Source organism: Sphingomonas zeicaulis (assembly GCF_050433225.1).
Taxonomy (GTDB): Bacteria; Pseudomonadota; Alphaproteobacteria; order Sphingomonadales; family Sphingomonadaceae; genus Sphingomonas_D; species Sphingomonas_D zeicaulis.
In genome coordinates, this window is record NZ_JBNPXQ010000008.1 from 167,699 (window position 1) to 280,153 (window position 112,455).

Sequence of the window (112,455 nt, forward strand, 5' to 3'; positions counted from 1 at the left end):
CAGATTGTGTGCGAGCTACATTATTTCCAGGCGCTCGATCACCCTGATTGGCGACGCTGGATGTATGACAGCCTGACCAAGCTCCATCAGCACTATGCGGTCGTGCATGTGCACGCCAATGTCTACGGGGGGCTGTCCAACATCTCGAACGTGGTTTTTCCCAATGTGCTCGAGGTCACGTTCGCCAATCGCGCGATCTACGAATTCGAGGAAACGGACGAGTTGTTCCCGACGCCGCTGGACACGCCGTGCGACGCGAAGCAGCCTGACATTTTTCTGGGCAATTTCAGGTTCTGAGCCGGTCTTGCATGGTCGGCAGCGATCAGGAGGTGGTGTCGACTATCGCTTTTTTCACTCATGGCCCCGTTCCACCTCCAGCTGTTGCCCCGCCAGCGCGCTCCCGGCGATCTCGGTCGCGCTCAAGCAGCAGCTCGCCGATCTTGACGAACTTCGCCCAGTCGTTGGCGCCTGCGCCCGCCGGTAGCGGGAGGGGAGGCTTCGGCAGGAAGCCCAAGGTCGCCAGGAGCTGCCCCAGCATCACCAGCGGTGCGACGGTCAGTGCCACAGTGACCGATCCGGTCCGCGTGCCGGTGCGCGAGGTGGATCGGCGGGCGGAAGCGGCGCTTTAGGCGGCGAATGCGTTGCCCGGGTGACGCGCTGCCAGATGTCGGCCGTTCCACCGGCATGCGATCGACATAGCTCACCTGTCCGGCCGAACCGCTGACCTGCCCGTTCAGATAATAAGTCAGGAAGCCGAAATTCCGGTTGCCGCGATCAAAGCGGCGCACCGCGGTGGTGACGCTTGCCCGCGGCTCGACAAGGCGGAAGAACACGCCAAAGGGGATTTTGTCGATCGACCTGTTCGATCGAAACTGCAGCAGGAATCGTCGCACTCGCCCACCTTCGCGATTGGCTGTTGCGGCTTGTTGGTCGCAGGGGATCGGGCTCCTCCTCCAGCGGCCGCGGTGCCCCCCGCGATCAGCGAGGCGAGCGCGGCAGTTGCGGCACGAACTCCGGCAGCGCGATCGTGCCGGCAAGCCCCGCCGAGCCGATCTGCTTGAACGGCACGCGCATGACATGTGCCTTGGCAGCGGCCGCGGATGACGAGCGGCATCTCGCCACCAGAAGAAAATTTGGGGCGCGCGGTAGCGAAAAGCGGAAGTCGCCATCATCACCGGTGACCGCGTGGCCCGCGGGCCCGGCCTGCCCGGATTGCATTCGATCTAGACGAAGCGGGCGGGCGTGCCCCTGAGCTAAGCAGGCCGGCGATGAGTTGCGGCGGCGCGGTGCGCTCGACCAGCTCTGCCTGGAATATGCCGAGGCTGGAATAACCTTCCGCTATACCGCTGAACAGGTTGCAAGTATTAGCATCGCGGATCGCAAGTAACAGCTCGGCCGCCGCCTCATCCTTCACCTCGGCAATCGGATAGATGGTCAGCGGCGTGCGCTGGCGCGCGATTAGATGAGCATGTCACGGAAACCAAACATGCGATGAAATGAAAGGAATGCACGATCAGTAGGTCGACAGATCAGCGCTTGCGGGTCAATTCGCGCATTGCGTTGTCCAGCCCGCCCAATGTCAGCGGATACATCCGGTCGTTCATCAACTCGCGCACCAGCCGCGTCGAATGCGCATAGTCCCAGTGCGACTGGTCGACCGGGTTGAGCCACACCGTCGCGGGATAGATGCCGGTCACGCGCTGCAGCCACACCGCGCCCGCTTCCTCGTTGAAATGCTCCACCGATCCGCCGGGGTGGCTGATCTCATAGGGGCTCATCGCGGCATCGCCGACGAACACTACCTTATAGTCGTGGCCATATTTGTGGAGCACGTCCCAAGTCGGGGTGCGTTCGGCGAAGCGGCGGCGATTGTCCTTCCACACGCCTTCGTAGAGGCAGTTGTGGAAATAGAAGAATTCAAGATTCTTAAACTCGGTGGTCGCGGCCGAGAAGAGTTCCTCGCAGAGCTTCACATGCGGATCCATCGATCCGCCGACGTCGAGGAACAGCAGCAATTTCACCGCATTGTGCCGCTCCGGCCGCATGCGGATGTCGAGCCAGCCCTGGCGTGCGGTGCCGTCGATCGTACCGTCGATGTCGAGTTCGTCCGCGGCACCCTCGCGCGCGAAGCGGCGCAGGCGGCGCAGCGCCACCTTGATGTTGCGCGTGCCAAGTTCGCGGGTGGAATCGAGATTCTTGAAATTGCGCTGCTCCCAAACCTTGATCGCACGACCCTGCCTGCCCTCGCCGCCGATTCGCACGCCCTCGGGATTATAGCCCGAATGGCCATAGGGGCTGGTGCCGCCGGTGCCGATCCACTTGCTGCCGCCCTGATGCTTGCCCTGCTGCTCCTCGAGCCGCTTCTTCAGCGTATCCATGATCTCGTCCCAACTTCCGAGCGCCTCGATTTCCTTCTTCTGCTCGTCGGTGAGGTAGAGTTCGGCGATCGCGCGCAGCCAGTCCTCGGGGATCTCGGCGGGAGCGGTGCCGAAGCTGATCTCGATCCCCTTAAACACCTTGGCGAAGACCTGATCGAACCGGTCGAGCAGGCTCTCATCCTTCACGAAGGTGGCGCGGGCGAGATAGTAGAATTCCTCGGGCCGCCGCTCGATCACGTCGCGGTCGAGCGCTTCGAGAAGGATGAGATGCTCCTTGAGCGAAGCCGGGATGCCAGCGGCGCGCAGAGCATCGAGAAAGGCGAGGAACATCTTCTACCTTCTCCCTCTCCCCTCCGGGGAGAGGGGTAGTCGCGCAAAGCGGAATGGCGGCAGCAAACTGGCTCCGTCGCCATTCCCGACGAGGCGGTACGCCAAGCGCAACTGCCCCTCTCCCCCGAGGGGAGAGGGCGCGCGGCGGCAGCCCCCCTCGCACTCGGCAATCATGTTCACCCCTTCTGCCGCCGCGCCATGAACGCCAGCCGCTCGAACAGCATCACATCCTGCTCGTTCTTCAGCAGCGCGCCATGGAGCGGCGGGATCGCCTTGGTCACGTCCCGCGACTGCAGCACGTCGAGCGGCAGATCCTCCACCAGCAGCAGCTTCAGCCAGTCGAGCAGTTCGGATGTGGAAGGCTTCTTCTTGAGGCCGGGCACCTCGCGCACGTCGTAGAACAGCTCCAGCGCCTTGCTGACGAGGATCTTCTGGATGCCGGGGAAGTGGACCTCGATGATGTCGCGCATCGTCTCGCGGTCGGGGAATTTGATGTAGTGGAAAAAGCAGCGGCGCAGGAAGGCGTCCGGCAGCTCCTTCTCATTGTTGGAGGTGATGACCACGATCGGCCGCTCCACCGCCTTCACCGTCTCGCGCGTTTCGTAGACGTGGAACTCCATGCGATCGAGTTCCTGCAACAGGTCGTTGGGGAATTCGATGTCGGCCTTGTCGATCTCGTCGATCAGCAGCACCGGCAGTTCGGGGGCGGTGAACGCCTCCCACAATTTGCCGCGGCGGATATAATTGCCGATGTCGTGGACGCGCGGATCGCCCAGCTGGCCGTCGCGCAGCCGCGCCACCGCGTCATATTCGTACAGGCCCTGCTGCGCCTTGGTGGTCGACTTGATGTTCCATTCGATCAGCGGCGCGTTGGCGGCCTTGGCGATCTCGTGCGCGAGCACCGTCTTGCCGGTACCGGGTTCGCCCTTCACCAGCAGCGGGCGCCTCAGCGTCACCGCGGCGTTGACCGCGACCTTCAGATCATCGGTGGCGACATAATTGCTGGTGCCTTCGAACCGCATCGCGTCCCTCTCGCCGACCATTCCCACTTTTCGGGATAAGGCCGCCGTGCCGGACGCGCAAGCATACCGCGCGTGCGATCGGGGTCGGCGTCAGCCGCGGTCGCGGGCGGCGCGGCGTGCTTCCAGCAGATCCCACAGGCCGCGCTGCTGGCCGAGCAACTGGCGCGCGCCGAACAGCATCGCCCGGGCGATGCCCTGCGTTTCGGCGACGCTGTCGACCAGCGCCAGTGTATCCCCGGTGCCGGGCAGGCTCACGGGCAGGGGGGTAACGCCCAGCCGCTCGGCGGCATCGTCCAGCAGCGCGCGGATCGCGACCCAATCGAGCAGAAGCGCCGCCGCCGCGCCGATCGCGCAGCCGGTGCGGCCGGATTCGGCGAGGATGCTGAACGCGTGGCGCTGGGCCTGGATCGCCGTCTCGCATTCGGCCTGGCCGGGGGTGCTGGGCATGGGCCCGGCGGCGCCGACCAGATTGGCGAGGTTGGCGCGTTCCTCGACGAAACCGGCGGCTGCCTGCTCCAGCCAAGCGCGCACGGGGGCGGGCTGTGCGGTGAGCTGCACCTGATCGATCAGCGCGGGGTGGCTGCCATGAAGCTGGACGAGATAGTGGATGGCATCGGCCAGGTTGCGTGCGGCATGTTTGCCGGCGGTCAGCGCCGCGGGGCGGCACCAGCGGTGGGCCGCGCTGCCTTCGTCACGGGCCATGGCGGACAGCGTGACCGCCATGCTGTCCAGACCGTCTTTTCGAATCGCCTCGATCATCGAGCGTCGCTTTAAGTGCTTTTGCGTAAAGGCGAGGTTTACGAGAGTGGGAAATTCGGGGCGGGGCTTTTCAGGCCGCGCGCCGGGACAGGATGCTCCCTGCCATTCCGACGTGGGTGGGCTCGACGCAGCCCGGCATGCGCCCCCTTCCCGAAGGAAGAGGGCGGACAGGCGCTTATTGGTCGAGGAAGCTGCGCATCTTGCGGCTGCGGCTCGGATGCTTGAGCTTGCGCAGTGCCTTCGCCTCGATCTGGCGGATGCGTTCGCGGGTCACCGAGAATTGCTGGCCGACTTCTTCCAGCGTGTGATCGGTGTTCATGCCGATGCCGAAGCGCATGCGCAGCACGCGTTCCTCACGCGGCGTGAGCGAGGCGAGCACGCGGGTGACGGTTTCCTTCAGGTTGGCCTGGATCGCGGCATCCACCGGGATGATCGCGTTCTTGTCCTCGATGAAGTCGCCCAGGTGCGAATCCTCCTCGTCGCCGATCGGCGTTTCGAGGCTGATCGGCTCCTTGGCGATCTTCATCACCTTGCGAACCTTTTCGAGCGGCATCGAAAGCCGCTCCGCCATCTCCTCGGGCGTGGGCTCGCGGCCCTGCTCGTGGAGGAATTGGCGGCTGGTGCGAACCAGCTTGTTGATCGTCTCGATCATGTGCACCGGAATGCGGATCGTGCGTGCCTGATCGGCGATCGAGCGCGTGATCGCCTGCCGGATCCACCAGGTAGCGTACGTCGAGAACTTATAGCCGCGGCGATATTCGAACTTATCCACGGCCTTCATCAGGCCGATATTGCCCTCCTGGATGAGATCCAGGAACTGCAGGCCGCGGTTCGTATATTTCTTGGCGATCGAGATCACGAGGCGGAGATTGGCCTCGACCATCTCCTTCTTTGCGATGCGCGCCTCGCGCTCGCCCTTCTGCACCATGTTGACGATGCGGCGGAACTCGGCGAGCGCCATGCCGGTCGCCTGCGCGATCTCGCCGATCTCGGCACGGATGCGGTCGACCGCGGCGCCTTCGTTGGCGACGAAATTGCCCCACTTCTTGTCGATGGTAGCGACCGAAGCCGTCCAACCCTCGTCCAGCTCATGGTCGAGATAACGGTCGAGGAAGTCCTTGCGCGGCACCTTGTGGCGCTCGGCCAGGCGCAGCATCTGGCCGCCCAGAGCGGTCAGCCGGCGGTTGTAGCTGTAGAGCTGGTCGACAAGATATTCGATCTTCGCGCCATGGAACTGCACGCTCTCGACCTCGGCGGTGAGATCCTCGCGCAGCTTCTGATATTTCTTCTCCTCGGCCGCGCCGAAGTCATTGCCGACGCCGAGCACCTCGATGCGCGCCTGCTGCAGCTTGGTGAACTTCTTGTAGAGCGAGGTGATCGTCGCGAATTTTTCGAGCGCGGCCGGCTTCAGCGTCTCTTCCATCTGCGCGAGGCTGAGGGTGTTGTCCTCCTCCTCATCGTCCGACGGGCGCTTGGCGCGGCGCTCGGTCATCGACTCGTCGTCATCGTCCGCCGGGGCTTCCTCGACGTCCTCTTCTTCCTTGTAGGACGGGCCGGCGGTCTTCTCGGAAATCTCGCCATCGGCTTCCTCGCCATCCTCGGTGAGGCTTTCCGGCGCCGGATCCTTGGAGAGCATCGCGTCGAGATCGAGGATCTCGCGGAGCTGCATCGTGCCTTCGTTGAGCGCGTTCGACCAGTCGATGATCGCGTTGAAAGTGATCGGGCTCTCGCAGAGGCCCAGGATCATCGTGTCGCGGCCGGCCTCGATGCGCTTGGCGATGGCGATTTCGCCCTCGCGGCTGAGCAGTTCGACGGCGCCCATCTCGCGCAGATACATGCGCACGGGATCGTCGGTGCGATCGACGCTCTCGCGCTTCTTCTCGGCGACATTGGCGGAAGGGCCATCGGCGGCATCGGTGGCCTCGACCTCATCGTCGGCCTGGTCCTCGGGCTCCGCGTCCTCGCCGGCATCCTCGTTCTCGACGATGTTGACGCCCATTTCGTTGAGCGCCGACATGACGTCTTCGAGCTGATCCGACGACATCTGATCCTGCGGCAGCGCCTCGTTCAGCTGATCATAAGTGATGTAGCCGCGCTTCTTGGCGCGCGCGATCAGCTTCTTGAGCGACGCCTCGTTGAGGTCGATGAGCGGCGCATCGCCGCTACCGTCGGTCTTGTCCGTCATTTCCTGGGAATTCGCCTTCGCCATACGTTCTAAACCTGTTCCTCGGGGCCGGACCCTATTTCATAGGCCCTGCCTAGAAGCGCCGCCCTCGCTTCGCGTAACGCCTGACGCCGGGATTCTAACGCCTCGTAGTTCGACGGCGATAAATCTTCAATCAGACGCTGCGCGACTCGTTCAAATTCCTGCGTCAGCGCCTGTTCCCGGGCCAGCAGTTCGACCAGTTCGCGCAGCTGATATTCTGCCGATTCGGTGTCGTCCGCCGATTTGAGAAACGCATAGCCGAGCTCCGGCGCCGCACTGCGATCGCCTTTCGACGGATTTCGCAGCATGTCCAATATGGATCGGAGGGCGCCATCATCAAGGGCTGGCCGCGTAATCGCGGTGCTGAGCAGCGCGTCGCGGACCTCCGAAAGCAGCGGATCGTCGATCAGCAGGTCGGAAAGCGGCTCGGCCACCGCGGCGATCGCGCGGGGCCACAGTGCAAGCCCCACCAGCACCGCGCGCAGCACCGCTTCCTCCACCGCGCGCTGCCCGGGAGGGAGTCGTCGAGGACCGCCGGCTCCGCCGCCGCGACCATCGCGGTTGTTGTCACGGTCACCGCCGCGTTTCCAACCGAAGTCTTGGTAGAAGCGGTCGCGGAAGGCGCGGCGATACTCCTCCGCGATCACCTTCACTTTGTGGCCGTTCGCCACCTCGTCCAGCCGGTGGCGCAGCGCCGCGCGGCCGTCCGGTCCGGCAAGGTCGAGCCCCGCCGCGGCGGTGTCCCACAACAGGTCGACGAGCAGGCGCGGGCTGGTCGCCACCGCTTCGAACGCCGCGGCGCCGCCCTCACGGATTACATCGTCGGGATCCTTGCCGCCGGGCAATGTGACGAAGCGCAGCGACTGGCCGGGAACCATCGCGGCATAGGCACGCTCGGCGGCGCGCATCGCCGCCTTCTGGCCGGGCTTGTCGCCGTCGAAGCACAAGGTCGGCACGTCGACCAGCTTCCACAGCCGTTCGAGCTGCGCCTCGGTGAGCGCGGTGCCGAGCGGCGCCACCGCCTCCTCGATGCCGGCCTGCGCCAGCGCGATCACGTCCAGATAGCCCTCGACCACGATCACCCGGCCGGTGCGGCGGGCAGCGGGGGCGGCGCGATCGAGATTGTAGAGCGTGCGGCCCTTGTCGAAGAGCGCGGTTTCCGGCGAGTTCAGATATTTGGGCTCGCCCTGGCCGATGATGCGCCCGCCGAACGCGATCGTCCGCCCGCGCTGGTCGCGGATCGGGATCATCAGACGGCCGCGGAAGCGGTCATACGGCTCGCGATTGTCCTCGGGCGCGATCAGCAGGCCGCAATCGACCAGCATCTGGTCGCCGAAGCTGTCAAGCGCCTTGCGCAGCTTGCCGCGGCTGTCGGGCGCGAAGCCGAAGCCGAACATCTTGATCGTGGCGGCGGTGATGCCGCGCTTGTCGAGATAGGCGCGGGCCTCGCTGCCCTCGATGCCGGCCAGCTGGTCCTGAAACCAGCGCGCTGCCGCCTCCATCGCATCGGTGAGCCCCACCGCCCGCTCCGCCTTCGCGGCGGCGCGGGGATCGGGCGCGGGCATCTCCATGCCGGCGGTCGCGGCGAGTTCCTTCACCGCATCCATGAACGGCAGGCCGCGCGCCTCGGTCAGCCACTTGATCGCGTCGCCATGCGCGGAGCAGCCGAAGCAATGGTAGAAGCCCTTCTCGTCATTGACGTAGAAACTCGGGCTCTTCTCCTGGTGGAACGGGCAGCAGGCGGCATATTCGCGCCCCTTGCGGATGAGCTTCACCGTGCGCCCGATCAGGGTCGACAGCGTGGTGCGGTCGCGCAGTTCGTCGAGGAATTGCGGGGAAAGGGCCATCTTAAAGGCTCCCCTCCCGCTCGCGGGAGGGGTTGGGGGAGGGCCTGTCCCTCAAAACCCGCTCGATCTCCGCCAAGCCTTCGATATTCCTCGTTTCACGCGGACCATCCCCCCCACCGTTCGTCCCGAGCGAAGTCGAGGGACATTGGGGGAGCGAAGAAAGCTCGCCCGGCGGGCGGGAAAAGAATTTCAACGCGGTCCAATCCTGCCGGATCAGCGCTTCCTTCTTGGCGCGCGACCAGGGCTTGATGCGGCGCTCGGCTTCGAGCGCCTCGATGCGAGTCGGAAAATCCTGCGCCCAGACGAGCTCGACCGGCAGGCGCTGCGACGTGAAGAGGCAGAACCCGCCAGTCTGATGTTCGGCTATCCGGCGATCAAGCGCGTCGGTGTGGCCGGTATAATACCGGCCATCGGCGCAGCGCAGGATATAGGCCCAGAATGCCACGCGGTCTTCGTGTCCCCTCGTCCCTCGACTTCGCTCGGGACGAACGGAGGGAAGGGGCACGAGCCTAGCGCGGTTGAGCGTCAGCCAGAAGCATATCCTTATCCACAGGATATTCCCGACTTATCCACAGATCAGCTCAGCGCCGCCTTCACCGCCGCGCTCGCCTTGCTCATGTCGAGCGTGGTGCCATGGCGTTCCTTCAGCACCGCCATCACCCGGCCCATATCCTTTACCGAGCTCGCGCCCAGCTCCGTCTTGATCGCCTCGATCGCAGCGCGGGTCTCGGCCTCGTCCATCTGGCGGGGCAGGAAGCGTTCGATCACCACCACCTCGGCCTTCTCGACCTCGGCCAGTTCGGTGCGGCCGCCTTTCTCGTAAAGCTCGATCGATTCGCGGCGCTGCTTCACCATCTTCTGCAGCACCTCGACCACCAGCGCGTCGTCGTCCGCGGGGGCCTTGCCGGTGCGCGCCTCGATGTCGCGATTCTTGATGGCGGCCTGGATCAGGCGGATCGTCGCGGTGGACGGCTTGTCGCCGCCCTTCATCGCCGTCACGAGCGCGGCCTTGATGTCGTCCCGGATCATGGGTCTCTTTCGCATCTTGCAGGGAAACGATCCCCATAGCCGCGGCCCGCGCATTTTAATAGATTGACCCGCCGGAGGGCCGTCCCTACGTACCCCGCCGTTTGCCCGTCCGCAGTCATTATGAGGAGCGCCAGTCCATGGCCGAATACACTTCCGCGCGTCCACCTGAAGGAGCGACGGGAGTCCTCGTTTTGGCCGATGGTTCGGTGATCTGGGGGCGGGGTTTCGGTGCCGAGGGCGCCGCGGTGGGTGAGCTGTGCTTCAACACCGCGATGACGGGCTATCAGGAGGTGATGACCGATCCCTCCTACGCCGGGCAGATCGTGAACTTCACCTTCCCGCACATCGGCAATGTCGGCGCCAACGGCGACGATATCGAGGCGATCAATCCGCACGCGCTGGGCTGCGTCGTCCGCGAGGACGTCACCGACCCGAGCAATTTCCGCGCAGCCCAACATTTTGCGCAATGGATGGCGGTCAACGGTCGCATCGGTCTTTCCGGCATCGACACCCGCGCGCTGACCCGCACGATCCGCGTCAAGGGTGCTCCCAACGCGGTGATCGCGCACAGCGCCGCCGGTGAGTTCGACATCCCCGCGTTGCTCGAACAGGCGCGCGCCTGGCCTGGCCTCGAGGGCATGGACCTCGCCAAGGATGTCTCGACATTGCAGACCTATGCGTGGGACGACGGGCTGTGGACGCTGGGTCAAGGCTATGCCACCAGCAGCGCTAATCCCGAGGGTCCGCACGTCGTCGCGATCGACTATGGCTTGAAGCGCAATATATTGCGCAACCTCGTCGCCGCCGGTGCGCGGGTGACGGTGGTGCCCGCGACCGCGACGGTCGAAGACGTGCTGCGCCATGAGCCGGACGGCATCTTCCTCTCCAACGGCCCCGGCGATCCCGCCGCGACCGGCGAATATGCGGTGCCGGTGATCAAGGCGCTGCTGGAAATGGCTAAGCCGATCTTCGGCATCTGCCTCGGCCACCAGCTCCTCGGCATCGCGGCGGGCGCGAAGACGATCAAGATGCACCAGGGCCATCGCGGCGCGAACCATCCGGTGAAGCGCACCGACGACGGCCGCGTCGAGATCACCAGCATGAACCACGGTTTCGCGGTGGATGCGGATACGCTCCCCGCCAATGCCCGCCCGACTCACATCAGCCTGTTCGACGGCTCGCTCGCCGGCCTCGAACTGACCGACCGGCCGGCCTTCTCGGTGCAGTACCACCCAGAGGCGTCGCCAGGCCCGCAGGACAGCCATTATCTGTTCGAGAAGTTCGTGAATTCGCTCCGGTGAGGGACGGCGCCTCGCGCGCCCGCCTCGCTCATTCCCGTACGCTCTCGCTGAAGTGAACCAATAAGATGCCCAAACGCACCGACATCTCCTCCATCCTCGTCATCGGCGCCGGCCCGATCATCATCGGCCAGGCCTGCGAGTTCGACTATTCCGGCACCCAGGCCTGCAAGGCGCTGCGCGAGGAGGGCTACCGGATCATCCTGGTCAATTCCAACCCGGCGACGATCATGACCGATCCGGAGATGGCGGACGCGACCTATGTCGAGCCGATCACGCCCGAGATCGTCGCGCGCATCATCGAGAAGGAGCGCCCCGATGCGGTGCTGCCGACGATGGGCGGGCAGACCGCGCTCAACACCGCGCTGGCGCTGTTCCGCGACGGCACCTTGGAGAAGTATGGCGTCAAGATGATCGGCGCCGATGCCGAGGCGATCGACAAGGCCGAGGACCGGCTGAAGTTCCGCGACGCGATGGACAAGATCGGGCTTGAGAGCGCGCGTTCGCGCATCGCCCACACCATCGACGAGGCGATGGACGCGCTCGAATATACCGGCCTGCCGGCGATCATCCGCCCCAGCTTCACCATGGGCGGCACCGGCGGCGGCGTCGCCTACAACAAGGACGAGTTCCGCAACATCGTGACCGGCGGCCTCGCCGCATCCCCCACCACCGAGGTGCTGATCGAGGAATCGCTGCTCGGCTGGAAGGAGTATGAGATGGAGGTCGTGCGGGATCGCAACGACAACGCCATCATCATCTGTTCGATCGAGAATATCGATCCGATGGGCGTCCATACGGGTGATTCCATCACCGTCGCGCCGGCGCTGACGCTGACCGACAAGGAATATCAGATCATGCGCAACGCCAGCATCGCGGTGCTGCGCGAGATCGGCGTCGAAACGGGTGGCTCCAACGTCCAGTTCGCGGTCAATCCCAAGGATGGCCGCCTGATCGTGATCGAGATGAATCCGCGCGTCAGCCGCTCCTCGGCGCTGGCGTCGAAGGCCACCGGCTTCCCGATCGCCAAGGTCGCCGCCAAGCTGGCGGTGGGCTACACGCTCGACGAGATCGACAATGACATTACCGGCGCCACGCCGGCGTCGTTCGAGCCGACGATCGACTATGTCGTCACCAAGATCCCGCGCTTTGCATTCGAGAAGTTCAAGGGCGCCGAGAATGTGCTCGGCACCGCGATGAAATCGGTCGGCGAGGTCATGGCGATCGGCCGCAACATCCATGAGAGCCTGCAGAAGGCGCTGCGGGGGCTGGAAACCGGCCTCTCCGGCTTCAACCAGGTCGACCGGCTGGTGGGCGCGCCCAAGGACGACATCATCGCCGCGCTTTCCAAGCCGACGCCGGACCGGCTGCTGGTTGCCGCGCAGGCGCTGCGCGAGGGCCTGACTGTGGGCGAGATCCACGCGATCGCCAAGTTCGATCCCTGGTTCCTCGAGCGGCTGGCCGAGATCGTCGCCGCCGAGGAGCAGATCTGTCGCAACGGCCTGCCGCGTGACGCGGCGGCGATGCGCAAGCTCAAGGCGATGGGCTTCTCCGACAAGCGCCTCGCCTGGCTGGCGTTGCAATCCGCCAATGTCGCGCCGGGCATGGCGGGCGCACTGCCGCGCGGCTCGGGCCTCGTCCGTGACGCGGTGGTCGCGATGACCGGTGGGGTGACGGAAGCGGAAGTGCGCGCGCTGCGCCACAAGCTGGGCGTGCGCCCGGTGTTCAAGCGCATCGATACCTGCGCCGCCGAGTTCGAGGCGAAGACGCCCTACATGTACTCGACCTATGAGGCGCCGGTGTTCGGTGAGCCCGAGTGCGAGAGCATGCCTTCCAACCGCCGCAAGGTCGTGATCCTCGGCGGCGGCCCCAACCGCATCGGCCAGGGCATCGAGTTCGACTATTGCTGCGTCCACGCCTGCTTCGCGCTGGCGGACGCCGGGTTCGAGACCATCATGGTCAACTGCAACCCCGAAACCGTCTCCACCGACTATGACACGTCGGACCGCCTCTATTTCGAACCGCTGACCGCCGAGGACGTGCTGGAGATCCTGCACGTCGAGGCGAGCACGGGCGAGCTGGTGGGCGTGATCGTCCAGTTCGGCGGGCAGACCCCGCTGAACCTCGCCAAGGCGCTGGAAGAGGCCGGCATCCCGATCCTCGGCACCAGCCCAGACGCGATCGACCTGGCGGAAGACCGTGAGCGCTTCGCCGCGCTGGTCGAGAAGCTGGGCCTCAGGCAGCCGCTGAACGGCATCGCGCGCAGCCGCGACGAGGCGGTCGCGGTGGCGGAGCGCATCGGTTACCCGGTGCTGATGCGCCCGTCCTACGTGCTGGGCGGCCGTGCGATGGAGATCGTCGACGGCATCCAGCAGCTCGACGACTATATCCAGACCGCGGTGCAGGTGTCGGGCGAATCGCCCGTGCTGATCGACCAGTATCTGCGTGACGCGGTGGAAGTGGATGTCGACGCGATCCGCGACGGCACCGACGTCGTCGTCGCCGGGGTGATGCAGCATATCGAGGAAGCGGGCGTCCATTCGGGTGACAGCGCCTGCTCGCTGCCGCCCTACAGCCTTTCCGCCGAGATCGTGGCGGAGATCGAGCGGCAGACGGTGGCGCTGGCCAATGCGCTCAACGTCATCGGCCTGATGAACATCCAGTTCGCGGTGAAGGATGGCCAGGTCTATCTGATCGAGGTCAATCCGCGCGCCAGCCGCACCGTGCCCTTCGTCGCCAAGGCGGTGGGCAGCCCTATCGCCAAGATCGCGTCGCGGGTGATGGCGGGTGAGAAGCTCGCCAACCTGCCGGCGATCAACCGCGACGTGCCGCACATCGCGGTCAAGGAAGCGGTGTTCCCGTGGGGCCGCTTCCCCGGCGTCGATCCGGTGCTCTCGCCCGAGATGAAGTCGACCGGCGAGGTCATGGGCCTGGACCGCGATTTCGCCACCGCCTTCGCCAAGGCGCAGCTCGGTGCCGGGCTGGTGTTGCCTACCGAGGGCGCGGTGTTCGTCAGCGTCAAGGATGGCGACAAGCCGGTGATCCTGCCGGCGGTGCGCGAACTCGTCTCGCTCGGCTTCACCCTCGTCGCGACCGACGGCACCGCCGCCTATCTCGAGCAGCATGGCCTGCCGGTGGAGCGGGTCAACAAGGTGGCCGAGGGCCGGCCGCATATCGTTGACCGGATGATCGACGGCGGTATCGCGCTGGTGTTCAACACCACCGAGGGCTGGCAGTCTCTGAAGGACAGCCAGTCGATCCGCGCGACCGCCGTGACGGGGAAGATTCCCTATTTCACCACGGCGGCGGCGAGCGTCGCTGCAACCCGCGCGATTGCGGCGCTGCAACAGCAGCCCCTTGAAGTACGCCCCTTGCAGTCATATTATTCTCTTTCGCACGGCTGATCCCGAAATTTCAGTTCAAGCCGAGGGCGCCTCTTCAGGGAGGGGCGCCGAAAGTGGGTTTTTGACGAGGAAGAATTTTAATGGCGACCGTCGACAAGCTGCCGATGCTGGCCGAGGGCCAGCGGATGCTCAACGACGAGCTTGGCCGGCTGCGCGCCGAGCGCCCGCTGATCATCGACGCGATCGAGGAAGCGCGGGCGCACGGTGACCTTTCGGAAAACGCCGAATATCACGCTGCCAAGGAGCGCCAGGGCCAGATCGAGGCAATGATCGCCGACATAGAGGACAAGCTCAGCCGCGCGCAGGTGATCGATCCGACAGAACTGAGCGGTGATAAGGTCGTGTTCGGCGCGACGGTGACCCTGCTGGACGAGGATGATCATCCGATCACCTACCAGCTCGTCGGCCAGACCGAGGCGGACGCGAAGACCGGCCGGATTTCGTATAATTCGCCGCTGGGCCGCGCGCTGATCGGTCGGCAGGTGGGCGATGAGGTCGAGGTGACGGTGCCGTCGGGCGACCGCTACTACGTCGTCGACAAGATCGAGTTCAAGTAAGGGACCAAGGCGCCGCGGTGTTGTCCTCCCCGGAACGGGGAGGGGGACCACGCGCTCGGCGCGTGGTGCTGCCGAGGCAGCCGATCCCACTGCCGTTCAAGCGATTAAGTCGGGGCCGGCCCCTCCACCACTGGCTTCGCCAGCGGTCGCCCTCCGCGACGCTGCCCGCCGGGGCGGACAATTCGGCCTGAGCCCAAAACCATCGCGCACAAACGAAAGCAGGAGCGGCGAGCCTAAGCCCGCCGCTCCAACATCTGCTGTGCAAATGATTCTCTCCCTAAACCGCGCCAGGGAAGCGACCAGAGATCAGCTCTTGCTGGGCTCCAGCACGTCCGGCTCGAGCAGGCGGTGGAGGTGGACGACGACATACTTCATCTCGGCGTCGTCCACGGTGCGCTGTGCCGCGCCCCGCCAGGCCTTTTCAGCGCTGTTATAATCGGGGAAAAAGCCGACCACGTCGAGCGACGAGAGGTCGGCGAAGTCGAGGGTCTGGGGGTCCTTGACGCGACCGCCGAAAACGAGATGGATCTTGCTCATAGCGGACTGACTAGCAGCCCGCCGTGACGCAGCAAAGTCCGCCGTTCAGACCGCCGCGCCGAACACGCGTGCGAAAATGGTATCCACATGCTTGAAATGGTAATCGAGGTCGAACTTCTCCTCGATTTCCTGCTCGCCGAGCGCCGCGGTGACCTCGGGGTCGGCCTTGAGCAGGTCGAGCAGCGAGAGTTCGCCGTCCGAATCCCACACCTTCATCGCGTTGCGCTGGACAAGTCGATACGCGTCCTCGCGGCTCACGCCGGCCTGGGTCAGCGCCAGCAGCACCCGCTGCGAATGGACGAGGCCGCCCATCCGATCGAGATTCTTCTGCATCCGCACCGGGTAGACGACGAGCTTGTCGACGACGCCGGTCAGGCGCGCGAGCGCGAAGTCGAGCGTGATCGTGGCGTCGGGGCCGATATAGCGCTCGACCGAGGAGTGGCTGATGTCGCGCTCATGCCATAGCGCCACATTCTCCAGCGCCGGGGTGACATAGCCACGCACCATGCGGGCGAGGCCGGTGAGGTTCTCGGTCAGCACCGGGTTGCGCTTGTGCGGCATCGCCGACGAGCCCTTCTGGCCGGGCGAGAAATATTCCTCGGCCTCGAGCACCTCGGTTCGCTGCAGATGGCGGATCTCGGTGGCAAGGCGCTCGATCGAGCTGGCGATGACGCCGAGCGTGGCGAAATACATCGCATGGCGATCACGCGGGATCACCTGCGTCGAAACCGGCTCCACCGTCAGCCCCATCTTCTCCGCGACATGCGCCTCGACGCGCGGATCGATGTTGGCGAAGGTGCCGACCGCGCCGGAGATCGCGCAGGTGGCGACGTCTGCGCGCGCGGCGATCAGGCGGTCGCGGTTGCGCGCAAATTCGGCATAGGCCTGCGCCAGCTTGAGGCCGAAGGTGACCGGCTCGGCATGGATGCCGTGGCTGCGGCCGATCGTCGGGGTCAGCCTGTGCTCATAGGCGCGCCGCTTGATCACCTCGAGAAGCTTGTCGAGATCCTCCAGCAGGATGTCGGTGGCCCGCGCGAGTTGCACCGCGAGGCAGGTGTCGAGCACGTCGCTGCTGGTCATGCCCTGGTGCATGAAGCGCGCCTCGGGTCCGACATGCTCCGCGACGTTGGTGAGGAAGGCGATCACGTCATGCTTCACCTCGGCCTCGATCGCATCGATGCGATCTACCTCGAACGCGCCGCGTTCCCAGATCGCCGCGGCCGCTTCCTTCGGCACCACGCCCAGTTCGGCGAGCGCGTCGGTGGCGTGCGCCTCGATCTCGAACCAGATGCGGAACTTCGCTTCGGGCGCCCAGAGCGCGGTCATGGCCGGGCGGCTGTAACGGGAAATCATGGTCGAGACCTTGTGGCAGGAGGAGAGGTCGATCGGGCAGGCCGACGCGGCGAGCCGCGCGCTAGCAGAGATGAACCGAGCCGGCAACCGAGTCGCGTGTGGAACGGACTTGCCGCTGTCAGGGTTAATTACTTACAGTTTCGGTATCCCTTCACTGCCGAAGCGACGCGAAATTAACAGGAGTATTCTGTATGCTACGTTATGCTCTTCTGGCCAGCGCTCTTGCCTTTTCTGCTCCGGTACTTGCGCAGGAAATGACGCCGCAGTCGGCTGATCCTGCGACCGCGGCGGCTACCGCCCCGCAGACCACGCCGGAGGCGGCTGCACCGCAGGAAGCTGCCCCGGCAGCGCCCGCTGCGACAGCGCAGCCGACGTCGGTCGCCGAAATCGTGAAGGCCGAGTTCCCGGCCTATGACAAGGACAGCACCGGCGATCTCAGCAAGGACGAATTCAGCACCTGGCTGATCGCGCTCAAGACCAAGTCGGATCCGAGCGCCGCTGCCGACCAGACCGCGCTCAGCACCTGGGCGGGTCAGGCCTTCGCCCAGGCGGATGCCGACAAGAGTGCGGCGGTGACCCAGACCGAATTGACGAGTTTCCTCGGCGGCTGACGCAACAGCCCTTTCGGGGTCGCAGGGAAAGGCGGACCGGTTTCCGGTCCGCCTTTTCTTTTTTGGCGTACGCCGCCGCTAGATCAGCCCGAGCGCCCGCATGCTGGCATGGCCCTGCGTGCCGATGATGACATGATCATGCACCTGGATGTCCATCCGCCGCCCCGCCTCGATGATGTCGCGGGTAAGGGTGATGTCCGCGCGGCTCGGTTGCGGGTCGCCGCTAGGGTGGTTGTGGACCAGGATCAGCGCGCTCGATCCCAGTTCGATCGCGCGGCGAATCACCTCGCGAACATGCACCGCTGCCTGGTCGATCGAACCTTCGCTCATCAGTTCGTCGCGAATCAGCATGTTCTTGGCGTTGAGATGGAGCACGCGAACGCGCTCGATCGCGCTATGCGCCATATCGACATGGAGATAGTCGAGCAGTGCCTGCCAATTGGAGAGGATCGGCCGTGCTTCCGCGGTGCTTCGCAGCATGCGCGCGGCGACCGCATTGACGATCTTGAGCGCGGCAATCGAACTGTCGCCGATGCCGCTTACCCGGCGCAGCGATTCGGCATCGGCGGCGAACAGCGAGCCAAGGCCGCCGAATTCGGCAAGCAGCCGTTTGGCATGTGGTTTGGTGTCGATCCGCGGCATCGCCAGCGCGAGCAGATATTCGACCAATTCATGGTCGAGCAGCCCATCGGCATCGGCGAGCAGCCTGCCGCGCAAGCGCGCGCGATGGCCTTCGCCATCCTTGCGTTCGGGCTTTTCGCCGCCTTGCCCCTTCGTTTCTCCCACATCGCCAGCCTTATGGGAGCGGGCGGGCCGCGTCCACCGCTCGAAATGTGGCAAGCGACGGCATTCCGCAGCAGGCGCTCATTCGGCGGCAAACGCATTGTGTTGCCACCGACGAACCATATCCTTAGGCCCGCGTTGTGGGCGCATGATTGGGAGCCGGCGGGAAGGATGACCATATCGGAGCCTTCTTCCGCGGAGCGGCGATGACCGCCGTGTTGCGCCGGACGTTGCTGCTGGTCTTTGCGCTCCTGCTGGTGGCGCTGGCGGTTCTGTGGTTCCAGCGCAAGCCGATCGCCCGCAACTATATCGATGCCGAATTGGCGCGCCGCGGCGTGCGCGGCAGCTACGACCTCGTCGAACTCGCCCCGGGGCGGCAGCGCATCGAGCATCTGGTGCTCGGCGATCCGGCGCAACCGGACCTGACCGCGGACTGGGCGGAACTACGCATCACCTATCGGCTCGGCACGCCGCGCATCGCGGAGATACGCGCCAGCGGGGTGCGACTGCGCGGCCGGATCGTCAACGGAACGCTCTCGCTGGGTGATCTCGACAAGCTGATGCCGGCGCCCAGCGGTGCGCCCTTTAGCCTGCCAGATCTGCGCGTGATGCTGCAGGATGCCCGGATGCGGCTCGATGCGCCGACCGGGCCGATTGGGCTGAAGCTCGATGGCAGCGGCAATCTGCGCAACGGCTTTCGCGGCCGGCTGGCGGCGGTTGCGCCGCGACTCGCGATTGCCGGCTGCACGCTCGCGCGGACGACCGCCTATGTCGATCTCAAGATCGTCGATCGCAGCCCGGCGCTGAGCGGCCCGGTGCGCACCGACACGCTCGATTGCCCCGCTTTGGCGCTACGCACCGGCCATGCGGATCTTCGTATCACCGCGGCGTTGTCCGAGGCGCTGGATGCCTGGTCGGGCGACGCGCGGCTGGCAATGGTGGCGGCGCGCTATGCGGATATTCGCGCGGCGCGAATCGGTGGCAAGCTGGATTTCGGCGGCAAGGCCGCGCGGACGCACGGCATGCTGCGCCTGACCGCGGCGCAAATCACAGCCCCCCAGGGGGCGGTGCGTGATTTCGGGATCGATGGCGATTATGAGTTCGCCGGCGATCGGCTGCGCTTCAACGGCGGGGCGGGCGCGGCGTCCGCCCGGCTCGCGGATGCGACAATTGCGCAACTGCGCGGCATTGGCGCCGGCGCGGCCGGTACGCCGGCGGGGCCGCTGGCAAGCGCGCTAGGCACTGCGCTTGCCAACGCCGCGCGTGAAGCCGCAGTCGATGCGCGGCTGTCATTGGCGTTTGGGCCGGATGGCGGCGCGGTCACGCTTTCGCGGTTGGCGCTCGACAGCGCGAGCGGCGCGCGGCTTGAGTTGAACGATGGGGCGGGCGTGCAGTTGCGCTGGCCGCAGGGCGATGCGCGCATCGATGGCGTGCTCGGCATCGGCGGCGGCGGGCTGCCCAACGGGGAGATCCGGCTGGCGCAGGCCAGCCCCGGCGGGCCGCTGACCGGCGAGGCGCGCTTCGCGCCCTATGCCGCCGGCGGTGCGAAGCTGACATTGGCGCCCATTACCTTCTCCGCGCTGCCGGACGGCGCCCGCTTCGAGACGCGGATCACGCTGGATGGGCCACTGGCCGACGGCCGCGTGGAAGGGCTGAGCCTGCCGGTCAGCGGGCTGATCGACACGCGCGGAAATCTGGTGGTCAATCGCGCCTGTGCGCCGCTCGATTGGCGTTCGGTCAGCGCCGCGGGGCTGGTGCTGCGCCCGGCGCGGCTTGGGCTGTGCCCGGTTGAAGGCGGCGCACTGCTGGTGCTGACCGGCGGCCGGCTGCGCGGCGGCGCCTCGATCAATGCGCCGCGGCTCGCCGGGCGGCTGGGCAGCAGCCCGGTGACATTGGCGGCGAGCGGCGCGCGGGTGAAGCTGGGCGACGGCACGCTGGGGCTGTCTGATATCGCGGTGCGGCTCGGCGATGCGGACAGCCAGACCCGGCTCGACATCGGTCGGCTCGATGGCCGAATCGATGGCGGTGGGCTCGCCGGCACCTTCGCTGCACTTTCCGGGAAGATCGGCGCGATTCCGCTGCTTGTCTCCGAGGGGGAGGGCAAATGGCGGCTGCGCAATGGAATATTGGGGCTGGGCGCCGCGTTGCGCGTCGACGACGAAGCCACCCCCCCGCGATTCCAGCCGCTACGTTCGCCCGATTTCGTATTGGTGCTGGCCAATGGCGAAATAGCGGCGGGGGGCACCCTGGTCGAACCCAAGAACGGCTCGACGGTGACGAAGGTGACGATCGATCACCGCCTGTCGACCGGCACCGGCCGTGCCGCGCTCGACGTGCCGGGTATCACCTTTGGCGAAAAATTGCAGCCTGAGGAACTGACGACGTTGACGCTGGGCGTTATCGCCAATGTACGCGGCACGGTCAGCGGGCAGGGCCGGATCGACTGGTCGCCCAAAGGTGTAACCAGCGGCGGCACCTTCCGCACCACTGATACCGCGCTCGCTGCGGCATTCGGCCCTGTTAGCGGTCTCACGGGGGAGGTCCGCTTCACCGATCTTCTCGCGCTGGAGACCGCGCCGGGGCAACTGGTGCGGATCGGTGAGGCCAATCCCGGTGTTGCGGTGAACGATGGCGAAATCCGTTACCAACTGCTCGCCGGGCAGCGGGTAAAGATCGAAAGCGGGCGCTGGCCGTTCGCGGGCGGCGAACTGATCCTCGACCCGGATACCATCGACCTGTCCGCGCCCGAGCGACGGCTAACCTTCCGTGTCGTCGGGCTCGATGCCGGGCCCTTCATCAACAAGTTCGAATTCGACAACCTCAATGCGTCGGGCAAGTTCGATGGCGTGCTGCCGATGATCTTCGATCAACAGGGCGGCCGCATCGAGGGCGGCTATCTCAAGGTGCGCGAGGAGGGCGGCACGCTGTCCTACATCGGCGAGGTCAGCAATGCGGACCTCAACTTCTTCGCCAAGATCGCGTTCGATGCGCTGAAATCGATTCGCTACAAAAGGCTGACGATCGGCCTCAACGGCGCAATCGATGGCGAACTTGTTAGCGATATCCGGTTCGATGGCGTCAACCAGCAGGGTATCGAGAAAGGGAAGGGCGGGCTGTTCGAACAGATCCTCGGCCGTCAGTTCATCTTCAATATCAAGATCAAGGCGCCGTTCCGCGGGCTGATGACCACCGCAAAATCGTTCTACGACCCTTCCATCCTCGTGCGCGACGCCCTGCCGCCGGGCGCGGTGCCGGCCGACAATGCCGATCCTGCCGACACACCAGTGACGGCACCGGCACCGGCTGTTCCTGCGGGCGGCCAGCCAAAGGTCGAAGGCGTTCAGCCAAAGGAAAGCGATTCCATGCCATGAAGCGTTCGATATTGACGAGCAAGCGATGCGGTGCGACCCGTCCGGCGATGGCATGGATCGATTTGGCGGTACGCGCCGCAACCCTCGGCGGCCTGGTGGTCGCGGTCCCGGGATGCATCCAGGTGACCGCGCCCGAAAAGCCGATCGAGATAAACCTGAACATCAACGTCAAGCAGGAGGTTCTCGTGAAGCTCCAGCAGGACGCCGAGAAACTCATCGAGGACAATCCGGAGCTGTTCCCGCAATGACCAACAGGACGATCATCACGGCCGTGGCAGGCATCGCGCTGGCGATGGCGGCGGGTATCGGCGGCATCGCCTATGCGCAGTCGGGCGCCGTCGCCGCGGCGATTTCCGCCGGCACGGTCGGCGAGCAGGCCGACGGCTATCTGGGCGTACGCGGAACGGTGGGTGCGGATGTGCGCGCCGAGGTCGAATCGATCAACATCAAGCGGCGCGATGCCTACACCGATCTGGCCGCCAAGCGCGGCGTGAGCGTGGCCGCGGCGGCCGCCGCCACCGGCTGCCGCACCTTGGCGACCCGTGTGGGGCCGGGGCAGGCCTATCGCCTGCTCGACGGCACATGGCAGGTGCGTGCAGGAAGCGCGCCGGTGCAGTTGCCGGCCAACTGCCCGGCCTGAACGGCGCGGAGCGGGCGACGGGCTTGGCCTGCTGGCACCGCTCGGGCTCGATGCGCAGGGCTTGGTCCCTGGCATGGTTGACTCGGGCTGGCTCGCTACCTAAACGGGCCGCGCCTTGGCGGGTTCACTCGTCGTTCATGTCTCGTGAAGCTTCAGGCTGCCTAGGCGCCGGGAGGGGAGAACATGGCGAAAGACGAACCCGGGCAGGACCCCCGCGACGGCGGCGATGCACGGCTCGAGGCGCTGGACAAGCGGCTCAGGCAGGCAAAGCATGACGAAGCGGTCAGGACTGGCGAAACGCAAAAGGGGGCGGACGAGAATTATCGTCTCGGCAACCGCGTTCTCGCCGAACTGATCGGGGGGATTGCCGGCGGCGCGCTGATCGGGTGGGTCATTGACCGTTTCGCCGGCACGTCGCCATGGGGTCTGCTGGTGGTGATGGCCCTCGGGATCATCGTCTCCTTCAGGAACATCATCAGGATTTCGAACCAGCGCTCGAAGTGATTTCGGGCGCTTTGGTCGCAGGGATTGGGGTAGCCAAGTGGCCGAACAGGGCAAAGTAGACCCGATGCACCAGTTCACGATCGAGCCGTTGTTCGGCACCGATCACTGGAACATCGCGGGTCACAACATCGCCTTCACCAACTCGGCACTGTGGATGGTGATCACCGTCGCGGTGCTGTGGGTGTTCATGCTGGGTGGCATGAAGCGCGCGCTGGTCCCCGGCCGCTGGCAGATGGCGGTCGAGAGCATGACCGGCTTCATCGATTCGATGCTGTCGGCCAATGTCGGGCCGAAGGGGCGCAAATATGTGCCCTACATCTTCTCGCTGTTCATGTTCATCCTGTTCGCCAACCTGCTCGGCCTGCTGCCGCTGGGCCTGGTCGGCGTCCATCCGTTCACGATCACGAGCCATTTTACGCTCACCGGCGTGCTCGCGATCATGAGCTTCTCGATCGTTCTGATCGTCGGCTTCTGGCGCCATGGCCTGCACTTCTTCTCGCTGTTCGTGCCGCACGGCACGCCGGTGTGGCTGCTGTGGCTGATCCCGATCATCGAGCTCATCTCGTTCCTCGTCCGTCCGTTCAGCCTCGGCCTGCGACTGTTCGTCGCGATGATGGCCGGCCACGTGCTGCTCGAGGTGCTCTCCAGCTTCGTCATCGACAGCGCCAATGCCGGCCTGATGTTCGGCATTCCGATCGGCGGCGCCAGCTTCATCCTGATGGTTGCAATCTGCGCCCTGGAGATCCTGGTTGCCGGCATCCAGGCCTATGTCTTCGCGCTGCTCACGTCGCTCTATCTGAACGACGCCGAGAACCTGCACTGAGCCGTTCCGACTTTTTTCTCGTCAACTGAATTTACCAAGGGAGTTTTACATGATGGACGCAGAAGCCGCCAAGCTGATCGGTGCTGGTCTCGCTGCGATCGGCGCCGGCATGGCCGCCATCGGTGTGGGTAACGTGTTCGGTTCGTTCCTCGAGAGCGCGCTGCGCAATCCGGAAGCCGCCGACGGCCAGCAGGGCCGCCTGTTCATCGGCTTCGCCGCCGCCGAGCTTCTCGGTCTGCTGGCGTTCGTCGTTGCGATGATCCTGATCTTCGTCGCTTAACGACGTCTTTTACCCCGCCGCCCGGCCCCAGTGGGTCGGGCGGCAGGACAGGAATCGAGGCACGATGCCCCAGATAGCCCAGCTCGCCGCCACCTATTCGTCGCAGATCTTCTGGGTGCTGTTGACGTTCGGCTTCGTCTTCTTCGTCATCGGCCTCGGCATGGTGCCGAAGATCCAGGCGACGGTTGACCAGCGCGACCGCCAGATCGCCGGAGACCTTGCTGCGGCCGACGCCGCGCGCAAGGCGGCGGACGAGCGGGACGAGGCGTATCGCGCCAAGGCCGAAGCCAACCGTGCCGAGGCGCTGAAGCTCACCCAGGCCGCCAAGGCCGAGGCGGCGGCAGCGTCCGAGGCGAAGATCGCCGCGGGCGACGCCCAGAACGAGGCGACCATCGCCGCGGCCGAGGCGCGCATCCGTGCCGCGACCGATGCGGCGCTCGGCGAGATCGAGACTGTTGCGGCCGAAGCCGCGCAGGAGATGGTCGCACGGCTCTCCGGCGTGCCGGTGAGCGCTGACGAAGCGACCCAGGCAGTGAAGGCAGCGATGAATCATGGCTGAGACGCTTTCTCCCGGCTCGGCGGAAGTGGCCGCGAACCTGTCGCACGCCGACACGGCCGAGGGCCTGCACACCGGCACCGAATCGCATGGTGGGGCTCACGCCGAGCCGTCCGCGCTGGGGCTGAGCCCGAGCGCCTGGGTGGCGCTGTCGATGACGGTGTTCATCCTCATCCTGCTGTGGAAGCGGGTGCCGGCGCTGTTCGCTCGCGGCCTCGATGGCAGGATCGCGGCGATCCGCAGCCAGCTCGACGAAGCCAAGGCCCTGCGTGCCGAGGCCGAGGCGCTGCGCGCCGAATATGATGCCAAGCTGAAGGCCGCCGAGGCCGAAGCCGCATCGATGCGCAGCCACGCCGAAGCCGAAGCGAAGCAGATCCTCGCCGACGCCGAAGCGGCGGCGCAGGACCTGACCCAGCGTCGCGCCAGGATGGCGGAAGACAAGATCGCCGCCGCCGAGCGTAGCGCGATCTCCGACGTCCGCGCCAAGGCGGCGAGTGCGGCTGCGGCTGCGGCTGCGGCACTGATCGCGGCCAAGCATGACGCTGGCGCGGATCGCGCACTGGTCGATCAGACCATCGCCGGGATCGGGACGCGACTGAACTGAGGTTCGCCCGGCCCGTTACGGGCTAAGAAAAAGGGCGCCGTTCCGATGGGAACGGCGCCCTTTTTCGTGTGTGCGGTTTTTGAGAAGTGCAATCTTCGCCCCTTCCCCTCCAGGGGAGGGGTTGGGGTGGGGAAGCGTCGACGGGGGCTCAATGCTCCCGGCGAGGCTATTTTCCGGCGTTGCCGGAAGCTCGCTGCGCTCGCCTCCACCCCAACCCCTCCTCTGGAGAGGAGGGGCTGAGAATTGCCTCAGCCCATCAGCTTGGGGAAGAAGCCTTCATGCGCCGCGCGCAGGTCGGCGAGCGCCACGGCACCGCCGGCAACCGCCACGGTATCACCCCCGGTCGTCCCGATGCGAGCCACGGCAACGCCCGTTGCAGCCACCGCATCCGGATCCTTGGTCGTCACCACATAACGCGCCTGATCCTCGCCGAACGCGGCCGCGGCGGTATCCAGCCCGGTCAGTTCGGCGCCGATCCCGCCCGCCAGCGCCATCTCGGCCACTGCGACCAGCGCGCCGCCGTCGGAGACGTCGTGGACCGCGGTCAGCGTGCCGTTGAGGATGAGGTCGCGCACGATCGCGCCGGTGGCCTTCTCGGCCGCGAGGTCGACAGGCGGCGGCGGGCCGTCTTCACGGCCGTGGATCTCGCGGAGCCAGATCGACTGGCCGAGATGGCTGGTGTCGCCGCCGACGAGCAGGATCGCCTCGCCCGCGCCCTTGAACGCGATCGTGGCCGACTTCGACCAGTCCGCAAGCAGGCCGATGCCGCCGATCGCCGGGGTCGGCAGGATCGCCGATCCGGTGCCGTCGTCATTCTTGGTCTCGTTGTAGAGCGAGACGTTGCCGCTCACGATCGGGAAGTCGAGCGCCGCGCAGGCTTCCGCCATGCCCTCGATGCAGCCGACGAACTGGCCCATGATCTCGGGCCGCTGCGGGTTGCCGAAGTTCATGCAGTCGGTGGTCGCGAGCGGCACGGCGCCGACCGCGGTGATGTTGCGCCAGCATTCGGCGATCGCCTGCTTGCCGCCCTCGAACGGGTCTGCATAGCAATAGCGCGGCGTGCAGTCGGTGCTGATCGCCAGGCCCTTGTCGGTGCCGTGGACGCGCACCACCGCGGCGTCGCCGCCGGGCCGCTGCACCGTGTCCGCGCCGACCATGTGGTCGTACTGCTCCCAGATCCAGCGCCGCGAGGCGATGTCCGGCGAACCCATCAGGCGGACGAGATCGGCGGCAATGTCGGTCGAGGCCGGCACGTCGGCGAGCGGCGCCGGCGCCGGCGTCTTCACATGCGGACGGTCATAGCAGGGGGCGTCGTCGGCGAGCGGGCCGAGCGGGATGTCGCACACCGTCTCGCCGCCATGCACCAGCACCATGCGGCCGCTGTCGGTGACTTCGCCGATCACCGCGAAATCCAGTTCCCACTTGCGGAAGATCGCCTCGGCCTCGGGCTCGCGGCCGGGCTTCAGCACCATCAGCATGCGCTCCTGCGATTCGGAGAGCATCATCTCATAGGCGGTCATACCGGTTTCGCGCTGCGGCACCTTGTCCATGTCGAGCAGCAGGCCGACGCCGCCCTTGGAGGCCATCTCGACCGAGGACGAGGTGAGGCCGGCGGCGCCCATGTCCTGGATCGCCACGATCGCGTCCGACGCCATCAATTCGAGGCAGGCCTCGATCAGCAACTTTTCGGTGAACGGATCGCCCACCTGCACGGTCGGGCGCTTCTCTTCCGAATCCTCGGAGAAGTCGGCCGAGGCCATGGTCGCGCCGTGGATGCCGTCGCGCCCGGTCTTGGAGCCGACATAGACGATCGGATTGCCGACGCCCGAGGCGGCCGAATAGAAGATCTTGTCGGTCTGGGCGACGCCCACCGTCATCGCGTTGACGAGGATGTTGCCGTCATAGGCGCGGTGGAAATTCACCTCGCCGCCCACCGTCGGGACGCCCACGCAATTGCCATAGCCGCCGATGCCGCTGACGACGCCGGCGATCAGGTGGCGCATCTTGGGATGGTCCGGCCGGCCGAAGCGCAGCGCGTTCATGTTGGCGACGGGGCGTGCGCCCATCGTGAACACGTCGCGCAAGATGCCGCCGACGCCGGTCGCCGCACCCTGATAGGGCTCGATGTAGGACGGGTGGTTGTGGCTCTCCATCTTGAAGATGGCGGCCTGGCCATCGCCGATATCGACCACGCCGGCATTCTCGCCGGGGCCGCAGATGACCTGCGGACCGGTGGTCGGCAGCTTCTTCAGGTGGATGCGCGAGCTTTTGTAGCTGCAATGCTCGGACCACATCACCGAGAAGATGCCGAGCTCGGTCAAATTGGGCTCCCGCCCGAGCGCGTTCAGGACGCGCTGATATTCTTCCTCGGACAAGCCATGTTCGGCGACGATCGCGGGCGTGATCTGGGTCATGCGCGTGCCCTTAGCCGGGTGCGCGCGGGGTTGCTAGGCCCGGAAACAGCGGCGGGGCACTGGCGTTATCCTGATGACGGATGACAGGAGACGCGCATGAGCATGATGGCCGCGATGTTGATGATGGCGAGCGCAGGCACCGCCGCCGCGCCGGTGACCGGCGATTTCGACCGGGACGGCACGCCGGATGTGGCCGAGATTGAGGATGCGCCCGGCGGCGGCAAGCAACTTGTCGTAAAGCCGGGCCGTGAAGGCGCCTTGCCGCTGGTGGTGGCGTTGATCGACCAGCCCGAGACCTTCCATTTCGGCAAGGCCACGCCCGGCACCTATGCCACGGCCTGCGGCAAGGGGCTGGGGCCGGTGGGTGAGCCATGCCCGCGCAGCGCGGTGGCGGTTGAAGGCGATACTTTGCGCTTCGGCACCGATGAAGCATCGGAAGCGGTGGCGATCTGGACGGGCACCGCGTTCGAGCGGGTTTGGCTTTCCGACTGATCCGCGAGCGCAACGATCACTGATTCACTTGCGCTATACTGTCGCAAAAGCGTAACGCGCCGCTTTCATCGACCGCCCACGTAGAAAGCCCAGAGAGATTCGCCAGATTGCCGCCTTGCCGTACCGCGCCGATGGCGGCGCGATCGATGCGCCGGTGCGGGTTCTGCTGGTCACCTCGCGGGAGAGCAAGCGCTGGGTGATCCCCAAGGGCAATCAGGCGAGCGGCTATAGCCCGCACGCCGCCGCCGCGCTGGAAGCGGAGGAGGAAGCCGGCGTCCGCGGGGCGGTTTGTCCGACGGCGCTGGGCTCCTATCGCTATCGCAAGAAACGCCGCAACGGCGCCTCGCTGATGATCGACGTGGACGTGTTTCCGCTCGCGGTCAGCAGCGAACTCGGCATGTGGAAGGAACAAGGGCAGCGCGAGCGCCGCTGGTTCACCCTGGCCGACGCGGCGGACGCGGTCGACGAACCCGATCTCAGCGATCTCATTCGCTCGTTCAACCAGGCCGAGTTCCGCTCGGCGGCGCGGCGCACCGGCATCTTGCAGACGGTCGCCGGCAAATCGAAGGTCAGTCACATGTTCGCGTGGTTCCAGCGGCTCCTGCCGAAGACCGGCAATTTCTTCGAGCTGTTCGAGGCGCACGCCGCGACCGTGGTCGCCGCCGCCGACGCGATGGCGCGGCTGCTGCACGATGGCAATGCCGACCATATCCGCGAAGTGGTCGAGCGCGAGGATGATGCCGACAACATCACGCGCGAAATGCTGCGCACTGTGCGCGAGACCTTCCTGACGCCGTTCGATCGCGGCGCGATCAGCAGCCTGATCGGCTCGCTGGACGATGCGATCGATGAGATGCACGCCACGGTGATGGCGATCGACCTCTATGAGGTGAGGGAATTCGATCGGGAAATGAAGGATATGGCCGCGATCATCATCGATGCGGCCCGGCTGGTCGCGGAAGCGATGCCGCTGCTGCGCGATGTCGGCCGCAACGGCGCGCGCCTGCACGAGCTGACCGAACGGCTGATCCGCATGGAGGCGCATGCCGACGAGATCCACGCCATCGGCGTGAAGCATGCCTTCAAGGCGCATGGCGGTGGCGACACGATGCGCTTCATCGTTTCGCGCGAAATCTACAAGCATCTGGAGCGCATCGTCGACGCGTTCGAGGATGTCGCCAACGAGATCGACGGCATCGTCATCGATCACGCCTGACCGCCACATACGATGCACGAGCTTGCCCTTCCGCTGCTGATCGGCCTCATCGCCGTCGCGCTGGCGTTCGATTTCCTCAACGGGCTGCATGATGCGGCCAATTCGATCGCGACGGTGGTCGCGACCCGCCTGCTCAAGCCTGTCCACGCCGTCCTCTTCGCGGCGGTGTTCAACTTCGCCGCCTATTTCCTGACCATCGCCTTTCCAGCCCTGCACAAGGTGGCGGAAACGATCGGGCAGGGGCTGATCGACAAGCAGCTTGTGACGCCCTCGGTCGTGTTCGGTGCGCTGATCGGCGCGATGTTCTGGAATGTGGTGACGTGGATGAAGGGTATCCCGTCCTCCAGCAGCCACGCACTGGTCGGCGGCATGATCGGTGCCGGCGTCGCCCATGCCGGGATCACCGGCATCCAGTGGGGCGGGCTCAACAAGACCCTGATCGCGATCGTGCTCTCGCCCACGCTCGGCATGATCCTGGCGATGCTGATCATGCTGGTGACGAGCTGGCTGTTCAGCCGCGCGACCGCGAAGGGGGCGGAGCGCAGCTTCCGCGTGCTGCACCTGGTCTCGTCCGCCGCCTATTCGTTGAGCCACGGCCTCAACGATGCGCAGAAGACGATGGGGATCATCACCGTGCTGCTCTATTCGACCGGCTATATGACCGGGCCGTTCGAGGTGCCGCACTGGGTGGCGATCAGCTGCTATGTCGCGATCGCGCTGGGCACGATGACGGGCGGCTGGAAGATCATCGAGACGATGGGCTCTCGGATCACCAAATTGTCGCAGCACCAGGGGTTCAGCGCCTCGCTCGGGGGATCGATGGTGCTGTTCACCGCCTCCGCGCTCGGCATTCCGGTGTCGACCACGCACACCATCACCGGCTCAATCATCGGCGCGGGCACCGCGCGGCGCGCCTCGGCAGTGCGGTGGGGCGTCGCCGGCAACGTCGTGACCGCATGGATCATCACCATTCCGGCCTCCGCCACCGTCGGCGCGCTGTTCTATCTGCTGACCCTGCTGTTCTGAGCAGCCCGGCTTCCGGTCCCGGCCGGCAGGTTTTCCCTGTAGGGCAAATTGGGGTTTGATCCGGCGAATCGCCCGGCTACAGCCCTTCACCATGTCGTACGACGTTTCCGACCACCCGCAAGGCGGCCGCTTCGTCGGCAGCGAGCACCGCTATCCATTGCGGGTGTTCTTCGAGGACACCGACGTTGGCGGCGTGGTCTATCACGCCAACTATCTGCGCTTCATGGAGCGGGCCCGATCGGACATGCTGCGCCTGCTCGACATCGACCAGCGTGGAACCATCGATGCGGGGGAAGGCGTTTATGCCGTCGCCGAGCTTTCCATTCGCTATCGCCGGCCAGCCAAGCTGGACGATGCGCTGGTGGTGGTCAGCAAAGTGACCCAGATTCGCGGGGCGAGCTGCCATATTCATCAAACAGTCAGGCGAGGCGATGAAAGCCTGTCCGAAGCGGACGTGGTCGTGGCCTTCCTGACGACGGACGGACGTCCCAAGCGCCAGCCGCGCGCATGGGTCGAGAGATTCGAGCGGCTGCTGTGAGGGAGATCTGAAGCGCGATGGAAGGCATTACCCTGAGCACGGAGGCGGCGACGCTTTCGCCGATCGCGCTGTTCCTCCAGGCGGACATCGTCGTGAAGGGCGTGATGATCGGGTTGTTGCTCGCATCGATCTGGACCTGGGCGGTAATCGTCGGGTTCAGCATGAAGTTGCGCCAGGCGATGCGCGAATCCGAACAGTTCGAGCGCGATTTCTGGAAAGCCCAGGACATCGACAAATTCTATGAGGGCGCCGGTCGTGCCGACCAGCCCGCCGCCAAGGTGTTCGCCGCCGGCGTGCAGGAATGGCGCCGCTCGACCGCGCGTGGCCCGGTCGATCGGGATGGCACCCGCCAGCGGTTGGCGGTGGTGATGGCCTCCGCTACTGCTGGCGAGGTCGATCGGCTGGCCGACCGGCTCAACAGCCTCGCGACGATCGGTTCGGTCGCGCCCTTTGTCGGCCTGTTCGGCACGGTGTGGGGCATCATGCGCAGCTTCACCTCGATCGCCGCCGCGCAGAACAGCAGCCTCGCTGTCGTCGCGCCCGGCATCGCCGAAGCCTTGTTCGCAACCGCGATCGGCCTGTTCGCCGCGATCCCGGCGGTCATCGCCTATAACCGTTTCAGCCATGGCGTGAACCGGCTCGAGGGGCGGCTCAACCGCTTCTCCGATGGCTTCCACGCCACGCTGTCGCGCGAACTGGAGCTTGATCGCTGATGGCGATGGGCGGGCTCCCCTCCGGTGGTCGCGGGCGCGGATCGCGCCGCGCGCCGATGGCCGAGATCAACGTCACGCCGCTGGTGGACGTGATGCTGGTGCTGCTGATCATCTTCATGGTCACCGCCCCCCTGCTCGTTACCGGGGTGCCGGTGAACCTGCCCGACAGCCGCGCCGGTGCGCTCGACCAGAATCAGAAGCCGCTGCAGATCTCGCTGGACAATGAGGGCCGCATCTTCATCGACGATGAGGAGATTGCCGAGCCCGATCTGGCGGCGCGTCTCGACGCGGCGGCGCCCAAGGAAGGCGATGATCCCGAAAAGACGCCGCGCGTGTTCCTGCGCGCCGATCGCGGCCTGGATTATGGCCGGGTGATGCGGGTGATGGGCGAGCTCAACCGCGCCGGGCTCAACCGTGTCGCACTGGTCAGCACCGATGAGGGGAAGGCGCGTTGATCGCAGCCCGCTCCGTTCGGCCTGCATGCGGGGCCATTGCGGATGGATAAGGCCGATCGTACCGGCCTGGGCATCGCGGTCGTCGCGCATGTCGCGCTGTTCGGGCTGCTCTCGCTCCATATCGCGCAAACCTCGGTCAAGCTGGAATCAAAGCCGGTCGAGGTGGTGCTGAGCGACGATTTCGCCGACATCAGCTCCGCGCCCGATCCGTCGAGCGAGGCGCCGGCGACGCGGCGTGGCGAGGTGGAAGGGCCGGTGGAACCGACCCCGCCGCCACCCGCCGAGGATTTGCCGCCGGCCCCCCGTCCGGAACCGGTGCCGGCGCCCGCGCCGGAACCTGCCCCTGCGCCCAAGCCCGCGCCGACCCCGGCGAAGAAGCCGGTCGAGCGCAAGCCCGATCCGAAGCCGACGCCAAAGCCCAGCCCCAGGCCGCAGGCCAAGCCCGCCAAGCCGGCCACCGCACCGCCGCGCGACCAATCCGATCGCCGACGCCCGGACAAGCCGGTGCGGCCGACTGGCCGGCTGGCCGGGATCACCGACGGCCTCAACACGCGCGACAATCCGAGCACGTCCACGCGGCACCAGGCGCAGACCAGCGGGCAGGCGCGCCAGACGATCAACGCCGCGATCGGCAATGAAATCCGGCCCTATTGGCGGCCGCCTTCGGGCGTGGACGTCGAGAAGCTCATCACCAAGATCCGTTTCGAGTTGAACGAGGATGGCTCGCTGGCGGGCGAACCCCAGATCCTCGGCCAGACTGGCAAGACGGCGAGCAACACGCCGCAGATGCGGCTGCATGCCGAAAATGCGATCCGTGCGATCAAGCGCGCGGCGCCCTTCAAACTGCCGCGCGAAAATTATGCGCAATGGAAGACCTGGACCTTCGATTTCGATGCGAGGCTGACAGAATGACCCAAGACACGCGATCCCCGACCCCGCGGCGCCTGGGCGCGCTGCTCGTGACCCTGTTGTTCGGCAGTGCCATGCCGACCGTGGCGCAGGTCGCCCCGCCGGCGGCGGCACCCACGCAGCCGGTGGAAAATACCGGCCGCATCACCGCCGACGTCAATGGCGACGATGTGGTGATCGCGGTGCCCGCGCTGGCGACGCCGGCGGTGCAGCAGACCGCGGCCGGCGCCACCGACAAGCTCGGCCACCAGATCGCCGACGTGATCGCCACCGATCTGCGCAACAGCGGCATCTTCCGCCCGCTGGGGCCTAATCAGGTGCGCGGCATCGCCTTCGGCGAGGTGACCCAGCCGCAATATCCGCATTGGGCGGGTACAGGCGCCGAGGCGCTGGTGCAGGGCTATGTCCGCGCCACCGGCACCGATCGGCTGACGATCGGCTGCTATCTCTATGATGTCGTGCTGAAGACCGAACTGACCCAGAAGGGCTTCGAGATCGCCCCGGGCGACTGGCGCCGCGCCGCGCACAAATGCGCCGACGCGATCTACGCGCGGTTGACCGGCGAGAGTCCCTTCTTCGATTCGCGCGTCGCCTACATCGCCGAGACGGGCCCGAAGGGGAACCGCGTGAAGCGGCTGGCGATCATGGATTCGGATGGCGCCAACCACCGCTTCATCACCAACGGCCAGTCGATCGCGCTCACCCCGCGCTATTCGCCGGATTACAGCAAGATCGTCTATCTCAGCTATATCAACAACCGGCCGCGCATCTACATCTACGATGTCGGCAGCGGCAGCCAGAAGCTGGTGGTTGAGAACAGCAACCCCACGCTCGCCCCGCGCTTCTCGCCCGACGGTCGGACGATCCTTTATTCGATGACGGTCGGCTCCAACACGGACATCTACTCGATCCCGGCCACCGGCGGCACACCGCGCCGGCTGACCAACGCGCCGGGCATCGACGTGGGCGGCAGCTTCTCGCCCGACGGCAAGCAGATTGTGTTCGAAAGCGACCGGTCGGGCGGCCAGCAGATTTATGTGATGAACGCCGACGGATCCAACCAGCGCAGGATCAGCTTCGGGGGCGGCCGCTATGCGACGCCCGAATGGAGCCCGCGCGGCGACCTTATCGCCTTTACCAAGATCGCCGGCAATTTCCGGATCGGCGTGATGACGCCGGGCGGCGGCGGCGAGCGCCTGCTGACCAACAGCTGGCAGGATGAGGCGCCGACCTGGTCGCCCAATGGTCGTGTCATCCAGTTCTTCCGGACGTCGCAGGGCCGCCAAGGCGCATCGAGCATCTGGCAGGTGGATCTGACCGGGCGCAATGAGCGCAAGCTGCCGACGCCGGTGGCCGGTTCGGACCCCGCCTGGGGGCCGCTGCTGCCATAGGGCGGCGCAGCTTTTTTTTGGATTGTTCCTCGCGGAACGAATTGATCGCGTAACGACTTTATCGGAAAGTTCCCGACTTTCCGAGCAAAGGGGGCGCGAAGGTGCAAAAGGAGAAGACCGACATGGCCCATATGAAGACCGGATTCGCTGTCGCTCTGGCGCTCGTCGCCTTGGCTGGGTGTTCGAAGAAGCCCCCGGAAACGTTGCCGCCGAGCCCGGGCGAAACCCCGACGGCGCCGCCGACCGCCGATGCCGGCCCGGGCTATGCGCCCGGTTCGCAGGAAGATTTCATCGCCAACACGCAGGGCGACACCATCTATTTCGATCTCGATCAATATGATGTCGACAGCGAGGATCGCGTGATCCTCGACAGCCAGGCGGCGTGGCTGCGGCAGCACGCCAATGTTCGCGTCTCGATCGAAGGCCATGCGGACGAGCGTGGCACGCGCGAATACAACCTCGCGCTCGGCGCCCGCCGCGCCAACGCCGCGAAGGACTATCTGGTCTCTGCCGGCATTCCGGTCTCGCGGATCAGCACGATCAGCTATGGCAAGGAACGCCCCAAGGCGCTGGGTTCGGACGAGGCGGCCTGGGCGCAGAACCGTCGCGCTGTGACGGTGACCGTCCAGTATTGATCGCCCGCAAGGGGTGACGAAAGCGGGCCGGATCCCTGGGATCCGGCCCGCTTTTCATTGGGGATGCGGGCAGGGCGGGGCGAGCAGGGTGGTATCCACCCCGACATCTCCGTACCGACCCCACACCGTTCGCCCCGAGCGAAGTCGAGGGGGTGGTTCGAGCGAAGCCGAGAACCGAGACCCGCTCCGAGCGTGTCCCCCCAAGCCGTCTCGGCTGCGCTCGACGGCCCCCTCGACTTCGCTCGGGACGAACGGAGGGGGGCGGGAGCGCCCTACCTTCGTGCGTGTGGCTTTCCGTACGCCAGGCGGAGAATATATAGCGTCTTCCTCATGCTCCGGACCCGCCCGGCGCAGATCCAGTTCCCAGGGACTCCCCACATCATGGCCGATATCGACGACATTCTGGCAAAGGCGCGCGAATGGCGCGGCGCGCGGATGGCGGTAGCGACCGTCGTTTCCACCTGGGGATCGGCGCCGCGGCCGCGCGGCAGCCATATGCTCGTTCATGAGGATGGCCGCTTCGCCGGCTCGGTCTCGGGCGGCTGCGTGGAGGGCGATATCCTCGCCAGCGCCGCCGAGGTGATCGGCGGCGCTCCCCCGGTGCTCAAGCGCTATGGCGTCAGCGATCCCGCGGCATGGGAGGTGGGGCTGCCCTGCGGCGGCGAGATCGAGGTGCTCGTCCAGCCGGTTGCCGACGCGGGTTTCGCCCCGGCACTGTTCGAATCGATCGCCGATGCGCGGCATCAGGGTCAGGCGCTGGCGGTGGCGACCGATCTTGCCAGCGGGCAGAGCGCGCTGGGCGAGGCGGCGGACGGCTTCGTCAACCGCTATCGGCCGCCCAGGCGGTTGCTGATCATCGGCGCGGTGCAGATCGCCCAGTCGCTGGTCGCGCTCGCCCGTGCGCTTGAGGTGCGGCCAGTGGTGATCGATCCGCGCGGCCGTTTCCTCACCGCCGAACGCTTTCCCGAAACCGATCTCGACGATCGTTGGCCCGATGAGGCGGTGGCGGCACGCCGCCCCGATGCGGGCACCGCGGTGGTGACCTTGAGCCATGATCCCAAGATCGACGATCCGGCGCTGATCGCCGCGCTGGCGGCGCCGACCGGCTATGTCGCGGCGCTCGGATCGCGCCGCAGCCATGCCGCGCGGCTCGAACGGTTGGCGGCGGCAGGCGTAGAACCTGCGGCGCTCGCCCGCATCGACGGGCCGGCGGGCATTTCGATCGGCGCGCTCGGCCCCGCCGAGATCGCGCTGTCTATCGCCGCCGGGATGGTCGCCGCGCTCAATGATCGCGGCTGACCGCGTCGCGGCGCTATTGCTCGCCGGCGGGCTTTCGCGCCGCTACGGCCCCGACGACAAGCTGGTCGCCGCCTATGCCGGGCGGCCGCTGGCAGTACATGCGCGCGATGCGCTGGCGGCGTTTCCAAACAGGCTCGCGGTGGTGCGCACCGGCGCCGGCGCGCTGGGCGCGCTGCTCGCGGCGGGCGGGCTGGGACTGGTCGAGAATGATGCCCCCGAAGAGGGGATGGCCGGCTCGATCCGGCGCGGCGTCGCCGCGGCAACCGCGCTGGATATCGATGCGCTGCTGATCTGCCTGGCGGACATGCCCCGCATCGATGCGGCGCTGCTCGCGCGGATGTGCGCCGATTATGATCCGGCGATCGGCCTGCTGGTCTGCGCCGCGGACGGACGGCGCATGCCGCCGGCGCTGATCGGTCGGGCGCATTTCGGGGTGCTGGCGCAGCTTACCGGCGATGTCGGCGCGCGGGATCTGCTCGCGGGGGCGCCGCTTTTCGCGATCGATGCGGCGATGGCGGTGGATGTGGATCGGCCGGCGGGCTGAGGCGCGGGTCTCCTCGTCCCTCGACTGCGCTCGGGACGAACGGAGGGTAAGGACACTGTCCGTTCGTTCCGAATGGCAGGCAGGGGCGCCATAAGCACCGTGGCCCCCGCGTCTCGGCTTCGCTCGACGCACCCCTCGACTTCGCTCGGGGCGAACGGATGTTGATAGTATTTTCCGTTCGTCCCGAGCGACGTCGAGGGACGAGTCGTGCTTAGCCGCCCGACCCCTCAAGCAACGGCACATGCGCCGCCACATCGCGCGGCAGCAGCCCGGTCACGCGCGGATCCGGGAAGGTCTCCAGCCTGCGCTCCACCGCGACGAACCCCTGCGCCCGGTAGAATCCGAGCGCGGAGGGGTGGTCCAGCGTGCAGGTCTGCAGCGAGACGCGCTCCACCCCCGGCCGCCACGCGAAGGCCAGCGCCTGCGCCATCATCCAGCGGCCATGACCCTTGCCGGCCAGTTCGGGCACCAACGCGAAGAAGGCGATGATGCATTCGCCGGGGGTGCGGTGGTCCAGTTCGATCAGGCCGATCTCGATCCCGCGCGGATCGAGCACCGCGTTGATCGACACCCCGGGGTCACGGATCGTCGCGCGCAGCCGGTCATCGTCCATCGCCAGCCGCGAGAACCACAGCCAGGGCGCGCCGACGCGGCGGAACAACGCGCGATAGGTGTCCGTCTCGGGCGTGCGCCACGGCTGCAGCCTGAGCGGGCTGGGTGGCAGCGGTCGCAGGGGCGGCCGCTTGCGCATCTCCAGCAGGGTGACGACGGTGGCGACCTCGCCGGCGGGGACCGAGATCAGGGCCATGCGGCTTCCGGAGGCAGGCTCATCAGGATCGCATCGATATTGCCGCCGGTCTTGAGGCCGAACAGCGTGCCGCGATCATGGACGAGGTTGAATTCGGCATAGCGCCCGCGCCAGACGAGCATGCGCTGCCGGTCTTCCGCACTCCACGCCATGCCCATCCGCCGGCGGACGATGCGCGGGAAGATGTCGAGAAAGGCCTCTCCCACGGCGCGAGTCATCGCGAAATTGGCGGCGAAGCTGTCGGCATCGTCGCTTTCCTGATGATCGTAGAAGATGCCGCCCACGCCGCGATGGACCTTGCGATGGGGTATGTAGAAATAATCGTCCGCCCACTGCTTGAAGCGCGGGTAGAGATCGGCGCCATGCGGTGCCAGCGCGGTCTCGAACGTGGCGTGGAACGCGGCGGTATCCTCGTCATAGGGGATAGGCGGGTTGAGGTCGGCGCCGCCGCCGAACCAGCGTTTCTCCGTCACCAGAAAGCGCGTGTTCATGTGGACCGCGGGCACATGCGGGTTGGCCATGTGCGCGACCAGGCTGATGCCGGTGGCGAAGAAAGCGGGATTCTCCGCCGCGCCATGGATGGTCTTGGCGAATTCGGGGGAAAAGGCGCCGCCGACGGTCGAGACGTTGACGCCGACCTTCTCGAAGACCTTGCCCTTCATCAGCCCGCGCACGCCACCGCCGCCTTCGCCGCCATCGGCATCGTCGCGGTCCCATGGGATGTATTCGAAGGCCGCATCGCTGCCCGCGTCGCGCTCGATCGTTTCGAACGCGGCGCAGATGCGGTCGCGCAGCGCCACGAACCAGTCGCGGGCCTCAAGCTGCTGCGGGTCGAGCTCGATCATCGGGGAAGCCACCTCAAACGCACATTGTGGCGCGCTGCTTATCCGCACGGGGGCGGGCAAGTCGAGATGGCCACAGGGGTTATTCGGGCATGCCGCCGGTCTGGCGCAACGCCTCGACCAGCGCGATGCCGGCGGACATGCCGATGTTGAGCGAGCGGAAGCCGGGCTTCAGCGGGATGCGGATGCGCAGGTCGGCGGCCTGGTGGACATCCTCCGGCACGCCTGCGCCCTCCGATCCGAACAGCAATATATCTTCGGGCCGGAACGCCGTCTCGTGGATCGGCGTGCTGCCGCGCGTCGTGAGCAGCGCGAGGCGGCCGGTGCGCTGCCCGGCGAACGCCTCCCAGTCGGCATGGCGGACGAGTTCGGCATCCGCCGCATAGTCCATTCCGGCGCGCTTCAACCTTTTGTCCGAGAAGGCGAAGCCGCAGGGTTCGATCAGATCGACGGCCACGCCGAAGCACGCGGCGAGCCGCAGGATAGCCCCGACATTTCCGGCGATTTCGGGCTGGTACAACGCAATCCGCATGGTGTTCGACTAAGCCTCTACAATTGCGAATGATTCGCAGGTCTTCAAGTTGCGCAAAATGCTGTTGGCAAACGGGTCTTCCGATGGCTATCAGCGGATTTAACCGTCGGAGCAACAGGCGGGGAGGGGGTCGAAAAGCGTCGCGCGAAGCGGTCCCCGAATGTGCCACGTTCGAACCGCAAAGGCATTACATGGCCACGCTTGACACCACCGAGCTAGAGACGGGTGAAAGCGGCGAGGAGGGGATCCGGCGCCGTGACTTCATCAATATCGCAGCAGTGAGCTTTGCCGGCGTCGGCGCTGTGTCGCTGCTCTATCCGATCGTCAATCAGATGAACCCGTCTGCGGACGTGCTGGCGCTGGCCTCGATCGAGGTCGATGTGTCCGCGATCCAGCCGGGGCAGGCGATCAAGACGATCTTCCGCAAGCAACCCTTGTTCGTCCGCCATCTCACCCCGGCGGAGATGAACGCGGCCAACGCCGTCGACGCCGCCTCGCTGCGCGATCCGCAGACGCTGGCGGAGCGCACCAAGGAAGGCAAGCAGCAGTGGCTGATCACGATGGGTGTCTGCACCCATCTCGGCTGTGTGCCGCTGGGGGCGGGCGAAGGCGAGGCCAAGGGTGAGTTCGGCGGCTATTTCTGCCCCTGCCATGGTTCCCACTACGATACGGCCGCACGCATTCGCAAAGGCCCGGCACCCAAGAATCTGGAAGTGCCGGAATATGCGTTCACGTCGGACACCGTCGTTCAGGTCGGTTGAGGTAGCAGGATATGAGCTTTCCCTGGGCTGAGCATTACACCCCGAAGCATCCGTTGATGCGCTACATGGACGAGAAGCTGCCGCTGCCGCGCCTCGTCTACAACGCGGTGGGCGCCGGCTATCCGGTGCCGCGCAACCTGAATTATTTCTGGAATTTCGGCGTGCTCGCGGGTGCCGCGCTCGCCATCCAGATCCTCACCGGCATCATCCTCGCGATGCATTATGCCGCCAACGGGCTGGTTGCGTTCGACAGCGTCGAACATATCATGCGCGATGTGAACCAGGGCTGGCTGTTGCGCTACGCGCACGCCAACGGCGCCTCGATGTTCTTCATCGTCGTCTATCTGCACATCTTCCGCGGGCTCTATTACGGATCCTACAAGGCCCCGCGTGAGATGGTGTGGCTGCTCGGCCTTGTCATCTTCCTTCTGATGATGGCCACCGCCTTCATGGGCTATGTGCTTCCCTGGGGGCAGATGAGCTTCTGGGGCGCCAAGGTGATCACCGGCCTGTTCTCGGCGATTCCGCTGGTCGGCCCGACCATCCAGGAATGGCTACTGGGCGGCTTCGCGCCGGACAATGCGGCGCTCAACCGCTTCTTCTCGCTGCACTATCTGCTGCCGTTCGTGATCGCCGCGGTGATCATCCTCCACATCTGGGCGCTGCACATTCCGGGTTCGAACAACCCCACCGGCGTGGACGTGAAGGGGCCGCAGGATACGGTACCGTTCCACCCCTATTATACCGCCAAGGATGGCTTCGGCGTCGGTGTGTTCCTGCTGATCTTCGCGATCATGCTGTTCTTCGCGCCGAACTATCTGGGCCACCCGGACAATTATATCCCGGCGAACCCGCTCTCCACGCCGGCGCACATCGTGCCCGAATGGTATTTCTGGCCGTTCTACGCGATCCTGCGCGCCTTCACCGTGGATTTCATCCTGCCGGCCAAGCTGTGGGGCGTGCTCGCCATGTTCGCGGCGATCCTGCTGCTGTTCTTCCTGCCCTGGCTCGATCGCTCGCCGGTCCGCTCGGGGAATTATCGGCCAATGTTCAAATGGTCCTTTGTGGCGCTCGTCATCGACGTGCTCATCCTGGGCTATTGCGGCGGCGCGCCGGCGGAAGAACCCTATGTGATGATCTCGCAGCTCGCGGCGGCCTATTACTTCGCGCACTTCCTGATCATCCTGCCGATCATCTCGAAGATCGAAAAGCCGCTGCCTTTGCCCAACTCGATCACCGAGGCGGTGCTCAAGGGCAAGGATGGCGCCACGCTTTCGACCAATGCCGTCGTGCAACCGGCCGAATAAGAGGAAATTCAGAAGATGGTCCGTCTGATCGGCTTTCTCGTCGGCCTGGGTTTCGTCGGCGTCGTCCTCTGGTCCTTCCTGTGGGGCGTCGTCGCCTACATCGAAGAACCCCCCGTGCCGACCGTCGAGCATGAGTTTCACCTCCACCCAAAGGAGGTGAGTTGGAGCTTCGATGGCCCGTTCGGCAAGTTCGACCGTGCGCAACTCCAACGCGGCTTCCAGGTTTACAAGGAAGTCTGCTCGGCCTGCCACTCGCTGCGGCTGGTGTCGTTCCGCGACCTAGCCGACCTTGGCTATAACGAACCCGAGATCAAGGCGATCGCCGACCAGTGGGTCGTCGAGCAGCCCTCGATCAACCCGGAAACCGGCGAGGCGGCAACGCGCAAGTCGATCGCTTCGGACAGGTTCCCGGCGCCGTTCGCCAATGAGGTCGCGGCGCGTGCTGCCAATGCCGGCGCGCTGCCGCCGGATCTGTCGCTGATCACCAAGGCGCGGCATGACGGCACCAACTATGTCCATTCGCTGATCACCGGCTATCGCCCGCAACCGGCCGAACTGCTGAAGCATTTCCCCGATGCGAAGACGCCGGAAGGGCTGCACTTCAACCCCTATTTCGCCAATCTCAACCTGGCGATGGCGCCGCCGCTCACCGGCGATGGTCAGGTCACCTATGCGGACGGCACCAAGGCGACCACCGACCAGATGGCGCGCGACGTATCCGCCTTCCTTACCTGGACGGCGGAACCCAAGCTGGAAAGCCGCAAGCGCACCGGCGTGGCGGTGGTGGGCTTCCTCCTCATCCTGACCGTGCTGGCCTATCTGTCGTACAAGAACATCTGGGCCGACAAGAAGAAGCATTGAGGTTCGCGAGGAGAAGGGCGGTCCGTCGCCCTTCTCCCTTTCTCCGGCTTTACCACCCCATACCCCTCGCCTACAGGGGCCTCCGAACCAGAGCGGAGGCGAGACTATGAGGTCCAATGACGACCTCAAGGCACTGATACGCACGATCCCGGACTTCCCGAAACCCGGCATCCAGTTCCGCGACATTTCGACCTTGCTGCTCGACGGTCCCGGCTTTGCTGCCGCGGTCGATCGGCTGGGGGAGCTTGCCAAACCGCTGGCGCCGCAACTGATCGTCGCGATCGAGGCGCGCGGCTTCATCTTCGGCGCCGCGCTCGCCAAGCATCTCGGGCTGGGGCTGCTGCCGCTGCGCAAGCGCGGCAAACTTCCCGGCGCGACTGTCGGCATCGATTATGCTCTGGAATATGGCCATGACCGGCTGGAGATGCACGAAGGCGCGGTCGGCCCCGAGATGCGCGTGCTGATCGTCGACGATCTGATCGCCACCGGCGGCACCGCGCTCGCCGCGGTCAACCTGCTCCGCCACGCCCGCGCGCATGTCGTGGGCGCGCTGTTCGCGATCGACCTGCCCGATCTTGGCGGTGCCGAACTGCTGCGCACGCAGGGGGTGCTGACCGAGAGTTTGTTCGCGTTCGAGGGGCATTGAGGCTGTCGGAGGGATAACGCCGAGCCCCTGCCTCCCTCCGTTCGCGCCGAGCGAAGTCGAGGGGTGGCTCGAGCGAAGCCGAGAGCCGAGACCCGCTCGGAGCTTGGCCCAACCTCGCCGTCTCGGCTGCGCTCGACGGCCCCCTCGACTTCGCTCGGGGCGAACGGGGTGGGGTAGGCGAACACCGGTCACCCGGCGTCCCCCCGCCCACACTCACCAAAGCTTACCCGCGCGAAACCTTCGGGACACACGCGGCCGATAGGTCGTGCGGACTGCCCGCGTGCATTGGGCCCTCGGCATGCGCCGGTACGGGGTGCGCGTATTCCGGTCCGGATCAGCCCCCTGGGAGCGTTTCGCCCTGCGATCGCGTTTGCCGTCCGGATCGATCGAGCGAACGACAAGGGAGAGCATGTGACCGCCGCCACCACCGCACCAGTCGATACCCCGGGCACGCCGATGATCGGCGGCGCCATGCTGCCCTACTGGTCGCTGGTGGTGCCGTTGCTCGGGCTGGCGGCATTGGGTGGCGGATTGGCCTATTATGGCTGGGTCGGCATCGCCGGAGCGGCGCTGATCATGATGGGCTGCGTGTTGGCCGCCGTCCACCATGCCGAGGTCGTCGCGCACAAGGTGGGGGAGCCGTTCGGCACATTGGTGCTGGCGATCGCGGTAACGGTGATCGAGGTGTCGCTGATCGTCTCGATGATGCTGTCCGACGCCGGCGACGCCTCGGTGCTGGCGCGCGACACCGTGTTCGCGGCGATCATGATCATCCTCAACGGCATTGTCGGCATCTGCCTGCTGATGGGCGGCGTACGCCATCATGAGCAGCAATTCATGCTGCGGGGGGTGAGCGCGGCGCTGTGCGTGCTGGCGGCGATGGCGGTGCTCTCGCTGGTACTGCCCAACTTCACCTCCAGCGTACCGGGCCCCTTCTTCTCTCCCTCGCAACTCGCCTTCACCGCGGTGGTCTCGCTGGTGCTCTACGGCACCTTCGTGCTGGTGCAGACCGTGCGCCATCGCGACTATTTCCTGCCCGCCGACGATCATGACGCGTATGGCGAAACTCATGCCGCGCCGCCCACCGCCACGCAGACCTGGATCGCCGTGGGTGCGCTGGTCGTCGCCCTCGTCGGGGTGGTTCTGCTCGCCAAGAAATTGTCGCCGACGCTGGAGGCCGCGGTGGTCGGTGCGGGCATGCCGCTTGCCGTCGTCGGCGTGATGATCGCCGCGCTGGTGCTCGCGCCCGAAAGCCTCGCGGCGGTGAAGGCGGCGCGGCGCAATCGCCTGCAGACCAGCCTCAACCTCGCGCTGGGATCGGCGCTGGCGACGATCGGCCTCACCATCCCGACCGTCGCGATCGTCTCGCTGGCGATGGGCTGGAACCTGTCGCTGGGCATCGATGCCAAGGCGATGACATTGTTCGCGCTGTCGCTGATCGTCGCGACATTGTCGCTGGGAACGGGGCGGACGACGGTGCTGCAGGGCATCGTGCATCTGGTGATCTTTTTCGCCTATCTGTTCACGACGGTGGTGCCGTAGGGGCCTTGTAAGCCCCTTACCTGAAGGTGAGGGGCCTACCTCTTGACTTATGTGTGAATCAGAAATATCTAATACGCATATTAGATGTAAGGCCCGCCCCAATGAACGAAGACGCCTTTCTCCAGGCCTATGACCCCGCCGCCTATGAGCGCCCGTCGGTCACCGTCGATCTGGTGCTGCTGGGTCTGCGCGACGGCCGCCCCGCGGCCTTGCTCCGGCAGCGCGGCGAGCATCCGCATGCCGGGCGCTGGGCGTTGCCCGGCGGGTTCGTCGGCATCGCGGAATCGCTCGACGATGCCGCGGCGCGGGTACTGCGCGAGAAGGCGGGGTTGCCCGCCGCGCATCTCGAACAGCTCTACAGCTTCGGCGCGGTCGATCGCGATCCGCGGATGCGGATCATCACCATCGCCTATCTCGTGCTGCTCGACGAGCGCGCCTTCGCCGATGCACTGGCGGGTGACGCCGATCTGCTGCCGGTGACGATCGACGTGCCGTGGGCGGGCGAGGCCGGCGGGCCGATCGTCGCGCGATCGCCCGTGGGCAGCGCGCTCGACCTCGCCTTCGATCATGGCGAGATCCTGTCGGCGGCGATGCTGCGGCTGCGCGGCAAGCTCGATTATTCCAATGTCGGCTTCGCGCTGCTGCCCGATCGCTTCACCTTGCGCCAGCTTCAGGATGTGCATGAGGCGATCCTCGGCACCACGCTGAACAAGCCCGCCTTCCGGCGGCGCATGCTCGACAAGGGCTGGATCGCCGCCACCGGCGCGCGTGAGGAGGGCACCGCCTTCCGCCCCGCCGAACTCTACCGCTTTCAACGGCCGCTCTGATCCAAGGAGGATATCATGGCCAGCATTCGCAATTTCGGCTTCGCCGCCCGCCTGCGCAGCGAGGCGAACAATCATGTGATCCACTATCGCAAGGGTCGCGTGCGGCGCAGCGGCCGCGGGCTCGTCTTCTGGTTCCAGCCGGACAATGCGAGCATCGCCGAGCTGCCGATGGACGATCGCGAGATGACCTTGTTCGTGAAGGGCCGCAGCCAGGATTTCCAGGACATCGCGGTGCAGGGCACGATCGGCTGGCACGTCGTCGATCCCGAGCGGCTGGCGACGCGCGTCGATTTCACCATCGGCCTTTTCAGCGGGAAGCCGCAGGGCGAGCCGATCGAGAAGATCGAGGCGCGCATCGCCGGCATCGCCAACCAGGCGCTGCTCCAGCAGATCGCGGCGGCGCCGGTGCGGCGGCTGCTCGATGCCGGCCCGGAGCCCTTGCGCATCGCGCTGGAAGCGGTGCTCGCGACCGACCCGACCTTGGCCGAGATCGGCGTCGCGGCGGTGGCGGTGCGGCTGACCGGGCTCACCCCCAGCACCGAACTGGCCCGCGCGCTGCAGACGCCGACCTTCGAGGCGCTGCAGCAGAAGGCCGATGAGGCGATGTTCGAGCGGCGCGCGCTGGCGGTGGAGAAGGAGAGGGCGATCGCCGAGAATGAACTCGCCACCAAGACCGAGCTGGCGCGGCGCGAGAAATTGCTGATCGCCGAGGAAGCCGAAAATGCCCGCAACCGCGCCGCCGGCGTCGCCGAGGCGCGGCAGTTGGAGGCGGCGGCGGAGGCGGAGCGCATCCGCGCGGTGGAGGGCGCCAAGGCAGAGGCCGAACGACAGCACATCGCGATCTATCGCGATCTGCCGCCCGCGACCCTGCTCGGCCTCGCCGCGCAGCAACTCGCCGGCAAGCTGGAGACCATCGAGCATGTCAACATCACTCCCGATCTGCTCGCGGCGATGCTCGGCGAGTTCCGCAAGGCGCCGGTGCCGATCGCGGCGGGCTGAGCGAGGAGGGCGCCATGGCCGTGCTCACGCCGCGTGCGGTGTTCGTCACTCGCGAGACCGATTATGAATTGCTCGTCGCGCGACATGCCACGCGGGAACAGGCACGCTTCTTCCTCGAAAGCCGCGGCCAGCGGCTCGAGCAGGTGGAACAGCGCCATCACCAGTTCCACGCGGTGCTCGCCGCCGCGCGCGGCGAGGTGTCGGCGGAATGGCGGCAGGCAATCGTCCGCCGCGCCGATCTCGATCGCTTCCTGTTCGCCGCCGACGATGTCGTCGTCGCGGTGGGGCAGGACGGGCTGGTCGCCAATGTCGCCAAATATCTGGGCGCGCAGCCGGTGATCGGGGTGAACCCCGCACCGGATCTCTATGACGGCGTCCTCGCCCGCATAGCGGTCGACCGGCTCGCGCGCCTGCTGCCGGCGAGTGCCGCGGGGGCCGCCGGCATCGAACGGCGGACGATGGTGGAGGCGGCGCTGGACGGCGGCGAGACATTGACCGCGCTCAACGAGATCTTCGTCGGCCATCGCAGCCACCAGTCCGCCCGCTATCGCATCGCCGCGGGCGAGGCGGTGGAGGATCAGAGCAGCAGCGGCCTGATCGTCGCTTCAGGCACCGGCGCCACCGGCTGGGCCCGCTCGATCGCGGAAGCGACGCATTGCGCGGTGCAACTCGGCTGCGAGGAGCGCGCGGTCGGCTATTGGGTGCGAGAACCCTTTCCCAGCATCGCCAGCGGCACCCGGATCCGCGCCGGCAAACTCGCCGACGCGCCGCTGGTCGTCACCTCACGGATGAATGACGGCGGTGTGATCTTCGCCGATGGCATCGAGCAGGATTATATCGCGTTCGACTGGGGTCGGCAGGTGCGGCTCGCCCCGTCAAAGCGGGCGCTGCATCTGGTGGTGGGGTAATCTGGTAGTAGCGTGATCGGGCCGAGCCTCAGCCATCGGGCCATATGATACCGCTCAGCGCGCAACCTTCTTGCCGCTGCGCCACACCTCGCGCAGCGTCCGCGTCGCGCCGATATCCTTGGTCGCGTCGGCATCGAGCACGAGGAAATCGGCGACCGCGCCGGGGGTGAGCGTGCCGCGGCCCTCAAGGCGCAGCATCTGCGCATTGCCCCAGGTCGCGGCGGTCAGCGCCTCGGTGGGGGTGAGGCCGGCCTGCACCGAAAGCTGCAGTTCGCGATGCTCGGCAAAGCCGGGAATGCGCAGCGCGGTGCCGCCGGAATCGGTGCCCAGCCCGATATGGACGCCGGCGGCGTGCAGCGCGCGCAGGTTGGCGATGTTCATCGCCACCGCCTTGCGTGCACCGTCGGCCCCGGCGAGCGTTTCCCTGCGCCATGCCGCGTCGCGCAGGCGAGCCTCCAGCGCCGGGTTCAACGCCTGCCGGAAGAAGGGATCGTCGAGCCATTCGGGATGCTCGGCATAGAGATAATTGGCTTCATCGATGTTGATCGTCGCCATGTACCAGGCGCCGCGGTCGCGCAGCAGCGCGATGAAGGCGTCGTCGACCGGCTGATCGCGCACGCCATGGCCGATGATGTCGGCGCCGGCGGCAAGCACCGCCTTGGCGTCGGCAAGGTCGCGGATATGCGCGGCGACCGGCAGACCGCGGGCATGCCCCTCGGCGATCACCGCCGTGTAGATCTCGGGCGGCATCTTCGGGGCGCCGGTGCCGAGCGCATCGAGCCAGATCTTGATCACGTCGACGCCGGCATCCGCCATTGATCGCACCGCCGCGCGCGCCTCCTCAGCATTGGCGGGGCGCGCCACCTGATCGGGCAAGGTGTTCATCCGCGCTTCCGGCGGGGCGCCGCCGATCACGCCGATGCCGGGGCCGGCGCCATAGAGGTCGGCACCGACATGGCTCGGGCCTCGGAATTCACGGCGGAGGTCGTGAAACAGCGGCCGGTTCATCCCCAGCGCGTTGACCGCGACCACGCCATAACGCTGGAACTGCGCCAGATCGCGCGCCACCGTCTCGCGGCTGTAATAGCGCCCGCCATGCTCCACGCCCGAGACGGTGCCGACATGCGAATGGCCAGCGATCAGCCCGGGCATCACGAAGCGGCCGCGACGGTCGATGATCGCGGCACCTTCGGGAATGGCGACCTCGTCCCGCGGCCCGACCGCGACGATGCGGCCGTCGCGCATCACCATCCGCGCATTCTCGATCACCGCGCGGCCATCGAACAAGCGCCCGGCCTCGACCACCGCGACGTCCTGCGCCGCCGCGGGCATCGGCAGCAGCAGCGCGGCGAGCATCGCCGCCAGCATGGTCAGCGCAGCGCGCATCGATCGGTCGATCATCGGACAGCCCCCTGGTTCTTCCGTTCAACGCCCGCGCCGTGGCAGGGTTGCGGGCTATTCTCGCAGATCGGGCGGCGATTTGAAGCCGCTCAGCGCGCCTCGGCCTCCTTCTTCAGCCGCGCATTCAGGCGGTCGCGATATGTCGCGGCATAGTCGCGGCAGGCGTTGCGATCGAGGAAAGCGTCGGCATCGCCCGCCTGCAACCGGCCCAGCTTCCTGTCGCCGCCCGACTGGTCGGGGTGGGCGGTCACCAGCATGTCGCAGGGTAGCGCTTCCATCCGGGCGAAGCCGGCGCGGAAGCGGTCGACGACGCTGCGGTGCGCGGGGTCGGAGAAACGATAGGTGTCGGTCGATACCGGGTTGAGGCTGGCGCCGAACACAATCGTCCGGCAGTTGGCGCCGGCGCAACTCCGCCACGTCCAGCTCGTCGAGCCGGCGGTGTGGCCGGGCGTCGCGATCGCGGTGATCTCAGTGTCGCCCAGTCGGATGTGCTCGCCATGCCGCACGCCGCGCACATGCGGCACCGCCGGAAATGGCACGAGCCATTCGGCCTGCGGATCGGCGGCATCGCCGGTGCCGCTTTCAAGCTCTCGCACCGCGGCGGCGCCGGCCACCACCGTCGCGCCGGTGTCGCGCGCCAGCGCCGCCAGCCCGCCGCCATGATCATAATGCGGCTCGGTGCTCAGGATCAGCTTCACGTCGCGCGGGTCGAAACCCAGCTTGCGGATGTTGGCCTCGACCGCGGGCACCGCCTGCGGCAGGCTGGCATCGATCAGGATCAGCCCCTTGCCAGTATCGATCAACACCACGCTCAATCCGCCGAAGCCCACAAAATAACTATTGGCGAACAGCTTCACCGGTTCGACCGGGGTCAGCCAGCGCGCGGCATAGTCGGGCTCGATCGGTGCGAGCAGCGGATCGGGCGCGGGTGCCTGCGCGGCAAGCGTGGCGGCGGAAGCCGCTGCGAGAAGCGCGGTAATGAGCGTGATCGGTGCGGACATGATCGGCGGTCTCCCCTTGGTGCCGCGGCTTCATGCGCGGCATCGGGGGGCACCGACAAAGGATCAAATCTCGCGCCAGCTATGATCTGAATTCATGGCTGGCGGATCAGCGCGTCTCCACGGTCAGATGTGCGAGCGCGGGGATGGGTTCGAGCCGCGCGCGCACCGCTTCGGCATCGTCCGTGCCAGTGACGCTGACGATTGCGGCGTGCGCACCGGGGCCGATGCGCCAGATGTGGAGGTCGGTGATGGTCGTGCCGCCATCCTCCACACGATTGCGCACCGCGCGTTCGAGCCCGGCGTCGGCGGTGTCGAGCAGTACGGCGGCGGTATCCCGCAGCAGGTTCCACGCCCACACTGCGATCACGATCGCGCCGACGATCCCCATCACCGGATCGAGCCAGACCCAGCCGAGAAGCCGCCCGGCGATCAGCGCGACAATGGCGAGAACGGAGGTCAGCGCATCGGCGAGAACATGGACGAAGGCCGATCGCAGATTGTTGTCGCCGTGGTGATGGTGGCCGTGATCATGATGATGCCCGCCATCATGATGGTCGTGATGATGATCGTCATGGCCGTGGTGGTGATGGTGCCCGCCGGCCAGCAGCAGCGCGCTGGCGACATTGACGATGAGGCCGATGATCGCGACCAGCGTCGCCTCCGCGAACGCCACCGGCCGCGGATCGAACAGACGGCCGACCGACTCCGCGCCGATCGCCAGCGCGATCAGCGCGAGTACCAGTGCTGAGGCGAAACCGGCGAGATCGCCGACCTTGCCGGTGCCGAAGCTGAAGCGGCGGTCATGCGCATGTGCGCGGGCGAAGGCATAGGCGCCCGCAGCGATGGCCAGCGCGCCGGCATGGCTCGCCATGTGGAAGCCGTCGGCCAGCAGCGCCATCGAGCCATAGACCAGCCCGGCGATGATCTCCGCGACCATCATCACCGCGGTGAGCCCGACCACCCACAAGGTCGCCCGCGCATTGGCGTCGTGACGGTCCCCGAAAAAGAGATGATCGTGGGTGAGGGTGGAGGCGGCGGTCATCGGGCGGTCCGTCATTTGGTGTAGCGGCGGATCGCCGCGATCAGTTCCTCGGCGCCCTCGGCACGCGCGGCGTCGTCGAGATCGGGGCGAGCGACATGCTCGCGGATATGGTCGGCGACGAGTTCGTCCATCAACCCCGCTACCGCGCCGCGCACACCAGCCACCTGATGCAGCACGGCGCCGCAGCCGGCCTCGGCGGCGATCGCCTTCTCAATGGCGGCGACCTGCCCGGCAATGCGGCGAATGCGCGCGAGCAGCGCGTCTCTCGAGGCGGTAAGATGTCCCATATAGGATACCCCCCTATCCTACATGATCACCAAGCGAAAGAGGGCGATCGTGCCGACGTCACTTGGATTGATCAGGCCGGGCGGGTGGCGATCAGCACGATCGAGGTGAAGCGCAGCACCGCTTCGTCATGCTGGTTGAATACGGTGGTGCGCGTGCGGAAGCTGCCCATTTCGGGGCGGCTGCGCGAGGGCGTCTTATCGACCAGTTCGGATTCGCAGCGCAGCACGTCGCCCGGATAGACCGGCTTCAGCCAGCGCATCTCGTCGACGCCGACGCCGCCCAGGCTGCTCTCGCCGCCGGCCTCCATGGCGTCGACGATCATCCGCATCGTCATCGCGCAGGTGTGCCAGCCGCTCGCCGGGATGCGCCCGAAATGCGTCTTCGCCGCAGCCTCGTCATCGAGGTGGAAGGGCTGCGGATCATAGGCGCCGGCGAACGCGATCACCTCCTCGCGCGTCACCGCGTAGTGGCCGAAGCTGCGCTTCGTGCCGACCACCAGATCCTCGAAATAGGCCATCGTATCCTCCCCTTGGTCTTGGGGCGGAGTGGCTTACGATTACGCAAACGTCAACCTGCCGCGCTTCTGGTTACCGCGCCATCACCCCGTCGAACGTCGCTGCGCTGCCGTCATTCGCCGCCGGCGCCACACCGATCAGCTTCGCCAGCAGCGGATAGACATCGACATTGTCGAACCCCGGCAGCGTCGCGCCGGCGCGGAAGGCGGGGCCGTTGACGATGAACAGCGCCGCCATGTCGGGCAGCGCATTGTCATAGCCATGTTCGCCGAGCGATGTCGCCTTCGCCTCTGCCGCGGCATCCGCCACCACCCGCCAGCCGAGATCGGCGAGGCATAGGATCGGCGGGATGCGGATGTTGGTGCCATAATGGAAGCGCGCCGGGATGTCCGCCTTGCGCCAGCATTCCATATGCGGATGACGGCCGATCAGCACTTTCTCCACCGCCGCCTCGCGGCCGGACGCGGGGAACAGCCCGGCATAAACGCCGTCCTCGACGATGCGGATGTCGGCGGCGGGCAGCATCCTGTCCAGCCGGACGATGCGGTCGGCGCTGGCGGCGGCCATGCCATGGTCGGCAACGATGACGAGGTTGGCGGGTTGGCCGATATCGCGCAGCCCCTCGACCAGCGCGGCAATGGCGCTGTCAACCTCGGTGACGGCGGCGGCCGTCTCGGCTGCGGCGGGGCCATAGCGGTGGCCGGCGGTGTCGACCGCGTCGAAATAGAGCGTCAGGAAGAGCGGGCGCGCATCGGCGGGGCGGCGCAGCCAGTCGACCAGCGCGCGGGTGCGCTGTTCGGAGGGCATCGCCTGCGCGAACGCCTGCCAGTCATGCGGGCGGATGCCGCCCTTGAGGTCATTGGGCCATTTCGGTTCGCGCGTGCCGCCCCAGTTCACCACCGATCCGGGCCAGAACATCGTGCCGGTCCGCACGCCGGCCTCCTCCGCAGTCACCCACAGCGGCGGCGCGGCGTTCCACCAGAACGGATCCTCGGTTGACATGGTGAAGACCTCGCCGGGCCGCGCCGGATCCTGCATCTTGTTGGCGACGATGCCATGATGGTCGGGGCGCAGGCCGGTGACCAGCGTCCAGTGGTTGGGGAAGGTCTTGGACGGGAAGGAGGGACGCATCGCCGCACTCACGCCACCCGTCACCAGCGCGTCGAGCGTGGGAGTGTTGCCCTTCTTCAGATAGTCCGGCCGGAACCCGTCGATGGAGATCAGGATCGTGACGGGCGCGCGTGCGTCCGCCTTCGAGGGCGCAGGGGCCGCGGCAGAGCGCGGCGGCGCCGCGGCGCTGCAGGCGGATAGTGCTAAGGCGGCAAACAAGGCAACGAGGTAGCGGCCGATCAAGTCGAGGCTCCGGGAGAGGAAGGAATGGAAAGGGTGCTAGCGGAGCGCGATGGGGCGGGTCAAAGCACGATCATGCTGCCACGCGTCGCCCCATGGCCGGGCGCAACATGGCTCCCAGCCCCGCACAGCCGATGCACAGGGCGGCCAACGGCAGCGCAAGCTGGGTCAACGCGCCGGCATCGATTCCGCCGGTCTGCAGCGCGATCCACTGGCCGGTCATCAGGCCGGAAAGGCCGAGCGCGATCTTGGTGGCGGCGGTGAACAGGCTGTAGCTGAATGCGGCGGTGCCACGATCCTGGCTGGTCCCGGTGCGTTCGAGCAGTTCCGAAAAACGCGACCAGGCGAGGAAGATCACCCCGCCCACCGCGGCGCCGAGCAACGAAAGGCCGATAGCCGCGCCCCAGGCACCATGCCGCAGCGCGAAGGGCAGCAGCAGCATCGCCGCCGCGGTCGCAAGATAGGCAAAAGTCAGCCCGCGGGTGACGCCCTGCCGCGCCGCCACAGGCGACCACAGCCACACGGCTGCCAGCCGCCACAGGCTGAGCAGCAGCAGGACGTTGGCGATCACCGCCATCGAGAAGCTGTCGAGATGCAGCAGCGCCTTGCCCATCGCGGCGATCGCGGCGAGTCCGCACATCTGCGCGAGGCAGAACAGCAGCACGTCGCGGCTGGGGCGGGTCGACGGCGAGGGCGGCGCGACAGGCGTCATCGCGCGGCCGAGGCGCGCGAACAACCAGGGCAGGGGCAACAGCAGGATGAAGGCGGCGCCGCCGATCGCGACGAAGATCATACCGGCGCCCGCGCCACCGGTACGGCCCGCGAACACCAGCGGGATGGCGGCGATGCCGATCAGGATCGCGGCCAGCGCGCTGACGCCGCTGCGCCAGCGCGTCACCGCAAGATGGCCGTGTACCGCGCTTAGTTCGGCAACGAGGCTGTTGTGCGGCACGTCGAACAGCGGGAAGCTCGATCGGAACAGCAGCATCGCCACCGCGGGGAGTGCCGCGCCACGTGGCAGGAAAGGCAGGGCGGCGAAGGTGAGACAGGATACCAGCATTGCCGCCACCGAAATCGCCGGCAGCCGCCGCAGCAGCGCAGGATAGCGGTGGAGGCAGGCGCCCCACGCGGCGTCAAGCACGGCGTTCCAGAAGGAGGCGCCGACGAAGATCAGCCCTGCCAGCGCCGGCTGGACGTCGAGGATCGCGATCAATGTGTAAAGCGACAGCGCATCCTCGCCTGCCCACAACAGGCTCTTGCCGCCATGCGATAAGGCGAAGGCGTAGAGATTGAGACGGTCGGCGCGCACGGCGCGTCCCCTAATCGCGCTTGGTGACAGGCCGGGGACAATGTTGGACCGGCGCGGGCGGGGCGGTATGCAGGCGCGATGATATCTGCGCCCAAAGTCGCCAAGGCCACCGACCGCGAAACCAATGAACGCATCGTCGATGCCGCGCGCGCCGCCATCGCGGAACGCGGGCTGAACGGCGCCGGGCTGCGCGTCGTCGCAGAGCGCGCGGGCGTGTCGGTGGGCACGATCAATTACCGCATCGGCGATCGCGCGGCGTTGCTCGGCGCGGTCGTGGCGCGTGAAATTGAAGTCATGGCGGTGGTCCACGCCGATTGGCGTGCCCGGCCCGGAACTCAGGACGCGATCGCGGCCGGCGGGCTGCCGGACCTCGTCGCCGCCTGGCTGGACGATGGCACGACCGATCGGCGCGTCTCGACGATCGTTACATGCGAACTGGCACTTGCCGAGGGGCGGTCGCCCGGATCGATACCGGGGATCGCGGCGCTGCTCGGCGCCGGCGAAATGCTGTGGCGCGATCTGCTGCCGCCCGATGCCGCCCGATGGGCGCCGATCCTCGCAGGCTACTGCTTCGACGAGCAGCCCTTCTCGCTGTTACTCGCAGAGCAGTCCGATTATCGTCTGCTGCGGGCGTCGACGATCCGCGCGTTGCTCCGCGATCCATGGCCTGAGACCTCCGCCGCTGCCAGCCGCTGGCATATGGCGCTGGTCGAAAGGCTGGCGGTGCCTGCCGCAGCAGCGCTCGACGAGGGGCCGGCCCCACAAGGCCTCAAGGCGGCGATCACCCAGCACATCGCCGACCTGCTGATGACGCACGGTTTCGGATCGCTTTCCCACCGTCTCGTCGCACAGGCCGCCGATACGCCGGTCTCGACGATCGCACATCACTTCCCGATGCAGCGTGACCTCATGCTGGGTGGCGTCGAGGCGCTTTATCGGCGGATGCGCGCGGCCCTGCGCCAGTCGGAAGATGCCGCCACCACGGGTGCCGCGGTGCTGTTCCTGACGCACGAGGCGGCACTGCTCGGCCTGCGCGATCCGGCGCTGGTGCCGTTCGCGATCGACATGCGGCGGCGGCGGGCGGAGAATGTCTACGGCAATACCGCGGAAGCATTGGGGATCGATGCCGATACCACGCGCGACATAACGCAGGCGGTGATCATGGCGGTCATCGGCGATCAACTCCGTTCCCCGGCGGGGCGGCGCAACATGCCGAGTTTTCGCGGACTTCTATCCGCTCTCAATTTTCCAGTACGATCGTATGAAAAACCGGCCTTATCCGAGAGATAATAACCGTACGACCGTCTTAAAACCGTAACGGCCCGGCTCTAGGGCGCGCTCCAACGCGTTAACGCCAGGGAGTCGTGTCATGTTGAAGTTCGGGGAAAAGACGTCGGTCTATCTGCGGTCGGCGGCGCTGGTCGGCGTGCTTGCGCCGTTCGCTGCTTCGGCCGCACAGGCGCAGGAAAGCACTGCGCCTGCCGCGGAGGCGGGGGGCGCCCTGCCCGAGATCGTCGTCACTGCCGAGCGTCGGCGCGAGAGCAGCCAGCGCGTGCCGCTGGCGATCCAGTCGATCGACGGCGAGGCGCTCGCGCAGGTCGGCTACACCTCCGTCACCGACCTTCAATATGTCATGCCCGGCGTCCAATATGATCCGACGCAGGGGGCGGCCTTCCAGATCCGCGGCGTGGGCAGCACCTCGTTCGACTTCTCCAACGCCAAGTCGGTCAGCGTCGTTGTCGACGATGTCGTGATGGACGGTCAGCGCGCCAATGGCCTCACCGGCCTGGTCGACATCAGCCGCGTCGATGTGCTGATGGGGCCGCAGGGCACCTTGTTCGGCAAGAACGCCACCTCGGGCGTGATCGCGGTCTCGACCAACCAGCCGAAGCTCGGCGAGACCAGGTTCCGCGGCAGCGCGAGCTATGGCGAGCATGATGAGCGCATCCTCAACGCCACCGTCAACCTGCCGCTGGGCGACATCGCGGCGCTGCGCGTCTCGGGGTTCGAACAGGCGCAGGACGGGTTCGGCCGCAACGTCACGCTCAACCGCCTGATCGGCTCGACGCATGAATATGGCGGCCGCGCGCGGCTGCTGCTCGAACCGTCGGATGCGCTGAGCTTCACCCTCTCGGGCGACTATGCCTATCATTGGGACAGCAGCGTGCGCACGCCGGTGACCGGCCAGCCCGCCAACGTCACCGCCTTGCTCAACGCGCTCGGCGTGTTCCCCAACCCGAAGAATGCCGATACCGCCGACTCGTCCTTCGGGGAGATCACCACCGAGGAATGGGGAACCTCGCTCAAGATCCAGGCGCAACTCGGCGATCATGATCTGACCTCGATCACCGCCTATCGTTACACGCGCTACGACAATTCGACGCCGGCCAGCCTGCTGCCGGCGGACCAATATTCCTACATCCCGTTCAATCTCGGCGCGCTGGATACCGACAAGGTCAGCCAGGAAATCCACATCGCCTCGCCGACCGGCCAGTTCTTCGAATATCTCGCCGGCTTCTTCTACAATGATCTGCGCGCGCGGCAGACCCAGCTTCAGTGGGGCACGCTCGGCGCGCCGCTATACGACGCCAACGGCACGCCGCGCCCGACATTGATCGCGCTGACCGGCGCGATCGGCGTGGACGGCAATTCATCCCTGTTCGACGCGCGCAACGAGACGATCGCGGGCTTCGGCCAAGTGAAGTTCAACTTCACTTCGCAACTCAGCCTCACGCTGGGTGGCCGCTACACGTCCGACAATAATTCGCAGAGCCTCGATTTCGTGACGATCGATCCGCTGCCGATCACCGGCTACGATCCCAATTTCGTCGGATCGAGCGCGGCGCCGGCCTTGTCCTACGGCAAGGTGAAGGGTGACAATTTCTCGTACCGGATCGCGCCGCAATTCCAGATCACGCCCGACGTGCTGCTCTATGCGACCTATTCGACCGGCTACAAGCCCGCGGGCATCGCCTTCGTGGGCAACAAATATGCGCCCTACCGCGACGAGACGGTGAAGAGCTGGGAGGCGGGCATCAAGTCCGAATGGTTCAACCGCCGGCTGCGCGTGAACCTCGATATTTTCCGCTCGGACTTCAAGGATTTCCAGGCGACCATCCTCACCAAGATCCCCGATGGCGCGGGTGGCCTGCTCGATGCGACGGTGATCGGCAATGCCGGCGGCCTGCGCACGCAGGGCGTGGAAGGCAGCATCGCGGCGCAGCCGGTGCGCGGCCTCACTCTGTCGGGCGCGCTGACCTACACCGACGCGAAATTCACCGACTATGTCTACAACGCCACCACCAACTATACCGACACGCGGCTGACCAACTCGCCAGAATGGTCGGGCACCGCGGCGGTCGATTATGAGCATCGCTTCGACTCCGGCTTCGGCGTGCGCGCGCATGTCGACTATGCCTATCGCAGCGAATATTGGACGGTGGTCGGCCAACCCGCTTATTCGCGCGTGCCCGGCTATGGCCTCGTCAACGGCCGGCTGACCTTCTCGCTGCCCGACAGCAAGGTCGAATTCGGCGTCTATGGCCGCAACCTGTTCGACACCTATTTCTCCACCGGCTGGCAAAATTACGGCGCGCTCGGCATCCTCCACTACACCTCGCCCAACGCGCGCCGGACGCTCGGCGGCTTCGTCAATTTCAACTTCTGATCGGGAATCCGAACATGTCCTTGCGCACCTTCGCGGGGCTGGCGTCGGCGCTTGCGCTGATCGCCGGCACCGCCGCGGCCCAGCAGACCGCCGACCCCTCCGCCGATTATCTGCCGATCAACGCCATCCAGGTGATCGGCACGCACAACAGCTATGCGCTGCCCGCCGATCCCCGCACCATGGCGCTGCTCGGTCCCCGCCTCTTCACGTTGATGAAGGGGATGATGGCGCAGATGACGCCGGAGCAGGCCGCGGCGATGGCCGACGAGCATCCCGGCAACCTCGCCGACATCGCCAAGTCGCTCGACTATGTGCAACTGCCGCTCGAAGCCCAGCTCCGCATGGGCGCGCGCAGCCTCGAGATCGATCTCCACCCCGATCCCAAGGGCGGCGCCTATGCCGATCCGGTGCCCTACCGGATGTTGCGCGAGAAGGGCGAGACCGACCTCGCGCCGATCTATCGCGAGGAACTGGCGAAGCCGGGGATGAAGGTGCTGCACGTCGCCGATCTCGACTTCCGCAGCCAATGCCCCACCTTCCGCTCCTGCCTGATGCGGCTGAAGCAATGGTCCGATGCCGAACCGGGCCACAGCCCTGTCTTCATATTGCTCGAACCCAAGATGGCGGGGCTGGAACGCGCCATCCCCGGCGCGCTGCCGGTGCCGCCGTTCGACGCCGCCGCCTTCGCCGAGGTGGATGAGACGATCGCGAGCGTGCTGGGGCGGGACAAGGTGCTGGCGCCCGACGATGTCCGCGGCACCCTGCCGACGCTCGAGGCCGCGGTGCTGGCGAAGCGCTGGCCGACCGTCGCGCAGGCGCGCGGCAAGTTCGTGTTCCTGTTCCTCGTGCCGGGCATGAACCTCAAGGCGTTCGCACCCTATCTCGACGGTCGCCCGTCACTGCAGGGGCGGATGGCGTTCATCCAGGGCAAGCCGGGCATGGCCCATGCCGCCTTCATGATGTTTGACAATGCGCTGACCCGGCAGGCGGAAATCAGGGCCGCGGTCGCCAAGGGCTATCTGGTCCGCACCCGCGCGGACATCGACACGGTCGACGCGCGCCAGAACGATCCGAAGCGCAAGGATGCGGCGCTGGCCAGCGGCGCGCAGATCATCTCGACCGACTATCTGACCGCGCCCAACGTGTACGGGAATGACTATCACCTGACGCCGTTCGCGGGCGGGTGGCGGTGCAATGCGGTGGTGGCGCGGTGTGGGCAGTAAAGCACGACCTGACGGGCGGATGGTTGATTAACCACCGTTCGTCCCGAGCGTAGTCGAGGGACGGGTCGTGCGCAGCAAGGACGCTGGGCGCTCGGGCCACCCGTGTCTCGACTTCGCTCGACACGAACGGGTTCTGTTGGCCCGGCGTGGGCGGGGGGCGGGGCTGTGAACCCGCCCCATTACCTCACACGTTGAACCGGAACAGCAGCACGTCGCCATCCTTGACGACATATTCCTTGCCTTCGGACCGCAGCTTGCCGTTATCCCGCGCGCCGGCTTCGCCCTTGAACTGGACATAATCGTCATAGGCTATGGTCTCGGCGCGGATGAAGCCGCGTTCGAAGTCCGAATGGATCGCGCCGGCGGCCTGCGGGGCCTTGGAGCCGACCGGGATCGTCCAGGCGCGCGCTTCCTTGGGGCCGCAGGTGAAGAAGGTCAGCAGCTCCAGCAGCGCATAGCCGGCGCGGATTACGCGGGCGAGGCCGGTTTCTTCCAGGCCCAGGTCGGCGAGGAACACCGCGCGATCCTCCGGATCCATCGTCGCGATCTCGGCCTCGATCGCGGCGGAGACGACCACCGCCTGCGCGCCCTCGGCCTTCGCCTTCTCGAACACGCGCGCGGACTGGGCATTGCCCTCCGCCGCGCTCTCTTCCTCGACGTTGCAGACATAGAGCACCGGCTTGGCGGTGAGGAGCTGCGCCTGCAGCAGCACGCGCGCTTCCTCCTCGTCCTTCGGCTGGGTCAGCCGCGCCGGCTTGCCCTCGCGCAGCAGTTCCAGCGCCTGGCCGAGCACCGAGGCAGCGACCTTGGCTTCCTTGTCGCCCTGCGCCGCCTTCTTGGCGAAGGCCGGCACGCGCTTTTCGAGGCTTTCGAGGTCCGACAGCATCAGCTCGGTCTCGACCGTTTCGGCGTCTGCGATCGGATCGACCTTGTTGTCGACATGCTGGATGTCGTCATTCTCGAAGCAGCGCAGCACATGGACGATCGCGTCCACCTCGCGGATATTGCCGAGGAACTGGTTGCCCAGGCCCTCGCCCTTGCTGGCGCCGCGCACCAGCCCGGCGATGTCGACGAAGCCGAGTTGCGTCTCGATGATCTTCTGCGATCCTGCGATCTCGGCCAGCTTGGTCAGGCGCGGATCGGGCACGGCGACCTGCCCGACATTGGGCTCGATCGTGCAGAAGGGATAATTCGCTGCCTGCGCCGCCGCGGTCTCGGTGAGCGCGTTGAAGAGGGTGGACTTGCCGACGTTCGGCAGGCCGACGATGCCGCAGCGAAAACCCATGGGAAAAACGATCCTGTCTTGTGATGCGGCGCCTGGCACCGCGAGATTTCGCGCCAGATAGGAGCAAATCGTCGCGAAGACCAGCGCCCGACCGGCTATAGGCGAATACAGGCGATGCCGGGGATCGAAGCGGGGAGGGCGGGCGATGCGCTGGACGGGGGTGACAAGGCTTGTTCTGTGTTTCCTTCTGGCGCCGATCCCGCTGATCCCTGTCGGCCTCTATGCCGTCCTGTGGCTGACGACGGCGATGGGAGGCAATGAGGATCCGATCGAGCTCCTGCCGATGGTGTCCGCCGCGATCTACCTGTACGCCGGGCTCTTCGGGCTGCCCCTGTACCTGACGCTGCGGTGGATCGGGCGTCAGGGGTTCATCCATTATGTGCTGGCCGGTCTCGTCCTCTCGTTGATCCTTGCGATCGGCTCACTGTTTGGCGGCCAAGGGCTCGTCGGCTTCTTCTTCTCGTTCATTTTCTGGGCCGTCCTCATATTGGTCCCGATCATCCTGTTCTGGCTGATCGCGCTCTGGCAGCCGCGCTGGCCGCGCAGGCTTCGTCCCGCGCGTGCGCCGCGCCCGGCAATGCGCTGAGGCCGGCGCATGCTGCGCATCATATTTGGTTTCCTCCTGGCACCGATGCCCATTCTGCTGCCTATCCTGTGGTTCTCGATCATCGTGTCCGATACGGGGCTGCAGCTCGTGCAAATGCTGACCCTCGCCGCGTTCATCTACGGCCCGACCCTGCTGTTCGGTGTGCCCGCGCATGTGCTGCTGCGGCGCTTCGGCAAGCGCCGGCTATGGCATTATCTCGCCGCGGCCATGACGCTGCCGGTGCTGGCGACGCTGGCCGTGTTCATCATGGAGATCATCAAGACGGATGATTACAACTCGTTCGGCGTGCCCGCCATGTGGTTCGGCAGCATATTGGCGATCGCCGCGGCGCTCACCGCGCTGCTGTTCTGGCTGATCGCGATCTGGCGGTCGCCCGAACCCGGCCAGATCGCGCGGACGAAGCTGTCGACCGTGTTCGATTGAGCAAGCGTCTCTGCGCGATGCCGAATTTTGCTCCGGATGGGATCAAATCCCGGGTGGCATCGGCGCGCGATCCGCTATGCCCGGGCGGATGGGGGCAAGCATGAGTGGGGAGGGCAGGCGATGCGCTGGACGAGGGTGTTAAGGGTCGTTCTCGGCTTCCTGCTGGCGCCGATCCCGGTGACCCTGTTCTTCGGGATGGTGGCCTTATCGTTTCTCGCATCGTTCGGACGCCACGAGAATGCGGAAGCATTGCTGCTGGAGGTGCCGCTCTGGAGCTATGGAATCACGTTCGTCTTTGGGCTGCCCATTCACCTTGCCCTGCAGTGGCGGCAGAAGCCGGGGCTTGCGCATTATGTGCTGGTGGGCCTCGTCGCGTCCGCCATGCTGTCCATCTTCCCCTTCGGTTTCGAATATGGCCTGATTTCTTTCCTCTCCGGCTTCATGTTCACGGCGTTCTTCGTCCTCATGACCGTGGTGCTCTTCTGGCTGATCGCGGTCTGGCAGCCGCGAAAGACGATCGGGGCGCTCCGTGCGGCCTTCCAGCGTCGCCGGCCGTCGCATGGCTGAGGCTGGGCGCGTTCGCCCGGCCCGTTCGGCGGCGCGGCAGCGCGTCTGGCATGATCTGCTCGGGCTGATCGTGGCGCCGGTGCCGGCGGCCATGCTGTGGGTGACCGACCGGTTGTGGCGATCGGCCGATGGCGTTCCGGGGCCGGGCAACGGGTTCGATGCGATCATCGGCTTGACCGCCGGGGCCTATGGCATCGCCTTGCTGTTCGGCCTGCCCGTCCACGAACTGCTGTGCTGGCGAAGGCGCGACGCCTGGTGGCATTATGCGCTGGGCGGCGTGGCGGTGACGGTGGAGATGTTCCTGATCTATCTGGCGATCTCCACCAGGCCGCTTGCCGAACTGTGGATCATGTTGCCGACGATCGGCGCGCATGTGTTGCCCACCGCCCTGCTGTTCTGGCTCGTCGCGGTCCGGCCGCGGCGCCGAGCGGCCGGATCGCCGCCGCCGGGCTGAGGCGATCGGCCTCAGACCTTCCTCTTATCCTCCAGCACCGATCGCCCGCGCTCGCGCACCACGGCCTCGATCATGCCGGACATCATGCCGAGCAGCGGCGGCAGCACCAGGCTCACCCGCACCAGATGATCCTGCACGTCGAGGTCGCAGACCACTTCCTGCCCCATCGCGGTCACGATTACGTTCATCCGGTCCTCGCTGGGCCAGGAGGATCGCACCTCGGCCATGCCGCCGGGGATGTGCTTCGGCAGGTCGCCCACCTTGGCGGACATGCGGCGGCGCACCTCGGCGCGGTCGAGCTTGTGGGGGATGTCGATGACGAGGGGGTTTGACATGAGGGGAGTACGCGCGCCTTGATGTGGAGGTTCCGCGGCCGGGCGGGGTTGAAACCGCCTGTGCCACCGCCAACCTCGCGGAACAAGACGCCGCCCGGCGTCGCCCCTGGGAAGAGAGATGATGATCAACGCCAACCCGCTGCTCGCCGATGACGACCTCCCCGATTTCGCCGCGATCCGTGCCGACCAGATCGGCCCCGCGATCGACGTGCTGGTGGCCGAGCATCGTGCCGCGGTAGAGCGCATCACCGCTTCCGATGACGGCAGTTTCGCCGGCGTGATCCTGCCCGCCGAGCGCGCCGATTTCGCGCTGACCCGTGGCTGGCAGCCCGTCACCCACCTGACCGGCGTCGCCGACAGCCCGGCGCTCCGCGAGGCGCATGCCGCGGCCGAGGCCAAGCTCGTCGCCTATCTAATGGAAGCGGGGCAGAACCGCGCGCAATATGACGCGATCCGCCATGTTTCCGAGGCGCGGGAGTTCGACCGGCTGACCCCGGCGGAGCGCCGCTCGGTGGAACTGGCGCTCCGTGGCTTCCGCCTCTCCGGCGTCGCGCTGGAGGGGGAGGCGCGCGAGCGTTTTCTTGCCATCGGCATCGAACTCAGCCGGCTCGGCACCGAATTCGGCAACGCCGTGCTCGACGCGACCGAGGCGTGGAGCGAGCATGTGATCGACGAGGGACTGCTCGACGGCGTGCCCGAAACCGACAAGGCGATCCTCGCCGCCTATGCGGCCGAGCAGGGGCTTGAGGGCTGGCTCGTCCGCCTGCGCCAGCCCAGCCTCAAGGCGATCCTGTGGCACGCCACCAACCGCGACCTGCGCTATCGCGTGTATCGCGCGAATGTGACGCGCGCTTCCGAACTCGCCGACGATCCGTCGTTCGACAATGGCGCGCGGATCGAGGGCATCATGGCGCTGCGGCATGAGGCGGCGCAGTTGCTCGGCTTCGAGGATGCCGCGGCGCGCTCGCTGGAAACCAAGATGGCGGCGAATGTCGACGAGGCGCTGGCCTTTCTCGGCGATCTCGCGCGCCGCGCGCGGCCGATGGCGGAGGCTGAGCTGGCCGAGGCGCGCCGCTTCGCCGCCGAGCGGCTGGGTATCGACGCGCTGGAACCGTGGGACATGAGCTTCGTCGCGGAGGCGATGCGGCGCGAACTGCATGGCGTCGACCAGGACGCGATCAAGGCCTATCTGCCCGCGCCGCGCGTGCTGGCGGGCACCACCGCGCTGATCGAGCAGCTCTACGGCATCCGCCTCGTCGCGCGTGAGGACGTGTCGCTGTGGAATGATGACGCCATCTTCTACGACGTGCTCGACGGCCTCGGCACGGTGATCGCCGGCGTCTATCTCGATCTCTATGCGCGGTCGGACAAGCGCGGCGGCGCGTGGATGGATGTGTGCCGCCCGCGCTTCCGCGACGCCGATCGCCTCCACCGGCCGGTCGCCTTCCTCACCACCAATTTCGCGCCTCCCGCCGGCGGCAAGCCGTCGCTTCTGACCCACAATGACGTGGTGACCCTGCTGCACGAGTTCGGCCATGTGCTGCACCATCTGCTGACCGAGGTGGATCTGCCCTCGATTGGCGGCATTTCCGGCGTGGAGTGGGACGCGGTTGAACTGCCCAGCCAGTTCATGGAAAATTTCGCGTGGGATCGCGCGGCGTTGCTGTCGCTGACCGGCCATGTCGAGACCGGCGAACCGCTGCCCGACGCGCTGTTCGACAAGATGCTCGCCGCGCGCCAGTTCCAGGCCGGGCTGCAACTGCTCCGCCAGATCGAATTCGCCACCTTCGACCTGCGCCTCCACCACGGCTTCGACCCGAAGGAAGGCGCCCGCACCTTGGCGACGCAGGCGGCGGTGCGCCGCGAAGTCTCCGTCTTCCCGCCGCCCGAATGGGATCGCTTCGCCAACGGCTTCACCCATATCTTCGCGGGCGGCTATGCCGCTGGCTATTATTCCTACCTCTGGGCCGAACTCCTCTCGGCCGACGCGTTCGAACTGTTCGGCGAACAGAACGCTGCAGGCGCCGGCGCCACCGCCTTCCGCCGCGAGATATTGGCCGCCGGCGCCAGCCGCCCCGCCGCGGACAATTTCGCGGCGTTTGCGGGGCGCCCGCCGAAGATCGACGCGCTGCTGCGGATGAAGGGGTTGGCGGCGTAGGGGTAGAGTTTAGTATTATGTCCCCAAAATACTGAGGCAGCGTCATGGGCTGGAAGTTCGATCAAGCGCCGGATGTAGCCTGCATCACGTGTCGATCGGTAATTGATGGCCACCCCGTTCTGGTTGTGACGCATTATGAGGATGATCATTCCTGGGGGTTTCTGGCCGGCGCTGAAAATGATCCTGCGTTGGCGCGTATCGTGGCCATGTCGGAGGTCGTTGAGCGCCATCCCGACCTTGATGACATCGCCGACCTCCCTGCGGGCTGGTCGGCCATCCGCGTGGCTGTCGGCCAGCCTTGGTCGAAGCATAAGGACGTTTGGTATGTCGAAACCTGTGGAGTGCCCCCCTAGATTGAGACAGAGAAATAAGGGACGGCCCTATGAGGAGGGCAGCATGTCCAAGTTGGTTCGACGAAGATTTGGTCGGGCGTTTAAGCTTGAGGTCGTTCGGCGGATGGCGGCGGGCGAGAGCGGTACGGCGTTGTCGCGAGAGTTGGGCGTCAAGCGCACGATTTTATACCGCTGGGGGGATGCGTTTCGTGATGGTGGGGAGGAAGCGCTTCGGGATGGCCCCGGCCGGCCGAAGCGGGCAGAGAAGGCGGCAATGGCGCTGGCGCGTGGTCCGGCGGCCCGTGCCCGCGATCTTGCGGAGGCGCGTCGCCAGATTGCGGAGTTGGAGCGTAAGGTCGGCGAGCAGCAGGTGGCGCTGGATTTTTTCAAGGGTGCCTTGCAGCGCATCGAGGCGTCACCCCCGCCGAGCGACGGCGCTGGCGTGACGGGGTCATCGCCCAGATCCAGGCGATGACGGGTCTGCAAGGCTCGGGATCAAGGCTTTCGGTGGAGCGGCTGTGCCGCCTGGCCGAGGTGAATCGTGCCGCCGTCTATCGACGATGGCAGGATCATGCTCCGAAGCAGGAAGAAACCGCGCTGCGCGACCAGCTTCAGCGGCTGTGCCTGGCGAACCGGCATTATGGCTATCGGCGGATCACGGCACTGCTCAAGCGCAACGGCTGGCACATCAACCACAAGCGGGTGCAGCGGCTGATGCGGGAGGATAATCTGCTGTGCGTGAGGAAGCCGGTCTTCCGGCCAGCGACGACGGACTCGCGCCACAGCTGGCGGATATGGCCCAATCTGGCCCGCCATCTCGATCCGAGCGAGGTCAACCAGTTGTGGATTGCAGACATCACCTATGTCCGCCTAGCCGAGGCATTCGTCTATCTGGCGGTCATCCTCGATGCGTTCAGCCGCAAGGTGGTCGGTTGGGCGATGGCGGATCATCTGCGCGCCGAACTGGCGCTCGATGCGCTGACGATGGCATTGGAGCGACGCCCCGTCACGCCGGGCGCCTTGGTCCACCACTCGGATCGCGGCATCCAATATGCCTGCGGCGATTACATCGCCCGGCTGGAGGCCGCCGGCATTCTGCCGAGCATGAGCCGGGTTGGATGCCCCTATGACAATGCGATGGCCGAGAGCTTCATGAAGACGCTCAAGCAGGAGGAGGTGAACGGCGCCGACTATCGCGACCTCGCCGATGCAACAGAATGCATCGGCTCATTCCTCGAGCAGATCTACAATCGCCAGCGTCTACACTCCGCCTTGGCCTACAGATCTCCCGATGAGTATGAACTTATTTCGACAAGGGCTGCTGCGCAGCAGCCCTTGGCCGTGACGGAAAACCGCTGTCCCTAATTGCACTGTCTCAGCGATGGGGTGCAGTCCACCTGAAATTTTGGAGCGAATTTCGGGGACACAATACTAAATAGACGCCCTCCGCGCGCTCTGCTATCCTCCCTCCGTGGCCAGACTCGCCCGCATCGTCATCCCCGGCGTCGCGCATCATGTCACCCAGCGCGGTAATCGGCGGCTGCCCATCTTCTTTTCGGACGATGACCGCGCCGCCTATCTGGCGCTGGTCGCGCAGGGCATTGCCGCGGCCGGCGTGCGCTGCCTCGCCTGGTGCCTGATGGACAATCATGTCCATCTCGTGCTGGTGCCGGAGGATGAGGATGGATTGCGCGCGGCACTGGGCGAGGCGCATCGCCGCTACACCAGCCATGTGAATGCGCGCGAGGGGTGGAGGGGCTATCTGTTCCAGGGCCGCTTCGCGAGCTATCCGATGGACGACGCCCACCTCATCGCCGCGATCCGCTATGTCGAGAACAACCCCGTCGCCGCCGGACTGGTGGCGGAGGCGGGCGACTGGCGCTGGTCGAGCGCGCGGGCGCATGTCGCGGGCCGGCGCGTCGCGGACGATCCGTTGACCGATGTCGCCGCCCTCGGCCGCCATGTGCGCAACTGGCGCGCCTATCTGGCCCGCGGCATCGAAGCCGCGGACGAGGCCGACACCGCGGAAGCGATCGAAGCTCGCCTCCGCACCGGCCGCCCGCTCGGCGATGCCGCGTGGCTCGCCGACATGGAGACGCAGACCGGCCGCGACCTCGCGCCGCGCAAGCGCGGGCCGAAGCCGAAGGCGTAGAGTCTAGTATCGTGTCACCGAAACTCTCCGAACCTGTCGAGCGAAGCCGAGACGGTCGGCATTTGCACCGACCTGCGGTCAACTCGGCCTTGCTCGGGACGAACGGACGGTTCATTTTCAAGCGGCCTCCGCTCCGCTCATCGCAGCAGTTCGGTCACCAGCGACGGCCTTTTCGCGATCATGGCGAGCAGCACCTGCGCGGGGCCGGTCGGTTGCCGGCGGCCATGTTCCCAGTTGAGCAGCGTTCCCTTGGCGACGCCGATGCTGCGTGCGAACGCGCTCTGCGACAGGCCCGTGCTGGCGCGAATCGCGGCGACGTCGAGAACCCGCACTTCATAGGCGCTCATTCTCGGTCTCCATAGGCTGCGACCAGCATCTTGGCCAAGGCGACGGCGGCCGCTTGTTCGGCCCTGCTCAGATTATCCTTCTCGTTCTTCGCGAACACCGTGAGGAGGTAGATCGGCATGTGGATGCCGCCGAACACATAGATCGTCCGTAACCACCGCTCTTGCCGCCGCCTTCGCGTGGGATGCGGACCTTGCGTAATCCACCGCCCAGCGCGACGCCCGCCTCGGGATTGGCGGCGATATAATTCACCAGCGCCGACTGTTCCTCATCGGTCATGATCTCCTTCGCACGTCGCAGAAACTCGGGGAGTTCGACGACCGTCTGCAGGGTGATCATCGGGATCAGATTTGTGCCATTGGCGTATGTGTCATTAGCGCATGAACCTCACGGACATAATGCAAATTAGGCAGGTTCCGCAGTCGTCCCCACCGCCGTCGCGGCTTGGCTCGACGGGCCCCTCGACTGCGCTCGGGGTGTACTGCGGGTGGGCGGGGTCCGTTGGACTGCGGTCCGCCGTTGGGGCTGGCTAAGTAGATTCCGCAATGGCACGTCGGTCCCGCCGCGGGCTATTCTTTGGCCAGCAAGGACGACGCGCATCTGACTTCACCGCGCAAGACGATCGCCGACAACAAGGATGTAGCCCTCGTGACTATCCTGACGGTGGGGCTGATCACGCTGATCCGCTTGATGATCCTGTCGAAGCTGGCGGATTGAGTTCAGCCGCTGCTCGCGGCGAAGTGGGCAGCGTTTCCCCTCAGAAATCCGGCTTCAGCCTCACCCGCTGGACTTCCTTCTGGATCATCCGGCTGACGATCACGCTCGCCGAGATCATGTAGATCACGAACCCAAGATAGAGCACCGTCAGCACCGTCTCGGTTTCCGGCGGCAGGCCGAAATCGTTGGCCGCGAGCACCGCCCAGCGGAACACCACCCACAGCCCGACGACGAGGAAGATCGCGCGCGCCTGGCCCAGCTTCACGAGGAAGCGGTTCCAGCGCCACCACAGGCCGCCCACCGGATTGCCCTTCATCTTGGTGGAGGCGAGCAGCGACAGCGCGTCGAGATCGTTGGGCGCCTGCGAGAGCGCGGCGAGGGCGAGGCGCAGCGCCTCGGCGGTGTCGCCGCGGGCGAGCTGGACGTGGCCGATCAGCACCAGCCCTTCGCTGTGATGCGGGGTGAGGCTGAGGATCCGGCGCGCGGCATCCTCGACGATCTCGATGCGGCCCTGTTCCAGCGCTGCATAGCCCATCTCGGCGAGTATGTCGGGCGAGTTGGGGGCGAGCGTCAGCGCCTGATCGAGGCTGGTCGCGGCCTCGGCGCGGCGGCCGGCGATGCGCAGCAATTTGGCGCGCACCAAATGGCCATAGGCCTCCTGCGGATCGAGGTCGATCGCATGGTCGGTCGCCGCCAGCGCCGCCTTGTTGCGCTGTTCGAGCAGCAGCACATGCGCCAGTTCGAGATGCGTCGCGTTCCAGGTCGGCGCATGTTCGATCGCGCGCTCCGCCTCGTAACGCGCGCCCGCCAGCCGATTGCCGATGCGCAGCGCGCGCGCCAGCAGCAGATGCGGATAGGCCTGGTCGGGCGCGATGGTCAGCGCGTCGCGCAGCGGCTCGATCGCGGCGTGGCTGTTGCCCGCGCGCATCAGCATCTCGGCGCGGTCCATCGCCATCTGATAGGGATCCATGCTCAGCGCTGCCGCAGATATTGGCGCAGCGCCGCCGTCCGCTCCTGCGAGACGAAGGCGGTGGCGATGAACATCAGCCCCACGCCGATCGCCAGCACGAACAGATAGCGTGCCGCGCTGTCACTGATCAGCCCGTAATGCGCCGAGAAGCCGAGCAAGATCTGGCTGGCGAAGAAGATCAGGATCGGGATCAGCGCGAAGGCGATCTCGCGGTTGCGGTGCGGGCCGTTGAGCGCCACCGCGTTGACCGCGACGAGCAGCAGCCCCCAGGGCAGGAAATATTGCCCGACGAGGAACACCAGCAGCGGCGGCAGCGCGATCTTCTGGAGAAAGCTCGGCCGCGGCTCGTCGACCAGCCGATAACGCAGCGCATCGCTCACAGTCCGTGCGCCTTGATGAAGGCGGCGACATCGTCATACTGGCCGCCCGCATTGGAATATTTGGCATAGTTGCGCGCGGTGGTCAGCCATTCGAGCGTGGTCGGTTTCACCTCGCCCAGCGCTTCCGCCAGATGGCGCTGCCCCACCGGGCTTTCCGCGCCGGAGGCGAGCGCCTCCTCGATCGCGAGGTCGACCGCGGTGTTGACCAGATTCTCGATGTCGGCACCCGAAAAGCCGGTGGTTTTCGCGGCGATCGCGGCGACATCGACATCGCCCGCCAGCGGCCGCCCTTCGAGCTGCAGCTTGAGGATCTCGGCGCGCGCGACGCGATCGGGCGGCGGCACGAACTGTACGCGATCGAAGCGGCCGGGGCGGCGGAACGCAGAATCGACGCCCCACGGCATGTTGGTCGCGGCGAGGATCAGCACGCCTTCATTGTTGTGCGCGAACCCGTCCATCTCGGCGAGGAAGGTGGAGACGAGGCTGACATGGCTCTGATGGCCGTGGCCGGTGCGGGTGCCGGCCAGCGCCTCCAGCTCGTCGAAGAACAAAACGGTTGGCGTATCCCGCCTGGCATCGGCGAAGATCGCCGCCAGCTTGCGCTCGGCCTCGCCGATATATTTGTCGATCACGTCGACCACCGGCACATTGACGAAGCGCGCCTCGCATTCGCCTGCCGTCGCGCGTGCGAGCAATGTCTTGCCGCAGCCCGGCGGGCCGAACAGCAGCACGCCGCCGCCGGCCTTGCGGCGATATTTGGCGAACAAAGACGGCTTTTTGAACGGAGTGATGATGCGCCGCGCGATCTGCTTCTTCACATCCTCGAGCCCGCCGACATCGGCGAAGCGCACCTGATTGTCCGCCTCGGCGAACAGCGCGCGGGCGGCGGCGGCCTCCTCCCGGTCGCTGCGCTCGGCACCGCGCAGTCCACGCGCGGCGTGGACGAAGCCGATCACGTTGGAGGCCGCCTCGGGCGCGGCGGCGGCGCGGGCCTCGTCCAGCCGGGCGTCGATCTTGGGATCCTCCAGCACCGGATCGGCGGCGACCGCAGCGCGATACTCGGTCTCCGCCTCCGCCAGCCGGCCGGCGACGAGCAGCGCATCGATGCGCAGAGCGAGCAGGCTCCGCTCCTCGCCCGCGAGCGTGACGGCATCGAGCGCGTCGCCGAGATCGAGCGCGATCCGCGCGAGGCGTTCCCGCAGCGGCAGGTCGAGATCGGTGCCGAGGCCTGCGGCGATCACCGCGCGCCGGTCTGCATCGCTCGCTGCGAGATCGAGCGCGGAGCCGAGCAGACGGGTGTCGGCGGAGGCCGTGAAGGCGGCCAGCAGGGCGTGGATGGCAGGGTTGGTCGACAAGATTCTGCTCCTAACCCTGCCTACATAGCGGGGGGAGCGGGGTGGGCAACGGGGGAGGGGCAAGGCTAAGCCGCCCACGCCGCCACATCCGGCTCCTGCCCGATCAGCGCCAGGCCATGCGCGATCGAGGTCAGCTCGCCGCCGGTCGCGATGCGGTCATCGCCGAAGCGCGTTTGGAAGATCCGCCGGATCGCCGGGATCAGCGAGGAGCCGCCGGTCAGGAAGACGCGGTCGATCTCGCCGGGCGCCACGCCCGCACGGGTCAGCGCCGCGTCCACCGTCGCCTCGATGCGCGCGAGATCCTCGGCGATCCAGCCTTCGAAATCGGCGCGGGTCACGTCGGCGGCGATGTCCAGCCCGCCGCCGGCGAAGCGGAATTCGGCATGGGTGTCGCTGGAAAGCGCGCGCTTGGTGGCGCCCACCGCGTCGTAGAGCGCATAGCCGAGCTCATTCTCGATCACCGCGATCATCCGCCCGATCGCGTCGCTGTCGGTGGCGGTGCGCTGCAGCCGGCCGAGCGCGTCCAGCGTATTACGGTTGCGCATCAGCGCCAAGCGCGACCAGTCGGCGAAGTCGGTGAACCAGCCGCGCGGGATTTCCAGCAGCTTGTCGAACGATCGATAGGTGCCGCCCTTGCCGAGCAAGGGCAGCACCAGCCGGTCGACGATGCGATAGTCGAACCGGTCGCCGGCGATGCCGATGCCGGCCGATCCCAGCGGCTCGCAGCGACGCGCGGCGCCGGGGGCAGCGATGCGCACCACCGAAAAGTCGCTGGTGCCGCCGCCGAAATCGGCGACGAGGATGGTGGCTGGCTCGGTTAGGCGTGAGGCATAGCTGAACGCGGCGCCCAGCGGTTCGAACACATAATGGATCTCGGTGCCGAACCGCTCGAACATCAGGTCGTAGCGCTGGCGGGCGAGCGCCGCGTCGGGCCGCGCGCCGACATATTCCACCGGCCGCCCGACCACGATCCGCCCCGGCCGCGCATCGAGTGCGCCGCTGGCATGCGCGACCAACCGATCGAGGAACATGCGGCCGAGTTCCTCGAAGCGGAAGCGTTTCTCGAACACGGTGGCATGTTCGAACGCCGTGCTGGCGGCCACCGACTTGAACGACTGGATGAAACGGCTGTCGGCGGGAAATTCGAGATATTCGGCGATCGCCCACGGCCCCGCCTCATGCGCGAGCCCGCCGCGCGGGCCGTCATCATGCCAGAAGCACAAGGCCGAACGGAACACCGCGCCGGCAGCAAGCTCGCCCTTGAGTTCGACAAGGCGCGACTGGCCGTCCGCCCCCGCGATCGCGGCGACGCTGTTGGTCGTGCCGAAGTCGAGCCCCAGGGCAGGGGTTGGGGCGCTGGGCATGGTGGTGGCTTCCGGAAAGGGGGCGGGCGCCTATGGCATCGGGGGATGAGGGTGGCAAGGCTGTCTTATTACCGTCCTGAGGGGAGAGGGCTGAACTGTAGACCCCCAAACCGCTTCCCGCTAAAGCGCCCATCCATTCCTTCACCCCCGAAAGCAGATGCCTTGACCCTCTACCCCCGTTTCACCGCGCATATCGATGCCATCCTCGACACGCTCGCCGCCGAAGGCGCGATCCCGGCGGGGCTGGATCGACGCAATGTCACGGTGGAGCCGCCGCGCGACGTGGCGCATGGTGATCTGGCGACCAATGTCGCGATGGTGCTGGCCAAGCCCGCGGGCATGAACCCGCGCGCGCTGGCGGGGCTGGTCGCGCCGCGGCTGGAGGCGCTGGACGAGGTCGTCTCGGTCGAGGTGGCGGGGCCGGGGTTCATCAACCTGCGGCTGACCGACACTGTGTGGCGCGCGCAGCTCGACGAGATCCTGACGGCGGGGGCCGATTATGGCCGCTCCACCGTGGGCGGCGGCACCACCGTCAATGTCGAATATGTCTCCGCCAATCCGACCGGACCGATGCATATGGGCCATTGCCGCGGCGCGGTGGTGGGCGACGCGCTGGCGGCGCTGCTTGAATATGCCGGCCACAAGGTGGTGCGCGAATATTATGTCAACGATGCCGGCGGCCAGGTCGACGTGCTCGCCCGCTCGGCGCATCTGCGCTACCTCGAGGCGCTGGGCGAGGCGATCGGCGAGATCCCGGAAGGGCTCTATCCGGGCGATTATCTGAAGCCGGTGGGCGCGGCGCTCGCTGCCGAGTTCGGCGATGCCTATGTCGGCAAACCCGAAAGCGAGTGGCTGGTGCTGTTCCGCACCCACGCGGTCGCCGCGATGATGGTGATGATCCGCACCGATCTCGCGCTGCTCGGCATCCATCATGACCTGTTTTCGTCCGAGGCGGAGCTGCAGGCGGCGGGCAAGCCCGAGGCGGCCGAGGCGTGGCTGCGCGAACGCGGCCTCGTCTATGACGGCGTGCTGGAGGCCCCCAAGGGCGAGACGCCTGAAGATTGGGAGCCGGTGGAACTGCCCTTGTTCCGCTCGACGCAGTTCGGCGACGACCAGGACCGGCCGATCAAGAAGTCCAACGGGCAGTGGACCTATTTCGGTGCCGACCTCGCCTATCATTTCCAGAAGGCGCAGTCGGCGGACGCGCTGATCGACATCTGGGGCGCCGACCATGCCGGCACCGTCAAGCGGATCAAGGCCGCAGTCGCCGCGCTGACCGAAGGCAAGACGGTGTTCGACGTCAAGCTGGTGCAGATGGTGCGCCTGCTGCGCAATGGCGAGCCGGTCAAAATGTCCAAGCGCGCCGGCAATTTCGTGACCTTGGCGGATGTGGTGGAAGAGGTCGGCAAGGATGTCGTGCGCTTCACCATGCTCACCCGCAAGGCCGATGCGCAGATGGATTTCGACTTCGCCAAGGTGGTCGAGGCGTCGAAGGACAATCCGGTCTATTACGTCCAATATGCCCATGCCCGCGTGCGGCGGATGAACCGCAAGCGCGTGGAGGATGGCATCGCCGATGCCGCGATCGACCTGTCGCTGCTCGATGCGGAGGAACTGGCGCTGGTCAAGCTGGCCGCGCAATTCCCGCGCACCGTCGAAGGTGCGGCCGCGGCGCGCGAGCCGCACCGCATCGCCTTCTACCTCTATGACCTCGCGGCAGCCTTCCACTCCGCCTACAATGCCGGCAATGATCGGCCGGAACGCCGCTTCCTGCGGCCGGATGATGCGGCGATCACCGCTGCCCGGCTGGCGCTGGCCAACGGGATCGGGCAGGTTGTCCGCAACGGCCTCGCGGTGATGGGCGTCGAGGCGGTCGAGGAGATGGGATGACGGAGCGTCAGGGCGGTAGGCTGATACTGGGCGAGGAAGACCGGCTGCCCTGGCTGGAGCCGGTGGCACCGGCCGAGGAAGATCCGGTCTCGCCGGTCAGCCTGGTCGCCTTCGTCGTCGCCGGCCTGGCGCTGATCGCCTTGGTCGTCGGCGGGATCTGGTGGTACATGAACCGCTCCGAACCTGGTGGAGACGGCACGCTGATCGCGGCACCGCCCGGTCCTTACAAGGTCAAGCCTGACTCCCCCGGCGGGATGGAAGTGGAAGGGCAGGGCGATGCCGTGCCCGCCGCGACCGAGGGTATCGATCCCGAAGGCCGGCTCGATATGGACGCCGTGCCAGAAACCCCCGTCGCCGTGCCCGCGCCTACGCCAACGCCCACTCCGGTGCCGACCGCGACGCCCAAGCCGAAGCCCGGTGGCGTCACGACGCAGGTGCCGGATTCGAGCGGCCGCCTGACCGCCCCCGAACCGCTGCGCCACGCCGCCAAGCCGCGCGCGCCGGGTTCGGCGAGCGGCGGTTCGCTGATCCAGCTCGGCGCGTTCGGCTCTGCGGCGGAAGCCAATTCGGCCTGGACGCGCATCTCCAAGCGTTTCGCGTGGATCGCCCCGCTCAACAAGCAGGTCGTCGCCGTCGAGGTCGATGGCCGCACGCTGCACCGCCTGCGCGTCGCCGCGGCCTCGCACGCCGATGCGGTGGCCGCGTGCAAGCGGCTGAAGGTGGCCGGGCAGGACTGTCTGATCGCGGTGCAGTGACGCGCTTTCAAGACCCTCTCTCCTCGGGGCGAGGGTTGGGTGAGGGCGAGATCGAGCCTGTCGCGATCTCGAGAATGCTCAGCATTCCAGAACGGACCTGACAACGCTCTGCGCCTTTCGAGACTTCTTCTAACCGTGGCCGACTTCCCGGATTGGCGAAGGAGTAGTGCACCTCAGCTTGGCCCCGGCCAAGACAAGCTATATTCCAAACCCTTGTTCCCCGATCGATACTCCGCACCCATGACCAGGATCGAACCAGACAGAACCCGCCTCGACGACATGTGGAACGTCGCCGCGATCGCCGGTGAGCTTCACGCCGTGCGCGAGGATTGGCGGACGCGGCATCGGCGGCAGGGCGATGCCGGCTTTCCCTCGCGGCGCAAGCTCGAGGCGATCATGGCCGATCTCTCCGGCGCGCTGTTTCCATTGCGGCTCGGCTCGGGCACGGTGCGGCCGCATAACGAATGCGACTATGTGCTCGAAACGCTCGACCGTGCGCTCGGTCGGCTGCGGGAAGAGGTGCGCTTCGAACTCGCGCATCGTGATGGCGCTGTCGATGTCGACGATCGCGCGGGTGAGATCGTCGGCACGTTCGCGCGGCGGTTGCCCGAAATCCGTCGGCTGCTCGATCGTGATGTCGAGGCGGCCTATGCCGGAGATCCGGCGGCGCGCAGCGTCGACGAGGTGGTGCTGTGCTATCCCGGCATCGCCGCGATCCTCCATCATCGCCTCGCGCACGAACTCCATCGGCTTGGCGCCGTTCTGGTCGCGAGGATCATCGCCGAGATCGCGCATTCGGCAACCGCGATCGAGATTCATCCCGGCGCCAGCATCGGCCACAGCTTCTTTATCGATCATGGCAGCGGCGTGGTGATCGGCGAGACCGCGGTGGTCGGCGATCGGGTGCGGATCTACCAGGCGGTCACGCTGGGCGCGCGCAGCTTTCCCAAGGAGGATGATGGCACGCTGGTGAAGGGCATCGCCCGTCACCCGGTCGTCGAGGATGATGTGGTGATCTATGCCGGTGCCACCATCCTCGGCCGCGTCACGATCGGCGCCGGCTCGGTCATCGGCGGCAATGTCTGGCTGACCGAAAGCGTGTGCCCAGGCAGCATCATTCACCAGGCCTACGCCGAGCAGGAAAAGACGGTGGTGCGCAAAGGGCGCTGTCCGGACGCGCTGCCGGCCGGGCATGTCGTTGCCGGGGAATCGGCGCGCGCGCCGGAGGTTGCGGTCGAGGACTGAGGCAGCAGGCCTAGTTGAGCTTGCCGAGCAGTTCAACCAGTTCGGGCGGCAGCCGTTCGGTGCCGCCGCGATAGGCGGAACGCAGGGCGCGGCCCACCCCCTCATGCGGCGAGGGGGCGACAATCACCATGCGCTCCGAAGGGCGGTCTGGTTGGCAATTGGGCACTTGCTGCTTCATATTGCTGTTAACGCTGATCCAGCCAACAAGTTGCTTCACATTAACTGGTCTGAATCAAAGCCGGCCTTGTCCCCATTGTGCTGCCGCGGCTAGACCGCGCGCATGTCGACTGTCGAAGCTCTGGCGCGCGCCGAGGCGCATTCGCCCTTCCTCCGCCGGCTGATGGTGCTGCACCCTCCGGTCGTTACGCTGCTCGAAGCCGGTCGGATCGACGATGCGCTCGCCGCTGCCCGCACCGCTGCCGAGGGGGCTGCCACGGTGGCGCAGGCGATGCGGATCGAGCGGCAGGGCGTGGCGCTCTCGCTGGCGATCGCCGACCTCGCCGGCGTGCATGACCTGACCGCCACCGTCACCCGCCTCTCCGACTTCGCCGACCGCGCGCTCGACATCGCCATCGCCGCCGCGATCCGCGAGCGCACGCCCGACGCCGAGCCGCAGGGCTTCGCCGTGATCGCGCTCGGCAAGCATGGCAGCCGCGAGCTGAATTATTCGTCGGATATCGATCCGATCCTGATCTTCGATCCCGAGACATTGCCGCGCCGCGGCCGTGAGGAGCCGGTGGAAGCGGCCGTCCGCATCGGCAGGCGGGTCATCGAATTGCTCCAGACCCGCGATGGCGACGGCTATGTCTTCCGCGTCGACCTGCGGCTGCGCCCGACGCCGGAGGCGACGCCGATCGCGCTGCCGGTGGAGGCGGCGATCGGCTATTATGAATCGAGCGCGGTCGCGTGGGAGCGGGCGGCCTTCATCCGCGCCCGCGCCGCCGCCGGCGATCGTGCGCTGGGCGCGTCCTTCCTGTCCGCGATCCGCCCGTTCGTGTGGCGCCGCGCGCTCGACTTCGGCGCGGTGGGGGAGATAAGGGCGATGTCCCACCGGATCCGCGACCATCACAGCAAGGGCCAGGTCTTCGGCCCCGGTTACGACCTCAAGCGTGGCCGCGGCGGCATTCGCGAGGTGGAATTCTTCGCGCAGATCCACCAGCTCATCCACGGCGGGCGCGATCCCGCGCTGCGCGTGCCGGCCACGCTCGATGCGCTGGCGGCGCTGGCGGCAGCGGATCGGATCGATGGCGAAGAGGCGGCGGCGCTGGCCACCGCCTATCGCCTCTATCGCGATGTCGAGCACCGGCTGCAGATGGTCGACGACCGGCAGACCCACACCTTGCCGCGCGATCCCCAGGCGATGGAAGCCGTCGCCGCGCTCGACGGCAAGGGCGACGCCGCGGCGCTGGTCGAGCGGCTGCGGCCGCATGTGACGCGGGTCGGCGCAATCTACGACGCGCTGGAGGATGAGGATGCCGGCGAACTGCCGCAGGACCCCGCACGGCTCGGTGAGACGCTGACCGAGGCGGGCTTTTCCGATTGCACGCCAGTCGTGGCGCGCATCGAGCGCTGGCGTTCGGGCACGTTGCGTACGCTGCGCAGCCCTGCCGCGCGCGAGGCGCTGGAAGCGGTGCTGCCCGGGCTTGTCCAGGCGCTGGGCAGGGCACCCGATCCGGCGGCGGCGTTCAACCGGCTCGACGATATCGTCGAGAAGCTGCCGAGCGCGATCAACCTGTTCCGCCTGCTCGAAGCGCGGCCCGGACTGGCGGTGCAACTGGGCGCCATCCTCAGCCACGCGCCCGCGCTGGCGCAGGATCTCGCGCGCCGCCCCGAACTGCTCGACGGGCTGATAGACGCCAGCGCGCTCGACCTGCCGGGGCCGGTGACGGAACTTGTTGCCGCCTTCCGCAACGGCGAGCGCGACGAGGATTATGAGGCACTGCTCGATCGCGTTCGGCGGCAGGTGAGCGAGCGTCGCTTCGCGCTGGGCGTGCAACTCGTCACCGGCGCGCAGGACGCGCTGGAGGTGGCGCGCGGCTATGCGCGCGTGGCAGAAGCGGCGCTGGTCGTGCTGGCCACGGCTGCGACCGCTACCTTCGCCGAAGCGCATGGTCGCGTGCCCGGCAGCGAATTCGCGGTGCTGGCGCTGGGGCGGCTGGGCGGCGGCGTGCTCACCCACGCGTCCGATCTCGACCTGATCTACCTCCACACCGGGCTCGACCTCAAGGATTCGGACGGGCGCAAGCCGCTGGGGCCGTTCCATTACTACAACCGGCTGGCGCAGCGGATCAGCGCCGCGCTCTCGGTGCCGACCGCCTCGGGCCCGCTCTATGAGATTGACACGCGGCTGCGCCCCTCGGGCACGCAGGGGCCGCTATGCGTCTCGCTCGACGCGTTCGAGCGCTACCAGCGGGAAAATGCATGGACGTGGGAGCATATGGCGCTGTGCCGGGCGCGGCCGGTCTTTGGATCGGATGCGGCGCAGGGCGAGATCGCGGCGATCGTGCGGCGGCAGCTTGAAGCGCCGCGCGATGCCGAGAAACTGCTGGCGGACGCGCGCAAGATGCGGGCGGATATCGCGAAGCACAAACCGCCCGCCGGGCCCATGGACGTCAAGCTCATCGACGGCGGGCTGGTCGATCTGGAATTCTGCCTCCACGTGCTGCAATTGCGCCACCGCACCGGGTTCGATCCCGATCTCGGCCGCGCGGTGCGGCTGCTGGTGGGGGAGGGGCTGTTGCCGCTGGCGGTGATCGGCGCGCATGACATCCTCGCGCGGCTGCTGATCACGCTCCGACTGGTCGCCCCTGGCGGCGGCCAGCCCCCCGACACCGCGCGCGCGCTGGTGGTGGGCGCATGCCGGGCGGAAAGCTGGGAGGCACTTCTGGACGATTATGCAGCGGCGCGAAAGACGATTTCGGAATGCTGGCGGGAGATTTCGGGATAACCCCCCTCCCCCTTGCGGGGGGGCTGTCAGACGACAGCGCACGCCCCCGGACATGCCCTCCCCCGACCCCTCCCGCTCCGCGGAAGGGGAGAATAGAAGAAGGAGATTTTATGCTTAACGAAGGCGATAGCGCCCCCAACGCGACCCTGTTGATGGCCGACGGCACCGAAAAGCCCCTTTCTGCCTGGGCCGGCAAGCCGCTGGTGCTCTACTTCTACCCCAAGGACGACACCCCCGGTTGCACCACCGAGGCAAAGGATTTCAGCGCGCTGGCGGACGATTTCGCGGCGGCGGGCGTCGCGGTGATCGGCGTGTCCAAGGATACCTCGGCGAAGCACCAGAAGTTCGCCGCGAAGCACGGGCTGACCATCGACCTCGCCACCGACGCCGATGACAGCGTGTGTGAAGCGTTCGGCACCTGGGTCGAAAAGTCGCTCTACGGCCGGAAATATATGGGCATCGACCGCGCGACCTTCCTGATCGACGCGGACGGCAAGATCGCTCGGATCTGGCGCAAGGTGAAGGTGGCAGGCCACGCGGCGCAGGTGCTGGAGGCCGCGAAGGGGTTGTGAGGGGGGTGCTGCACGACTCCCTCTCCCCTCGGGGGAGAGGGTTGGGGAGAGAGGTAGTCGCGCCGGGCATACAGCGCTGTCAGACCCGGCACCGGAATGCTGCGCATTCCGCAGATCGTGCGTTGCCCGATCTGCCCCTCTCCCGGCCTCTCCCCGGAGGGAAGAGGGGTGGTTTTGCATGACCCTCGCCACCGCCTGCCGCGCCGTCCTTACCGCGCCGGACCCGCGCACCAAGGTCATGCGCGCCCGCCGCACCGCGCGAGATTGGCGCCTCGGCAAGCTCGAACACGCCTTCGACACCGCGATGCCCGATGCTCCGGCACGGCCGTCGCGGCCCGAACTGCTGCCGCCATCGCGCATGCCCAAGCGCGGCAAGGCGGGCTCGCTGCGTAATCGCATCGCGCTGCTCCACGCGCTGGCGCATATCGAATTTTCAGCGATCGACCTCGCCTTCGATCTCGTCGGCCGTTTCGGTGGACAATTCCCGCGCGGCTTCGCGGATGACTGGCTGCGGGTGGGGGCGGATGAGGCGATGCATTTCGCGCTGCTCGACCGGCGGCTGCGGCAGCTGGGCAGTCATTACGGCGCGCTTCCTGCACATGATGGGCTGTGGGAGGCGGCGGAGGTGACCCGCCACGATGCGCTCGCACGCCTTGCCGTCGTGCCGATGGTACTGGAGGCACGCGGGCTCGACGTCACCCCCGCCACAGCGGACCGGCTCACCGCGCTTGGCGACGGCCAGAGCGCGCGCATCCTGCAAAGAATATTCAACGACGAAATTCGGCATGTGCGCGCCGGCACAGCATGGTTCCTGCGTGCATGCGAATCATCCGGATTCGCGCCTCACGCACATTGGCGTTTGTTAATCGCGCGCAATTTTCGCGGTGCGCTTAAGCCGCCCTTTAACGACTCAGCGCGTGCGGCAGCCGGTTTGACGCGCGATTTTTACGGCATGCTTGATCCGCACGATGCGGCACCGCAAACAACCAGCGTCTGATGCGGTTGGGGCAAAATCCGCAAGGGATGGGGTTTTAAGAGCGGTGCCGATCCCCGTCGGCGCCGTATATGGTCGCCGGGGATTTGATGCTGCTTACACAAACAAAAAATGCTGGAGCCGCCTTAGGGTTCCGCTCTTTTTTCAAGACGCGAGATTTTTTTCTCCATGATGGCTCCTCGCTGCGCCGGATTCGCGTCGGCTTGAAGACCCAGGTCGCCGCTGCTGCCGCTGCGGCGATTTTGTTTTGCGGATCCGCTGTCGGCGTTACGCAGATGACCGGCATGGGCGCCGAAACGGCCGCCGCTGCCACCGGGTCGAGCGACGCTGAAGTCGCGCGCATGCAGTCCAAGGTCGCCGCGATGCGCGCCGACATGGAAGCGGTGAAGCGCGCCGCGGCGGTACACGCGATGCAGATGGAGCGCCGCCAGGCCTTCCTCGCCGCGGTGCTTGCCGGAGAGGATGATCCCAAGAAGCTTGCCGCACTGTTGCCGCAGGAAGTCGGCACGCCCGATGGCACCGCCGCTTCGGTGGTCGCACCGCTGCAGACGGTCGCGGGTGAGCAGGGCGCTTTGGCTGAGCAGGTTCGCGCGGCGACCGAGGCTCGCTACAAGAACACCGCGCGGCTGATCCAGAAGCTCGGCCTGTCGCCGCAGCGCTTCCACGTGTCGCCGGGCGCGATGGGCGGCCCGTTCGAGCCGGTCGACGCCGCTGCCGCCAAGGCTGCGGAAGGCGATACCGACGCGCAGTTCAAGGCGCTCTTCCTGTCGTGGAAGAAGCTCGACCAGCTTGAGCAGGGCGTGATCGCGATCCCGTCGCAGAAGCCGGTCGACAATGTGAAGTTCACCTCCAGCTTCGGCGTGCGCTCGGATCCGTTCCGCGGCACCGCCGCCATGCACTCGGGCGTCGACATCCCCGGTTCGCATGGCAGCGCGATCTATGCCACGGCTGACGGGATCGTGGGCCGCGCCGGCTGGGCGGGTGGCTATGGCAACCTTGTCGAGATCGAACATGGCAAGGGCATCCAGACCCGTTATGGCCATCTTTCGAAGGTTCTGGTGGCGCCCAACACCCGCGTGAAGCGTGGTCAGTTGATCGCGCTGATGGGCTCGACCGGCCGGTCGACCGGCTGCCATCTTCATTATGAAGTTCGGATCGACGGCCGTGCCGTGAATCCCATTCCCTTTATGCAGCAATCGGAGTATTTGGCCGACGTGCAGCAGCACTCGGATACGGCGAAAGTGGCGCTGGGCGGCCCGCTCAACAACTGAGGCCCCCACGAAAGACCCCTCTCGCCCGCTCGGTCAGGGGAGGAGAAGGGGTCGCCCATTGCAGGCGACCCCCCACTCCCCTAAATTCAAGGCATGAACGCCCCTTCAGTTGCCTTGACCGACAGCGCCGCCAGGCGCGTCTCCCAGATCGCCACCAAGACGGGCAAGGCGCCGATCCTGCGCCTTGCGGTCGAAGGCGGCGGCTGTTCCGGCTTCCAATATCGCTTCGGGCTCGCCGAACGCGTGGAAAGCGACGATGCGGTGACCGAGAATGGCGGCGTCACCCTGGTCGTCGATGCGGTGAGCCTCGATCTCGTCCAGGGCAGTGCGGTCGACTTCGTCGAATCGCTCGGCGGTTCCTCCTTCCAGGTCACCAACCCCAACGCGACAGCCGGCTGCGGCTGCGGATCGAGCTTCGCGATCTGATCGCGCGGGCGCGGGCGGTATGACCGACCCGATCGATCGCATTGCCACTCCGGCCGTCCCTGCACCCGCCGGCCATTATGCGCAGGCTGCGGCGTGGCGCGATCTCGTCTTCGTTTCGGGCCAGCTCGGCCCGCGCAGCGACGGCACCCACACCGCCGATCAGCCTTTCGAGGTCCAGGTCCGCCAAGCGCTCACCAACCTCCTCGCTATCCTCGCCGAGGCTGGCAGCGGCCCCGATCGAGTGCTGCGCGTGACCGCCTATATCGTCGGCGTCGACAATTGGCCGGCGTTCAACCGCATCTATGCCGAGATGTTCGGTGCCGCGAAGCCGGCGCGCACGGTGGTACCGGTGCCGGAACTGCATCATGGTTATCTGGTTGAGGTGGATGCGATCGGGGTGCGGGAGTAATCGGCTGCCGGGCGATAGCGCGCTTCGCGGGAAAGGTCGCAGGGCTTTGTCCGGTCGGAACAACCACCCTTACGGCCCGCACTGCCAGACGCCGTTGACCTTCAGCAGCGCCTTTTCCTTCGGCGCCTCGTCCTTCGCGCCATCCGCCGGCGTATAGGTCAGCCGTGCCGGCTGGGAGGGGGATTCGCCGCCGCCGCGCGTGGGGGCGGTGGCCTTCACGGTAAGGGTCAGGCCGTCACCGGAGAAGCTCGCGCCCTTCACCATCGCGTTGAATCCGCCTGCCGCCGCGACGCGATGGATCGCGCCGCCGATGCGCACGATCGCATCGCTCGGCTGGGAGCCGCCGACATTGCCCTTGGCCATCAGCAGGGTGCGGCCGCGGCCATCCGCGAAGCTACAGCCCAGTTCGCCGCGCAACGCTGTCCTTCGATCGGCCGGGCCCAGCTCCTCGATCGCGCCCGGCACCTGATCCTCGGCGCGGGCCACTTTCGGCCGGCTGCTGTTGCTGATCTCGATCCCGCTGGTCTGCGCATTGTCGGGCTCTTCCGAACAGCCGGCGAGAGCCAGCGCGGTGGCCGCGGCCGAAAGGCCGATGGTCTTCCTGATGATCATGATATGGTCCGTTGATAGGAGAGGAATGGCGCTTGCGATCAACGCGCAGGCAGCTTGGGCAGGTCCATCACCACGACCTCGCCGGCCTTGCGGGTGATGCCGAAGATGCGGCGCGGGGCGGATCGGTCCCAGGCCCAGGCCTGGCCCTCCAGCGGCGCGGCGATGGTGGCGACATGCTCCAGCATCGGGCCCTCGCCGGGTTCGGCCAGCACATAGATTTCGGGCAGGTCGTGGCCGGTCACATAGAGCAGCCCGTCCGCGCCCCAGCTTCCGCCGGAGCTGCTCATCGGCGCGAAGCGTTCCAGCACGCTGTCCGGCATGCGGTAGCCGCCGGTCATCCGCCATTGATCATCGAAGGTGGCGACCATGGTGAAACGATGGTCGCGGCCCGGTTCACCGCCCTTCGCGTCATAATTGGCGAAGCCCGCCCACCACTGGCCATCATGCTTTTCCACCCAGGTCAGCGAGCCCAGCCGCATCCCGAACGGGATCGAGCGGAGGTGGCGCATCGTGGCGCTGTCGAAAATCTCGACGCTGCTCGCCATCGGCACCTGCGGGAAGTTGGAATTGGCGCAGATGAGCTGGCCCTCCACCGCGACGCAACTGTTAAGATGGCGGATGCGGCGCTTGTCGCCCACCCATTCGGCGAGCTTGCGGCCGCTCTGCTTGTCATATTTGCCGATCTGGCTGTTGGTGATCGCGTAGAAATATTTCTCGTCCACGGCGACGCCCTGCCGCGCCTCGCGCGCGACATAACGGCGGACCTCCTTGGCCTGGAGCCGCGCCACCGGCGGTTGCGCCGGCTCGGTGCGCGCCGGTGCGGGGGCGGGTTGCGCGGCTGCGGCTAGCGCGGCGAGGGCGACAAACATGGGGATACCTCCGGGCAGAAGCGCGGCGGCTAGCGGCCAAATGCGACACGGCAATGACGGCCGCAGGCACTCAGGCGGCCGGCAGCGGGACCATCCGGCTGGTGACGCGTGGCGCATAGGGGCGGCCGCTGCCTTCGACGAGGAACACGCAGCGATCGGGCAGCGCCGCCGCACGGCGCGAAACCGTGGCGTTGAGGCGGACGAGCGTGTCGGGATCGTCGGCGATCTGGTTGGGCGAAAGGCGGGCGATGTCCTGATGGCCGAACAGCACCGGCACCCGGTCGGCCGGGCCATCGGGTGCAGAGCAGGCGGCGATCTTGAGATCGAGCGTGCCACGCAGGTCAATCAGGTTGCGGAACTGGCCTGCGCGCACGTCAACCTGCAGGTCAACGCCGGCATCGCGGTTGTTCAGCGGCAGCCGTTCGACCGAAACGATATCGATCGGCGCCTGGCCGCGATCGCAGCCACCAAGCGCGGCGAGGGCGGTTGCAGCCAGCAAGGGGAGCAGGCGTCGCATGACCACAAGGTAGGGCATGCGGTGCGTGACTGCAACGCGCGGAGCCGTCGTCGACGTCAGAATTTGACTGCCATAACCGCGCCATAGGCGCGCGCCGCCTGGACGCTGCTCGGCAGGATAAAGTTGCCGACGTTACGCCGGAGGTGGGTCTTGAGATGCCGGATCGACACGCGGTGCCGGAGTTCACCGACTGGCCAAGTGTGCGCCCTGCAACTAGGGTGGCGGCCAGACCCGCCTTCAGGAAAATCCCATGCCCGTCCAGCCGAGCGCCGGCTTCCAACTCTCCTGGATCGCGCGAATGCTGCGCACGCGCTTCGATGCGCGTGCGCGCATCGTCGGTCTTACCCGCGCGCAATGGACGATGATCGTCGCGGTGCGGCTGTCTGAGGGCGCGACGCAGGCTGAGATCGCCTCGCACCTCGAAATCAATTCGGTGACGGCGGGGCGGATCATCGACCGGTTGCAGGCGGCGGAATGGATCGAGCGGCGGCCGGATCCTGTCGATCGCCGTGTCAACCGCCTCTATGTCGCCGCCAAGGCGGCGCCCGTGCTGGAAACGCTCACCGCGCTGGGCGCCGAGGAGGAAGAGGTCTCGCTCGCCGGCTTCTCGGCCGGGGAGCGCGACACGCTGATGCGGCTGCTCGGCCGGATCACCGACAATCTGGTCGCGGCGCCGGCTCCCAGCCTGCCGCCGATCGACGAGAGCGCCGACGAAGGCGAACAGTTGCCGGCGAAGCCGCTGAGCCGCGTCGCCAACGGCTGAATAACGATGTGCACTATAATGCACGCACATACGAAAATGACCTCTTCCGGATATACCGGAGGAGGCCTTCCTGCAGCTCGATAGTCGCGCTTATTTGAGGTCGCCGACTTCCTTCTTCGTCAGCGAGGTCATCAGCTTTCCATCGACGAGGGTTAGCGTGCTGGCGGGGACGACGACGAACTTGGAGCCGACGATCAGGCTGACCGACCCGTCCGGGCGGACCTGCTCGACGCGGCCGAGGCGGAGTTGGTTCGCGTCGCGCAGCATGGCGCCGCGGCTGGCGACCGGCGGCTCGGCAAGGGCGGGCGCTGCAGAAACGGCAAGTGCCAAGGCGACGGCAAGGAAACGCATTTCAGATCTCTCCTGACAACCAGCGGTTCTGCCGCTGATCGATAGCAAGCTTACTATTTGCAGGCTCTTTGTGTGTCAAGCAATCTTGCTGCACCGCAGCAGCGATTGAAGAGAGTTTGGTGAAAGCTAAAGGCCGGATCTTTCCAGTAGAGGAAGAGATCGCGCATGCCCGCCATCGCGCTGGCGAGCCTGGCCGGCCACGCCTTATCCTTGTTCAAAGATGAGCGGCGCGACAGATTATGCGCGCGGTTCAGCTTTCGCCCGCCAGCCGCGGCAGGTTGATATCAGCGACCAGGTATTTGGGGCGATCGCCCAGCTTGTCGATGATTGTCTGGCGGACTGTCGCATAGACCGTCTCGTTGAGCGTGAGGCTCAGATAGGATCGGTCGATCCGATATTCGAGGCCCCATTCGAGGAAGCCTTCGTCGGGTGAAGTGGCCTGCAAGCCGCAGATCGGCAGGTTGAGCGTTATCGAGCTGCCGGATGTCGGCGACGCCGCAATGATGAACAGCGCGCTGCCGACGCCGCCTCCTTGGTTATAGCAGATTCCAAATGGATAGATAAAGACAATCGTTCGATATCTGAATTGATGACCGAACAAATCCATGGGAGTGTTAATTCAAAATAACTGAGTAGATTTTAACGAACGGCTGTATCTCGGTGAGCGAGGTTTTCCGAACGGCTGTCCAAAATACGAAGGCGCGCTCCCGTTTCAGTGCCTGGATCGCATATCTTTCGTCATCCTGGCGTTAGCCGGCATCCCACTTCTTCTCTTTCAGACGTATCGGCAAGGCGTTCGCGCGGGTAAGCGTCCACCCCCATGCCTCGGGCGGCGGGGCGATCGGCTCGGAAAACCGTGCGGGCCGCCGCTGGGAACTGGTGGGTCCGCCGGGACTCGAACCCGGGACCTCTCGATTAAAAGTCGCTTGCTCTACCAACTGAGCTACGGACCCACACCAGTACGATCCGCCGGGGATCGCCCGGGGGATTCGAAGGCGATGCCCTAGAAGCGGCGGCGGTGCGGGTCAACCGGCTTGGCGTTGATCAGGCGCGCGCGAAGCTGGCGGACGGTGGAGCCGGTGGCGGGATCGCGCCAGTCGGGGACGATCCGGGCGAGCGGCGCCAGCACGAAATCGCGCGCGCGGAACGCGGCGTGGGGCACCGCGAGTCGCCGGTCATGCCAGCGCCCGCCCGACCACAATATGATGTCCAGATCGATCACCCGCGGCCCCCAGCGCCGCCCCCGCCGCCGGCCGAACGCGCGCTCCACCGCTTTCAACCGCGCAAGCAATGCCGGCGGATCGAGCCGGCTTTCGATCAGAGCCGCGGCATTGGCGAAAGCGCGACCGGCCGGGCCGAGCGCTGGCGTTGCGAGAATCGGCGAAAGCCGGACCAGCCGCAAGTCTTCCTCCGCAAGCGCCGCGGCGGCGGCGCGGATGACCGCCGCCGGCGCGCCATGGCGGCCGTGGCGGCGGTTGGACCCGAGGGCGATGGCGTAAAGATAGGGCACGGCTGCGCGGTAGGGCCAGGGGGCGGGCGCGATCAAGCCCCGGCCGCGCGCCGCAGGAACAGCGGCTTCATCGCCGGCAACGCACGCTTGCTTGCCCGGCGTACCTCACCCGGCCTATTGAGCGCGGCATGATCGTCTCCCCCGACACGCTTTCGCTGATCGGCAACACGCCGCTCGTCCGCCTCGCCGGTCCCAGTGCCGCAACCGGGTGCGAGATCCTCGGCAAATGCGAATTTGCCAATCCCGGCGCCTCGGTGAAGGACCGCGCGGCGCTCTACATCGTCAATGATGCCGAGGAGCGGGGGCAGCTCAAGCCCGGCGGCACCATCGTCGAGGGTACCGCCGGCAACACCGGCATCGGCCTCGCACTCGTCGCCAACGCCAAGGGCTACAAGACGATCATCGTCATGCCCGAGACGCAGAGTCGCGAGAAGATGGATACGCTGCGCGCGCTCGGTGCCGAACTGGTGCTGGTGCCGGCGGCGCCCTATTCGAACCCCGGCCATTTCGTCCACACCTCGCGCCGGATCGCCGAAGAAACCGAGAATGCGCTGTGGGCGAACCAGTTCGACAATATCGCCAATCGCCGCGCGCATATCGGCGGCACTGCGGAAGAGATCTGGGCGCAGACCGGCGGCAAGGTGGATGGCTTCACCTGCGCGGTCGGCACCGGCGGCACCTTCGCCGGCGTGGGGCTGGGGCTGAAGGCCAAGAATGAGAAGATCGTCGTTGCGCTCAGCGATCCGCACGGCGCCGCACTTTACAATTACTATGCGCATGGCGAACTGAAGTCGGAAGGCAGCTCGGTCGCCGAAGGGATCGGCCAGGGCCGGATCACCGCCAATCTGGAAGGCGCGCCGGTCGATACCCAGTTCCGCATCGCGGACAGCGACGGCATGGACTGGGTGATCCGCCTCCTCGCCGAGGAAGGGCTGTGCCTCGGTCTCTCCTCCGGCATCAACGTCGCCGGCGCGGTGGAGCTTGCCCGCCATCTCGGCCCCGGCCACACCATCGTCACCATATTGTGCGACACCGGCTTCCGTTACCTCTCCTCGTTGTGGAACCGGGATTGGATCGCCGCGAAGGGTCTGCCGATGCCCCCCTGGTTCGCGGAAACGTCTGGCCGGGCTTAACAATGCGTGGATCCTCGTCTATCTTCGGCCTGGGGAGGCGAGGACGCATGGCGCTTGCCGATGGGAGGGAATCGATACCGCGCGTCGATTCGATGCAGCGCGTCCGCGTCGGCCTGACCGGTCTGGCGTTCGTGATGCTCATCGTCGCGCTGGTCAGTTTCATCTTCAACGTCGCCAGTGACGAGGCACCGGTGGTGCCGATGATCGACCTCGCCAACATTACCCAGCCACCCCCCGTCCACCTCAATACCACGGACGAGGACCCCAAGCCGGCCGCCGCCGATCCGATTTCCGAGATCGGCGTGGCGCCCAGCAGCACGACGCCGCCGGCCGCCGCGACCGGCAACAGCGTCGATCCGGCGCCTGCGCCGTCGGCGGGACAGTCCAACTGACGCGCGCCGGCGCGGTGCGTGTCGCCGCGCTTGCGGGCGGCTGGGCGCTGGCGGAACTGCTGCTGGGGCTGACGATCGGCGAATTCGCCGCGCGTGCCCGTGCGGAAGCGGTCGCCTTCCTCGCCATGCGCCCGCCCTTGCTCGTCGTGCTCGCTTGGGCAGCGGCACCGGCGCGGCGTGCCGAACGCTGGGCGGCCTATGCGCTGGCGCTGGTCGCGGCGACGGTGGGGGAAAGCGCGATGACGACCATGCTCGGCGGCCCGCCCACCGCCGCGGCGTTGCTCCGTCAGTTCGCGCTCAGCCTGTTGTTCGTTGCCCTTGCCGACATCATCATCCAGTTCGTCCGCCGCCGCACCGGCCGGGTGGCGACGCTGGTGGCGGCGTTCGTGCTGCTGGTTCTGGCCAGCGTCGCGCCGGTGCGCGAGGGCGGGGTGGCGCTCGCGCTGTCGGACCCGCCGCGCGCTACACCCGCCACCGCGGGTGCGCCCACGCGCCGCCTCGCAATCCTGACGTCGCTGCCGATCATCTGGGGGGAGGGGGATGTGACCGACATCCTCGGCGGCCAAGTGCGCGGCGCCGATATCCATCCGATCCTCCAGCGCGCCTATGCCGTGCAGCCCATCGATCGCATCGATGCCGCAAGCCTCACCGGGCAGAACTTGCTGTTGATCGCCCAGCCGCGTGCGCTCGATCCCATCGAACTTGTCATGCTCGATGATTGGGTGCGCGGTGGCGGGCGGGTGCTGCTGTTTGCAGACCCCGCATTGGCGTGGCCGAGCCGCTGGCCGCTGGGCGACCGCCGGCGCGCGCCGGTGGTGACGCTGCTCGATCCTTTGCTGGCGCATTGGGGGCTCGCCATCGCCGCACCGGCCGATCCGCACGCGCCCGCAGTGCGTGTGGTCGGCGGCGCGCGGCTCGAAACCCAGGGCATCGGGCGCTTCACCCGCACGCGTGGCGACTGCGCGGTCACCGCCGAGGGACTGGTGGCCGATTGCCGCATCGGCCGCGGCCGCGCGCTGCTGGTGGCGGATGCCGATCTGCTGGATGCCCGCCAGTGGCGCGGTCCTGGCCCGCGCGGCGCCGAGCGCGAGCAGCGCCGGGCGGACAATGTCGCGATGGTGCTCGGCTGGCTCGCCGCGCTGGACGGGCAAGGCGCCGCAGCACCCCAGCCGGAAACCGCGCCGATTCGCTGGATCGACCCGGCCGCCAACTCGGACTGGCCGCTGCTGGTCGGCCTGCTCCCCGGCCTGGGATTTCTGGGGACGGCATGGGCGATCCGCGGCGGCTGGCTGGGGAAATTCGGGGGAAGGCCGGAAGAATCTCCCGAGTCTCGCATCAATGCCGTGAACAAGCCGGGAACATCCCAAGCAGGCCCGATCGCGCAACCCGAGATTCCACAGGGAAATTCCGGATGAACCCCTGAATTCCCCGAAAATCCCCTAAAATCCCTTGCCTGCCCGGCGGTCTGTTGGTAGCAACAAGATCGGTTGAGGGCGGTCATTCCGCATTTTTGTATGTGTAACCGGGTCGCCTGTGCGTCCCGGCGCGGGATGGCTTGTGCCCCCGTCAGGGGCTTAACGTGGGAACAAGGGGCAAGTATTTCGGCTACGGATTGAGCGGCGTTGACGATAAAGGTCGCGTCTCGGTCCCTGCCCGACTCCGCTCCACGCTCGAGGCCAACAGCTCCGGCCGCACCCTGTTCGTCTCGCGCCATCCGGTGGCGCCCTGCCTGATGGTCTATGACCGGCTGTTCCATGACGAACTGCCCGATTTCCTGCTCCGCCTCGCCGAGGAAGAAGGGCAGGGGGCCGATCGCAAGCCCACCCAGTCCGAACTCGCCCGCGCCGCCGGTGTCTCCGACGAACTGCCGTTCGACGGCAGCGGCCGCTTCGTGCTGCCGCCTTTCATGCGCCGTACCGGCAAGATCGAGACGAAGGCGATGTTCGTCGGCGCGCTCGATATCGTCGAGATCTGGAACCCGGAAATCGCGCTGACCGCCGATTGCGTGCCCGCGGCCACCCGCGAGGTCGCCGAATATCTGATGGAGGGCGGCAAGTGACCCCCTTCCGTCCGCTCGATGCCGCCCCCGCACCCCATATCCCCGTGCTCGGCGCGGAAGCGGTTGCCGCGCTCGCCATCGCGCCCGGTGAAACTCATGTCGACGGCACCTTCGGCGCCGGTGGCTACACCCGGCTGATGCTGGCCGCGGGTGCGCAGGTCTACGCCTTCGATCGCGATCCCGATGCGATCGCGGAAGGCGCCGGGCTCGTGGCCGAGGCGGCCGGGGCGCTGACTCTGGTGCCCGAACGCTTCTCTCAGCTCGCGACCGCGCTCGGCGAGCGCGGCGTGGCGCCGGTCGATGGCATCGTGCTCGATATCGGCGTCTCGTCGATGCAGCTCGACCGCGCCGATCGCGGCTTCAGCTTCCAGACCGACGCCGCGCTCGACATGCGCATGGAGCAGGCAGGCGAGAGCGCCGCGGACTTCCTCAACACCGCGCCCGAGGCCGAGATCGCCGACACGCTCTACCGCTATGGCGATGAGCCCCGCTCGCGCCGGGTGGCGCGCGCGATCGTCGATGCGCGGCCGATCACCCGCACCGCCGAGCTGGCGACGATCATCCGCCGCGCGCTCGGCCACCGCCCGCACGAGCCGAAGGATCCGGCGACGCGCAGCTTCCAGGCGATCCGGATGCGGGTGAACCGCGAGCTCGAGGAACTGGAAGGCGGCCTCGCCGCTGCCGAGCGGGCTCTGAAACCCGGCGGCCGCTTGGCGGTCGTAACCTTCCACTCGGGCGAAGACCGGCTGGTCAAGAATTTCCTGCGTGCGCGCTCGGGCGCCACGCCCGCAGGCTCCCGTCATATGCCCGATACGCGGGGCCGCGCGCCGCTGCCCAGCTTCGAGGCGGTGGCGAAGCCCGTGCGTCCCTCGGCTGAAGAGGTCGCCCGCAACCCCCGTGCCCGGTCGGCGACGCTGCGCGTCGCGCGCCGCACCGCCGCTCCCGCCTGGCCTGTCGCGTTTGGAGAAGCCGCATGATGATCGCCCGCCGCCTCCGCCCGCTGGGATGGGCCCTTGCCATCGGCACCGCCGCGGTCAGCTTCTACCTCGTCTCGCTGCGGGTCGCCTCCGAGCGCGGCGCGCTGGAGAAGGTGGAGCGTGAGATCGCCAGCACGCAACACGACATCCGCCAGCTCCAGACCGAGCTGAAGACGCGCGCCAGCATGCGCCAGCTCGAACGCTGGAACGGCGATGTGCTGGCGCTGTCCGCGCCCGGTGCGGGCCAGTATCTCGAAGTCGCGCAACTCGCGCGGGTCGATGCGCTGCCGGATGGCGATCCGGCGCAGCTCAACATCCCCCAGACGGTGCGGCTGGCCTCCTATGAGCCGCAGCCGGTCGTGCCCGCGCCGACGCCCGTCGTCACGGCCGCTGCCGCGGCGCCGAAGCCTGTCGCGCCGCCGCCGGTGGTGGCGACGCGCACCGCCGAGGCCGATCTGCCGCCGCCCACGCGCGTGGCGAAGGCGGATGATGCCGCTGCCGCCGCCCGCCGCCGCCAGCGCGGCGAGATGCTCGCGCGCCGGCTGGTCGACGGCTCAGGCGAGATCGGCCGCGTCGCGATGCGCGATCCTGCCCGCATTCCTGCCGTGGCACCCGCCCGGCGATGACCACGCTCGTTGCCCGGCCAGCGCGCGCGCATCTCGCGGATCAGCGCCATCAGTCGGTTGCGGTTGCGCATTTCCGGCTGATGCTGCTGATGCTGCTGTTCATCGGCGCGGTCGGTGCGGTCAGCGTGCGACTGGTCTGGCTTACCTTCGTCGCTGACGGTCCCGCCGCGCGCGGCGCGATCGGCCGCACCCTGGCGCGCGCCGACATCGTCGATCGCAACGGCGAGCCGCTGGCGCAGACGGTGGATGCCTGGTCGATCGGCATCCACCCCAAGAAGGTGCTGGGCGATCGCAACGAGCTGGCGGAGAAGCTGGCCGAACTGATGCCCGAGCGCAGCGATGCCGACTACCGCCGCATCCTCAATTCGAAGGTCAACTTTACCTATCTACGCCGCCGCGCGCTGCCGGAGCTGGTCGAGCAGGTCAACGCGCTCGGCGAGCCTGCAGTCGCGCTCGCCCGAGAGCCGGAGCGCTTCTATCCGCAGACCACGCTGGCGGCTCAGGTGCTCGGCTATACCAATCGCGACGGCAAGGGCGCGGCCGGCATGGAGCGTGTGCTCGACGAGAGGCTGAGCGACCCGACGCTGCGCGGCAAGCCCGTTCAGCTTGCCATCGACATGCGCGTGCAGGCGGCGATGGAGAGCGAACTCTATGCCGCGATGCAGAAGCACAGCGCGCTCGGCGCCGCCGGACTGATCCTCGATGTGGATACCGGCGAGGTCGTGGCGATGGCCTCGATGCCGGTCTACAACCCCAACAAGGTGCCGGCGATCCCCGCGGATGCGCAGGTCAGCCCGCTGCGCAATGCGGTGACGCAGAGTGTCTACGAGCTTGGTTCGACCTTCAAGCCGCTGACCATAGCGGCGGCGCTGGACACCGGCGTCGTGCCCTCGCTCGCCAAGCGCTACGATGCGACGGCGCCGGTGCCGATCGGCCGCTTCCGCATCAAGGATGATCACCCGCTCAACCGCTGGCTGAACATCCCCGAAACGCTGGTCCACAGCTCCAACATCGCGACAGCGCGCATCGCCGACGAGATGGGGCAGGCGCGCATGGAAAAGCTGTTCCGCAGCGTCCATTTTGATGGCCCGCCCGATATCGAGCTGAAGGAGCGCGGCTCTTCGCTATGGCCGGTCAACTGGGGCCGTGCGACGACGCTGACCACCTCCTACGGCCACGGCATCGCGGTGACGCCGCTGCAGCTCGCCAGCGCCTATGCCGCGCTGGTCAATGGCGGCATCTGGCGGCCGGCGACGCTCTACAAGGTCGAGCCGGGCAAGGTGGCCAAGGGCAGCCGCGTCTTCACCGCGGAGACCAGCGAGAAGATGCGTCATTTGCTGCGGCTGGTGGTGACCGACGGCACCGGCCGCCGCGCCGATGCGCCGGGCTTCCGTGTCGGCGGCAAGACGGGTACCGCCGAAAAGGCGCAGGCCGGCGGCTATTCGCGCAGCCGCAACGTCTCCACCTTTGCTGCCGTCTTCCCGATGGATCGGCCGCGCTACGTGGTAATCGCGATGCTCGATGCGCCGGTCGGCACGTCCGACACTTACGGCTTCACGTCGGCGGCATGGACCGCCGCGCCGGTAATCTCGCGGACGATCGCGCGCGCCGGGCCGATGCTGGGCGTGCTGCCGGGGCCGGACCTCGATAACAGCGCGCTTCAGCAACTGATGGGCAAGGACAAGGAGCACTGATGAAACTGGGCGCGCTCACCGGCACCGGCGATGAGGCGACCGTCACCGGCTTCGCGATCGACCACCGCAAGGTGGCGGCGGGCACGGTGTTCGGCGCCTTCCCCGGCGCGCGCTTCAACGGCGAAGATTTTATCGCGGATGCGGTGAAGGCCGGTGCCGTCGCCATTGTCGCGCGGCCCGAGGTGGCGGTGACGGGCGCGGTCCACATCGCCGCTGTCGAGCCGCGCCAGACGTTCGCCGCGCTGGCCGCGCGCTTCTTCGCGCCCTTTCCGGAAACCGCGGTCGCCGTCACCGGCACCAACGGCAAGACCTCCACCGTCGAGTTGACCCGCCAGCTCTGGCGGATGGCGGGGCATCATGCCGCCTCAATCGGCACGTTGGGCGTCACCACCGCCGACGAGCAGGTCTCCACCGGCCTGACCACGCCGGACATCGTCACGTTCCTCAGCAATGTCGCGGGGCTGCGCCGTGAGGGCGTGACGCACCTTGCCTTCGAGGCCTCCTCGCACGGCCTCTCGCAATATCGTACCGAAGGGCTGCCGGTCGCGGCCGCGGCGTTCACCAACCTCAGCCGCGATCATCTCGACTATCATGGAACCATGGCGGCCTATCTCGACGCCAAGCTGCGGCTGTTCACGCAAGTGGTGGAGCCGAATGGCACGGCGGTGATCTGGGCGGATGACGCAGCGTCGTCCGCGGTTGATTTCGCGGCCAGCGAGCGGGGGCTCCGGCGGCTGACGGTGGGCGAGAAGGGCGAGGGGCTTCGGCTCATCGGCCGCTCGCCCACCCAGCTGGGCCAGACATTGCAGGTTGCGGTGGAAGGCACGCCCTTCACCGTGAAGCTGCCGTTGATCGGTGCCTATCAGGCGGCGAACGCGCTGGTTTCCGCCGGGCTGGTGATCGCCACCGGCGGCGACGTGCCGACCACGCTCGCCAACCTCGCTCGCGTTCAGCCGGTGCGCGGACGGCTGGAACGCGCGACCATCACCCGCGCCGGCGCGCCGGTCTATGTCGACTATGCGCACACGCCCGACGCGATCGAGGCAGCGATCGCCGCGCTGCGCCCGCACGCCAGGGGGCGGCTGATCATCCTCGTCGGCGCCGGCGGTGATCGGGATACCGGAAAGCGCCCCGAAATGGGGGCGGTCGCGGTGCGGCTGGCCGACAAGGTAATCGTGACCGACGACAACCCCCGCAGCGAAGATCCCGCCACAATCCGCGCCGCGATCATGGCCGCCGCTCCCGGCGCCACTGAAATCGGCGACCGCCGTGAGGCGATCGCCGCGGCGGTGGCGGATGCCGGCGCCGATGACATCGTGCTGGTCGCGGGGAAGGGGCACGAGCAGGGCCAGATCGTGGGCGATCTGGTGCTGCCGTTCGATGATGTCCAGGTCGCGCGCGAGGTGGCGGCGTGATGGCATCGGCACTTCAGGCACGGAGGGATCGTCCCATGACGCCGCTGTGGACCGCGTTCGAGATCGCATCGGTCACCGATGGTGAGGTGCATGGCGGCTTCTCCGCCACCGGCGTCGCGTTCGATTCGCGCGAGGTCGGTCCCGGCGATCTGTTCGTGGCACTCGCCGGCGAGACCACCGATGGCCACCGCTTCGTCGACCAGGCGTTCGCGCAGGGTGCCGCCGGCGCCATCGTCAGCCGGCCGATCGCCCAGCCGCACGTGTTGGTGAACGACGTCACCGCGGCGCTCAGCGCGATCGACGCGCGGCCGCATGTGCTGGTGCGCGATACGATGACCGCGCTCAACGAACTCGGCGCCGCGTCGCGCGCGCGGTCGTCCGGGCGCATCGCCGGCGTCACCGGCTCGGTCGGCAAGACCGGCACCAAGGAGGCGCTGTTTGCCGCGCTCGATCGCGCCGCCCCGGGCCTCGCCCACCGCTCGGTCAAATCCTACAACAACCATACCGGCGTGCCGCTCAGCCTCGCCCGCATGCCGCGTGAGGCGCAGTTCGGTGTGTTCGAGATGGGCATGAACCATGCCGGCGAACTCGCCGCGCTCACCCGCCTCGTCCGCCCGCATGTCGCCTTGGTCACCGCCATCGCGCCGGCGCACGCCGCCTATTTCTCGGGCGAGGAAGAGATTGCCGATGCCAAGGGCGAGATCTTCGAGGGACTCGAGCCAGGCGGCATCGCGATCGTGCCGTATGACAGCCCGCATCGCGACCGGCTGCTCGCCAAGGCGCGCCAGCATGCCGGCACGATCTGGACGTTCGGGCGCGGCGAGGGGGCGGACGTCCGCGCGCTGTCGTCCGCGCGAACCGATCGCGGTACCGCCGTCGTTGCGCGGCTGCCGGGCGGCGAACTCAGCTACACGGTCGCGGCGCCGGGTGATCACTGGGTCTCCAACTCTCTGGCGGTGCTTGCCGCGGTCGAGGCGCTGGGCGGCGACCTTGCCGCCGCCGGCCTCGCGCTCGCGGAGATGGAAGGACTCGCCGGGCGCGGCGCGCGTGCGCGCATCCTCGTCGATGGCGGCGAGGCGCTGGTGATCGACGAAAGCTACAACGCCAACCCCACCTCGATGACCGCAACGATCCGCCAGCTCGGCGAGGAGCCGGCCAAGCGGCGGGTCGCGGTGCTCGGCGGGATGCGCGAACTGGGTGCAAAAAGCGACGACTATCACGCAGCGCTCGTAGGCCCGCTGCTGGCGGCTGGCGTGGACTACGCACTTCTGGTCGGCGACGAAATGCAGCCCCTCGCATCGAGGCTTGAGGGCAGCGTCGATTTCGACCATGTGCCCGACGCCGCTGCCGCGCGCGAGCGCCTGCTCGTCAGGATTCGCCCCGGTGACGCGGTTCTCGTCAAGGGTAGCAACGCCATCGGGCTCGCGCGTCTCGTGGAGGCCATGACCTCCGGAGCGATGGCGGGTGGGAAGACCTGAACACATGCTCTATCTGATCGCCGAACATCTGGGCTTTCCGGGTGTCCTCAATCTGATCCGTTATCTGAGCTTCCGCACCGGGGGCGCGGTGGCGACCGCGCTGCTGATCGGCCTGATCATCGGGCCGAAGTTCATTGGCTGGCTTCGGTTGCGCCAGGGCAAGGGCCAGCCGATCCGCGAGGATGGCCCGCAGACCCATCTCGCCAAGCGCGGCACGCCCACGATGGGCGGCCTGATGATCCTGACCGCGCTCAGCATCTCGGTGCTGCTGTGGATGGACCTGTCGAACAGCTTCACCTGGGTATGCCTGTTCGTCACGCTGGCGTTCGGCTCGATCGGCTTCCTCGACGATTATGACAAGGTCACCAAAGCGAGCCACAAGGGTCTTTCCAGCCGCATCCGGCTGCTGCTGGAATTCGCGGTGGCGGGCTTCGCGAGCTGGCTGGTGATCCGCCAGATCGGCACCGAACTCTATCTGCCGTTCATGACCGGCGTGTCGATAGACCTCGGCTGGTTCTACATCGCCTTCGCGGCGTTCACGATCGTCGCCTTCGGCAATGCCGTGAACCTGACGGACGGGCTCGACGGGCTGGCGACGATGCCGGTGATCATTGCCTCGGTGGCGTTCCTGATCATCGTCTATCTCGTCGGCAACGTCCGCTTCGCCGCCTATCTCGGCATTCCGCACGTGCCGGGCGCGGGCGACCTCGCGATCTTCTGCGGCGCGATCATCGGCGCGGGGCTCGCCTTCCTCTGGTTCAATGCGCCCCCGGCCGCGGTGTTCATGGGCGATACCGGCAGCCTCGCGCTGGGCGGCGCGCTGGGCGCGATCGCCGTCACCTCGCACCATGAGATCGTGCTCGGCATCATCGGTGGCCTCTTCGTGGTTGAGGCGATGTCGGTGATCATCCAGGTCTTCTATTACAAGCGCACCGGCAAGCGCATCTTCCTGATGGCGCCGATCCACCACCATTTCGAGAAGATGGGCTGGGCCGAGCCCACCGTTGTGATCCGCTTCTGGATCATCGCGCTGATCCTGGCGCTGGCCGGCCTCTCGACGCTCAAGATCCGGTGATCACCAGCCCCGCCTTTCGCGGCAGACGCTATGCGGTTCTCGGGCTGGCCCGTTCGGGCCTCGCCACCGTGCGCGCGCTGCTGGAAAGCGGGGCAGAGGTGGTGGCGTGGGATAGCCGTGCCGAGGCGCGGCAGGCGGTGCTTCCTTCTCCCTCTCCCCTCGGGGGAGAGGGTCGGGGTGAGGGGCAGTCGCGCTTAGCCTCTGAGCCTGCCGGCAGCACCCTCGCCCTGTCATCGCTGCGCGATGACGGTCCTCCCCCCCGGAGGGGGGAGGGTTCTTTGCTGACTCTCGCCGACCCGCTCACCATCGATCTCACCGGCTTCGATGGCGTCGTTGTCTCGCCCGGCGTGCCGATCAACCGCCATCCGATTGCCGCGAAGGCGCGCGACGCCGGTGTGCCGCTGATCGGCGATATCGAGCTGTTCGCGCAGGCGCGCGCCGCGCTGCCGCCGCATCGCGTGGTCGGCATCACCGGCACCAACGGCAAGTCGACGACCACGGCGTTGATCCACCATATCTGCCAGACCGCCGGCCTGCCGACCTTGATGGGCGGTAATATCGGCCTGCCGATCCTCTCGCGCGATCCGCTGCAGCCGAACGCCAAGGGCAGCGGCGTCTACGTGCTCGAACTGTCGAGCTATCAGATCGATCTCACTGCCAGCCTCGATTGCGACGTGGCGGTGCTGCTCAACATCACCCCCGATCATCTCGATCGCTATCTCGACTTCGCCGCCTATGCGGCTTCCAAGGCGCGGCTGTTCCAGCTGCAGTCCAAAGCGAGCGTGGCGGTGATCGCGGTGGAGGATGACCCGAGCCGTGCGATCGCATCCCATGTCAACCACCGGCTGGTCCGCGTCGCCTCCACCGAGATCACCGATCAGTCGCGCTGGCCCAGCCTGCAGGGGCCGCACAACGCGCAGAATGCTGCCGCCGCGATCGCGGTTGCGCGCGCGCTCGACATCGCCGATGCGGTGATCGAGGAGGCGCTGGAGACCTATCCCGGCCTGCCGCACCGCATGGAGCGGGTGGCGGAGCGGGACGGCGTGCTGTTCGTCAATGACAGCAAGGCGACCAACCCCACCTCGACCGCGCCGGCGCTCGCCGCTTATCCCGCGGTACACTGGATCCTCGGCGGCCAGGCCAAGACCGACGAGCTTGACGCCTGCGCGCCGTGGTTCGGCCACGTCCGTGCCGCCTATACGATCGGTGAGGCCGGGCCGCTGTTCCAGAAGCTCCTCGGCCCGCACATGAAGGTCGAGGATTGCGAGATGCTGTGCGAGGCGGTGAAGCGCGCGGCGGCAGCGGCTGCACCGGGGGAAACGGTGCTGCTGAGCCCGGCGTGCGCCTCGTTCGACCAGTTCAGGGATTATGAAGCGCGCGGCGATGCCTTCCGCGCAGCAGTGGGGGCGCTGAAATGAGCACGACATCGGCACCCGGCCGCAAGATCACCGCCAAGCGCATCGGTGCTGCCGCGCGCACGATCGGCGGACGCGGCGACAGCACGCCGATCGGCGCCTGGTTCTGGGAGATCGACCGCGTTCTGCTGACGATGGCGCTCGTCCTCATCGTCATGGGGCTGATCGCGGTCGCCTGCGCCTCGCCGGCGGCGGCGCAGCGTTATTCGGGCGGCGGCATCAGCTATGCGCCGCTGCACTATTTCTGGCGCCAGCTGATCTGGGTGGTGCTGAGCCTGCCGGTGCTGGTCGGCGTTTCGATGATGTCCAAGAATGCCGCGCGGCGCTTCTCGCTCATCGGCGCGGGCGTGTTCACCTTCCTGCTCGCGATCGTGCCGCTGATCGGCAGCGAGGTGAACGGCGCCGTGCGCTGGATCGGCCTGGGTTTCGCGCAGTTCCAGCCGTCCGAATTCCTGAAGCCTCTGTTCGTCGTCTCGATGGCATGGCTGCTCTCGCTCAAGGCGAAGGATCCCAGCCTGCCGGTGGCGCCGCTCAGCGGCCTCGCGACAGGCGCTGTCGCCGTTGCGCTGATGCATCAGCCCGATCTCGGCCAGACCATCGTCTTCATGGTGATGTGGTTCGCGCTGCTGATGATCTCCGGCGTCTCGGGCCGCGCGCTCGGGCTGCTCGTCGGTTCCGGCATCGGCGGGCTTGTCGCCGCCTATTTCTTCTATCCGGTCGCGACGTTGCGCATCAACGGCTGGCTCGGCATCGGCGCCGATGCCGGGCAGGCGGTCGATACCTACCAGACCGACATGGCCTATGCGACGCTGACCGCGGGCGGCTTCTTCGGCACCGGCCCCGGCGGCGGCACGATGAAGTTCAAGCTGCCCGAGGCGCATACCGACTATATCTTCTCGGTGATTGGCGAGGAATTCGGCCTGATCGCCTGCCTTGCCATCGCGCTCGTCTTCCTGGCGCTGGTCGTGCGCGTGTTCGTGAAGCTTCTGGATGAGGAGGATCCGTTCACCGTTCTCGCCGCCGCCGGCCTGACGGTGCAGTTCGGCGCGCAGGCGCTGATCAACATCGCGGTCAATGTCCAGCTCGCCCCCTCGAAGGGCATGACCTTGCCGTTCATCTCCTATGGCGGCTCGTCGATGCTCGCCCTGTCGATGGGCTTCGGATTGCTGCTTGCATTCACCCGGCGAAATCCCTTTCTGACCCGCTCTCCCTATGTCGTGAAATGGAGCGGACGATGACCGCCTCTCGCCACTATGTCCTTGCCGCCGGCGGCACCGGCGGCCATATGGTGCCGGCGCATGCGCTGGGCGCCGAACTGATCGCGCGCGGCCACAGCATTGCCCTCATCACCGACGAGCGCGGCGCGCGTATTCCCGGCCTGTTCGAGGGCATGGAAGCCCATGTCATGCCCGCCGGCCGCATCGCCGGCGGCCCCCTCGGATGGCTGCGCGCCGGCCGCTCGATCCTGGCGGGTCGCGCGATGGCGCGCGGGCTAAACCGCCAGGTGCGGCCCAGCGCCGTCATCGGCTTCGGCGGCTATCCCGCGCTGCCCGCGCTGCTCGCCGCGCTGAAGGATGGCGTGCCGGCGATGGTGCATGAGCAGAACGCGATCCTCGGCCGCGTCAACCGGCTGCTCGCCGGCCGCGTCGACATCATCGCCACCGCCTATCCCGATGTGCAGCGGCTGAAGCCGGCATACGCCGGCAAGGTCCGCCTCGTCGGCAATCCCGTGCGCCAGGAAGTGCTGGCGCTGCGCGACGAGCCCTTTCCGGCGCTGACCGAGGATGGCGAGTTCCGTGTGCTGGTGACCGGCGGCAGCCAGGGCGCCACCATTCTCTCGACCGTGGTGCCCGATGGCCTCGGCCTGCTGCCGCTGCAGCTTCGCCGTAACCTCAAGGTCGTGCAGCAGTGCCGCCCGGAGGATATCGAGGATGTCCGCCGTCGCTACGCCGAACTCGGCATCGATGCCGAACTGGCGACCTATATGCAGGACATGCCCGATCGGCTGCGCTGGTCGCAGCTCGTGATCGCCCGCGCAGGCGCTTCGACCATCGCCGAACTGACCGTTGCCGGCCGCCCCGCGATCCTGATCCCGCTGCCCTCGGCCATGGACGATCACCAGACCGCCAATGTCGTCGAGATCGTCGATGCCGGCGGCGCGCGGTCGATCGTGCAGAGCGTCTTCACCCCCGTGGAACTCGCCAAGCAGATCCAGAAGCTGGCCGGCGAACCCGGTGCGCTTGCCGAGGCTGCCGCCAGGATGCGCGCATGCGGCCGCCCCGATGCGGCGTCGGCGCTGGCCGATGTCGTAGAATCCCATGGCGCCACAGCTTATGAAACGGCGTCTGCCGGCGCGCGCGGGAGCGTGTACGCATGAAAGGCTTCGCAACCGACATCGGCACGATCCACTTCATCGGCATCGGCGGCATCGGCATGTCCGGCATCGCCGAAGTGATGCACAATATGGGATACGACGTTCAGGGCAGCGACGTCGCCGAATCCTACGTGGTCGAGGGACTGCGCACCCGCGGCATCCGCGTGTTCATCGGCCATGAGGCGGAGAATGTGGAAGGGGCGGCGGTGATCGTCACTTCCACTGCGATCAAGCGTGGCAACCCGGAAGTCGAACGCGCCTATCAGCGTCGCATCCCGGTTGTACGCCGCGCGGAGATGCTCGCCGAACTGATGCGGCTGAAGTCGACCGTCGCCGTCGCCGGCACCCATGGCAAGACAACGACGACCTCGATGATCGCCGCCCTGCTCGATGCCGGCGGCGTCGATCCGACAGTGATCAACGGCGGTATCATCAACAGCTACGGCTCCAACGCGCGCCTGGGCGACAGCGATTGGATGGTGGTGGAGGCCGACGAGAGCGACGGCAGCTTCCTGCGGCTGGACGGCACCGTCTCGGTCGTCACCAACATCGATCCCGAGCATCTCGACCATTATGGCGGGTTCGACGCGGTGAAGGATGCGTTCGTCCAGTTCGTCGAGAATGTGCCCTTCTACGGCGCGGCTTTGCTGTGCCTCGACCATCCCGAGGTGCAGGCGATCCTGCCGCGCGTGCGCGACCGCCGCATCGTGACCTACGGCTTTTCGGCCCAAGCAGACGTGCGCGGCGAGCATGTGACGCCGGTGCCCGGCGGCAATCGCTTCGACGCGGTGATCCGCCAGCGCGACGGATCGGTGCGCACCATCGCCGACATCATGCTGCCGATGCCGGGCCGCCACAACGTCCAGAACGCGCTCGCAGCGATCGGCGTCGCGCTCGAACTGGGCATCGGGGATGCGACGATCGTCGAGGGTTTCTCCCGCTTCGGCGGAGTCAAGCGCCGCTTCACCAAGGTGGGCGAGATCGATGGCGCGATCGTGATCGACGATTATGGCCATCACCCGGTCGAGATCCGCGCGGTGCTCGCGGCGGCGCGCGAAGGGGCGCAGAACCGCGTGATCGCGGTGGCGCAGCCACATCGGTTCACCCGCCTCGAAAGCCTGATGGACGAGTTCGCGCAGGCCTTCAACGACGCCGATATCGTCTATATCAGCCCGGTCTACGCTGCGGGCGAGGCGCCGATCGAAGGCGTCGACGCCGAGGCGCTGGTCGGTGGCATCCAGTTGCGCGGCCATCGCGCCGCGGCGACCATCGCGAGCGCGGATGCGCTCGCTGCCGAACTGGCGCAGGTGGCGGAACCGGGCGACCTGATCGTCTGCCTGGGCGCGGGGGACATCACCAAGTGGGCCGCGGGCCTCGCCGATGCGATCCGCGCCGCGCGGGCGGAGGTGCCAGCCTGATGGCGGCGCTCGCCCTTCCTCCCTTGTCCGGCAGCGTCGAGGCCGGTGGCAGCCTTGCCGACTTCATCTGGTTCCGCACCGGCGGGCCGGCCGAGTGGCTGGTGCGCCCCAGCGACACCGCCGATCTCGCCGCCTTCATGGCCGCCTTGCCGCCGGCGGTGCCGGTGCTGCCGGTTGGTGTCGGTTCCAATCTGATCGTGCGCGATGGCGGCGTGCCGGGCGTGGTCGTGCGCCTGCCCAAGAGCTTCGCCAAGGTGAGCGTGGAGCCGGGCCATCGCGTGCGCGCGGGCGGCGCGGCGATGGGCATCACGGTGGCATCGGCGGCGCGCGATGCGGGCATCGCCGGTCTCGAATTCCTTCGTGGCATTCCCGGCACCGTCGGCGGTGCGGTGCGGATGAACGCCGGCGCCTATGGCCGCGACACCAGCGACATTTTGATCGAGGCGACCCTCGTGCTGCGCGACGGCAGCGTCGAAACCTGGCCGGCGGCCAAGCTCGGCTACACTTATCGCCACTCCGCCTTGCCCGAAGGGGCCGTGGTGGTGCAGGCGCTGTTCGCCGGCACGCCGGGCGATCCTGCGACGATCGGCGCGGAGATGGATCGCATCGCCGCCGAGCGCGAGGCCAGCCAGCCGCTGCGCAGCCGCACCGGCGGCTCGACCTTCAAGAATCCGGACGGCCACAAGGCGTGGGCGCTGATCGACGCCGCCGGCTGCCGCGGCCTGACCCGCGGCGACGCCCAGGTGTCCGAGAAGCATTGCAACTTCCTGCTCAACCTCGGCACCGCGACCTCCGCCGATATCGAGGCGCTGGGCGAGGAGGTGCGTGAACGGGTGAAGGCGCAGTCGGGTATCGAGCTGGAATGGGAAATCCAGCGCATTGGGGTGAAGGCGTGAGCACTATATTGCACATCGCGGTTTTGATGGGCGGCTGGTCGTCCGAGCGCGAGGTGTCGCTGATGAGCGGCAATGGCGTCGCGGATGCGCTGGAAAGCCGCGGACACCGCGTCACCCGCATCGACATGGGGCATGACGTCGCCGAAAAGCTCGCCGCGGCGGCGCCCGACGTCGTGTTCAACGCGCTGCACGGAACGCCCGGCGAGGACGGCACGATTCAGGGCCTGCTCGACCTGATGGGGCTGACCTATACCCATTCCGGGCTCGCCACCTCGGTGATCGCGATCGACAAGCAGCTTACCAAGATGGTGCTGGCGCCGCATGGTGTCCGCATGCCCGGCGGCCATGTCGTGAAATCCGAAAGCCTCTATCTCGGCGATCCGCTGCCGCGCCCCTATGTGCTGAAACCGATCAACGAAGGCTCGTCGGTGGGCGTCGCGATCGTGACGGCGGGCGGCAATTATGGCGATCCGATCGGCCGCGACACGGCGGGGCCGTGGACCGAGTTCGACAGCCTGCTCGCCGAGCCCTTCATCCGCGGTCGCGAATTGACCACCGCGGTGCTCGGCGATCGTGCGCTGGCGGTGACCGAGTTGAAGCCCAAGAGCGGCTTCTACGACTACGATTCCAAATATACCGACGGGCTGACCGAGCATGTCTGCCCGGCGAACATCCCGGAGGAGATCGCCGCGGCCTGCCTGGAAATGGCGCTGAAGGCGCATCGCGTGCTGGGTTGCAAGGGCACAAGCCGCTCGGATTTCCGCTGGGATGACGAGCGCGGGGTGGACGGGCTCTACCTGCTGGAGGTCAACACCCAGCCGGGCATGACGCCGCTCAGCCTGGTGCCCGAACAGGGCCGGTTCATCGGCATGGACTATGCGTCACTGTGCGAGGTGATCGTGCGGGAAGCGCTGGCGGGCAGGGGGGAAGCATGAGCGCACGGGCGGTCAAGCGGAAGGGGCCAGCCCCCAAGCGGCGCGGCGGGCAGAGCCGTCCGTCGATGCTGTCGCGCGCCGCGGCGGCGCTGCCGATCTCTTCGACCACGCTTGATCGCATGCTCAACGGCACGCTGGTGCTGCTGGCAGGCGGCGTCGCGCTGGTCGGCATCAGTTTCCTGGGGCTGCCGGCGATGGCCTATACCGAGGCGGCCGAGGCCGTGGGCCGCGCCGGTTTCGAGGTCAAGCGCGTCAAGGTGACCGGCATCGACAAGATGGACCGGCTGACCGTCTACGCGATCGCGCTCGACCAGCATTCGATGGCAATGCCGCTGGTCGATCTGGAAAAGATCCGCGCCCAGTTGATGACCTATGGCTGGATCGCCGACGCCCGCGTCTCGCGACGGCTGCCCGATACGCTGCTGGTCGACATCGTCGAGCGCAAGCCGGTGGCGGTGTGGCAGAACAATCAGGAACTGAGCCTGATCGACAGCGACGGCGTGGTGCTGGAACAGATCGCGGCCAACGCGGTCCCCAACCTGCCGATGCTGATCGGCCCCGATGCCAACCGCCAGACCGGCCGCCTCGCGAGCCTGATCGAGGCCGCCCCGGCGCTGCGCCCGACCATCGCCGGCGCAAGCTGGGTGGGCCATCGCCGCTGGGACATGCGCTTTCGCTCGGGCGAGACGCTGGCACTGCCGGAGGGGGACGAGGCTGCCGCCAAGGCGCTGGTGACCTTTGCGCGGATGGAGGGCGTCGAGCATCTGCTCGGTCGCGGCTTCACCCGCTTCGATATGCGGGATCCAACCCGCTTCGTCGTGCGCGTGCCGGAAGGTGTGCGCAAGGCGGCTGCGGCGGAAGCCGCGGCACGGGCAGCCGCCCAAGGCGGCGCCCCGGAAACGGAGGATGAGAAGGCGCGCCGCGAGGCGGAAACCGCTGCGTTGAAGGGAGACGCGTGATGGCATTGCCGAAAGGGGAACTGATCACCGCTGTCGATATCGGCAGCTGGAAGGTCTCCGCGCTGATCGCGGAGCGCAGCGAAAGCGGCGACCTGCAGGTGCTGGGCACCGGCCAGCGCGAGAGCCGCGGCGTCAAGCGCGGCTATGTGGCGGATATGCGCGCGACCGAACTCGCGGTGCGTGAGGCGGTGGAGCAGGCCGAACGCATCGCCGGCGTCAGCATCGAGGATGTCTGGGTCAGCTTCTCCGCAGGCGGGCTGATCAGCGACATCGTCTCGGTCGAGGTCGAGATGGGCGGACACCGCATCGAGCAGCCGGACATCGACGAGCTGCTGGCGGCGGGCAAGAGCTCGATCGATCCCGAAGGCCGCATGATCCTGCACGCGCAGCCCGCACTCTACACGCTCGACGGCCTCACCGGCGTGAAGGATGCGCTCGGCCTCCATGCCGATCGCCTCGGCGTCGACATCCACGTCGTCGCTGCGGACGGTTCGCCGGTGCGCAACCTGGGGCTATGCGTCGCCAGCGCGCATCTCGCGGTCAAGTCGATCATCGCCTCGCCGGTCGCAACCGGTATGGCCTGCCTGTCGGCCGAAGAGCGCGAACTGGGCGTTGCGCTGGTCGAGATGGGCGCCGGCGTTACCAACATCTCGCTGTTCTGCGGCGGCATGCTCGTCGGCCTCACCTCGCTGCCCTATGGCGCAGCGGATATCACCGACGATCTCGCCTCCGCCTTCGGCACCAGCCGCGCGCAGGCCGAGCGGCTGAAATGCTTCTACGGTTCCGCCACTGCCAGTCCGCGCGACAATCATGACATGATCGAGGTGACCCCGATCAGCTCCGAACAGGATGGGAGCGAAGGCATCCGCATCACCCGTGCCCAACTGATCGGCGTAATCCGCCAGCGGCTGGAGCATCTGGTAGGAGAGATCGGGAAGGCGCTGAAGGACATGGGCTTCGGCGGCCCGGTCGGCCGGCAGGTGGTGCTCACCGGCGGCGGCGCAGAGCTGAAGGGCATCGCCGACTATGCGCAGGGCGTGCTCGGCCGTTCGGTGCGGATCGGGCGGCCGCGTGGCCTCGCGGCAATCCCGGATGCCCACAGCGGCCCTGCCTTCGCGACGCTCGCGGGGCTCGTGCACTATGCGGCGACCAACCCGGTCGATCTGCGCGCGATCCAGCCCGCCCATCAGATGGTCCATCGCAACACTTCAACTGCTTGGGTTCACAAGCTTATTTCTGCGTTCAAGACGGGTTATTAGGAAAATGCGCTCACCCGTTAACTTTTATATCGATTTGGCGACTCGCTTGATTCATAAGAATCGAGGGGGGAGCCTGCCGTGCCGGCTCCACCGAGGGGAGATTGTCCAGTGAGTATCGAGTTCATTCCTCCGCAGGTTGACGAACTGCGGCCGCGCATCACCGTCATCGGTGTCGGCGGGGCCGGCGGAAACGCCATTGCGAACATGATCGCGGCGCAGGTCCAGGGCGTCGATTTCGTGGTCGCAAACACCGACGCGCAGGCGCTCAACGCCAGCCCGGCGGAGCGTCGCATCCAGCTCGGTCTCCGGATCACCCAGGGCCTGGGCGCCGGCTCGCGTCCCGAAATCGGCCGTGCCGCGGCCGAAGAGACGCTTGAGCAGGTCGATCGCGCGCTCGACGGCGCGCACATGTGCTTCATCGCCGCCGGCATGGGCGGCGGCACCGGCACCGGCGCGGCGCCGGTGATCGCCAAGGCGGCGCGGGACAAGGGCATCCTGACCGTCGGCGTCGTCACCAAGCCGTTCAGCTTCGAAGGCTCGCGTCGTTCGCGCGCCGCGGAATCCGGCATCGCCGAGCTGCAGAAGCACGTCGACACGCTGATCGTCATTCCCAACCAGAACCTCTTCCTGATCGCCAACGCGAACACGACCTTCAAGGAAGCGTTCCAGATGGCAGACGAGGTGCTGCAGCAGGGCGTGCGCGGCATCACCGACCTGATGGTCATGCCCGGCCTGATCAACCTCGACTTCGCCGACGTGCGGTCGGTGATGGGTGAGATGGGCAAGGCGATGATGGGCACCGGCGAGGCCGATGGCGACAACCGCGCCATCCTGGCCGCCGAGAAGGCGATCGCCAACCCGCTGCTCGACGGCGTGTCGATGAAGGGCGCCAAGGGCGTCATCATCTCGATCACCGGCGGCGACGACATGCGCCTGCTGGAGGTCGACGAGGCCGCAAACCATATCCGCGAGCTGGTCGATCCGGACGCGAACATCATCTGGGGTTCGGCGTTCAACAACGATCTCGATGGCAAAATCCGCGTGTCCGTGGTCGCCACCGGCATCGAGGCGGAAGCGGTGGTCGCGCCCGAACCGGCGCGCGTCCTGTCCTTCCCGGGCGGTCGCAAGGAAGATGCGCCGGCCGCGGCGGCTCCGGCTCCGGCCGCGCCGCAGCGCTTCGACGCGCCCTCGTTCGTGCCGCGCCAGCAGGGCTCGGCCGCTCCGGCGCCCGCGCCCCGCGCCGAGCTGGTGCTCGATACGCCGGAACCGGTGACCCAGCCCGCGCCGTCGCGCCCGGTGCTGCGCTTCGAGGATGATGCGGTCGCCGGCCAGCCGGTGCCCGAGGAACTGACTCTCGACACCCCCGCCGACCCGAGCGAGCTGCTGCTCGACCAGGGGGAGATCCAGCCGCCGCCGGCCCGTCCGGCGACCGGCGAGGCGGACGCCGGCGGCCGTGGCCGCCCGGCACCGCGCATCGGCAATGGCGGCGGTACGCTGTTCGAACGGATGTCGAATATCACCCGCGGCACCGCCAAGACCCCGGGCAGCGAAGAGGGCACGCCGGATATCCCGCGTTTTCTCAACCGCCAGAACAACCAGTAAGCGACTTCGTCCCCTCCCGCTTGCGGGAGGGGCCAAGGGAGGGCATGTGTTCCCGGCACATGCCTGACACGCCCTCCCGAGACGCCTCCCGCAAGCGGGAGGGAAGATGTTTGCCGCTTCATCCCCACGACGAACCGGCCCGCCGCATCCCCCCGCGCGGGCCGGTTGCCGTTTGCGGCGCTCTCGGGTCTATCCCAGCAAGATCATGACATCGTTTCGGAGATTCTGGCTGGCGGCATCGGGCACGACGGCGCTGGCCGCGCTCGCATGGTCCGCTACGGCGCGTGCACAGACCATTGATTCCGAGGATGTGACCGTCCAGGTCGCGCCGCGCAGCCCCACCGAGATCGTCCAGCAGCCGACGCCGATCGCCGACCAGCTCGCGGATCATGTCCGCGCGCTCGCACGCGACCCACGCGACATCCGCGCGCTCCTCGGCGCCGGCCAGGCGGCGTTGCAACTGGGCGATGCCAATGCCGCCTTCGATTTCTTCTCGCGTGCCGAGCGGGTCTCGCCGTCGAACGGCTATGCCAAGGCGGGGCAGGGCAGCGCCTTGCTCGCGCTCGAACGGCCGCGCGACGCGCTGCGGCTGTTCGACAGCGCGGCGGCGCTTGGCGTTCCGGTGGCGCAGTTCGCCGCCGATCGCGGGCTCGCTCATGATCTCACCGGTGATCCACGCCGCGCGCAGCGTGACTATCAGGCGGCGCTCGCGCGCGGCCCCGATGACGAGACGACGCGCCGCTACGCGCTGAGCCTGGGCATCTCGGGCGATCGTGCGCAGGCGCTCGCACTGCTCGATCCCTTGCTCTACCGGCGCGACGTCGGCGCGTGGCGCGTGCGCGCGTTCGTGCTGGCGATGACCGGCGATGTGCCCGGCGCGCAGGCGATCGCCAATCAGGTGATGCCCGGGCGCCCCGCTGCGGCGATGACGCCGTTCTTCGCCCGGCTCGGCAGCCTCAGCCCGATGCAGCGTGCCTATGCGGTGCATCTCGGCCAGTTGCCTGCGAACGGCGCGCGCTATGCGCAGCTCGAGCAGGGCGGCGCCTTTGCCGCGCCGACCACCCCGCCGCCGATCCCGCTGGCCCAGCCACGGCCGGAGGATGTCACCCAGCCCGTCGTCCGAGCACCCGTTTCGCGCGCCCCCCGGCGCCGGCCAGGCTGGACTGGCGGGTCGCGCATCGCGCGGACGATGGATCCCACGCCGATGCCGGCGCCCGATCCTGTACAGCCGGGCTCACCCGTGGCGGTCACGCGCGAACGTGTCGTCGCCGAGGCTGGCGGGGTTCCGCAGCGTGTAACCCCGCCGATCGCCACGACCCCCGCTCCGACGCCTGCGCCAGCCCGGGTTGCCGTTCCTGTCTCGCCCGCACCTGCGCAGACACCCGCTCCGCAACCGGCGCCGGCAAGCCCGTCGGCGGGCGCTGCGGTGCCGCAGGCTTCCGCGCCGTCGCTGGCAGTCACGGCGCCATCGCCGCGCGTCGTCTCGACCCCACCCGGCGGAATTCCTCCGGCCGAAGCCGCGCGCCGCGCTGCGGAAGCCGCGGCGCCTGCGCCGCCGTCCGTTCCAGCGTCACCGCCTGCCCCGCAGCCGAAGCCGGCAGTGGCGCAGACGCCCGCGCCCGCGGTTGCGAAGCCGGTGGTCGGCCCGCCGATTCCACCCGGAATGGCGGCGGCGGAGCCGGCAGTTCCCACAGCGAGCGCGTCGGCGCCCCGCGCTACGCCAACGCCCGCGGCGACACCGGCACCTGCGCCCAGGCCGAGCCCTACACCGACCCCCAAGCCGACGGCGACGCCCAAACCGTCTGCGTCGTCCACGCCCGAAGCCAAGGCCGCCGCGAAGAAACCACCGGCCAAGCCGGTGAAGAAGGAACCGCCCAAGCCCAAGCACCCGGCGCGCGAATGGGTGCAAATAGCGGGCGGCGCCAACAAGGCGACGCTGCCTAAGGAATGGGCGCGGCTGAAGACGGCCGAACCGAAGTTGGTCGCCGGTCTAAAAGCCTGGACAATGCCGGTGCGCGCGACCAATCGGCTGCTGGTAGGCCCGTTCGCATCGAGCGGCGCCGCGCAGGAGTTCGTCAACCGCATGACAAAGGCCGGCCATCAGGCATTCGCCGTTTCCAGCCAAGAGGGGCAGGTGGTCGAACCGCTCGGCGCGAAGTGACGATGCGCAACGGGTGGGCAAGCGACCCGGCGCTCAGCCGGGGCCGGCGCTATGCGGAGCCGGGGGCGGAAACCCGCGGGCCGCGCGACGCCTTCCAGCGCGATCGCGACCGCATCGTCCATTCCACCGGTTTCCGCCGCCTGCGTCACAAGACTCAGGTGTTCCTGGCACCCGATGGCGATCATTTCCGCGTGCGGCTGACGCATAGCCTCGAAGTGGCGCAGATCGGCCGTACCATCGCGCGCGTGCTGGGGCTGAACGAAGATCTAACCGAAGCGCTGTGCCTGGCGCACGATATCGGTCATCCGCCGTTCGGGCATGCCGGGGAGGAGGCGCTGCGCGATGCGCTCGCCGATCATGGCGGCTGGGATCATAATGCCCATACGCTGCGCGTGCTGACCCGGCTCGAAAACCCCTATCCGCACTGGGATGGCCTCAACCTCAGCTGGGAAACCCTGGAAGGGCTGGCCAAGCACAACGGCCCGATCGGCCGGCCGACCTGGGCGATGGCGGAAGCCGATGCCGGGTTCGCGCTCGATCTGGATCGCTGGCCATCGCTCGAGGCGCAGGTCGCGGCGATCGCAGACGACATCGCCTATGACAATCACGACATCGACGATGGCCTGCGCGCGGGGCTGATCACGCTCGATCAGGTGCTGTCGGTGCCGTTGGTGGCGCGGCAATGGCAGCGCGTGGCGGAGCGTTGCGACGGCAGCGAACCACATCGTGCTCAGCGCGAACTGGTGCGCGACCTGATCGGCGTGATGGTCAATGATGTGATCGCCAGCAGTCGTGCCGCCCTGGAAGCCGCGGGGATCGACAGCGCTGATGCGGCGCGCGCGCATCGCGGCCAACTCGTCGGCTTCTCGCCGGCGATGGCGGAGGCGGAACGGACGCTAAAGCGCTTCATGTACGCCAATCTCTATCATCATCCGCAGCAGCTTCGCGCCGCCGATGCTGCGCAGCATGTCGTGGCCGGCCTGTTCGATGCCTATCGCGCAGATCCCGGCCTGCTGCCCGAGGCGTGGCGCACAACTCTCCCCACCGCAGACCCCGATCGCAGCCGCCACATCGCCGATTTCATCGCGGGGATGACCGACCGCTATGCGATCGCGCGCTACCGCGAGCATGTCGGTCCGGTCGAGATGCCCGAGGGTTTTTGATCGCTGAACGCGTTCTGTCATGATAATGTCTTCAATGGCCGGGTCTGACAGCGAATCGTCTGGATTTCGCCGCAATCTGCTGCCAGCTTTGGTGCCAGTGGACGGATGCGTGGGGAAATCGCGCGCCGTCGGGCGGATATTGGGTTGCTATGGGTAAGATGATGTCGTGGCCTGCCGCGGGCGTCGCGGATCAGGGTACGCCTCCGGTTCGGATCTGCTTCTTCTTCAACGCGCAGCGACATCAACTGCTGCACGGCATATCGACAGCGGTCGAACTCGCTCGCATGCCCGGTTTTGTCGTCTATGTCAGTTCGCCCAACGAAGGACATATCGATTATGCGCGGCGGCTGGTGGCGCTGCTGGGCGGCGCGCCGATCCGCTTCGAGGTGCTGAGCCCGCCGCTGCTGACCTTCTTCCGCAAACGCAGCGGCCGTTCGGTACCCCCCAAGCTGCTCGGCCTTGCCGCGGTGGCGCATCATCTGAAGGGCTTCGACGC

General features: G+C 67.1%; 113 protein-coding genes and 1 tRNA gene (2 of these 114 only partly in view). 77 read left to right on the forward strand and 37 right to left on the reverse strand.

Annotation, left to right across the window (positions count from 1 at the left end; translation table 11 throughout):
- Positions 1-297, forward strand: the final stretch of a protein-coding gene (locus FHS96_RS22825; protein WP_429597384.1) for a hypothetical protein. Its footprint begins 819 nt before the window's first position; the window shows 297 of its 1,116 coding nt (coding positions 820-1,116); its start codon lies off the left edge, out of view; its stop codon occupies positions 295-297.
- Between the two features lie 122 nt (positions 298-419).
- On the opposite strand, the gene FHS96_RS22830 is transcribed toward FHS96_RS22825, so the two are convergent.
- The 8 genes from FHS96_RS22830 to FHS96_RS22865 all read right to left on the reverse strand — a co-directional run bounded on the left by FHS96_RS22830 (position 420) and on the right by FHS96_RS22865 (position 9,571).
- Entirely contained in the window at positions 420-893 is a 474-nt protein-coding gene (locus FHS96_RS22830) for a hypothetical protein (RefSeq protein WP_429597387.1), read from the reverse strand.
- Positions 894-1,529: 636 nt separating this feature from the next.
- Positions 1,530-2,708, reverse strand: a complete 1,179-nt coding sequence (locus FHS96_RS22835) for a vWA domain-containing protein (RefSeq protein ID WP_429597390.1) — start codon at positions 2,706-2,708, stop codon at positions 1,530-1,532.
- A gap of 176 nt (positions 2,709-2,884) precedes the next feature.
- Complete coding sequence (locus tag FHS96_RS22840; protein ID WP_429597392.1) at positions 2,885-3,730, reverse strand: AAA family ATPase; 846 nt, start codon at positions 3,728-3,730, stop codon at positions 2,885-2,887.
- A 90-nt stretch (positions 3,731-3,820) separates the two neighbouring features.
- Complete coding sequence (locus tag FHS96_RS22845; RefSeq protein WP_429597395.1) at positions 3,821-4,489, reverse strand: DUF6975 family protein; 669 nt, start codon at positions 4,487-4,489, stop codon at positions 3,821-3,823.
- Between the two features lie 175 nt (positions 4,490-4,664).
- The gene (gene rpoD / locus FHS96_RS22850; protein WP_429597398.1) at positions 4,665-6,698 is read right to left on the reverse strand and encodes an RNA polymerase sigma factor RpoD; all 2,034 of its coding nucleotides are present in this window, start codon (positions 6,696-6,698) and stop codon (positions 4,665-4,667) included.
- A gap of 5 nt (positions 6,699-6,703) precedes the next feature.
- Entirely contained in the window at positions 6,704-8,542 is a 1,839-nt protein-coding gene (gene dnaG, locus FHS96_RS22855; RefSeq protein WP_429597401.1) for a DNA primase, read from the reverse strand.
- A gap of 1 nt (position 8,543) precedes the next feature.
- Positions 8,544-8,987 carry a GIY-YIG nuclease family protein gene (locus FHS96_RS22860; RefSeq protein ID WP_429597404.1) on the reverse strand — a complete coding sequence of 148 codons (444 nt, stop codon included), beginning with the start codon at positions 8,985-8,987 and terminating at the stop codon, positions 8,544-8,546.
- A 131-nt stretch (positions 8,988-9,118) separates the two neighbouring features.
- Positions 9,119-9,571, reverse strand: coding sequence for a GatB/YqeY domain-containing protein (locus FHS96_RS22865; protein WP_429597407.1), 453 nt, complete (start codon positions 9,569-9,571; stop codon positions 9,119-9,121).
- A gap of 137 nt (positions 9,572-9,708) precedes the next feature.
- Here FHS96_RS22865 and carA point away from each other — a divergent pair, with 137 nt between their 5' ends.
- The 3 genes from carA to greA all read left to right on the forward strand — a co-directional run bounded on the left by carA (position 9,709) and on the right by greA (position 14,830).
- Positions 9,709-10,872 carry a glutamine-hydrolyzing carbamoyl-phosphate synthase small subunit gene (gene carA / locus FHS96_RS22870; protein WP_429597409.1) on the forward strand — a complete coding sequence of 388 codons (1,164 nt, stop codon included), beginning with the start codon at positions 9,709-9,711 and terminating at the stop codon, positions 10,870-10,872.
- Between the two features lie 65 nt (positions 10,873-10,937).
- Positions 10,938-14,273 carry a carbamoyl-phosphate synthase large subunit gene (gene carB / locus FHS96_RS22875; protein ID WP_429597412.1) on the forward strand — a complete coding sequence of 1,112 codons (3,336 nt, stop codon included), beginning with the start codon at positions 10,938-10,940 and terminating at the stop codon, positions 14,271-14,273.
- An 80-nt stretch (positions 14,274-14,353) separates the two neighbouring features.
- Positions 14,354-14,830, forward strand: coding sequence for a transcription elongation factor GreA (greA, locus tag FHS96_RS22880; protein WP_429597415.1), 477 nt, complete (start codon positions 14,354-14,356; stop codon positions 14,828-14,830).
- A gap of 306 nt (positions 14,831-15,136) precedes the next feature.
- On the opposite strand, the gene FHS96_RS22885 is transcribed toward greA, so the two are convergent.
- A complete protein-coding gene (locus tag FHS96_RS22885; protein WP_429597418.1) occupies positions 15,137-15,367 on the reverse strand; it encodes a DUF4170 domain-containing protein in 231 nt (76 codons plus the stop codon).
- Positions 15,368-15,412: 45 nt separating this feature from the next.
- Positions 15,413-16,720, reverse strand: a complete 1,308-nt coding sequence (gene purB, locus FHS96_RS22890; protein WP_429597421.1) for an adenylosuccinate lyase — start codon at positions 16,718-16,720, stop codon at positions 15,413-15,415.
- A 254-nt stretch (positions 16,721-16,974) separates the two neighbouring features.
- Between purB and FHS96_RS22895 the strand changes: the two genes are divergently transcribed.
- Positions 16,975-17,331: an EF-hand domain-containing protein gene (locus FHS96_RS22895; RefSeq protein ID WP_429597424.1), complete on the forward strand. Its 357-nt coding sequence runs from the start codon at positions 16,975-16,977 to the stop codon at positions 17,329-17,331.
- A 78-nt stretch (positions 17,332-17,409) separates the two neighbouring features.
- Here the strand turns inward: FHS96_RS22895 and radC are convergent, their stop codons facing one another.
- A complete protein-coding gene (gene radC, locus FHS96_RS22900) occupies positions 17,410-18,117 on the reverse strand; it encodes a RadC family protein (protein WP_429597427.1) in 708 nt (235 codons plus the stop codon).
- A gap of 203 nt (positions 18,118-18,320) precedes the next feature.
- Between radC and FHS96_RS22905 the strand changes: the two genes are divergently transcribed.
- The 8 genes from FHS96_RS22905 to FHS96_RS22940 all read left to right on the forward strand — a co-directional run bounded on the left by FHS96_RS22905 (position 18,321) and on the right by FHS96_RS22940 (position 24,892).
- On the forward strand, positions 18,321-21,485 hold the full coding sequence (locus tag FHS96_RS22905; protein ID WP_429597430.1) for an intermembrane phospholipid transport YdbH family protein: 3,165 nt from the start codon (positions 18,321-18,323) through the stop codon (positions 21,483-21,485).
- Positions 21,486-21,532: 47 nt separating this feature from the next.
- Entirely contained in the window at positions 21,533-21,733 is a 201-nt protein-coding gene (locus FHS96_RS22910; protein WP_429597848.1) for a YnbE family lipoprotein, read from the forward strand.
- Positions 21,730-22,125 carry a YdbL family probable chaperone protein gene (locus FHS96_RS22915; protein WP_429597433.1) on the forward strand — a complete coding sequence of 132 codons (396 nt, stop codon included), beginning with the start codon at positions 21,730-21,732 and terminating at the stop codon, positions 22,123-22,125. The genes FHS96_RS22910 and FHS96_RS22915 overlap by 4 nt, the downstream gene beginning before the upstream one ends.
- A 183-nt stretch (positions 22,126-22,308) precedes the next feature.
- Positions 22,309-22,629 carry an AtpZ/AtpI family protein gene (locus tag FHS96_RS22920; protein ID WP_429597437.1) on the forward strand — a complete coding sequence of 107 codons (321 nt, stop codon included), beginning with the start codon at positions 22,309-22,311 and terminating at the stop codon, positions 22,627-22,629.
- A gap of 64 nt (positions 22,630-22,693) precedes the next feature.
- Positions 22,694-23,452, forward strand: a complete 759-nt coding sequence (locus FHS96_RS22925) for a F0F1 ATP synthase subunit A (RefSeq protein WP_488168729.1) — start codon at positions 22,694-22,696, stop codon at positions 23,450-23,452.
- Between the two features lie 52 nt (positions 23,453-23,504).
- On the forward strand, positions 23,505-23,732 hold the full coding sequence (locus FHS96_RS22930; protein WP_025290219.1) for a F0F1 ATP synthase subunit C: 228 nt from the start codon (positions 23,505-23,507) through the stop codon (positions 23,730-23,732).
- Positions 23,733-23,796: 64 nt separating this feature from the next.
- The gene (locus FHS96_RS22935) at positions 23,797-24,291 is read left to right on the forward strand and encodes a F0F1 ATP synthase subunit B family protein (RefSeq protein ID WP_429597443.1); all 495 of its coding nucleotides are present in this window, start codon (positions 23,797-23,799) and stop codon (positions 24,289-24,291) included.
- Positions 24,284-24,892: a F0F1 ATP synthase subunit B family protein gene (locus tag FHS96_RS22940; protein WP_429597446.1), complete on the forward strand. Its 609-nt coding sequence runs from the start codon at positions 24,284-24,286 to the stop codon at positions 24,890-24,892. Before FHS96_RS22935 ends, FHS96_RS22940 begins: the two co-directional genes overlap by 8 nt.
- Positions 24,893-25,140: 248 nt before the next feature.
- Here FHS96_RS22940 and purL read toward each other — a convergent pair whose 3' ends face one another.
- Entirely contained in the window at positions 25,141-27,306 is a 2,166-nt protein-coding gene (gene purL, locus FHS96_RS22945) for a phosphoribosylformylglycinamidine synthase subunit PurL (protein ID WP_429597449.1), read from the reverse strand.
- A 96-nt stretch (positions 27,307-27,402) separates the two neighbouring features.
- On the opposite strand from purL, the gene FHS96_RS22950 reads away from it, so the two are divergent.
- The 11 genes from FHS96_RS22950 to FHS96_RS23000 all read left to right on the forward strand — a co-directional run bounded on the left by FHS96_RS22950 (position 27,403) and on the right by FHS96_RS23000 (position 36,524).
- Positions 27,403-27,798 (forward strand): hypothetical protein, encoded by a 396-nt coding sequence (locus FHS96_RS22950; RefSeq protein ID WP_429597452.1) that lies wholly within the window; start codon positions 27,403-27,405, stop codon positions 27,796-27,798.
- 115 nt (positions 27,799-27,913) lie between these two features.
- Positions 27,914-29,014 carry a DUF47 family protein gene (locus tag FHS96_RS22955; RefSeq protein WP_429597455.1) on the forward strand — a complete coding sequence of 367 codons (1,101 nt, stop codon included), beginning with the start codon at positions 27,914-27,916 and terminating at the stop codon, positions 29,012-29,014.
- 12 nt (positions 29,015-29,026) lie between these two features.
- Complete coding sequence (locus FHS96_RS22960) at positions 29,027-30,040, forward strand: inorganic phosphate transporter (RefSeq protein WP_429597458.1); 1,014 nt, start codon at positions 29,027-29,029, stop codon at positions 30,038-30,040.
- A 91-nt stretch (positions 30,041-30,131) separates the two neighbouring features.
- Positions 30,132-30,578 carry a tol-pal system-associated acyl-CoA thioesterase gene (gene ybgC / locus FHS96_RS22965; RefSeq protein ID WP_429597461.1) on the forward strand — a complete coding sequence of 149 codons (447 nt, stop codon included), beginning with the start codon at positions 30,132-30,134 and terminating at the stop codon, positions 30,576-30,578.
- 17 nt (positions 30,579-30,595) lie between these two features.
- The gene (gene tolQ, locus FHS96_RS22970; protein WP_429597464.1) at positions 30,596-31,291 is read left to right on the forward strand and encodes a protein TolQ; all 696 of its coding nucleotides are present in this window, start codon (positions 30,596-30,598) and stop codon (positions 31,289-31,291) included.
- On the forward strand, positions 31,291-31,746 hold the full coding sequence (gene tolR / locus FHS96_RS22975) for a protein TolR (RefSeq protein ID WP_429597467.1): 456 nt from the start codon (positions 31,291-31,293) through the stop codon (positions 31,744-31,746). Before tolQ ends, tolR begins: the two co-directional genes overlap by 1 nt.
- 42 nt (positions 31,747-31,788) lie before the next feature.
- Positions 31,789-32,658: a hypothetical protein gene (locus FHS96_RS22980; protein ID WP_429597470.1), complete on the forward strand. Its 870-nt coding sequence runs from the start codon at positions 31,789-31,791 to the stop codon at positions 32,656-32,658.
- Positions 32,655-34,046 (forward strand): Tol-Pal system beta propeller repeat protein TolB, encoded by a 1,392-nt coding sequence (gene tolB / locus FHS96_RS22985; protein ID WP_429597473.1) that lies wholly within the window; start codon positions 32,655-32,657, stop codon positions 34,044-34,046. The genes FHS96_RS22980 and tolB overlap by 4 nt, the downstream gene beginning before the upstream one ends.
- Before the next feature lie 122 nt (positions 34,047-34,168).
- Entirely contained in the window at positions 34,169-34,681 is a 513-nt protein-coding gene (pal, locus tag FHS96_RS22990) for a peptidoglycan-associated lipoprotein Pal (protein WP_429597475.1), read from the forward strand.
- Between the two features lie 381 nt (positions 34,682-35,062).
- A complete protein-coding gene (locus tag FHS96_RS22995) occupies positions 35,063-35,980 on the forward strand; it encodes an XdhC family protein (RefSeq protein WP_429597479.1) in 918 nt (305 codons plus the stop codon).
- Entirely contained in the window at positions 35,967-36,524 is a 558-nt protein-coding gene (locus tag FHS96_RS23000; RefSeq protein WP_429597482.1) for a nucleotidyltransferase family protein, read from the forward strand. The genes FHS96_RS22995 and FHS96_RS23000 overlap by 14 nt, the downstream gene beginning before the upstream one ends.
- 211 nt (positions 36,525-36,735) lie before the next feature.
- Here the strand turns inward: FHS96_RS23000 and FHS96_RS23005 are convergent, their stop codons facing one another.
- From FHS96_RS23005 to FHS96_RS23015, 3 genes are all read right to left on the reverse strand, one after another.
- A complete protein-coding gene (locus tag FHS96_RS23005) occupies positions 36,736-37,332 on the reverse strand; it encodes a GNAT family N-acetyltransferase (protein WP_429597485.1) in 597 nt (198 codons plus the stop codon).
- Positions 37,323-38,177 carry an oxygen-dependent coproporphyrinogen oxidase gene (gene hemF / locus FHS96_RS23010; protein WP_429597488.1) on the reverse strand — a complete coding sequence of 285 codons (855 nt, stop codon included), beginning with the start codon at positions 38,175-38,177 and terminating at the stop codon, positions 37,323-37,325. Before hemF ends, FHS96_RS23005 begins: the two co-directional genes overlap by 10 nt.
- A 79-nt stretch (positions 38,178-38,256) precedes the next feature.
- A complete protein-coding gene (locus tag FHS96_RS23015) occupies positions 38,257-38,706 on the reverse strand; it encodes a tRNA (cytidine(34)-2'-O)-methyltransferase (RefSeq protein WP_429597491.1) in 450 nt (149 codons plus the stop codon).
- Positions 38,707-38,897: 191 nt separating this feature from the next.
- Here FHS96_RS23015 and petA point away from each other — a divergent pair, with 191 nt between their 5' ends.
- The 8 genes from petA to FHS96_RS23055 all read left to right on the forward strand — a co-directional run bounded on the left by petA (position 38,898) and on the right by FHS96_RS23055 (position 46,557).
- On the forward strand, positions 38,898-39,467 hold the full coding sequence (gene petA / locus FHS96_RS23020) for a ubiquinol-cytochrome c reductase iron-sulfur subunit (RefSeq protein WP_429597494.1): 570 nt from the start codon (positions 38,898-38,900) through the stop codon (positions 39,465-39,467).
- Between the two features lie 11 nt (positions 39,468-39,478).
- A complete protein-coding gene (locus tag FHS96_RS23025) occupies positions 39,479-40,774 on the forward strand; it encodes a cytochrome b (protein WP_429597497.1) in 1,296 nt (431 codons plus the stop codon).
- Between the two features lie 15 nt (positions 40,775-40,789).
- Complete coding sequence (locus FHS96_RS23030) at positions 40,790-41,635, forward strand: cytochrome c1 (RefSeq protein ID WP_429597501.1); 846 nt, start codon at positions 40,790-40,792, stop codon at positions 41,633-41,635.
- A 106-nt stretch (positions 41,636-41,741) separates the two neighbouring features.
- The gene (locus FHS96_RS23035; RefSeq protein ID WP_429597504.1) at positions 41,742-42,281 is read left to right on the forward strand and encodes an adenine phosphoribosyltransferase; all 540 of its coding nucleotides are present in this window, start codon (positions 41,742-41,744) and stop codon (positions 42,279-42,281) included.
- Positions 42,282-42,692: 411 nt separating this feature from the next.
- Positions 42,693-43,823 carry a calcium:cation antiporter gene (locus FHS96_RS23040; RefSeq protein ID WP_429597507.1) on the forward strand — a complete coding sequence of 377 codons (1,131 nt, stop codon included), beginning with the start codon at positions 42,693-42,695 and terminating at the stop codon, positions 43,821-43,823.
- A gap of 101 nt (positions 43,824-43,924) precedes the next feature.
- Positions 43,925-44,650 (forward strand): NUDIX hydrolase, encoded by a 726-nt coding sequence (locus FHS96_RS23045; RefSeq protein WP_429597511.1) that lies wholly within the window; start codon positions 43,925-43,927, stop codon positions 44,648-44,650.
- A gap of 15 nt (positions 44,651-44,665) precedes the next feature.
- Positions 44,666-45,649, forward strand: coding sequence for an SPFH domain-containing protein (locus tag FHS96_RS23050; RefSeq protein ID WP_429597514.1), 984 nt, complete (start codon positions 44,666-44,668; stop codon positions 45,647-45,649).
- Positions 45,650-45,663: 14 nt separating this feature from the next.
- Complete coding sequence (locus tag FHS96_RS23055; protein WP_429597517.1) at positions 45,664-46,557, forward strand: NAD(+)/NADH kinase; 894 nt, start codon at positions 45,664-45,666, stop codon at positions 46,555-46,557.
- Between the two features lie 54 nt (positions 46,558-46,611).
- Here the strand turns inward: FHS96_RS23055 and FHS96_RS23060 are convergent, their stop codons facing one another.
- The 7 genes from FHS96_RS23060 to FHS96_RS23090 all read right to left on the reverse strand — a co-directional run bounded on the left by FHS96_RS23060 (position 46,612) and on the right by FHS96_RS23090 (position 53,463).
- Positions 46,612-47,958: an amidohydrolase family protein gene (locus tag FHS96_RS23060; protein ID WP_429597520.1), complete on the reverse strand. Its 1,347-nt coding sequence runs from the start codon at positions 47,956-47,958 to the stop codon at positions 46,612-46,614.
- 89 nt (positions 47,959-48,047) lie between these two features.
- Positions 48,048-48,959 (reverse strand): subclass B3 metallo-beta-lactamase, encoded by a 912-nt coding sequence (gene bla / locus FHS96_RS23065; RefSeq protein ID WP_429597523.1) that lies wholly within the window; start codon positions 48,957-48,959, stop codon positions 48,048-48,050.
- Positions 48,960-49,065: 106 nt separating this feature from the next.
- The gene (dmeF, locus tag FHS96_RS23070; RefSeq protein WP_429597526.1) at positions 49,066-50,001 is read right to left on the reverse strand and encodes a CDF family Co(II)/Ni(II) efflux transporter DmeF; all 936 of its coding nucleotides are present in this window, start codon (positions 49,999-50,001) and stop codon (positions 49,066-49,068) included.
- A gap of 11 nt (positions 50,002-50,012) precedes the next feature.
- The gene (locus FHS96_RS23075) at positions 50,013-50,288 is read right to left on the reverse strand and encodes a metal/formaldehyde-sensitive transcriptional repressor (protein ID WP_429597529.1); all 276 of its coding nucleotides are present in this window, start codon (positions 50,286-50,288) and stop codon (positions 50,013-50,015) included.
- A gap of 71 nt (positions 50,289-50,359) precedes the next feature.
- A complete protein-coding gene (locus tag FHS96_RS23080) occupies positions 50,360-50,806 on the reverse strand; it encodes a MaoC family dehydratase (RefSeq protein WP_429597532.1) in 447 nt (148 codons plus the stop codon).
- Between the two features lie 70 nt (positions 50,807-50,876).
- A complete protein-coding gene (locus tag FHS96_RS23085) occupies positions 50,877-52,157 on the reverse strand; it encodes an alkaline phosphatase family protein (protein ID WP_429597534.1) in 1,281 nt (426 codons plus the stop codon).
- A 70-nt stretch (positions 52,158-52,227) separates the two neighbouring features.
- Positions 52,228-53,463, reverse strand: coding sequence for an MFS transporter (locus FHS96_RS23090; RefSeq protein WP_429597538.1), 1,236 nt, complete (start codon positions 53,461-53,463; stop codon positions 52,228-52,230).
- A gap of 78 nt (positions 53,464-53,541) precedes the next feature.
- Here FHS96_RS23090 and FHS96_RS23095 point away from each other — a divergent pair, with 78 nt between their 5' ends.
- From FHS96_RS23095 to FHS96_RS23105, 3 genes are all read left to right on the forward strand, one after another.
- A complete protein-coding gene (locus FHS96_RS23095; protein WP_429597541.1) occupies positions 53,542-54,753 on the forward strand; it encodes a TetR family transcriptional regulator in 1,212 nt (403 codons plus the stop codon).
- A 79-nt stretch (positions 54,754-54,832) separates the two neighbouring features.
- On the forward strand, positions 54,833-57,130 hold the full coding sequence (locus FHS96_RS23100; protein WP_429597543.1) for a TonB-dependent receptor: 2,298 nt from the start codon (positions 54,833-54,835) through the stop codon (positions 57,128-57,130).
- A 14-nt stretch (positions 57,131-57,144) separates the two neighbouring features.
- A complete protein-coding gene (locus tag FHS96_RS23105; RefSeq protein ID WP_429597547.1) occupies positions 57,145-58,353 on the forward strand; it encodes a Ca2+-dependent phosphoinositide-specific phospholipase C in 1,209 nt (402 codons plus the stop codon).
- A 184-nt stretch (positions 58,354-58,537) separates the two neighbouring features.
- On the opposite strand, the gene ychF is transcribed toward FHS96_RS23105, so the two are convergent.
- Positions 58,538-59,638 (reverse strand): redox-regulated ATPase YchF, encoded by a 1,101-nt coding sequence (ychF, locus tag FHS96_RS23110; RefSeq protein WP_429597550.1) that lies wholly within the window; start codon positions 59,636-59,638, stop codon positions 58,538-58,540.
- Positions 59,639-59,783: 145 nt separating this feature from the next.
- On the opposite strand from ychF, the gene FHS96_RS23115 reads away from it, so the two are divergent.
- The 4 genes from FHS96_RS23115 (at position 59,784) to FHS96_RS23130 (ending at position 61,689) form a co-directional block, all read left to right on the forward strand.
- Positions 59,784-60,224 (forward strand): hypothetical protein, encoded by a 441-nt coding sequence (locus FHS96_RS23115; RefSeq protein ID WP_429597553.1) that lies wholly within the window; start codon positions 59,784-59,786, stop codon positions 60,222-60,224.
- Between the two features lie 9 nt (positions 60,225-60,233).
- Positions 60,234-60,668, forward strand: coding sequence for a hypothetical protein (locus FHS96_RS23120; RefSeq protein ID WP_429597556.1), 435 nt, complete (start codon positions 60,234-60,236; stop codon positions 60,666-60,668).
- A gap of 120 nt (positions 60,669-60,788) precedes the next feature.
- A complete protein-coding gene (locus FHS96_RS23125) occupies positions 60,789-61,235 on the forward strand; it encodes a hypothetical protein (protein WP_429597559.1) in 447 nt (148 codons plus the stop codon).
- Positions 61,228-61,689: a hypothetical protein gene (locus FHS96_RS23130; RefSeq protein WP_429597562.1), complete on the forward strand. Its 462-nt coding sequence runs from the start codon at positions 61,228-61,230 to the stop codon at positions 61,687-61,689. The genes FHS96_RS23125 and FHS96_RS23130 overlap by 8 nt, the downstream gene beginning before the upstream one ends.
- A gap of 11 nt (positions 61,690-61,700) precedes the next feature.
- On the opposite strand, the gene FHS96_RS23135 is transcribed toward FHS96_RS23130, so the two are convergent.
- Complete coding sequence (locus FHS96_RS23135) at positions 61,701-62,024, reverse strand: polyhydroxyalkanoic acid system family protein (RefSeq protein WP_429597565.1); 324 nt, start codon at positions 62,022-62,024, stop codon at positions 61,701-61,703.
- Positions 62,025-62,145: 121 nt separating this feature from the next.
- Between FHS96_RS23135 and FHS96_RS23140 the strand changes: the two genes are divergently transcribed.
- The 5 genes from FHS96_RS23140 to FHS96_RS23160 all read left to right on the forward strand — a co-directional run bounded on the left by FHS96_RS23140 (position 62,146) and on the right by FHS96_RS23160 (position 66,666).
- On the forward strand, positions 62,146-64,182 hold the full coding sequence (locus FHS96_RS23140; RefSeq protein WP_429597568.1) for a M3 family metallopeptidase: 2,037 nt from the start codon (positions 62,146-62,148) through the stop codon (positions 64,180-64,182).
- Between the two features lie 44 nt (positions 64,183-64,226).
- Complete coding sequence (locus tag FHS96_RS23145) at positions 64,227-64,535, forward strand: hypothetical protein (RefSeq protein WP_429597571.1); 309 nt, start codon at positions 64,227-64,229, stop codon at positions 64,533-64,535.
- 43 nt (positions 64,536-64,578) lie between these two features.
- Positions 64,579-64,989 carry a helix-turn-helix domain-containing protein gene (locus FHS96_RS23150; RefSeq protein WP_429597574.1) on the forward strand — a complete coding sequence of 137 codons (411 nt, stop codon included), beginning with the start codon at positions 64,579-64,581 and terminating at the stop codon, positions 64,987-64,989.
- A complete protein-coding gene (locus FHS96_RS23155; RefSeq protein WP_429597577.1) occupies positions 64,986-65,879 on the forward strand; it encodes an IS3 family transposase in 894 nt (297 codons plus the stop codon). Before FHS96_RS23150 ends, FHS96_RS23155 begins: the two co-directional genes overlap by 4 nt.
- A gap of 106 nt (positions 65,880-65,985) precedes the next feature.
- Entirely contained in the window at positions 65,986-66,666 is a 681-nt protein-coding gene (locus tag FHS96_RS23160; RefSeq protein WP_429597580.1) for a transposase, read from the forward strand.
- 137 nt (positions 66,667-66,803) lie between these two features.
- On the opposite strand, the gene FHS96_RS23165 is transcribed toward FHS96_RS23160, so the two are convergent.
- Both FHS96_RS23165 and FHS96_RS23170 read right to left on the reverse strand, forming a co-directional pair.
- Complete coding sequence (locus tag FHS96_RS23165) at positions 66,804-67,013, reverse strand: helix-turn-helix domain-containing protein (protein WP_429597583.1); 210 nt, start codon at positions 67,011-67,013, stop codon at positions 66,804-66,806.
- The gene (locus FHS96_RS23170) at positions 67,010-67,150 is read right to left on the reverse strand and encodes a hypothetical protein (protein ID WP_429597586.1); all 141 of its coding nucleotides are present in this window, start codon (positions 67,148-67,150) and stop codon (positions 67,010-67,012) included. Before FHS96_RS23170 ends, FHS96_RS23165 begins: the two co-directional genes overlap by 4 nt.
- A 437-nt stretch (positions 67,151-67,587) precedes the next feature.
- Here FHS96_RS23170 and FHS96_RS23175 point away from each other — a divergent pair, with 437 nt between their 5' ends.
- On the forward strand, positions 67,588-67,728 hold the full coding sequence (locus FHS96_RS23175; protein ID WP_429597589.1) for a hypothetical protein: 141 nt from the start codon (positions 67,588-67,590) through the stop codon (positions 67,726-67,728).
- Between the two features lie 40 nt (positions 67,729-67,768).
- On the opposite strand, the gene FHS96_RS23180 is transcribed toward FHS96_RS23175, so the two are convergent.
- From FHS96_RS23180 to FHS96_RS23195, 4 genes are all read right to left on the reverse strand, one after another.
- The gene (locus FHS96_RS23180) at positions 67,769-68,698 is read right to left on the reverse strand and encodes a tetratricopeptide repeat protein (RefSeq protein WP_429597591.1); all 930 of its coding nucleotides are present in this window, start codon (positions 68,696-68,698) and stop codon (positions 67,769-67,771) included.
- Between the two features lie 2 nt (positions 68,699-68,700).
- Positions 68,701-69,078, reverse strand: coding sequence for a hypothetical protein (locus FHS96_RS23185; RefSeq protein WP_429597594.1), 378 nt, complete (start codon positions 69,076-69,078; stop codon positions 68,701-68,703).
- Entirely contained in the window at positions 69,075-70,433 is a 1,359-nt protein-coding gene (locus tag FHS96_RS23190; RefSeq protein WP_429597597.1) for an AAA family ATPase, read from the reverse strand. Before FHS96_RS23190 ends, FHS96_RS23185 begins: the two co-directional genes overlap by 4 nt.
- A gap of 65 nt (positions 70,434-70,498) precedes the next feature.
- Positions 70,499-71,797: an Hsp70 family protein gene (locus tag FHS96_RS23195; protein WP_429597600.1), complete on the reverse strand. Its 1,299-nt coding sequence runs from the start codon at positions 71,795-71,797 to the stop codon at positions 70,499-70,501.
- 162 nt (positions 71,798-71,959) lie between these two features.
- On the opposite strand from FHS96_RS23195, the gene argS reads away from it, so the two are divergent.
- The 9 genes from argS to FHS96_RS23240 all read left to right on the forward strand — a co-directional run bounded on the left by argS (position 71,960) and on the right by FHS96_RS23240 (position 82,306).
- The gene (argS, locus tag FHS96_RS23200) at positions 71,960-73,687 is read left to right on the forward strand and encodes an arginine--tRNA ligase (RefSeq protein ID WP_429597603.1); all 1,728 of its coding nucleotides are present in this window, start codon (positions 71,960-71,962) and stop codon (positions 73,685-73,687) included.
- Positions 73,684-74,442, forward strand: a complete 759-nt coding sequence (locus FHS96_RS23205; protein WP_429597606.1) for an SPOR domain-containing protein — start codon at positions 73,684-73,686, stop codon at positions 74,440-74,442. Before argS ends, FHS96_RS23205 begins: the two co-directional genes overlap by 4 nt.
- A gap of 240 nt (positions 74,443-74,682) precedes the next feature.
- Positions 74,683-75,687 carry a serine O-acetyltransferase EpsC gene (gene epsC, locus FHS96_RS23210; RefSeq protein ID WP_429597609.1) on the forward strand — a complete coding sequence of 335 codons (1,005 nt, stop codon included), beginning with the start codon at positions 74,683-74,685 and terminating at the stop codon, positions 75,685-75,687.
- A gap of 280 nt (positions 75,688-75,967) precedes the next feature.
- Entirely contained in the window at positions 75,968-78,634 is a 2,667-nt protein-coding gene (locus FHS96_RS23215) for a bifunctional [glutamine synthetase] adenylyltransferase/[glutamine synthetase]-adenylyl-L-tyrosine phosphorylase (RefSeq protein WP_429597612.1), read from the forward strand.
- A 110-nt stretch (positions 78,635-78,744) separates the two neighbouring features.
- A complete protein-coding gene (locus FHS96_RS23220; protein ID WP_429597615.1) occupies positions 78,745-79,206 on the forward strand; it encodes a peroxiredoxin in 462 nt (153 codons plus the stop codon).
- Positions 79,207-79,384: 178 nt separating this feature from the next.
- On the forward strand, positions 79,385-80,203 hold the full coding sequence (locus tag FHS96_RS23225; protein WP_429597618.1) for a ferritin-like domain-containing protein: 819 nt from the start codon (positions 79,385-79,387) through the stop codon (positions 80,201-80,203).
- 272 nt (positions 80,204-80,475) lie between these two features.
- On the forward strand, positions 80,476-81,471 hold the full coding sequence (locus FHS96_RS23230; RefSeq protein ID WP_429597621.1) for a M23 family metallopeptidase: 996 nt from the start codon (positions 80,476-80,478) through the stop codon (positions 81,469-81,471).
- A gap of 93 nt (positions 81,472-81,564) precedes the next feature.
- Positions 81,565-81,897, forward strand: a complete 333-nt coding sequence (erpA, locus tag FHS96_RS23235) for an iron-sulfur cluster insertion protein ErpA (RefSeq protein WP_429597624.1) — start codon at positions 81,565-81,567, stop codon at positions 81,895-81,897.
- 19 nt (positions 81,898-81,916) lie between these two features.
- Positions 81,917-82,306, forward strand: a complete 390-nt coding sequence (locus tag FHS96_RS23240) for a RidA family protein (protein ID WP_429597627.1) — start codon at positions 81,917-81,919, stop codon at positions 82,304-82,306.
- 69 nt (positions 82,307-82,375) lie between these two features.
- Here FHS96_RS23240 and FHS96_RS23245 read toward each other — a convergent pair whose 3' ends face one another.
- From FHS96_RS23245 to FHS96_RS23255, 3 genes are all read right to left on the reverse strand, one after another.
- The gene (locus FHS96_RS23245; RefSeq protein WP_429597629.1) at positions 82,376-82,918 is read right to left on the reverse strand and encodes a hypothetical protein; all 543 of its coding nucleotides are present in this window, start codon (positions 82,916-82,918) and stop codon (positions 82,376-82,378) included.
- A gap of 38 nt (positions 82,919-82,956) precedes the next feature.
- A complete protein-coding gene (locus FHS96_RS23250) occupies positions 82,957-83,787 on the reverse strand; it encodes a hypothetical protein (protein WP_429597632.1) in 831 nt (276 codons plus the stop codon).
- Positions 83,788-83,857: 70 nt separating this feature from the next.
- Positions 83,858-84,304, reverse strand: coding sequence for a hypothetical protein (locus tag FHS96_RS23255; protein ID WP_429597635.1), 447 nt, complete (start codon positions 84,302-84,304; stop codon positions 83,858-83,860).
- Positions 84,305-84,554: 250 nt separating this feature from the next.
- Here FHS96_RS23255 and FHS96_RS23260 point away from each other — a divergent pair, with 250 nt between their 5' ends.
- A complete protein-coding gene (locus FHS96_RS23260; protein ID WP_429597638.1) occupies positions 84,555-85,067 on the forward strand; it encodes a MarR family winged helix-turn-helix transcriptional regulator in 513 nt (170 codons plus the stop codon).
- Positions 85,068-85,157: 90 nt separating this feature from the next.
- Here FHS96_RS23260 and FHS96_RS23265 read toward each other — a convergent pair whose 3' ends face one another.
- From FHS96_RS23265 to folK, 4 genes are all read right to left on the reverse strand, one after another.
- Positions 85,158-85,418 carry a hypothetical protein gene (locus tag FHS96_RS23265; RefSeq protein ID WP_429597641.1) on the reverse strand — a complete coding sequence of 87 codons (261 nt, stop codon included), beginning with the start codon at positions 85,416-85,418 and terminating at the stop codon, positions 85,158-85,160.
- Between the two features lie 250 nt (positions 85,419-85,668).
- Positions 85,669-86,025 (reverse strand): hypothetical protein, encoded by a 357-nt coding sequence (locus FHS96_RS23270; protein ID WP_429597644.1) that lies wholly within the window; start codon positions 86,023-86,025, stop codon positions 85,669-85,671.
- A 270-nt stretch (positions 86,026-86,295) separates the two neighbouring features.
- Positions 86,296-86,371, reverse strand: a tRNA-Lys gene (locus tag FHS96_RS23275).
- A 50-nt stretch (positions 86,372-86,421) separates the two neighbouring features.
- Positions 86,422-86,964: a 2-amino-4-hydroxy-6-hydroxymethyldihydropteridine diphosphokinase gene (gene folK / locus FHS96_RS23280; RefSeq protein ID WP_429597647.1), complete on the reverse strand. Its 543-nt coding sequence runs from the start codon at positions 86,962-86,964 to the stop codon at positions 86,422-86,424.
- 92 nt (positions 86,965-87,056) lie between these two features.
- Between folK and FHS96_RS23285 the strand changes: the two genes are divergently transcribed.
- The 22 genes from FHS96_RS23285 to FHS96_RS23390 all read left to right on the forward strand — a co-directional run.
- A complete protein-coding gene (locus tag FHS96_RS23285) occupies positions 87,057-88,061 on the forward strand; it encodes a cysteine synthase A (RefSeq protein WP_429597649.1) in 1,005 nt (334 codons plus the stop codon).
- A gap of 47 nt (positions 88,062-88,108) precedes the next feature.
- Positions 88,109-88,453 carry a hypothetical protein gene (locus FHS96_RS23290; RefSeq protein ID WP_429597652.1) on the forward strand — a complete coding sequence of 115 codons (345 nt, stop codon included), beginning with the start codon at positions 88,109-88,111 and terminating at the stop codon, positions 88,451-88,453.
- Positions 88,454-88,467: 14 nt separating this feature from the next.
- Positions 88,468-89,868 (forward strand): Gldg family protein, encoded by a 1,401-nt coding sequence (locus FHS96_RS23295; protein ID WP_429597655.1) that lies wholly within the window; start codon positions 88,468-88,470, stop codon positions 89,866-89,868.
- 164 nt (positions 89,869-90,032) lie between these two features.
- A complete protein-coding gene (locus tag FHS96_RS23300) occupies positions 90,033-90,512 on the forward strand; it encodes a division/cell wall cluster transcriptional repressor MraZ (RefSeq protein ID WP_429597657.1) in 480 nt (159 codons plus the stop codon).
- Entirely contained in the window at positions 90,509-91,489 is a 981-nt protein-coding gene (gene rsmH, locus FHS96_RS23305; protein ID WP_429597660.1) for a 16S rRNA (cytosine(1402)-N(4))-methyltransferase RsmH, read from the forward strand. The genes FHS96_RS23300 and rsmH overlap by 4 nt, the downstream gene beginning before the upstream one ends.
- A complete protein-coding gene (locus FHS96_RS23310) occupies positions 91,486-92,115 on the forward strand; it encodes a hypothetical protein (protein WP_429597664.1) in 630 nt (209 codons plus the stop codon). Before rsmH ends, FHS96_RS23310 begins: the two co-directional genes overlap by 4 nt.
- On the forward strand, positions 92,112-93,809 hold the full coding sequence (locus FHS96_RS23315) for a peptidoglycan D,D-transpeptidase FtsI family protein (RefSeq protein WP_429597667.1): 1,698 nt from the start codon (positions 92,112-92,114) through the stop codon (positions 93,807-93,809). The genes FHS96_RS23310 and FHS96_RS23315 overlap by 4 nt, the downstream gene beginning before the upstream one ends.
- Positions 93,809-95,224 (forward strand): UDP-N-acetylmuramoyl-L-alanyl-D-glutamate--2,6-diaminopimelate ligase, encoded by a 1,416-nt coding sequence (locus FHS96_RS23320; protein WP_429597670.1) that lies wholly within the window; start codon positions 93,809-93,811, stop codon positions 95,222-95,224. Before FHS96_RS23315 ends, FHS96_RS23320 begins: the two co-directional genes overlap by 1 nt.
- A gap of 35 nt (positions 95,225-95,259) precedes the next feature.
- Entirely contained in the window at positions 95,260-96,702 is a 1,443-nt protein-coding gene (locus FHS96_RS23325) for a UDP-N-acetylmuramoyl-tripeptide--D-alanyl-D-alanine ligase (protein ID WP_429597673.1), read from the forward strand.
- Positions 96,703-96,706: 4 nt separating this feature from the next.
- Entirely contained in the window at positions 96,707-97,777 is a 1,071-nt protein-coding gene (gene mraY / locus FHS96_RS23330) for a phospho-N-acetylmuramoyl-pentapeptide-transferase (protein WP_429597850.1), read from the forward strand.
- Positions 97,774-99,195, forward strand: a complete 1,422-nt coding sequence (murD, locus tag FHS96_RS23335) for a UDP-N-acetylmuramoyl-L-alanine--D-glutamate ligase (RefSeq protein ID WP_429597675.1) — start codon at positions 97,774-97,776, stop codon at positions 99,193-99,195. The genes mraY and murD overlap by 4 nt, the downstream gene beginning before the upstream one ends.
- The gene (locus FHS96_RS23340) at positions 99,192-100,430 is read left to right on the forward strand and encodes an FtsW/RodA/SpoVE family cell cycle protein (protein WP_429597678.1); all 1,239 of its coding nucleotides are present in this window, start codon (positions 99,192-99,194) and stop codon (positions 100,428-100,430) included. The genes murD and FHS96_RS23340 overlap by 4 nt, the downstream gene beginning before the upstream one ends.
- Positions 100,427-101,569, forward strand: a complete 1,143-nt coding sequence (gene murG, locus FHS96_RS23345; protein ID WP_429597680.1) for an undecaprenyldiphospho-muramoylpentapeptide beta-N-acetylglucosaminyltransferase — start codon at positions 100,427-100,429, stop codon at positions 101,567-101,569. Before FHS96_RS23340 ends, murG begins: the two co-directional genes overlap by 4 nt.
- Positions 101,566-102,984 (forward strand): UDP-N-acetylmuramate--L-alanine ligase, encoded by a 1,419-nt coding sequence (gene murC, locus FHS96_RS23350; protein WP_429597683.1) that lies wholly within the window; start codon positions 101,566-101,568, stop codon positions 102,982-102,984. Before murG ends, murC begins: the two co-directional genes overlap by 4 nt.
- Entirely contained in the window at positions 102,984-103,880 is an 897-nt protein-coding gene (gene murB, locus FHS96_RS23355; RefSeq protein ID WP_429597686.1) for a UDP-N-acetylmuramate dehydrogenase, read from the forward strand. The genes murC and murB overlap by 1 nt, the downstream gene beginning before the upstream one ends.
- On the forward strand, positions 103,847-104,815 hold the full coding sequence (locus tag FHS96_RS23360) for a D-alanine--D-alanine ligase (protein WP_429597689.1): 969 nt from the start codon (positions 103,847-103,849) through the stop codon (positions 104,813-104,815). The genes murB and FHS96_RS23360 overlap by 34 nt, the downstream gene beginning before the upstream one ends.
- The gene (locus FHS96_RS23365; protein WP_429597691.1) at positions 104,812-105,774 is read left to right on the forward strand and encodes a cell division protein FtsQ/DivIB; all 963 of its coding nucleotides are present in this window, start codon (positions 104,812-104,814) and stop codon (positions 105,772-105,774) included. Before FHS96_RS23360 ends, FHS96_RS23365 begins: the two co-directional genes overlap by 4 nt.
- A complete protein-coding gene (gene ftsA, locus FHS96_RS23370; protein ID WP_429597694.1) occupies positions 105,774-107,033 on the forward strand; it encodes a cell division protein FtsA in 1,260 nt (419 codons plus the stop codon). The genes FHS96_RS23365 and ftsA overlap by 1 nt, the downstream gene beginning before the upstream one ends.
- 108 nt (positions 107,034-107,141) lie before the next feature.
- Positions 107,142-108,635: a cell division protein FtsZ gene (gene ftsZ, locus FHS96_RS23375; protein WP_429597697.1), complete on the forward strand. Its 1,494-nt coding sequence runs from the start codon at positions 107,142-107,144 to the stop codon at positions 108,633-108,635.
- A 205-nt stretch (positions 108,636-108,840) separates the two neighbouring features.
- Positions 108,841-110,796, forward strand: a complete 1,956-nt coding sequence (locus FHS96_RS23380; RefSeq protein WP_429597700.1) for a tetratricopeptide repeat protein — start codon at positions 108,841-108,843, stop codon at positions 110,794-110,796.
- 2 nt (positions 110,797-110,798) lie between these two features.
- Positions 110,799-111,959 (forward strand): deoxyguanosinetriphosphate triphosphohydrolase, encoded by a 1,161-nt coding sequence (locus FHS96_RS23385; RefSeq protein WP_429597703.1) that lies wholly within the window; start codon positions 110,799-110,801, stop codon positions 111,957-111,959.
- A 161-nt stretch (positions 111,960-112,120) separates the two neighbouring features.
- Positions 112,121-112,455 carry the 5' portion of a hypothetical protein gene (locus FHS96_RS23390; RefSeq protein WP_429597706.1) on the forward strand. 994 nt of this gene lie beyond the right edge of the window, so 335 of the gene's 1,329 nt are visible here — the first part of the coding sequence; it begins with the start codon at positions 112,121-112,123; its stop codon lies off the right edge, out of view.

Bases quoted from the DNA above. Each gene is read 5' to 3' on its own strand.
- FHS96_RS23225 (WP_429597618.1), top strand. From the start codon at position 79,385: ATGACCCTCGCCACCGCCTGCCGCGCCGTCCTTACCGCGCCGGACCCG.
- FHS96_RS23120 (WP_429597556.1), top strand. From the start codon at position 60,234: ATGCTGCGCATCATATTTGGTTTCCTCCTGGCACCGATGCCCATTCTG.
- FHS96_RS22950 (WP_429597452.1), top strand. From the start codon at position 27,403: ATGAGCATGATGGCCGCGATGTTGATGATGGCGAGCGCAGGCACCGCC.
- FHS96_RS23385 (WP_429597703.1), top strand. From the start codon at position 110,799: ATGCGCAACGGGTGGGCAAGCGACCCGGCGCTCAGCCGGGGCCGGCGC.
- murC (WP_429597683.1), top strand. From the start codon at position 101,566: ATGAAAGGCTTCGCAACCGACATCGGCACGATCCACTTCATCGGCATC.
- FHS96_RS23310 (WP_429597664.1), top strand. From the start codon at position 91,486: ATGATGATCGCCCGCCGCCTCCGCCCGCTGGGATGGGCCCTTGCCATC.
- epsC (WP_429597609.1), top strand. From the start codon at position 74,683: ATGACCAGGATCGAACCAGACAGAACCCGCCTCGACGACATGTGGAAC.
- ychF (WP_429597550.1), bottom strand. From the start codon at position 59,638: ATGGGTTTTCGCTGCGGCATCGTCGGCCTGCCGAACGTCGGCAAGTCC.
- FHS96_RS23270 (WP_429597644.1), bottom strand. From the start codon at position 86,025: ATGGATTTGTTCGGTCATCAATTCAGATATCGAACGATTGTCTTTATC.
- FHS96_RS22910 (WP_429597848.1), top strand. From the start codon at position 21,533: ATGGCATGGATCGATTTGGCGGTACGCGCCGCAACCCTCGGCGGCCTG.
- murB (WP_429597686.1), top strand. From the start codon at position 102,984: ATGGCGGCGCTCGCCCTTCCTCCCTTGTCCGGCAGCGTCGAGGCCGGT.
- FHS96_RS23265 (WP_429597641.1), bottom strand. From the start codon at position 85,418: ATGCGTTTCCTTGCCGTCGCCTTGGCACTTGCCGTTTCTGCAGCGCCC.
- FHS96_RS22925 (WP_488168729.1), top strand. From the start codon at position 22,694: ATGCACCAGTTCACGATCGAGCCGTTGTTCGGCACCGATCACTGGAAC.
- FHS96_RS23050 (WP_429597514.1), top strand. From the start codon at position 44,666: ATGGCCAGCATTCGCAATTTCGGCTTCGCCGCCCGCCTGCGCAGCGAG.
- FHS96_RS22915 (WP_429597433.1), top strand. From the start codon at position 21,730: ATGACCAACAGGACGATCATCACGGCCGTGGCAGGCATCGCGCTGGCG.
- erpA (WP_429597624.1), top strand. From the start codon at position 81,565: ATGAACGCCCCTTCAGTTGCCTTGACCGACAGCGCCGCCAGGCGCGTC.
- FHS96_RS23080 (WP_429597532.1), bottom strand. From the start codon at position 50,806: ATGGCCTATTTCGAGGATCTGGTGGTCGGCACGAAGCGCAGCTTCGGC.
- FHS96_RS23155 (WP_429597577.1), top strand. From the start codon at position 64,986: ATGACGGGTCTGCAAGGCTCGGGATCAAGGCTTTCGGTGGAGCGGCTG.
- FHS96_RS23075 (WP_429597529.1), bottom strand. From the start codon at position 50,288: ATGGGACATCTTACCGCCTCGAGAGACGCGCTGCTCGCGCGCATTCGC.
- FHS96_RS22935 (WP_429597443.1), top strand. From the start codon at position 23,797: ATGCCCCAGATAGCCCAGCTCGCCGCCACCTATTCGTCGCAGATCTTC.
- FHS96_RS22840 (WP_429597392.1), bottom strand. From the start codon at position 3,730: ATGCGGTTCGAAGGCACCAGCAATTATGTCGCCACCGATGATCTGAAG.
- FHS96_RS23130 (WP_429597562.1), top strand. From the start codon at position 61,228: ATGGCTGAGGCTGGGCGCGTTCGCCCGGCCCGTTCGGCGGCGCGGCAG.
- FHS96_RS22835 (WP_429597390.1), bottom strand. From the start codon at position 2,708: ATGTTCCTCGCCTTTCTCGATGCTCTGCGCGCCGCTGGCATCCCGGCT.
- FHS96_RS22895 (WP_429597424.1), top strand. From the start codon at position 16,975: ATGACGCCGCAGTCGGCTGATCCTGCGACCGCGGCGGCTACCGCCCCG.
- pal (WP_429597475.1), top strand. From the start codon at position 34,169: ATGGCCCATATGAAGACCGGATTCGCTGTCGCTCTGGCGCTCGTCGCC.
- FHS96_RS23015 (WP_429597491.1), bottom strand. From the start codon at position 38,706: ATGCGGATTGCGTTGTACCAGCCCGAAATCGCCGGAAATGTCGGGGCT.
- tolQ (WP_429597464.1), top strand. From the start codon at position 30,596: ATGGAAGGCATTACCCTGAGCACGGAGGCGGCGACGCTTTCGCCGATC.
- FHS96_RS23060 (WP_429597520.1), bottom strand. From the start codon at position 47,958: ATGATCGACCGATCGATGCGCGCTGCGCTGACCATGCTGGCGGCGATG.
- greA (WP_429597415.1), top strand. From the start codon at position 14,354: ATGGCGACCGTCGACAAGCTGCCGATGCTGGCCGAGGGCCAGCGGATG.
- FHS96_RS22940 (WP_429597446.1), top strand. From the start codon at position 24,284: ATGGCTGAGACGCTTTCTCCCGGCTCGGCGGAAGTGGCCGCGAACCTG.
- petA (WP_429597494.1), top strand. From the start codon at position 38,898: ATGGCCACGCTTGACACCACCGAGCTAGAGACGGGTGAAAGCGGCGAG.
- FHS96_RS23100 (WP_429597543.1), top strand. From the start codon at position 54,833: ATGTTGAAGTTCGGGGAAAAGACGTCGGTCTATCTGCGGTCGGCGGCG.
- FHS96_RS23230 (WP_429597621.1), top strand. From the start codon at position 80,476: ATGACCGGCATGGGCGCCGAAACGGCCGCCGCTGCCACCGGGTCGAGC.
- FHS96_RS22980 (WP_429597470.1), top strand. From the start codon at position 31,789: ATGGATAAGGCCGATCGTACCGGCCTGGGCATCGCGGTCGTCGCGCAT.
- FHS96_RS22865 (WP_429597407.1), bottom strand. From the start codon at position 9,571: ATGATCCGGGACGACATCAAGGCCGCGCTCGTGACGGCGATGAAGGGC.
- FHS96_RS22905 (WP_429597430.1), top strand. From the start codon at position 18,321: ATGACCGCCGTGTTGCGCCGGACGTTGCTGCTGGTCTTTGCGCTCCTG.
- tolR (WP_429597467.1), top strand. From the start codon at position 31,291: ATGGCGATGGGCGGGCTCCCCTCCGGTGGTCGCGGGCGCGGATCGCGC.
- mraY (WP_429597850.1), top strand. From the start codon at position 96,707: ATGCTCTATCTGATCGCCGAACATCTGGGCTTTCCGGGTGTCCTCAAT.
- FHS96_RS23105 (WP_429597547.1), top strand. From the start codon at position 57,145: ATGTCCTTGCGCACCTTCGCGGGGCTGGCGTCGGCGCTTGCGCTGATC.
- ftsA (WP_429597694.1), top strand. From the start codon at position 105,774: ATGGCATTGCCGAAAGGGGAACTGATCACCGCTGTCGATATCGGCAGC.
- bla (WP_429597523.1), bottom strand. From the start codon at position 48,959: ATGTCCGCACCGATCACGCTCATTACCGCGCTTCTCGCAGCGGCTTCC.
- FHS96_RS22995 (WP_429597479.1), top strand. From the start codon at position 35,063: ATGGCCGATATCGACGACATTCTGGCAAAGGCGCGCGAATGGCGCGGC.
- carB (WP_429597412.1), top strand. From the start codon at position 10,938: ATGCCCAAACGCACCGACATCTCCTCCATCCTCGTCATCGGCGCCGGC.
- rpoD (WP_429597398.1), bottom strand. From the start codon at position 6,698: ATGGCGAAGGCGAATTCCCAGGAAATGACGGACAAGACCGACGGTAGC.
- FHS96_RS23340 (WP_429597678.1), top strand. From the start codon at position 99,192: ATGAGCACGACATCGGCACCCGGCCGCAAGATCACCGCCAAGCGCATC.
- FHS96_RS22960 (WP_429597458.1), top strand. From the start codon at position 29,027: ATGCACGAGCTTGCCCTTCCGCTGCTGATCGGCCTCATCGCCGTCGCG.
- FHS96_RS23150 (WP_429597574.1), top strand. From the start codon at position 64,579: ATGTCCAAGTTGGTTCGACGAAGATTTGGTCGGGCGTTTAAGCTTGAG.
- FHS96_RS23250 (WP_429597632.1), bottom strand. From the start codon at position 83,787: ATGTTTGTCGCCCTCGCCGCGCTAGCCGCAGCCGCGCAACCCGCCCCC.
- FHS96_RS23315 (WP_429597667.1), top strand. From the start codon at position 92,112: ATGACCACGCTCGTTGCCCGGCCAGCGCGCGCGCATCTCGCGGATCAG.
- tolB (WP_429597473.1), top strand. From the start codon at position 32,655: ATGACCCAAGACACGCGATCCCCGACCCCGCGGCGCCTGGGCGCGCTG.
- FHS96_RS23125 (WP_429597559.1), top strand. From the start codon at position 60,789: ATGCGCTGGACGAGGGTGTTAAGGGTCGTTCTCGGCTTCCTGCTGGCG.
- FHS96_RS23195 (WP_429597600.1), bottom strand. From the start codon at position 71,797: ATGCCCAGCGCCCCAACCCCTGCCCTGGGGCTCGACTTCGGCACGACC.
- dnaG (WP_429597401.1), bottom strand. From the start codon at position 8,542: ATGGCCCTTTCCCCGCAATTCCTCGACGAACTGCGCGACCGCACCACG.
- purB (WP_429597421.1), bottom strand. From the start codon at position 16,720: ATGATTTCCCGTTACAGCCGCCCGGCCATGACCGCGCTCTGGGCGCCC.
- FHS96_RS23135 (WP_429597565.1), bottom strand. From the start codon at position 62,024: ATGTCAAACCCCCTCGTCATCGACATCCCCCACAAGCTCGACCGCGCC.
- FHS96_RS23260 (WP_429597638.1), top strand. From the start codon at position 84,555: ATGCCCGTCCAGCCGAGCGCCGGCTTCCAACTCTCCTGGATCGCGCGA.
- FHS96_RS23055 (WP_429597517.1), top strand. From the start codon at position 45,664: ATGGCCGTGCTCACGCCGCGTGCGGTGTTCGTCACTCGCGAGACCGAT.
- FHS96_RS23180 (WP_429597591.1), bottom strand. From the start codon at position 68,698: ATGGATCCCTATCAGATGGCGATGGACCGCGCCGAGATGCTGATGCGC.
- FHS96_RS22930 (WP_025290219.1), top strand. From the start codon at position 23,505: ATGGACGCAGAAGCCGCCAAGCTGATCGGTGCTGGTCTCGCTGCGATC.
- FHS96_RS22845 (WP_429597395.1), bottom strand. From the start codon at position 4,489: ATGATCGAGGCGATTCGAAAAGACGGTCTGGACAGCATGGCGGTCACG.
- FHS96_RS23215 (WP_429597612.1), top strand. From the start codon at position 75,968: ATGTCGACTGTCGAAGCTCTGGCGCGCGCCGAGGCGCATTCGCCCTTC.
- FHS96_RS23320 (WP_429597670.1), top strand. From the start codon at position 93,809: ATGAAACTGGGCGCGCTCACCGGCACCGGCGATGAGGCGACCGTCACC.
- FHS96_RS23115 (WP_429597553.1), top strand. From the start codon at position 59,784: ATGCGCTGGACGGGGGTGACAAGGCTTGTTCTGTGTTTCCTTCTGGCG.
- FHS96_RS23030 (WP_429597501.1), top strand. From the start codon at position 40,790: ATGGTCCGTCTGATCGGCTTTCTCGTCGGCCTGGGTTTCGTCGGCGTC.
- FHS96_RS23380 (WP_429597700.1), top strand. From the start codon at position 108,841: ATGACATCGTTTCGGAGATTCTGGCTGGCGGCATCGGGCACGACGGCG.
- FHS96_RS22920 (WP_429597437.1), top strand. From the start codon at position 22,309: ATGGCGAAAGACGAACCCGGGCAGGACCCCCGCGACGGCGGCGATGCA.
- FHS96_RS23290 (WP_429597652.1), top strand. From the start codon at position 88,109: ATGGCGCTTGCCGATGGGAGGGAATCGATACCGCGCGTCGATTCGATG.
- FHS96_RS23140 (WP_429597568.1), top strand. From the start codon at position 62,146: ATGATCAACGCCAACCCGCTGCTCGCCGATGACGACCTCCCCGATTTC.
- FHS96_RS23240 (WP_429597627.1), top strand. From the start codon at position 81,917: ATGACCGACCCGATCGATCGCATTGCCACTCCGGCCGTCCCTGCACCC.
- FHS96_RS23000 (WP_429597482.1), top strand. From the start codon at position 35,967: ATGATCGCGGCTGACCGCGTCGCGGCGCTATTGCTCGCCGGCGGGCTT.
- murG (WP_429597680.1), top strand. From the start codon at position 100,427: ATGACCGCCTCTCGCCACTATGTCCTTGCCGCCGGCGGCACCGGCGGC.
- FHS96_RS23165 (WP_429597583.1), bottom strand. From the start codon at position 67,013: ATGAGCGCCTATGAAGTGCGGGTTCTCGACGTCGCCGCGATTCGCGCC.
- FHS96_RS23365 (WP_429597691.1), top strand. From the start codon at position 104,812: ATGAGCGCACGGGCGGTCAAGCGGAAGGGGCCAGCCCCCAAGCGGCGC.
- FHS96_RS23035 (WP_429597504.1), top strand. From the start codon at position 41,742: ATGAGGTCCAATGACGACCTCAAGGCACTGATACGCACGATCCCGGAC.
- FHS96_RS23205 (WP_429597606.1), top strand. From the start codon at position 73,684: ATGACGGAGCGTCAGGGCGGTAGGCTGATACTGGGCGAGGAAGACCGG.
- FHS96_RS23025 (WP_429597497.1), top strand. From the start codon at position 39,479: ATGAGCTTTCCCTGGGCTGAGCATTACACCCCGAAGCATCCGTTGATG.
- FHS96_RS23285 (WP_429597649.1), top strand. From the start codon at position 87,057: ATGATCGTCTCCCCCGACACGCTTTCGCTGATCGGCAACACGCCGCTC.
- ybgC (WP_429597461.1), top strand. From the start codon at position 30,132: ATGTCGTACGACGTTTCCGACCACCCGCAAGGCGGCCGCTTCGTCGGC.
- hemF (WP_429597488.1), bottom strand. From the start codon at position 38,177: ATGATCGAGCTCGACCCGCAGCAGCTTGAGGCCCGCGACTGGTTCGTG.
- carA (WP_429597409.1), top strand. From the start codon at position 9,709: ATGGCCGAATACACTTCCGCGCGTCCACCTGAAGGAGCGACGGGAGTC.
- FHS96_RS23045 (WP_429597511.1), top strand. From the start codon at position 43,925: ATGAACGAAGACGCCTTTCTCCAGGCCTATGACCCCGCCGCCTATGAG.
- dmeF (WP_429597526.1), bottom strand. From the start codon at position 50,001: ATGACCGCCGCCTCCACCCTCACCCACGATCATCTCTTTTTCGGGGAC.
- FHS96_RS23095 (WP_429597541.1), top strand. From the start codon at position 53,542: ATGATATCTGCGCCCAAAGTCGCCAAGGCCACCGACCGCGAAACCAAT.
- FHS96_RS23005 (WP_429597485.1), bottom strand. From the start codon at position 37,332: ATGGCCCTGATCTCGGTCCCCGCCGGCGAGGTCGCCACCGTCGTCACC.
- FHS96_RS23325 (WP_429597673.1), top strand. From the start codon at position 95,260: ATGACGCCGCTGTGGACCGCGTTCGAGATCGCATCGGTCACCGATGGT.
- purL (WP_429597449.1), bottom strand. From the start codon at position 27,306: ATGACCCAGATCACGCCCGCGATCGTCGCCGAACATGGCTTGTCCGAG.
- FHS96_RS23145 (WP_429597571.1), top strand. From the start codon at position 64,227: ATGGGCTGGAAGTTCGATCAAGCGCCGGATGTAGCCTGCATCACGTGT.
- FHS96_RS23245 (WP_429597629.1), bottom strand. From the start codon at position 82,918: ATGATCATCAGGAAGACCATCGGCCTTTCGGCCGCGGCCACCGCGCTG.
- FHS96_RS23360 (WP_429597689.1), top strand. From the start codon at position 103,847: ATGGGAAATCCAGCGCATTGGGGTGAAGGCGTGAGCACTATATTGCAC.
- FHS96_RS23220 (WP_429597615.1), top strand. From the start codon at position 78,745: ATGCTTAACGAAGGCGATAGCGCCCCCAACGCGACCCTGTTGATGGCC.
- FHS96_RS23255 (WP_429597635.1), bottom strand. From the start codon at position 84,304: ATGCGACGCCTGCTCCCCTTGCTGGCTGCAACCGCCCTCGCCGCGCTT.
- FHS96_RS22885 (WP_429597418.1), bottom strand. From the start codon at position 15,367: ATGAGCAAGATCCATCTCGTTTTCGGCGGTCGCGTCAAGGACCCCCAG.